Origin of the sequence: Aeromonas sp. 600886, assembly GCF_049174935.1 — a bacterium.
Lineage (GTDB): Bacteria > Pseudomonadota > Gammaproteobacteria > Enterobacterales > Aeromonadaceae > Aeromonas > Aeromonas veronii_A.
In genome coordinates, this window is the sequence record NZ_JAAKUB010000003.1 from 170,381 (window position 1) to 266,075 (window position 95,695).

At 58.9% G+C, this 95,695-nt stretch carries 80 protein-coding genes (1 of these 80 only partly in view); 38 read left to right on the top strand and 42 right to left on the bottom strand.

The features are described 5' to 3' along the window. From G5179_RS03895 to rluB, 4 genes are all read left to right on the top strand, one after another. Positions 1–484, top strand: partial view of an L-threonylcarbamoyladenylate synthase gene (locus G5179_RS03895; RefSeq protein ID WP_005338129.1) — the 3' portion only. It extends 137 nt beyond the left edge of the window; 484 of the gene's 621 nt are visible here — the last part of the coding sequence; its start codon lies beyond the left edge, outside the window; the stop codon is at positions 482–484. Then, positions 477–1,346, top strand: coding sequence for a segregation and condensation protein A (locus G5179_RS03900; protein WP_160880718.1), 870 nt, complete (start codon positions 477–479; stop codon positions 1,344–1,346). Before G5179_RS03895 ends, G5179_RS03900 begins: the two co-directional genes overlap by 8 nt. Further along, positions 1,330–1,902 (top strand): SMC-Scp complex subunit ScpB, encoded by a 573-nt coding sequence (gene scpB / locus G5179_RS03905; RefSeq protein ID WP_005350230.1) that lies wholly within the window; start codon positions 1,330–1,332, stop codon positions 1,900–1,902. Before G5179_RS03900 ends, scpB begins: the two co-directional genes overlap by 17 nt. Before the next feature lie 134 nt (positions 1,903–2,036). Then, positions 2,037–2,960, top strand: coding sequence for a 23S rRNA pseudouridine(2605) synthase RluB (gene rluB / locus G5179_RS03910; RefSeq protein WP_005347347.1), 924 nt, complete (start codon positions 2,037–2,039; stop codon positions 2,958–2,960). Between the two features lie 110 nt (positions 2,961–3,070). Here the strand turns inward: rluB and G5179_RS03915 are convergent, their stop codons facing one another. Genes G5179_RS03915 through G5179_RS03930 form a run of 4 tightly spaced genes read right to left on the bottom strand, consistent with a single transcriptional unit; the run spans position 3,071 to position 7,585 of the window. After that, positions 3,071–3,697 carry a bifunctional 4-hydroxy-2-oxoglutarate aldolase/2-dehydro-3-deoxy-phosphogluconate aldolase gene (locus G5179_RS03915; protein ID WP_005347342.1) on the bottom strand — a complete coding sequence of 209 codons (627 nt, stop codon included), beginning with the start codon at positions 3,695–3,697 and terminating at the stop codon, positions 3,071–3,073. A gap of 14 nt (positions 3,698–3,711) precedes the next feature. Further along, positions 3,712–4,674: a sugar kinase gene (locus tag G5179_RS03920; protein ID WP_421257900.1), complete on the bottom strand. Its 963-nt coding sequence runs from the start codon at positions 4,672–4,674 to the stop codon at positions 3,712–3,714. Further along, positions 4,671–6,095: a glucuronate isomerase gene (gene uxaC / locus G5179_RS03925; RefSeq protein WP_216953202.1), complete on the bottom strand. Its 1,425-nt coding sequence runs from the start codon at positions 6,093–6,095 to the stop codon at positions 4,671–4,673. Before uxaC ends, G5179_RS03920 begins: the two co-directional genes overlap by 4 nt. Positions 6,096–6,136: 41 nt before the next feature. Beyond that, positions 6,137–7,585, bottom strand: a complete 1,449-nt coding sequence (locus tag G5179_RS03930; RefSeq protein WP_421257901.1) for a fructuronate reductase — start codon at positions 7,583–7,585, stop codon at positions 6,137–6,139. Between the two features lie 316 nt (positions 7,586–7,901). Here G5179_RS03930 and G5179_RS03935 point away from each other — a divergent pair, with 316 nt between their 5' ends. The 4 genes from G5179_RS03935 to tesB all read left to right on the top strand — a co-directional run bounded on the left by G5179_RS03935 (position 7,902) and on the right by tesB (position 12,302). Beyond that, complete coding sequence (locus G5179_RS03935; RefSeq protein ID WP_421171771.1) at positions 7,902–9,218, top strand: MFS transporter; 1,317 nt, start codon at positions 7,902–7,904, stop codon at positions 9,216–9,218. A 116-nt stretch (positions 9,219–9,334) separates the two neighbouring features. Continuing rightward, complete coding sequence (locus G5179_RS03940; protein ID WP_005347333.1) at positions 9,335–10,078, top strand: FCD domain-containing protein; 744 nt, start codon at positions 9,335–9,337, stop codon at positions 10,076–10,078. Between the two features lie 27 nt (positions 10,079–10,105). After that, positions 10,106–11,293: a mannonate dehydratase gene (gene uxuA, locus G5179_RS03945; protein ID WP_421257902.1), complete on the top strand. Its 1,188-nt coding sequence runs from the start codon at positions 10,106–10,108 to the stop codon at positions 11,291–11,293. Positions 11,294–11,435: 142 nt separating this feature from the next. Next, entirely contained in the window at positions 11,436–12,302 is an 867-nt protein-coding gene (gene tesB / locus G5179_RS03950; RefSeq protein ID WP_421244361.1) for an acyl-CoA thioesterase II, read from the top strand. A 78-nt stretch (positions 12,303–12,380) separates the two neighbouring features. Here the strand turns inward: tesB and aceK are convergent, their stop codons facing one another. Further along, positions 12,381–14,108, bottom strand: a complete 1,728-nt coding sequence (gene aceK / locus G5179_RS03955; protein WP_338710175.1) for a bifunctional isocitrate dehydrogenase kinase/phosphatase — start codon at positions 14,106–14,108, stop codon at positions 12,381–12,383. A 206-nt stretch (positions 14,109–14,314) separates the two neighbouring features. Between aceK and G5179_RS03960 the strand changes: the two genes are divergently transcribed. The 4 genes from G5179_RS03960 to thrC all read left to right on the top strand — a co-directional run bounded on the left by G5179_RS03960 (position 14,315) and on the right by thrC (position 19,986). After that, positions 14,315–15,022 (top strand): tRNA/rRNA methyltransferase, encoded by a 708-nt coding sequence (locus tag G5179_RS03960; protein ID WP_421208620.1) that lies wholly within the window; start codon positions 14,315–14,317, stop codon positions 15,020–15,022. A 250-nt stretch (positions 15,023–15,272) separates the two neighbouring features. Continuing rightward, entirely contained in the window at positions 15,273–17,732 is a 2,460-nt protein-coding gene (thrA, locus tag G5179_RS03965; RefSeq protein WP_042080981.1) for a bifunctional aspartate kinase/homoserine dehydrogenase I, read from the top strand. A gap of 2 nt (positions 17,733–17,734) precedes the next feature. Next, positions 17,735–18,715, top strand: a complete 981-nt coding sequence (gene thrB / locus G5179_RS03970) for a homoserine kinase (RefSeq protein WP_421257903.1) — start codon at positions 17,735–17,737, stop codon at positions 18,713–18,715. After that, complete coding sequence (gene thrC, locus G5179_RS03975) at positions 18,712–19,986, top strand: threonine synthase (RefSeq protein WP_421257904.1); 1,275 nt, start codon at positions 18,712–18,714, stop codon at positions 19,984–19,986. Before thrB ends, thrC begins: the two co-directional genes overlap by 4 nt. Before the next feature lie 145 nt (positions 19,987–20,131). Here thrC and G5179_RS03980 read toward each other — a convergent pair whose 3' ends face one another. Both G5179_RS03980 and G5179_RS03985 read right to left on the bottom strand, forming a co-directional pair. Further along, positions 20,132–21,721, bottom strand: a complete 1,590-nt coding sequence (locus G5179_RS03980) for an SIR2 family protein (protein ID WP_421257905.1) — start codon at positions 21,719–21,721, stop codon at positions 20,132–20,134. 438 nt (positions 21,722–22,159) lie between these two features. After that, positions 22,160–22,675: an REP-associated tyrosine transposase gene (locus tag G5179_RS03985; RefSeq protein WP_421257906.1), complete on the bottom strand. Its 516-nt coding sequence runs from the start codon at positions 22,673–22,675 to the stop codon at positions 22,160–22,162. A gap of 600 nt (positions 22,676–23,275) precedes the next feature. Between G5179_RS03985 and G5179_RS03990 the strand changes: the two genes are divergently transcribed. After that, positions 23,276–23,653: a hypothetical protein gene (locus tag G5179_RS03990; RefSeq protein ID WP_421257907.1), complete on the top strand. Its 378-nt coding sequence runs from the start codon at positions 23,276–23,278 to the stop codon at positions 23,651–23,653. A 372-nt stretch (positions 23,654–24,025) separates the two neighbouring features. Here G5179_RS03990 and G5179_RS03995 read toward each other — a convergent pair whose 3' ends face one another. The 3 genes from G5179_RS03995 to G5179_RS04005 all read right to left on the bottom strand — a co-directional run bounded on the left by G5179_RS03995 (position 24,026) and on the right by G5179_RS04005 (position 27,166). Continuing rightward, the gene (locus G5179_RS03995) at positions 24,026–24,550 is read right to left on the bottom strand and encodes a protein disulfide oxidoreductase (protein ID WP_216978388.1); all 525 of its coding nucleotides are present in this window, start codon (positions 24,548–24,550) and stop codon (positions 24,026–24,028) included. A gap of 142 nt (positions 24,551–24,692) precedes the next feature. Further along, complete coding sequence (locus G5179_RS04000) at positions 24,693–26,735, bottom strand: protein-disulfide reductase DsbD family protein (protein ID WP_421257908.1); 2,043 nt, start codon at positions 26,733–26,735, stop codon at positions 24,693–24,695. A 50-nt stretch (positions 26,736–26,785) separates the two neighbouring features. Next, positions 26,786–27,166 (bottom strand): hypothetical protein, encoded by a 381-nt coding sequence (locus G5179_RS04005; RefSeq protein WP_288728523.1) that lies wholly within the window; start codon positions 27,164–27,166, stop codon positions 26,786–26,788. Between the two features lie 617 nt (positions 27,167–27,783). Here G5179_RS04005 and G5179_RS04010 point away from each other — a divergent pair. Beyond that, entirely contained in the window at positions 27,784–31,632 is a 3,849-nt protein-coding gene (locus tag G5179_RS04010; RefSeq protein WP_421257909.1) for an SNF2-related protein, read from the top strand. Between the two features lie 139 nt (positions 31,633–31,771). Here G5179_RS04010 and G5179_RS04015 read toward each other — a convergent pair whose 3' ends face one another. Next, positions 31,772–32,665 (bottom strand): DNA replication terminus site-binding protein, encoded by an 894-nt coding sequence (locus tag G5179_RS04015; protein WP_158112370.1) that lies wholly within the window; start codon positions 32,663–32,665, stop codon positions 31,772–31,774. A 525-nt stretch (positions 32,666–33,190) separates the two neighbouring features. On the opposite strand from G5179_RS04015, the gene G5179_RS04020 reads away from it, so the two are divergent. Together G5179_RS04020 and astE are read left to right on the top strand one after the other, a co-directional pair. Continuing rightward, the gene (locus G5179_RS04020; protein WP_158112369.1) at positions 33,191–33,400 is read left to right on the top strand and encodes a DUF1127 domain-containing protein; all 210 of its coding nucleotides are present in this window, start codon (positions 33,191–33,193) and stop codon (positions 33,398–33,400) included. A gap of 294 nt (positions 33,401–33,694) precedes the next feature. Continuing rightward, positions 33,695–34,720: a succinylglutamate desuccinylase gene (gene astE, locus G5179_RS04025; protein WP_158112368.1), complete on the top strand. Its 1,026-nt coding sequence runs from the start codon at positions 33,695–33,697 to the stop codon at positions 34,718–34,720. A gap of 160 nt (positions 34,721–34,880) precedes the next feature. On the opposite strand, the gene G5179_RS04030 is transcribed toward astE, so the two are convergent. Together G5179_RS04030 and gloB are read right to left on the bottom strand one after the other, a co-directional pair. Next, positions 34,881–36,434, bottom strand: a complete 1,554-nt coding sequence (locus tag G5179_RS04030) for a LysM peptidoglycan-binding domain-containing protein (protein WP_421257910.1) — start codon at positions 36,432–36,434, stop codon at positions 34,881–34,883. A gap of 70 nt (positions 36,435–36,504) precedes the next feature. Further along, positions 36,505–37,269, bottom strand: coding sequence for a hydroxyacylglutathione hydrolase (gene gloB / locus G5179_RS04035; protein WP_421257911.1), 765 nt, complete (start codon positions 37,267–37,269; stop codon positions 36,505–36,507). 72 nt (positions 37,270–37,341) lie between these two features. Here gloB and G5179_RS04040 point away from each other — a divergent pair, with 72 nt between their 5' ends. Then, complete coding sequence (locus G5179_RS04040) at positions 37,342–38,064, top strand: methyltransferase domain-containing protein (RefSeq protein WP_164536439.1); 723 nt, start codon at positions 37,342–37,344, stop codon at positions 38,062–38,064. On the opposite strand, the gene rnhA is transcribed toward G5179_RS04040, so the two are convergent. Next, a complete protein-coding gene (rnhA, locus tag G5179_RS04045) occupies positions 38,052–38,516 on the bottom strand; it encodes a ribonuclease HI (protein WP_005353268.1) in 465 nt (154 codons plus the stop codon). The genes G5179_RS04040 and rnhA overlap by 13 nt on opposite strands. A gap of 79 nt (positions 38,517–38,595) precedes the next feature. On the opposite strand from rnhA, the gene dnaQ reads away from it, so the two are divergent. Next, positions 38,596–39,330 (top strand): DNA polymerase III subunit epsilon, encoded by a 735-nt coding sequence (gene dnaQ / locus G5179_RS04050; RefSeq protein WP_279496581.1) that lies wholly within the window; start codon positions 38,596–38,598, stop codon positions 39,328–39,330. Then, entirely contained in the window at positions 39,327–40,589 is a 1,263-nt protein-coding gene (locus tag G5179_RS04055) for a TIGR03503 family protein (protein WP_201937230.1), read from the top strand. Before dnaQ ends, G5179_RS04055 begins: the two co-directional genes overlap by 4 nt. Before the next feature lie 101 nt (positions 40,590–40,690). Here G5179_RS04055 and G5179_RS04060 read toward each other — a convergent pair whose 3' ends face one another. Next, on the bottom strand, positions 40,691–42,208 hold the full coding sequence (locus G5179_RS04060; RefSeq protein ID WP_216954328.1) for an HD domain-containing phosphohydrolase: 1,518 nt from the start codon (positions 42,206–42,208) through the stop codon (positions 40,691–40,693). Positions 42,209–42,520: 312 nt separating this feature from the next. On the opposite strand from G5179_RS04060, the gene G5179_RS04065 reads away from it, so the two are divergent. From G5179_RS04065 to G5179_RS04095, 7 genes are all read left to right on the top strand, one after another. Further along, a complete protein-coding gene (locus G5179_RS04065) occupies positions 42,521–43,324 on the top strand; it encodes a siderophore-interacting protein (RefSeq protein WP_421257912.1) in 804 nt (267 codons plus the stop codon). Between the two features lie 278 nt (positions 43,325–43,602). Beyond that, on the top strand, positions 43,603–45,570 hold the full coding sequence (locus tag G5179_RS04070; RefSeq protein WP_421257933.1) for a TonB-dependent receptor domain-containing protein: 1,968 nt from the start codon (positions 43,603–43,605) through the stop codon (positions 45,568–45,570). A 109-nt stretch (positions 45,571–45,679) separates the two neighbouring features. Further along, on the top strand, positions 45,680–46,696 hold the full coding sequence (locus G5179_RS04075) for a FecCD family ABC transporter permease (protein ID WP_421221399.1): 1,017 nt from the start codon (positions 45,680–45,682) through the stop codon (positions 46,694–46,696). Positions 46,697–46,703: 7 nt separating this feature from the next. Next, the gene (locus G5179_RS04080; protein WP_421257913.1) at positions 46,704–47,741 is read left to right on the top strand and encodes a FecCD family ABC transporter permease; all 1,038 of its coding nucleotides are present in this window, start codon (positions 46,704–46,706) and stop codon (positions 47,739–47,741) included. After that, a complete protein-coding gene (locus G5179_RS04085; protein ID WP_042656963.1) occupies positions 47,741–48,544 on the top strand; it encodes an ABC transporter ATP-binding protein in 804 nt (267 codons plus the stop codon). Before G5179_RS04080 ends, G5179_RS04085 begins: the two co-directional genes overlap by 1 nt. An 83-nt stretch (positions 48,545–48,627) precedes the next feature. Further along, the gene (locus tag G5179_RS04090) at positions 48,628–49,545 is read left to right on the top strand and encodes an iron-siderophore ABC transporter substrate-binding protein (protein WP_266135563.1); all 918 of its coding nucleotides are present in this window, start codon (positions 48,628–48,630) and stop codon (positions 49,543–49,545) included. Positions 49,546–49,825: 280 nt separating this feature from the next. Further along, positions 49,826–50,614 (top strand): hypothetical protein, encoded by a 789-nt coding sequence (locus G5179_RS04095; protein ID WP_216953224.1) that lies wholly within the window; start codon positions 49,826–49,828, stop codon positions 50,612–50,614. 76 nt (positions 50,615–50,690) lie between these two features. Here the strand turns inward: G5179_RS04095 and G5179_RS04100 are convergent, their stop codons facing one another. The 10 genes from G5179_RS04100 to G5179_RS04145 form a co-directional block, all read right to left on the bottom strand. After that, complete coding sequence (locus G5179_RS04100) at positions 50,691–51,044, bottom strand: copper-binding protein (RefSeq protein ID WP_421257914.1); 354 nt, start codon at positions 51,042–51,044, stop codon at positions 50,691–50,693. 44 nt (positions 51,045–51,088) lie between these two features. Further along, complete coding sequence (locus G5179_RS04105; protein ID WP_421257915.1) at positions 51,089–54,217, bottom strand: efflux RND transporter permease subunit; 3,129 nt, start codon at positions 54,215–54,217, stop codon at positions 51,089–51,091. A gap of 73 nt (positions 54,218–54,290) precedes the next feature. Further along, entirely contained in the window at positions 54,291–55,823 is a 1,533-nt protein-coding gene (locus G5179_RS04110) for an efflux RND transporter periplasmic adaptor subunit (protein ID WP_421257916.1), read from the bottom strand. Between the two features lie 272 nt (positions 55,824–56,095). Continuing rightward, positions 56,096–56,596, bottom strand: a complete 501-nt coding sequence (locus G5179_RS04115; RefSeq protein ID WP_421257934.1) for a hypothetical protein — start codon at positions 56,594–56,596, stop codon at positions 56,096–56,098. Positions 56,597–56,653: 57 nt separating this feature from the next. After that, entirely contained in the window at positions 56,654–57,406 is a 753-nt protein-coding gene (locus G5179_RS04120) for a substrate-binding periplasmic protein (protein WP_216978400.1), read from the bottom strand. A gap of 116 nt (positions 57,407–57,522) precedes the next feature. Beyond that, positions 57,523–60,633, bottom strand: a complete 3,111-nt coding sequence (locus G5179_RS04125) for an efflux RND transporter permease subunit (RefSeq protein WP_421257917.1) — start codon at positions 60,631–60,633, stop codon at positions 57,523–57,525. A gap of 9 nt (positions 60,634–60,642) precedes the next feature. Continuing rightward, positions 60,643–61,800 carry an efflux RND transporter periplasmic adaptor subunit gene (locus G5179_RS04130; protein WP_421171953.1) on the bottom strand — a complete coding sequence of 386 codons (1,158 nt, stop codon included), beginning with the start codon at positions 61,798–61,800 and terminating at the stop codon, positions 60,643–60,645. Positions 61,801–62,162: 362 nt separating this feature from the next. Then, a complete protein-coding gene (gene xthA, locus G5179_RS04135; RefSeq protein ID WP_100653387.1) occupies positions 62,163–62,969 on the bottom strand; it encodes an exodeoxyribonuclease III in 807 nt (268 codons plus the stop codon). Positions 62,970–63,084: 115 nt separating this feature from the next. Then, entirely contained in the window at positions 63,085–64,047 is a 963-nt protein-coding gene (locus tag G5179_RS04140; protein WP_421257918.1) for an ion channel, read from the bottom strand. Positions 64,048–64,113: 66 nt separating this feature from the next. Then, positions 64,114–65,760: a tetratricopeptide repeat protein gene (locus tag G5179_RS04145; RefSeq protein WP_421208669.1), complete on the bottom strand. Its 1,647-nt coding sequence runs from the start codon at positions 65,758–65,760 to the stop codon at positions 64,114–64,116. A gap of 295 nt (positions 65,761–66,055) precedes the next feature. Here G5179_RS04145 and G5179_RS04150 point away from each other — a divergent pair, with 295 nt between their 5' ends. Beyond that, on the top strand, positions 66,056–66,481 hold the full coding sequence (locus tag G5179_RS04150) for an Hsp20/alpha crystallin family protein (RefSeq protein WP_103250619.1): 426 nt from the start codon (positions 66,056–66,058) through the stop codon (positions 66,479–66,481). Positions 66,482–66,542: 61 nt separating this feature from the next. On the opposite strand, the gene G5179_RS04155 is transcribed toward G5179_RS04150, so the two are convergent. Then, positions 66,543–67,598, bottom strand: a complete 1,056-nt coding sequence (locus G5179_RS04155) for an FAD:protein FMN transferase (protein WP_421205298.1) — start codon at positions 67,596–67,598, stop codon at positions 66,543–66,545. A gap of 335 nt (positions 67,599–67,933) precedes the next feature. Between G5179_RS04155 and azu the strand changes: the two genes are divergently transcribed. Beyond that, positions 67,934–68,374, top strand: coding sequence for an azurin (gene azu, locus G5179_RS04160; RefSeq protein ID WP_005337768.1), 441 nt, complete (start codon positions 67,934–67,936; stop codon positions 68,372–68,374). Between the two features lie 114 nt (positions 68,375–68,488). Here azu and G5179_RS04165 read toward each other — a convergent pair whose 3' ends face one another. The 14 genes from G5179_RS04165 to G5179_RS04230 form a co-directional block, all read right to left on the bottom strand. After that, positions 68,489–69,046 carry a HutD family protein gene (locus tag G5179_RS04165; RefSeq protein ID WP_421257919.1) on the bottom strand — a complete coding sequence of 186 codons (558 nt, stop codon included), beginning with the start codon at positions 69,044–69,046 and terminating at the stop codon, positions 68,489–68,491. Positions 69,047–69,131: 85 nt separating this feature from the next. Continuing rightward, positions 69,132–69,791 carry a YceH family protein gene (locus G5179_RS04170; protein ID WP_421257920.1) on the bottom strand — a complete coding sequence of 220 codons (660 nt, stop codon included), beginning with the start codon at positions 69,789–69,791 and terminating at the stop codon, positions 69,132–69,134. 139 nt (positions 69,792–69,930) lie between these two features. Continuing rightward, positions 69,931–72,069 carry a diguanylate cyclase domain-containing protein gene (locus tag G5179_RS04175; RefSeq protein WP_421257921.1) on the bottom strand — a complete coding sequence of 713 codons (2,139 nt, stop codon included), beginning with the start codon at positions 72,067–72,069 and terminating at the stop codon, positions 69,931–69,933. Beyond that, complete coding sequence (locus G5179_RS04180) at positions 72,066–73,178, bottom strand: sugar ABC transporter substrate-binding protein (RefSeq protein ID WP_421257922.1); 1,113 nt, start codon at positions 73,176–73,178, stop codon at positions 72,066–72,068. Before G5179_RS04180 ends, G5179_RS04175 begins: the two co-directional genes overlap by 4 nt. 243 nt (positions 73,179–73,421) lie before the next feature. Continuing rightward, complete coding sequence (locus G5179_RS04185; RefSeq protein WP_005337763.1) at positions 73,422–73,637, bottom strand: YdcH family protein; 216 nt, start codon at positions 73,635–73,637, stop codon at positions 73,422–73,424. A gap of 285 nt (positions 73,638–73,922) precedes the next feature. Next, positions 73,923–74,513: a hypothetical protein gene (locus tag G5179_RS04190; RefSeq protein WP_204382038.1), complete on the bottom strand. Its 591-nt coding sequence runs from the start codon at positions 74,511–74,513 to the stop codon at positions 73,923–73,925. Next, the gene (locus tag G5179_RS04195; protein WP_139464083.1) at positions 74,510–75,871 is read right to left on the bottom strand and encodes an MATE family efflux transporter; all 1,362 of its coding nucleotides are present in this window, start codon (positions 75,869–75,871) and stop codon (positions 74,510–74,512) included. The genes G5179_RS04190 and G5179_RS04195 overlap by 4 nt, the downstream gene beginning before the upstream one ends. A 121-nt stretch (positions 75,872–75,992) precedes the next feature. Further along, positions 75,993–77,816 (bottom strand): SulP family inorganic anion transporter, encoded by a 1,824-nt coding sequence (locus tag G5179_RS04200; protein WP_204419266.1) that lies wholly within the window; start codon positions 77,814–77,816, stop codon positions 75,993–75,995. 71 nt (positions 77,817–77,887) lie between these two features. Then, the gene (locus G5179_RS04205; protein WP_216953238.1) at positions 77,888–78,478 is read right to left on the bottom strand and encodes a nucleotidyltransferase family protein; all 591 of its coding nucleotides are present in this window, start codon (positions 78,476–78,478) and stop codon (positions 77,888–77,890) included. Further along, a complete protein-coding gene (locus tag G5179_RS04210) occupies positions 78,465–78,725 on the bottom strand; it encodes a GNAT family N-acetyltransferase (protein ID WP_005337747.1) in 261 nt (86 codons plus the stop codon). The genes G5179_RS04205 and G5179_RS04210 overlap by 14 nt, the downstream gene beginning before the upstream one ends. Positions 78,726–78,928: 203 nt before the next feature. Next, positions 78,929–80,113, bottom strand: a complete 1,185-nt coding sequence (locus G5179_RS04215) for an iron-containing alcohol dehydrogenase (RefSeq protein ID WP_421257923.1) — start codon at positions 80,111–80,113, stop codon at positions 78,929–78,931. Positions 80,114–80,131: 18 nt separating this feature from the next. Continuing rightward, complete coding sequence (locus G5179_RS04220; RefSeq protein ID WP_421257924.1) at positions 80,132–80,650, bottom strand: hypothetical protein; 519 nt, start codon at positions 80,648–80,650, stop codon at positions 80,132–80,134. Further along, positions 80,631–81,251 (bottom strand): TetR/AcrR family transcriptional regulator, encoded by a 621-nt coding sequence (locus G5179_RS04225; protein ID WP_421257925.1) that lies wholly within the window; start codon positions 81,249–81,251, stop codon positions 80,631–80,633. The genes G5179_RS04220 and G5179_RS04225 overlap by 20 nt, the downstream gene beginning before the upstream one ends. Before the next feature lie 11 nt (positions 81,252–81,262). Further along, entirely contained in the window at positions 81,263–82,708 is a 1,446-nt protein-coding gene (locus tag G5179_RS04230) for a coniferyl aldehyde dehydrogenase (protein WP_421257926.1), read from the bottom strand. Positions 82,709–82,920: 212 nt separating this feature from the next. Here G5179_RS04230 and G5179_RS04235 point away from each other — a divergent pair, with 212 nt between their 5' ends. The 3 genes from G5179_RS04235 (at position 82,921) to G5179_RS04245 (ending at position 84,848) form a co-directional block, all read left to right on the top strand. Next, the gene (locus G5179_RS04235; protein WP_005353197.1) at positions 82,921–83,214 is read left to right on the top strand and encodes a hypothetical protein; all 294 of its coding nucleotides are present in this window, start codon (positions 82,921–82,923) and stop codon (positions 83,212–83,214) included. Between the two features lie 223 nt (positions 83,215–83,437). Continuing rightward, positions 83,438–84,406, top strand: coding sequence for a nucleoside hydrolase (locus G5179_RS04240; protein WP_421257927.1), 969 nt, complete (start codon positions 83,438–83,440; stop codon positions 84,404–84,406). A gap of 106 nt (positions 84,407–84,512) precedes the next feature. Further along, positions 84,513–84,848, top strand: coding sequence for a DUF3634 family protein (locus tag G5179_RS04245; RefSeq protein WP_005353195.1), 336 nt, complete (start codon positions 84,513–84,515; stop codon positions 84,846–84,848). Between the two features lie 87 nt (positions 84,849–84,935). On the opposite strand, the gene G5179_RS04250 is transcribed toward G5179_RS04245, so the two are convergent. Both G5179_RS04250 and G5179_RS04255 read right to left on the bottom strand, forming a co-directional pair. Next, positions 84,936–86,141: a c-type cytochrome gene (locus G5179_RS04250; RefSeq protein ID WP_421257928.1), complete on the bottom strand. Its 1,206-nt coding sequence runs from the start codon at positions 86,139–86,141 to the stop codon at positions 84,936–84,938. Continuing rightward, on the bottom strand, positions 86,138–88,063 hold the full coding sequence (locus G5179_RS04255) for an NAD(P)-binding protein (protein ID WP_043821315.1): 1,926 nt from the start codon (positions 88,061–88,063) through the stop codon (positions 86,138–86,140). Before G5179_RS04255 ends, G5179_RS04250 begins: the two co-directional genes overlap by 4 nt. A 578-nt stretch (positions 88,064–88,641) precedes the next feature. Here G5179_RS04255 and cyoA point away from each other — a divergent pair. The 7 genes from cyoA (at position 88,642) to G5179_RS04290 (ending at position 95,591) form a co-directional block, all read left to right on the top strand. Next, complete coding sequence (cyoA, locus tag G5179_RS04260) at positions 88,642–89,685, top strand: cytochrome o ubiquinol oxidase subunit II (RefSeq protein WP_421257929.1); 1,044 nt, start codon at positions 88,642–88,644, stop codon at positions 89,683–89,685. A gap of 3 nt (positions 89,686–89,688) precedes the next feature. Then, the gene (gene cyoB, locus G5179_RS04265; RefSeq protein ID WP_421257930.1) at positions 89,689–91,665 is read left to right on the top strand and encodes a cytochrome o ubiquinol oxidase subunit I; all 1,977 of its coding nucleotides are present in this window, start codon (positions 89,689–89,691) and stop codon (positions 91,663–91,665) included. Positions 91,666–91,772: 107 nt separating this feature from the next. Next, on the top strand, positions 91,773–92,387 hold the full coding sequence (locus G5179_RS04270) for a cytochrome o ubiquinol oxidase subunit III (RefSeq protein ID WP_266135112.1): 615 nt from the start codon (positions 91,773–91,775) through the stop codon (positions 92,385–92,387). After that, positions 92,388–92,717 carry a cytochrome o ubiquinol oxidase subunit IV gene (locus tag G5179_RS04275; protein WP_216953247.1) on the top strand — a complete coding sequence of 110 codons (330 nt, stop codon included), beginning with the start codon at positions 92,388–92,390 and terminating at the stop codon, positions 92,715–92,717. It begins immediately after the preceding gene. 11 nt (positions 92,718–92,728) lie between these two features. Then, positions 92,729–93,625, top strand: a complete 897-nt coding sequence (gene cyoE / locus G5179_RS04280; RefSeq protein ID WP_216978421.1) for a heme o synthase — start codon at positions 92,729–92,731, stop codon at positions 93,623–93,625. Between the two features lie 160 nt (positions 93,626–93,785). Then, a complete protein-coding gene (locus G5179_RS04285; protein WP_266135111.1) occupies positions 93,786–95,156 on the top strand; it encodes an MFS transporter in 1,371 nt (456 codons plus the stop codon). A gap of 60 nt (positions 95,157–95,216) precedes the next feature. After that, positions 95,217–95,591: a DUF805 domain-containing protein gene (locus G5179_RS04290; RefSeq protein WP_216953250.1), complete on the top strand. Its 375-nt coding sequence runs from the start codon at positions 95,217–95,219 to the stop codon at positions 95,589–95,591. Positions 95,592–95,695 lie beyond the last annotated feature (104 nt).

Sequence of the window (95,695 nt, forward strand, 5' to 3'; positions counted from 1 at the left end):
CAAGGGCGCGCTGGAGCGCATCTGCCGCATCCGTCGTCTCGACGCTAACCACGACTTCACTCTGGTGTGTCGCGATCTCTCCGAGATCTCCACCTACGCCAAGGTCGACAACAGCGCGTTTCGCCTGATCAAGAACAACACCCCGGGCGCCTACACCTTCATCTTCAAGGCGACCAAAGAGGTGCCGCGCCGCCTGATGAACGAGAAGAAGAAGAGCATTGGCATCCGGGTGCCGGACAACAAGATTGCTCAGGCGCTCTTGGAAGCACTCGGCGAGCCGCTGCTCTCCACCACATTGATCCTGCCGGACTCCGAGATGGCCGAGTTCGACCCGGAAGAGATCTTCGACAAGCTGGGCAAGCAGATCGATCTGGTGGTCAACGGCGGCTATCTGGGCGAGCAGCCCACCACAGTGGTCGATTTCTCTGACGACGAGCCGGTATTGCGTCGTCGCGGCGCCGGAGACCCGACCCCGTTTGAGTGATGTCGCTGAACCGGTGACAGTCCCTTCCGCCGAGACGGGGACTGGCGCCGCGCTACCCATCGCGAAAGTCCTGGGGCAGCCCTATCACGAGCTGCCTCAGGACCTGTTCATCCCGCCCGATGCGCTGGAGGTGTTCCTCGATACCTTCGAGGGGCCGCTCGATCTGTTGCTCTACCTCATCCGGCGTCAGCAGCTCGATATCCTCAACCTGCCGATCCTGCAGATCACCGCCCAGTACATGGAGTACGTGGAGCTGATGCAGGGGCTCAACCTTGAACTGGCGGCGGAGTATCTGCTGATGGCGGCCTGGCTGGCGGAGATCAAATCCCGCCTGCTGCTGCCCAAGGCACCGGAGCTGGAGGACGAAGAGGAGGGGGAAGACCCTCGGGTGACCCTTATTCGCCGCCTGCAGGAGTACGAGCGCTACAAGGTAGGGGCGGAGAGGGTCAATGAGCTGCCACGGGTGGAGCGGGAGATTTATATCGCAGCCGCCTTGCCCCCCGATTTTGGTGCCCTCAAGCCACTTGCGCCCGATGTTTCGCTGGTTGAGCTCGCCCTTTACATGCAAAGTGTGGTAAAACGCGCGACTCATTTCGAACATCACCAGATCCGCCGCGAACAGATCCCGACCCGGGTGCGCATGGCGGAGATCCTTGCCATGCTCACGCTGGGGCAGACCCTGCGCCTTGAGCAGGTGCTGCGTGCCGAAGAGGGGCGCATGGGGGTACTGGTGACGTTTCTGGCCCTGCTGGAGCTGTGCAAGGAGCAACTGATCTGGATCCTGCAGGCAGAACCGCTGGGACCAATCCATTTCGCATTGGCCGAGCAGAGCGAGGAGGGCAACCGTGGCGCTGCCCACTGAACGACTCAAGACCCTGATCGAAGCGGCGCTGTTTGTGGCCGGTCGCCCGCTCAATGTCAGCGAACTGAAAAGCAGCGTGCTGGCCGATTATCCGGTGACCAGTCGCTATGTTCAGCTGCTGTTGGCCGAGATCAGGCAAGATTACAGCTCGCGAGGCGTCGAGCTCAAAGAGGTCGCCTCCGGCTGGCGCTTTCAGGCGCGTCAGGAGTATGCCGAAGAGCTCTCGCGGCTCTGGAGCGAGCGGGCGCCGCGCTATTCCCGCGCCGTGATGGAGACGCTGACCCTGATCGCCTATCGCCAACCCATCACCCGGGCAGAGATCGAAGCGATCCGCGGAGTGGCGGTGTCGAGCCAGATAGTGAATACCCTGAAAGAGCGTGGCTGGGTGCGCAGCATCGGCCACAAAGAGGTGGCGGGTCGCCCCGAGCTGCTCGCCACCACCAGAGAGTTTCTGGATTACTTTAATCTGCAGAGTCTGGAGCAGCTCCCCGAGCTGGATCCGGAGCTGCAACCCCTGTTGCCCTCTGCGGTGGACGGGGAGAGCGATGCCCGGTGAATGGCGCCCAAGTGTGCCAATGTCACCGAGATATACATTTTTCAACTGTGGCGAGTGCTCCAACCGGCGTTTGTTACAGTTAACCCCGTTGCCCCTTTTACCAGTGGGCAGCGATCAACAATCAGGTAACCCCGATGAGTGAAAAACTGCAAAAAGTGTTGGCCCGCGCGGGTCACGGCTCCCGTCGTGAGATGGAGGCCCTGATCACCGCAGGTCGGGTCAGTGTGGATGGCAAGGTCGCCACACTGGGGGATCGCGTCGAAGTGAACGCCGTGATCCGGGTGGATGGTCACCAGGTCAAGACCCGTGCCGCAGAGGAAGTGATCTGCCGCGTACTGGCTTACCACAAGCCGGAAGGGGAGATGTGTACCCGTCACGATCCGGAAGGTCGTCCCACCGTGTTTGATCGTCTGCCCAAGATGGAAGGTGCCCGCTGGATCGCGGTCGGCCGCCTTGACGTCAACACCTCCGGTCTGCTGCTGTTCACCACCGACGGTGAACTGGCCAACCGCCTGATGCACCCGAGCCACGAAGTGGAGCGGGAATACGCGGTCCGTGTCTTTGGCGAGATCACTGAAGCCATGTTGCAGCGTCTGCGCAAGGGCGTGCAGCTGGAAGATGGCACCGCCAAGTTCAACAAGATCAAACCGGCTGGCGGTGAGGGCCTGAACCAGTGGTTCAACGTTACCCTGACCGAAGGTCGCAACCGTGAAGTGCGCCGCCTGTGGGAATCCCAGGAAGTGCAGGTCAGCCGCCTGATGCGTATCCGCTACGGCGACGTCAAGCTGGACCGCGGCATCCCGCGCGGCGGCTGGCAAGAGCTGAAACTGCCGGAAGTGAACTACCTGCGCGGTCTGGTCAACCTGCCGCCGGAGACCGAATCCAAGGTCGACCTGCAGCAGGATGGCAAAACCAGCCGTCACAAGCAGGCAGCCCAGATCCGTCGCGCCGTGCAGCGTCACAAAGAGATGCAGGGCAAAGAGCCGCGCGCTCGCGCCACCACCGCCCGTCGCAAGCCGCAAGCCTCTACCCGCAACTCCGGTACCGGCAGCAAGTAAGCTGACAACCCGTTGCGTACTGCACGCTGTTCAAGTGCGCAGTCGGCCAAGCAAAGGCCCGCACCAGATGGTGCGGGCCTTTTTTGTCAGCGCGTTGCCTGGCGGCAATATTATTGGACCTGTGCCACTGCTTCACGAGTGAGTCGGCCGATCTCTTCCCACTGTTTCTCTGCGATCAGTTTCTTGTCGACCATCCAGGAACCACCACACGCAATGACCCGCGGGATCGCCAGATATTCATTGATATTGTGAGTCGAGATCCCACCCGTGGGCATCAGCGTGATCTGGGTATAAGGTGCCAGCAGCGCCTTGATCATCGCGCTACCACCTGATGCTTCGGCCGGGAAGAACTTCAGCGTCGTCAGCCCCATCTCCAGCGCCGCTTCAATGGTGCTGGGGTTATTGACCCCTGGGATGATCGGGATGTTCAGCTCCTGACAGGCCTTGACGGTGTTCGGGTTAAAGCCGGGGGAGACGATAAAGGTGGCACCCGCCTCTTTGGCTGCGATCACCTGCTCGCGGTTGAGCACGGTGCCTGCGCCAATCAGCATCTCTGGATATGCCTTGCGCAGCAAACGGATAGCTTCGACAGCCGCGGCGGAGCGGAAGGTGATCTCGGCAACCGGCAGCCCGTTATTGGCCAAGGCTGCCCCCAGTGGAATGATATCTTCAGCCTGCTCGATGGCGATCACCGGGATCACTTTCAGCGCCTGCAGTTGTTCAGTAATGGATGACATTCAGTTGACCTCGTTTAGTGTGATGCTGGTTTGATGAAGCTGTCGGTGACACTGCGGGTGGCACTTTCCGCAATAATTGCCCCCTTGTGCTGGATGACGATCCCCGCCAGTCGGTGGCCCATGCGGGCACACTCGTCGATCGCCCGTCCTTGCAGGTAGCCAGCCAGAAAACCGGCATTGAAGGAGTCACCGGCCGAGGTGGTATCCACCACCTTGCTGACCGCTTGGGTAGGGATAGTGATGGCAGGTTCCCCGGTTTGCAGGGCCTGGTAACAGCAGCCAGCCGCCCCCTGTTTGACCACCGCCTGCTGCACCCCGGCCGCCGTGAGGCGCTGCAGGGTCCGGGTCACATCCTCGTCCCCCCACAGGGCCTGCTCATCGTCGTCGGTGACCAGAGCCAGCGTAGTGATGGCCAGCAGTTGCTGGTAACAGGCCCGGGCGTCGGCCGGACTCTGCCACAAGGCGGGGCGATAGTTGCTGTCAAAGATGATCGCTACGCCCGCCTGGTGCAGCTCAGCCAGCCACAGCAGCAGCGCCTGCCGATCTGCCGCGGGCAGGATCGCCAGCGAAATGCCGCTGAGATAGAGCGCATCCACGTCGCTGACGGCCTGCTTGAGCCGTGGCAACTGCGGGTGCTGCATCAGGTAACGGGCAGCTGAATCGTTGCGCCAGTAGAGAAAGGTGCGCTCGCCGTGCTCATCAAGCTGGATAAGATAGAGGCCGGGATGGCGCTGTTGGTCGATGAGCACCGCGCTGGTGTCGATCCCGGCCTGTTGCCAGCGCACGATGATTTGCTGGCTGAGAGGATCCTGGCCCATGGCGGTCAGATAACTCACCTGGATATCGGTGGGTTGGGAGGCTCGCGCGAGATAGATGGCGGTATTGAGGGTATCGCCCCCGAATGATTGCTGCATGTCGCCAAAAGGCGTGCCATTGAGCTCAATCATGCACTCCCCGAGCAGGGCAATCCGTTTCATCCCCGGGCTCCTGGCAGCTGAAAGTAGCGGGTTGCATTGTGATAGCAAATATCCTGGATCATTTTCCCGGACAGCTGTAGGTCATTGGGGATTTCGCCCTGCTCAATCCAGCGCCCCACCATGTCGCACAAAATGCGGCGGAAATATTCGTGGCGAGTGTAGGAGAGGAAGCTGCGGGAGTCGGTCAACATGCCGACAAACTGGCTGAGCAGACCGAGTTGAGAGAGCTGCTCCAGCTGGCGCTGCATGCCATCTTTCTGATCGTTGAACCACCAGCCTGAGCCGAACTGGATCTTGCCTGCAATGCCTCCCCCCTGGAAGTTGCCCGCCATGGTTGCCAGCACCTCGTTATCACGAGGGTTAAGGCAATAGAGGATGGTCTTGGGCAGCTCATCGGTTTGATCCATCTCATCCAGCAGATGAGCAAGCTCCCAGGCAAACGGCTTGTCTCCGATAGAATCAAAGCCACAGTCTGCGCCAAGCAGAGTGAACATGCGGCTGTTGTTATTGCGTTGAGCGCCCAGATGCAACTGCATCACCCAGCCTCGCTTGGCGTATTGACGGCCGAGCCATACCTGAACGGCAGTGGAGAAGGCTGCAATCTGCGATTCGTCCAGCACCTCTCCGGCCAGTCGGCGCTGGAGCAGTTGAGTCAGGGTCGCATCGGAGGGAACTGGTGCATAACGCACCACTTCGATACCGTGATCCGCTGCCCGGCAACCATGTCGGGCGAAGTGTTCAAGGCGCCGTTCCAGCGCAGTCAGCAAGTCGGCAAAGGTAGTAATGTCGACATCGGCGGCGGCACCCAATGTCCCAATGTAGTCAGCAAAACCGGCTTGCTCGATCTTGAATACCTTGTCGGGGCGCCAGCTGGGGAGCACCTCGATAGCAAAACCGGGGTCCTCGGCAATCTGGCGATGATAGATAAGTGAATCCACCGGATCATCTGTGGTACCGACCATGCGGACATTCATCTGCTGCATCAACCCGCGGGCGGAGAAGGCCGGGGTGGCGAGCAGTTCGTTGCAGTGATCCCATACCTTGTCGGCGGTGTTTGGCGCCAGGGTGATACCCTCCAGACCGAAGGGGCGGCGCAGTTCTAGATGGGTCCAGTGATAGAGAGGGTTACCCAGCGTTTGCGGGACTGTCTGTGCCCACGCATTGAACTTGTCACGACTGCTGCTGTTTTTGCCGGTGATCAGAGCCTCCGGGATACCGGCGCTGCGCATGGCTCGCCATTTGTAATGGTCCCCCTCCAGCCAGATCTGGCCCAGATCATCGAATCGGCGATCTTCCGCTATCTCTTGTGGATTGAGATGGCAGTGGTAGTCATAGATAGGCATATCAGCGGCATAGTCATGGTAGAGATGACGTGCCGCATCGCTGTTCAACAGAAAATCCTTACACAGGAAAGACTTCATATTCATTTCTCCCTTGGTCCTGTCATTGCCAGATATGGTGATTAGAGCGCAGCGACGCAGTGACGGGCACCGTGGTCAAGCAGTCCTTGATAGGCCCGAGTGACCGCATCGACAAAAGCACCCTGTTGCGGCAGTTCCGGGCCAAAGATGGCCTCAATGGCCAGCAACGGTTTGACCACGTTGCAACTGAGGCCGTGCTCTGCATAGATCGCCTGGAAGCGGGGTAGCAGGGGATCCCTGACATCGATCACCTCACCGTTTTCTCCCTCACCGCTGACATAACGCATCCATCCGGCGATGCCCAATGCCAGATGCCGGTAATCACTGCCGTTCTTCAGATGGAAGAGGACGGAGTCGACCATGCGTTGTGGCAGCTTTTGACTGCCATCCATGGCGATTTGCCAGGTCTGGTGTTTGAGCGAGGGGTTGGTGAAACGGGCGATCAGTTGTTGGGCATAGCCCTCGAGATCAGTTCCAACAGGCATGTTCAGGGTTGGCGCCTGTTCATTGAGCATCAGGGCAAGTGCAGCCTGGCGGTAGGCCGGATTGGTCATGGTGTCTGCGATATGGGCATAGCCGCCGAGGTAGCCGAGATAGGCGAGAAATGAGTGGCTGCCGTTCAGCATGCGCAATTTCATTTCTTCAAAGGGCACGACATTGCTGACAAATTCGGCACCGGCCAGATCCCAGTTCGGTCGGCCATTGACGAAATTATCTTCAATCACCCATTGCCGGAATGGCTCGCAGGCAATACCACAGGGGTCAGCCACACCAATGGCCTGCTCAATCTCGGCCAGCGTCTCAGGGGTGGCTGCAGGTACGATGCGGTCGACCATGGTGCAAGGGAAGGTGACCTGCTCACGGATCCAGGATGCCAGCTCTCCATCGAGCAGTTCGGCAAATCCCAGAATGGACTGACGTGCAACATGACCATTTTCCTGCACGTTGTCGCAAGACATGACTGTAAAGGGAGGGAGGCAACGCTCTTTGCGCAGGCGCAGGGCGGCAACGATGCAGCCGATGGCGGAAGTGGGGGCATCAGGGTGCTGCAAGTCGTGCTGGATCAACGGATTCTGCGGGTTGAACTGCCCGGTGGCAGGGTCTGCGCAATAGCCTTTTTCAGTGATCGTCATCGATACAATGGCGACTTGCGGTTCTGCCATCTTCTCGAGGATGGCGGACATGCCGTCAAAGGTGGGGTGCAGTGACTCCACCACAGAACCAATCACTTTGGGCTGTACGCTCTCGGCACCCTTCTCCAGCACGGTGTAGAGGTGGTCTTGTGCTCTGAGCGATCGGATCAGCTCCTCACCACCGAACAGGTTGACCTCACAGATCCCCCAGTCACCTCCGCCAGCTGCGAGCGTCTCATGGGTAATCAAGGCTTGGTGGGCTCGATGAAACGCGCCGAAGCCGATATGAACTATCCGGTTTCGCAGTGCTGCTCGCGGATAGGGGCTCAACATCAATTCACTCAGCTTGTTCTTCATCTTTTCTTGCCTCGATTTATAAATTTTTGCACATCACCAGAGTCGCTGGTTGGCGCCAAAGGCGTCAGCCAACCGTTGCGTGTCGTGACATGACTTGTATGGGTAACTGGGATATCAGCCTCTGCATGCTATCTCCAGGTCAGCCATAAGTCTATTTTGGTTGACCAAATAGATCTTTTTTTGAGATCGAGATCAACCAAATGAGTTAAGTTGGTTGACCTATGGCTGTTACCTCAAGATGATGGCCGCACATCGCAGTAGTCAATATGCCTTGATGTGGCCTGACTCATTTAAATTGGTGATTGAAGGATTCATTATGAGCATCAAAGTTAAAAACTTTAGGTGGTATATCATCGCCTTGGTTTGTCTTGGCACAATAGTTAACTATTTATCCCGCAGCTCATTGAGTGTTGCCGCACCTCAAGTAATGAGTGAGCTGAATTTTACAGAAAAAGAATATTCATGGATCGTAAGTGCATTTCAGATATGTTACACAATTGCACAGCCGATTGCTGGTTATATAATCGATATGATTGGTTTGAAAGTAGGCTTTTTTATTTTTGCAGTCGCTTGGTCTCTATTTAATATGGCGCATGCATTTGCTGGCGGCTGGATTAGTTTGGCGGTATTGCGTGGCGGCATGGGGTTGACGGAGGCTGCGGCTATTCCAGCAGGGATGAAGGCTAGTGCCGAATGGTTTCCAGCCAAGGAGCGTGGCATTGCCGGTGGATTGTTTAACGCTGGTACCTCAGTCGGAGCCATGCTTGCTCCTCCGTTGGTAGTCTGGGCAATGCTAACCTTTGAAAGCAGTGGGTTAGGCACTGAAATGGCATTCATAATCACCGGAGGTGTGGGGATCCTCTTTGCGATCACCTGGTTTCTTGTATATCGCTCCCCCAGAAAACATAAATGGATTTCCCAGAACGAGCTGACATATATAGAAGAGGGGCAAGAGAAACATCTCACAGCCAATGAGGGTAAGCCTGAAATAAAAGAAATTATCAAACAGCGTAATTTTTGGGGCTTGGCAATAGCAAGGTTTCTAGCAGATCCAGCTTGGGGAACGCTCAGTTTTTGGATGCCTCTATACTTGACTTCGGTAATGCATCTTCCTCTTAAAGAAATTGCCATGTTTGCCTGGTTACCATTTCTTGCTGCTGATTTCGGATGTATTGCGGGTGGATTTATTGCAAAGTTTTTCATGGAAAAACTTAATATGACAACACTGAATGCGCGGCGAGCTACTTTCACCATTGGGGCGATACTTATGTTGGCAATTGGCTTTGTCAGTATTATTAAGGATCCCTACGTGGCGATTGCCTTGATGAGTATCGGTGGATTTGCTCACCAGACGTTGTCAACCGTGGTTATTACCATGTCGGCAGACCTTTTCAAAAAGAATGAAGTGGCGACAGTCGTTGGCCTTGCGGGTTCGGCAGCCTGGATTGGCCAGCTATCGTTCACTCTGGTGATGGGGGCCTTGGTGGCAATTATTGGCTATGGGCCTTTCTTCATTAGCCTCAGTGTCTTTGACTTGGTGGGTGCCGTTGTGCTGTGGGTATTGCTAAAAGAGCCGGCAGCCCAGAGGTTGACTCATCTTCACATGGAGAAGGCTGCAACAACGCTCTCATAAGCATGTCAGAGGGTCACCAAGGTGTTGATACTGGATATCATGATTACTTTGGTTGACCAATTGTTGTTGGTTGCTTACCATTTTGGAAAACTACGCTACCAATTTGAGAGCAAGCCATGAGTGTTGAAGTAAAGCGTCAATATCGTGAAGTTGGTGAGTTTATCAAGGAAGAGTTGGCTTCAGGCAAGTACGCCTTGGGCTCCCGTCTTCCTCCTGAGCGCGACATTGCTGAACAGGTGGGAGTGGGGCGCTCTGTGGTGAGAGAGGCTCTCATCATGCTCGAGATTGAAGGTTTTGTAGAAGTGAAGAAGGGGTCCGGTATTTATGTCATTGCGATCCCTTCCGAGCCAAATTTCAGCCCGAATGATACCGTGATGGGACCTTTTGAACTGCTGCAAGCCCGGCAATTGCTGGAGAGCAATATCGCAGAGTTTGCCGCCATTCAGGTGACTCCGTCAGATATACAAAAAATGCGCGCAGCCCTGGAGGCTGAGCGTCGTGATGTCGAGAGTGGTGAGGGTGAAGAGGGTGATATGAATTTTCACCTGGCAATAGCCGAAGCGACTCATAACAACATGCTGGTGGCATTGTGGCGCCAGTCTTGGGTTAGTCGAGAAAATAACCCGATGTGGCAGCATTTGCATGACCGGATTGCCACTACTGAATATCGCAAAGAGTGGTTGAATGACCATGTTGCAATCTTGTCTGCAATGCAAAAAAAAGATCCTGCGGCAGCCAAACTGGCGATGTGGACCCATTTAGAGAATGTCAAACAGCGATTGATGGAGTTGTCAGATGTTGATGCTCCCGAGTTTGACGGATTTTTGTTTGGCTCTTATCCAGTCAGATTTTCAAGTTAGCGAACGAATTTAAACCAAGAGGTAGTAATGGAACAAACATGGCGCTGGTATGGGCCTAATGACCCGGTAACCTTGAATGATATCAAACAGGCGGGGGCAACTGGTATTGTGACTGCCCTGCATCATATACCAAATGGTCAGATCTGGAATAAAGACGAGATACTCGCTCGCAAAGCATTAATTGAAGAAAAAGGTTTAACCTGGTCGGTAGTTGAAAGTGTACCTGTACATGAAGAGATCAAGACACATTCTGGCCAGTATCAGCAATGGATAGAGAACTATAAAGAGTCGATCCGTAATCTGGCTGCATGTGGCATCGACACGATTTGCTATAACTTCATGCCCGTACTGGACTGGACCCGAACCGATCTGGAATACGAGATGCCGGACGGTTCCCGAGCCCTGCGTTTTGACCATATTGCGTTTGCCGCCTTTGAGCTCTACATCCTCAAGCGCCCGGGTGCCTTGCACGAATACTCACCGGAAGAGCAGCAACAGGCATTCAGCTACTTTAATGAAATGAGCCCGGAGCAAATAGAGACACTGACCCGGAATATCATTGCCGGCTTACCTGGTGCTGAAGAGGGTTATACTCTGGAAGCATTCCAGGCTCAGCTGGATAAATACAAGGATATCGACAAAGAGCGTTTGCGAGAGCACCTGGCCTATTTTCTCGATGAAATAATCCCTGTTTGTGAAGAGTCTGGCGCCCGTTTGGCTGTCCATCCGGATGATCCTCCCCGCCCGATCCTGGGGTTACCGCGCATTGTCTCTACCATTGATGATATCGCGTGGTTGGTTAACCGGATTCCCAGTCAGGCCAATGGTATTACCATGTGTACCGGCTCTTATGGTGTGCGTGGGGATAATGACCTGGTTGATATGATAAAACGTTACGGGAATCGTATTTACTTCACCCATTTGCGTTCAACCAAGCGGGAAGATAATCCGAAGACATTCCATGAAGCGGCTCACCTTGATGGTGATGTCGACATGTATAATGTAGTGTTGGAAATTGTACGTGAAGAGCAACGGCGACTGAAAGATGGTGATAATAGACTTATCCCCATGCGACCTGATCATGGTCATCAGATGATTGATGATCTGAATAAGAAAACAAATCCCGGATACTCATGTATTGGTCGTCTTAAAGGGCTGGCTGAAGTGAGGGGATTGGAAATGGGTATAACCAAGGCATTTTTCTCAAATAACTGACCATTATCGTGTCTGGTTGAATAGAAGACAGGAGGCTATCGAGCCTCCTTTCTTCTATCCGGAAATCCTTGATTGCCAGCCAAAAGATTGCGCCCCGGATCAGCTCTTGTTAGCCTGTGCGGCTCTGATAGAGGAGTGAACAATGAGCAAGGTACTTGATGAGCTGCTGGCGTTGCTGGCGCTGGAAAAAATCGAGGAGGGCCTGTTTCGGGGCCAGAGCCAGGATCTCGGTCTTCGGGCCGTGTTTGGCGGACAGGTAATGGGGCAGGCCTTGTCAGCCGCCAAGCAGACGGTCGAGACCGGCCGTCAGGTTCACAGTTTTCACTCCTACTTCCTGCGTCCGGGGGATGTGACCCGTCCCATCGTCTATGACGTGGAGAATATCCGCGACGGCCAGACCGTCTCCACCCGTCGGGTCAAGGCGATTCAGGGCGGCAAGCCCATCTTCTATCTCAACGCCTCGTTTCAGGTGCCGGCCGATGGCTTCGAGCATCAGGCGCAGATGCCCACCGGCATCACCCCGCCGGAAGAGCTCAAGAGCGAGCTGGAGCTGGTGCGCCCCTACGAGAACCTGATCCCGGCCTCCCTGCGGGACAAGATCCTCTGCGAGCAGCCCATTGAGATGCGTCCGGTGACCCTGGTCGACCCTATTCGCCCGACGGTGCAGGATCCGGTACGCCACGTCTGGTTCAAGGCCAACGGCCAGATGCCGGACGATCTGCGGGTGCACAAATACCTGCTGGCCTACGCCTCCGACTTCAACTTCCTGCTCACCTCGCTGCAGCCCCACGGGGTGTCGTACTGGGAGCCGGATATGCAGGTGGCCACCATCGATCACTCCATGTGGTTCCACCGGGATTTCCGCTTCGACGACTGGCTGCTCTACGTGGTAGACAGCCCGAGCGCCAGCAACGGTCGCGGTCTGGTGCGCGGTCAGTTCTTTACCCGCGACGGGGTGCTGGTGGCGAGCACCATGCAGGAGGGGGTGATCCGCCGTCGCGGCAGTTAAGGCGCAAAGCGGATAGCAAAACGGGGTGGCTTGGGCCACCCCGTTTTCGTTGCTGCGATGTGCGCGGGCTCGGCGGACTCAGCCGCCGCGCTGGTACTTGAAGCGCTTCTTGCGCCGGTAGGGATAGACATCCTCGAACACCCCCACCTTGATGTTGCTCTGCAGCATCTTCCAGTAGTTGGCGTCGAACATCTCCTTGTGCAGCTGCAGCATGATCTCCCGCACCTGCGGCTTTTGCAGCAGGAAGGTGGCGAACTCCTCTGGGAAGATGTCGTTGGGGGCCACCGAGTACCAGGGCTCGGCGCTCCACTCATCCTCGGGGTAGCGGGGCGGCGGGATCTGGCGGAAGTTGCACTCCGTCATGTAGCAGATCTCGTCGTAGTCGTAGAAGACCACCCGGCCGTGACGGGTGACGCCGAAGTTCTTGAACAGCATGTCCCCCGGGAAAATGTTGGCCGCCGCCAGCTGCTTGATGGCGTTGCCGTACTCCTCCAGCGCGAGGCGGGTCTGCTGCTCGTCCGCCTTGTCCAGATACAGGTTGAGCGGGATCATCTTGCGCTCGGTATAGAGGTGCTTGATCACCAGCTTGTCGTCGCTGATGGTGAGGGCCGAGGGTGCCACCGTCTTGAGTTCGGCAAGCAGTTCCGGCGAGATGCGATCCAGCGGAAACTCGAAGTTGGTGAACTCCTGGGTATCGGCCATCCGGCCAACCCTATCGTGCTGTTTAACCAGCCGGTATTTCGCCTTTACCTGCTCGTGGCTCACATCCTTCGGGGGAGTGAACTCGTCTTTTATCACCTTGAACACCACATCGTAGGAGGGGAGGGTAAACACGCTCATCACCATCCCTTTGATGCCGGGGGCGATGATGAACTGATCCCGACTCTGTGCCAGATGGTGGCGGTAGTGGCGATAGAGCTCGGTCTTGCCGTGCTTCTGGCAGCCGATGGCGTTGTAGATCTCGTAATCGGGCTTGTGGGGCATGATTTGACGCAGGAAGGCGACAAACAGCGCCGGTTCGCGGGCATAGACCATAAAGTAGGCGCGGGCGAAGCCAAACACGATGGAGGCGAGATCCGGCTCGAAGATAACTGTATCCACATAGATGCTCTGGCCTGTGCTGAGCAGGGGCAGAATAAAGGGGAAGACCTGATCCCGGGCCCGGATCAGTCCCACCAGATAGGCCCCCTTGTTGCGGTAGAACACCTCTTTGAGCAGCTCGATGGCAAAGGGCTCGTCATGGAGTATTTGCGGGCCGTTCTCCGCAAGATGGCGGTGGATGTCGACAATATCCCGCTGCTTGTCCTCGTAGGGGAGGGTGAAGCTGTAATCCCCCAAAAGCTGGCTCAACGTCTGCGGCAAGTGGGCCAGATCGGTGCGATAGATCCGCAGCAGGGCGCTTAAGTCCGGTTTTTCGCCACGGCTGACAAAGGGGTGGATATAGAGGTTTTCGTCGCGGATATTGCGATGGCGGAAGATCCGGCGATAGACGGAGTTGAAGAAGGACTCCGCCACCTCGAAGTTGTCACAACGGGGCAGCAGATCGCTGAAGGCACTTTTGACCCGCTTGAGCAGCTCCTGGGTGGCGTGGTGCTCCCCCATCATCTGGCGGATGGAGCTGGCGGTGGCCCCTACATGGTGGTCATAGAGGCGAATACGCTCGCGCCCGGCGAGCTGCACCCCCAGCCAGTCACTGTTCTCGAAGCGGCTCTTGCTGCCCTGGGTTATCTCGAGAAACCGGCTGTAAAACGACTCGAAGCGTTGCAGGATAGTCTCGGCGACGGCCTGTTCCAATGGCTGCTGCATCTCTCTCTTCCTTGTGATCTGTCGGGCCGATAGCGCGAAGGATTGGGTGTAATTTGTTCACACGTCTGGCCACTATCGCAACATTCAAACGTCTGTTCAAGTGGCAATTTTCGGGGATAAACGGTAGATTGCGCCCCTGTTTTGGTGATGGTTTAGCGACTGTTTGCTGTCTGTTTGAGAGGCCGTTCGGCCTGTGAGGAAACCCGATGAAGCTCTATTTTGTCCTGGTGGCACCTGCCCGACCTGCGAATGTGGGGGCGGCTGCCCGCGCCATGAAAACCATGGGATTCGATGCCATGCGACTGGTGGCGAGCCGGGTACACGAAGAGGAGGAGGCGAGCTGGGTAGCCCACGGCGCCCAGGAGATCCTGACCCAGGCCGAGGCGTTCGATACCCTGCCCGAGGCGCTGGCGGATATGGATCTGGTGATCGCCACCACTGCCCGTGAGCGCGGTCGCTACCAGCACTACCTCACGCCGGGGGAGATCCGCGAGCAGATCCGCGCCAAGCCATCACTCGGCAAGGTCGCCATCGTCTTTGGCTGCGAGGAGTCGGGGCTCTCCAACGAGCAGCTGGCCGAGGTCGATCTCATCAGCTATCTGCCCCTCAAGGTGAGCTACCCGTCTCTCAATCTGGGGCAGGCGATCATGCTCTACGCCTACGAGATGAGTCAGCTGATGGATGAGCTGAACGCCGACGGCGCCACTGCGGTAGCAGAAAATTTTGATAACGCTGGGCAGGTTCGGGTGCTGAAAAGCAAAACAGCAGAATTGCTGGGTGAACTCGGAGTTTCGCAGGATGAAAAACTGTATCAATGGGTGATGGACCGGGTGCCCATGCTGCCGCAGCGGGATTTGAACATGCTCCACCTGCTCTGCAAAGACCTTGCGCGCAAACTTGGCAAAGAGGTTTAAGTTGACAGCCCAGCGCCCGCCGCGGTATTGCTAAAAGCCAGCTTCGTCAACGAGTGTTCGTCATGCAGTTATTCACCAACGTCATCACCACCACCATTATTACCGGTACCACCACAGGTGGCACTGGGGCCGGTTGATGCGCTGACGAACAAGCACAGAAATCAGAAAAGGCCCGTACCCACCCAGTACGGGCCTTTTTGTTGGACTGGTTTTTAGATTGAATTTCATAGATTTACAGGGAGAGAAAGCGATGAGAGTGTTGAAATTTGGCGGGTCTTCACTGGCCGATGCAGAGCGTTTTTTACGGGTGGCCGATATCGCGGTCAACACCCACGGCCAATCTCAGGTAGCCCTGGTGCTCTCTGCACCTGCCAAGGTGACCAATCATCTGGTGGCGCTGGTGGAACAGACCAGTCGCGGCATGGATGCCAGTTCCACCCTGTTTGAAGTCAACGGTATCTTCTCCCGACTGCTGGCCGGGTTGAAGGCGGCCTATCCGGCGCTCGATGACAAGGCGCTGTTGGCCCGTCTCACCGCCGAGCTGGATCAGGTGGAGCGGCTGATGCAGGGCATCCGCCTGCTGGGCCTCTGCCCGGATAACGTGCAGGCGCGCATTCTGAGCCGTGGCGAGAACCTCTCCATCGCCTTTATGCACGAATTGCTGCGGGTGCGTGGTCTGGATCTGGAGCTGATCGTACCGGAAGAGCTGCTGGTCACCGACGGCGGCTATCTGGAAGCCCATGTCGATATCGAAGCCTCCCGCCTGCGCTTTGCCGCCAAGGGGCTGCGTAGCGACTGCCTCTACCTGATGCCGGGCTTTACCGGTGGCAGCGACAAGGGCGAGACCGTGCTGCTGGGTCGCAACGGCTCCGACTACTCCGCCGCCGTGCTGGCTGCCTGTGTCGATGCCGAGTGCTGCGAGATCTGGACTGACGTCGAAGGCTGCTACAGCTGCGACCCCCGTCTGGTGCCGGATGCCTATCTGCTGAAAACCCTCTCCTACAAGGAGGCGATGGAGCTCTCCTACTTCGGTGCCAAGGTGCTGCACCCGAAAACCATCGCGCCGGTGGCCCAGTTCCACATTCCCTGCCTCATCAAGAACAGCTTCAACCCGCAGGGGCCGGGCACCCTTATCGGCCCCGAGAGCGGCGACGATGACCTGAAAGTGAAGGCCATCTCGGATCTCTCCGGCATGTGCATGTTCAACGTCTCCGGCCCCGGCATGAAGGGGATGGTTGGCATGGCCGGTCGTATCTTCTCAGCCGTCTCCCGCGCCGGGGTCAGTATCGTGCTGATCACCCAGTCATCTTCCGAGTACAGCGTCAGCTTCTGTATCCACAGCTACGACAGCGACAAGACCCGCAAGGTGCTAGAGCGCGAGTTCGAGCTGGAGTTCAAAAACCAGCTGCTGGAGCCGCTGGATATCATCAGCGATCTGGCGATCATCTCCCTGATCGGTGACGGCATGCGCACCAGCAAGGGGATGGCGGCCCGCTTCTTCACCTCGCTGGCGCAAGCCTCCATCAATATCGTCGCCATTGCGCAGGGCTCCAGCGAGCGTTCCATCTCGGCGGTGGTGCGGGATCGAAAGGTGGCGGAAGCCATCAAGGCGTGCCACCAGAACTTCTTTGGCAGCCAGCAGTTTATCGATCTGTTTGTGGTAGGGGTCGGCGGCGTCGGTGCGGCGCTGGTGGATCAGATTGCCCGCCAGCAACCGGTACTGGCCGAGCAGGGCACTGGCCTTCGCGTGGTCGGCATCGCTAACAGCCGCCAGATGGCGGTCAACAAGGATGGCCTGAACCTCGCCAACTGGCGTGAACAGCTGGTGGAAGCCCGCGACAGCTTCTCGCTGGAAGGGGTGAAAAAGCTGGTGGAAGATAGCCACATCATCAACCCGGTGATCGTCGACTGCACCTCCTCCGAGGCGGTAGCCGTCCAGTATGCCGACTTCCTCGCCGCCGGTTTCCATGTGGTCACTCCCAACAAGAAGGCCAACACCGGTTCGCTCGATTACTACAAGGCGCTGCGCCGCACCGCCCGCCAGACTCGCCGCAAGTTCCTGTACGAGACCAACGTCGGCGCCGGTCTGCCGGTTATCGAGAACCTGCAGAACCTCATCATGGCCGGTGACAAGCTGCGTGCGTTTGACGGCATCCTCTCCGGTTCCCTCTCCTTTATCTTCGGCAAGCTGGACGAGGGGATGGCCTTCTCCGAGGCAACCCAAATCGCCCGCAGCAACGGCTTTACCGAGCCGGATCCCCGTGACGATCTCAACGGCATGGATGTGGCGCGCAAGCTGCTCATTCTGGCTCGCGAAGCAGGTATGGCGCTGGAGCTCTCCGATGTCGAAGTCGAGCAGGCGCTGCCGCCCGGCTTTGATGTGAGCGGCGACGTGGAAGCCTTTATGGCCCGCCTGCCCGAAGCCGATGGCTGGTTCCGCGACCAGTTCGCCGCTGCCCAGCGTGAAGGCAAGGTGCTGCGCTATGTGGGCTCCATCGAGGGTGGCAAGTGCAAGGTGGCCATCAAGGCGGTCGGTGGCGACGAGCCGCTGTTCAAGGTCAAAGACGGGGAGAACGCGCTCGCCTTCTTCTCCACCTACTACCAGCCGATCCCGCTGGTGCTGCGTGGCTATGGCGCCGGTACCGAAGTGACCGCGGCGGGCGTCTTTGCCGACGTGCTGCGCACCCAGAACTGGAAGCAGGAGTTGTAAGCATGAGTTCAGACATGTACCAGAGCAGTAGCGTGGTTGCCTACGCGCCCGCCTCCAGCGCCAACCTGAGCGTGGGATTCGATGTACTGGGGGCGGCGCTCGCCCCCGTGGATGGCTCTCTGCTCGGCGATCGGGTACAGGTAAAAGGGGCTGACGTGCCGTTCGCCCTCTCATCCGTGGGCCGCTACGCCCACAAGCTGCCGGACGATCCGAAAAAGAATATCCTCCATGACTGCTGGGTGGCCTATGGCGAGGCGCTGGAGAAGCGCGGCCTTAAACTCAAGCCGCTTGAAATGGTGCTGGAGAAGAACCTGCCGGTCGGCTCGGGTCTGGGTTCCAGCGCCTGCAGCGTGGTGGCGGCCCTTGAAGGGCTCAACGCCTTTCACGGCGCGCCGCTCAATGAGCACGACATGCTGCTGCTGATGGGAGAGATGGAGGGCAAGATCTCCGGCTCCGTCCACTACGACAACGTGGCCCCCTGTTATCTCGGCGGCATGCAGCTGGTGCTGGAAGAGCACGGCGTTATCAGTCAGGGCATTCCGGTGTTTGATCAGTGGTACTGGGTGGTCTGCTACCCGGGTACCGTGGTTTCGACCGCTGCCGCCCGCGCCATTCTGCCGGCCCAATATCGCCGTCAGGATTGCCTCACCTACGGTCGCCGCCTGGCTGCCTTTGTCCACGCCAGCTACACCGGGCAGGAGGGATTGGCCGCCAGCGTATTGAAAGACGTGATTGCCGAGCCCTACCGCGCTGCGCTGATTGAAGGCTTTGCCGAGGTACGGGCTCAGGCGGCCCAGAACGGGGCGCTGGCCACCGGCATCTCCGGCTCAGGTCCCACCGTGTTTGTGGTGATGAAGGATCTGGCGCAGGCCGAGCGGATGAAAGATTGGATGGAAGCACATTTCGTGCAGAACGAAGATGGATTTGCCCGGGTCTGCAAACTGGACATGGCCGGGGCACGGGTAACAGGAAGCGAGCTATGAATCTTTACAATATCAAGGACAACAGCGAACAGGTGAGCTTCGCGCAGGCGGTGCGTCAGGGTCTGGGCCGCGATCAGGGGCTCTTCTTCCCCGAACAACTCGAGCCGCTGGCCGATGTGGATGCCCTGCTGGCGCTGCCGCTGGCCGAACGCTCTGCCCGCATCATCAGCCACCTGCTGGGGGACGAAGTGCCCGCCGCCAAGGTGAGCGAGCTGATCAACGCCGCTTTCACCTTCCCGGCGCCGCTGGTGAAACTCAAAGATGGCACTTATGCCCTCGAGCTGTTCCACGGGCCGACCCTGGCATTCAAGGATTTCGGCGGCCGCTTTATGGCCCAGTGCCTTGCGGCCTTTAGAACCAACGACAAGATTACTATCCTCACCGCCACCTCCGGCGACACCGGCGCCGCCGTGGCCCACGCCTTCTACGGGCTGGAGGGGATTGAAGTGGTGATCCTCTATCCCAAGGGCAAGATCAGCCCCTTGCAGGAGAAGCTCTTCTGCACCCTCGGCGGCAATATCCGCACCATCGCCATCGATGGCGACTTCGATGCCTGTCAGGCGCTGGTAAAACAGGCCTTTGACGACGAGGCGCTGAAAAAGGCCATTGGCCTCAACTCCGCCAACTCCATCAATATCAGCCGTCTGCTGGCGCAGGTTTGCTACTACTTCGAAGCGGTGGCCCAACTGCCGAAAGCTGACCGCGCCAAGGCTGTGATCAGCGTGCCGTCCGGCAACTTTGGCAACCTCACCGCAGGCTTGATTGCCAAGGCGCTGGGGCTGCCGGTGAAGCGCTTTATCGCCGCCACCAACGCCAACGACACCGTGCCGCGCTATCTGAAAACCGGTCAGTGGGAGCCGCACCAGACAGTGGCCACCCTGTCGAATGCCATGGATGTCAGCCGCCCCAACAACTGGCCACGGGTAGAGGAGCTGTGCCGCCGCAAGGACTGGGCGCTGGAGACCCTGGGGTCAGGTATGCGTGACGATGCCCAGACTCGTGATGCGCTGAAACGGCTGCACCAGCTGGATTACCTCTGCGAACCCCACGGTGCCATAGCCTGGGATCTGCTGGGGGAACAGTTGGCCGAGGACGAAGTCGGGGTGTTCCTGTGCACCGCTCATCCGGCCAAGTTCAAGGAGTCGGTGGACGAGATCCTGCATCTCGATGTACCGCTGCCCGGCCCGCTGGCCAAGCACGCCGAACTGCCGCTGCTCTCTGTTAATTTGCCTGCGGAGTTTGCTCGCTTAAGGGCGTTTTTGGTGGGTTAAGCCGTCGAGCTGAGATAACCGATAGAAATAAAAATCCCCCAGTAATGGGGGATTTTTATTTTCTGGATTGGGAAAGGTGGCTAAATTATGAGTCATCCGAGTAATGACTGACTCAGAAGGGGGGGTAAAAGTTCCTTAAATGAGTTTATTGAAAACGATTGCTGTTTTTTACAAAATCAAAGATACACACCAACTTACAAAAATTACTTGATATACTCGGCATCAATAAAGCATCATCAAAATGCTTTTTAAGGATTTTCAATAAATCATTAATATCGCGTTTTATTAAACCGAAATCCATAAATGGAACCATTCTTAGGAATACGCCAAAATCATCATCGCTGTTGTACAACTCATTTATTCCAATTTTTATTTCAGAATATTTCTCAGCTCTTTTGCTATCACCGCCACTAGATCTAAATGAGCTCTCATCGATATGGAATCTGGCTTTAACTCCATTCGAAAAACTATAATCCTCTATACATGTCCCATCTGTATTTAATAAGCCAGCATTATTTAAAAAATGAAAGATTGGTATTCTTGCATTACCTTTACAGTGCTTAGGCAGAACATCATTGGCAACTTGCTTCCAGTCATAATTACCATTTTCAAATACAACCTCTCGCATAAGATCAAATCGTTCTAGTCCAACTAATCCTTTTGCCGCCATTGATTCTGATTTTTTAACCATCGAAATAGCACCATAACCGACAACAAATTCTGTTTGTGCCTTTGCATCTGCTATTGATTCTGCATCTCGAACGTATAGCTTTCCTTTAGGATCATCCGTTAATACAAGCTCATAAAGCTCATCTTTTATTGTTCTAAACAAGTGGGCTGGAATTCTTTTCTTGGTTTCACTCAACACTTCAAATATTTCTTTGTAAGATGAAGTCCTTACATACTTCACTGGTATTTGTTTATGAATAACTGAATCACTAATACTCGCTTCTTCTGTATCAGGCTTCCACTCAACAAATAATAGTTTATTTTGTAAAAACTCTAAACTTTGCACTGGAAAGCAACTTACTATATCTTCAAGAATTTCTGCTATATGTGGATCAGTCAAAGAATAACCTAAAAATACAACTGGTCTTTCAATAAACATCGTTAGAAGTTTTGATGATAAATAAGGATTCTTTTTACGATATTTATCGTAATCTGAAGATGTTAGAACTAAGCTGTTTGGACTTGAGCAACATCCGTGAATTTTATATATTTCAGCGATGCCGTGACTACGACCAGTAATTAATCCATCCTGACCAATAAAAGGCGTAAATCTTGGGAATTGTTGTTCCAAGAACATATCCCAATTAGTTGTAATAATACCATCTATGTTAGCCCGTGCTAATAATGAAATTTCTTCTTTTAGTGACTCATCACTGGTGACATTGTTATGGGAATTACCAATGAATACTGAAATTGATACTTTTAGTGGGGATTGCTCATCTGTAAATAATTCCTCATGTTCTTTAACTAGCTTTTCAGCCTCATCTGTACCCCACCATTTTTCTGAATAGGTTTTAGCAAGCATCTGAGCATACAGGGGCCAATCCTGGCTAGATTTTGCCCGAAGTTGAACATGATTCTCACCAATTTTTTCAGAAAAAATTTTAAGTAAATCTTCCCAACAGCATAATCCTAGATAACGTTTGGAAACCCCCGACCCAACAAATAATATCGGGGATGCATCAAATTGCTTAAAATGATTTTCCAGATCTTTCTTAAAACTCATTTTTGTATCCTTTTTACATTTACCTTATTAGTAGTATTTTTATTCGATTTGAATACAATTCGGTAAATTAGTATCTGTCGAAAATCTGGTACACCAACCTTTCTGAGCACTGGTCGAGGACACGCATGTTGGGCTAAATATCGTAGGTTGGTGCTGAACGAAGTGAAGCCCAACGTTTACCGTGAAAGCTAAAATTTATTTGGTTGTTGATTTTGGTATGATTAAAATTTATCTTGCTTTGGAAGTAATATCTCTCATTTGTTGGGCTTCGCTACGCTCAGCACCAACCTACACGAACTGAAGCCCAACGTTTACCGAGAAAGCTAAATTCGGTTTTTGATTTTATATGGTCAAAATTCATCTTGTTTGGAAAGTCATATATCCCGTTTGTTGGGCTTCGCTACGCTCAGCGCCAACCTACAAAACATTCCAAGCCGATTATTCCCGACCCGAGTCACTATCAATGGCCCAATCTGGCGTTATCCATCCTACGGCGATATGGCGATGAATTGACGAGTAAGGCCAATCGACAGGTTTGGCACAATAACCATGTTTGACCGGATTGAAATGGATGTAATCGACATGGGCTTGCAGATCTTTGTCATCCCGGATCAGATGCTCCCAATAACGGCGTTGCCAGATACCGCGTTCCCGTTTTCTGAGTCGGCTCTCCCGTATCCGCTCTGTTTTGGCGAGATTTCGTGAAAGGCCAGCCTTGATCAGAGACCAGCGCATGGGATAGTCACTGTCATCCGGTGGTAGTTGCCAGATGGCATGGAGATGATCCGGCATCACCACCATGGCAATGATCTCGAAGGGGTGTTGTTGTTTGACGTTGCGGATCACTTCACGCAGAAGGTCGATATGACGTACCAGTAGATCCTGCTTGCGATCAGCCAGGTTGACGGTGAAGAACCAACATGCCCCGCTGGTTGTTGCTCGGCGATAGCGCATGGTTCTCCTTTCCGGTGTAGGGGGTGAAATATCCGGTCTGTTCGGTTACACGAAATGGGAACCAACTAATCGAAGGCATACGTGTTGGGCTTCGCTGCGCTCAGCGCCAACCTACGCAATGCATAAATCACTGTGCAAAACCCACGCTACCGCCCGTGGATTACAGCTTCCAATATGCTCCATTAACCAGCGAGGGTAGCAACCCATCACTGATGAATAGGCACCGGATGGCTATGTTAAGCCAATCGAATCTGGCCACACCAGTCAAAAAATGACGTAAGTGTCAGTAATGACTGATTTTTTGCGCTGGCTCAATAAAAGGGTGTGGGCGGAGGCAGGATTCCCATGACCCTTGATTCTATTGGGGTTGGCGGGAAAGTAGGGGGCAGGCTTGCTGTTGGAGAAGGCTTTACGGGGACAATCCCGCTCAGCCAATCGGCGCTATAGTGCGGGCGATGGTTGCCCTGTGCTCCCTCTCCCAAACTGGCGAGGCGGGGGATCTGCGGCAACAATCAGCTGTTGCCATCACAGCCATTTGCAACACATCGTCATGCAAATATGACCGTGCAAACACATCACCAGATAGAGAGGAGATCACCCATGAAGCGTACCATCCTGTTCGGCCTGCTCTGCGGCAGCGTGCTGCTGGCCAATCCGGTCTTTGCCAACGACGCAGCCCAGTTGCAGTGCGAGGCGCAGGCCGCGGCCAAAAAGCTTAACGGCGCCGCCAAGACCAGCTTTGTCGGCAAGTGCGTGAAAGATGCCGCTGGCGCCGCGAGCGGCGAGTGCGAGAAGGCGGCCGCCGACAAGAAGCTGGCCGGTGCGGCCAAGAACAGCTTTATCCAGAAGTGCGTGAAGACGGGCGCGGCAGTGGATCCGGCAGCCAAGTGCGAGAAGGCGGCAGCCGACAAGAAGCTGGCTGGCGCGGCCAAGAACAGCTTTATCCAGAAGTGCGTGAAGGATAGCGCCGCCAAGTAAGGCATTTTCTCATCCGGTGTGTTTGCGGGGGCCATCAGGCCCCCGTGCTTTTTATGCGTAGTGAACGCCGTGAAGCCCAAGCGTTGTCGGGAACATTAAATTCGGTTGCTGATCTTCTATGACCGGGCTCCCTATCTGGTTTTGGACATATTATCTCCCGCTTGCTGGGCTTTGCCTTGTTCAGCGTCAACCCATGAATGGTATCCATCACGGTTCACCGCCCACGCGATCGCCGATGGATTACCACTTCCGATTTGAGCCATTAACCCGCGAGGGGGCCACCCATCACTGATAAATAGGCATCGGATGGCTGGCGATAAGCCCCTCTTCAGCGGGAAGAGGGGCCGCAATAGTGCTCCCTGGCGGGCCGAGTTAGCCGAGGCTGGCCCAGGCCAACCGCAGTTTCAGTCCCGGGCCCGAGCTCCAGCCAGTGGTGGAGCTCACCACTTTACCCTGCTTGATGATGAGGAAGCTGGGGGTGACGCTCACCTGCCAGCGGGCGGCAAGGTCGCCATGCTCATCATTGTGGGTCGGGAAGGTCAGCCCCTTCCTGGCCATCCCCTGCTGCAACCTGGCTTGGTCGCCGGAGCGCAGCGCCACTGTCAGCACGTTTTCGCCGTCTCGCCATAGCTGCTCCACTGTCGGTGTGGTAACACGGCAGACTGCGCACCAGCTGGCCCAGTAATAGATCAGCAGTGGTCTGTCCCGACTCATTGTCTGCAGGTCGGCCAGAGTGCCATCTTGCAGCAGCAGTTGAGGCAGCGGGCTTTCCTCTGGCAGCGCCGGACTGCGCCAGAGGTCCAGCGCTGTCGAGATAATCACCGCCAACAGCAGCAGCCAGAGGGCCTCCTTGCTCCAGCGGCGCAGACGGAGGATCCGGGATGATGTTGCTGTCATGACTCCCCCTTGATGACCAGTGCGTTTTTGACGTTGCCCCCGAGCGCTATATGAGGGAGATCAGCCGATTGCCGATAATTTCCCCCTTGCGCTGCGGGTATGCCCCGCTCTCCCGGCAGGGTCTGTATGAGCAGGATATATCTCATCTTGTTTCTCCTTGAACAGGGGCGTTCGCAGCGTGCTCCAGAGTGGCCAGCAGAGTTGCACGATCCAGCAGGGGAGAGAGGATCTCGCCACCCGGTAGCCCGGGGCCATAGATTTGGTTGAAAGGAATGGCCACACTGCCGCGTTGGCGCAAGAAGCCGGCGATGCTGTCTGAGGGGCGGCTCCAATCCCCGCGCAAGGCCACCACATCGGGGGCACTCAGGGCTCGTTGCACATCATCGCGCAGCAGCACGTTGAATTTGTTGGCTTTGCAGGTGATGCACCAGTCGGCGGTCACATCGACGAAGACCCGCTTGTGTTGTGCCAGGGCGTCCTGGATGGCCTGCTCCGAGAGTGGCTGCCAGTGGACGGTATCCTGTTGTGGTTTGCCCTCCATGGTGAAGGCGCCGCCGAGCAGCAGGGCTGCGGCCAGCAAGCAGCCCAGCGCCAGCCCCAGGGTTACACCGCGAATACCGTGGCGCCATACGACCGCCAGCAGCAGGGCTGCCAGTATCAGAGCCATCAGGATCACCACCCCGTTATGGCCGATATGGTTGCCAAGCAGGCTGAGCAGCCAGAGGCTGGAGCCCAGCATCATCAGGCCGAGCAGGATGCGCAGGCGCCCCATCCAGCGTCCCGGTTTTGGCAACCAGAGCGCGAGACGGGGCAGGGCGGCGATGAGCAGCCATGGCAGGCTCATGCCAATCCCCAGTGCGGTAAAGACAAGCCAGAGTTGACCGGATGGCGCCCCGAGCGCAAAGGCGACTGCGGTGCCAAGGAAAGGGGCGGAGCAGGGTGTTGCCAGCAGAGTGGCAAAGCAGCCCTGCATAAAGTGACCGGCCATGCCGTTGCCACCCGCGGTTGCCAGACGGGTGTTGACATTGCTCGATAACCTGATCTCGAACAGCCCCAGCTGGTTGGCACAGAACAGCAAGGTCACCACGACCATGAAGCCGATAAACCAGACGCTCTGGAACTGGATACCCCAGCCGACGGCCCCCTGGGTGGCGCGCAGCAGGGTGCTCATCAGTGCCAGCGCCCAAAAGGAGACCAGGATACCAACGCTTGCCGCCAGGAACTGCAAGCGAACCGGGCGACGCTCACGGGTCTCCAGCTGCAGTACTGATCCCAGCTTGAGGGCCAGCACCGGCAACACACAGGGCATCAGGTTGAGAATAAGCCCCCCAAGCAGTGCAGCTCCCAGGATCCAGCGCAGCGAGTGGCCACCAGCGGGTAGTAGCAGGGGATCACCTATGGTGACCTGGCGCTGCCAGGCTTCGTCACCGTTGACCAGTACCACGCCCAGTTGCTGATGACGGATATCTGGTGCATCCCCTTGCCAGCCATCGCTGACCGGAATGCGGGCAATCAGGGTATTGCCCTGCACCTCCAGGCTGGGCTCGCCAAACTCGACCCCTTCCAGCTGCTGGAGGAAAATCTGCGGAGCCCGCCACCCCTCTTGCTGCTTAGCGCTCAGCTGTAGCCGGTTTTGCTGGTAGCCGGCCTGGAGGTTGACGCTCTTGGGCATGGCTTGAGGCAGCTTGCTCATCGCCTGTGCATAGGCAAGGTCGAATCCGTCCGGTGCCGTACCATCCAGAGCAAGGGCAAAAGGGTAGTCGGTCAGGATGCAGACGTTGCTGCAGGTTGAAAGGCGTAACGTGCCGGTCAGCGCCTTGCGGTTGCCATGGCCAAGGCTGATGGGAAAGGTAACGGCCTGCTGATACCCCTGGGTCGACATGCCGCTGACCGCGAATCGCTCTGGCACTGGCCAGTGCCATTGTTGAGTGAGTTGGGGATCATCCCAGAGAATTTCAGGGGCAATTCCCCCTTCACCCGGGTTTTGCCAATAGGTTTTCCAGCCGGACTCGAGTGCCAGACTGAGCAGCATCCGGGGCTGTGCCGGATCCCGGCTATCTGCTTGCAGCCGGATTTGTGCGTGATCGTTGCGGGGGCTGGTGAGCCAGCCGGTATCGCTGGCCAATCCGATGGATTGCCACAGCAGGCTGCCCAGCAAGAGGGCAGTCTTGAAGATGTTTGACATGGTGTTGTCTCTTGAAAATGAAAGTCAGGGTTGTTTAAGCCGCGACTGACTCATTCTCGCCAGACACAAAGGGTGAGATGAAGCCGCCGTTCTGGCGGGGAGATATTTCTGGGTGGGGGGAGGGGGGGCGAGCAACGGGGCAGTGGTGCCAGCAGGGCGATCAGGAATGCGATGGCAAAGAAGATCTGTTCGGCGCATTGCAGGCTGGCGGCACTGAGCCACTTGCCGTTGAGCTGGCAACTGCCGGGTTGCGGCGTTGCGGCGCGGCCATCCTCATCGACATCGATGGCGGAGGATGGGGCGGTCAGCATATGGCAGCCCGCGGCTATCTCCAGCTGAGCCAGCCTGGTCAGTGGCTGTAGTGCACAATTGAGCAGCAGAATGCAGACCAGCAGCAGGAGTCTTGTCGCCACGCGTTGTCGCAAAATCATGTTGCTCCTGCCTTCTTGGAATGGGGCACATCCTATCGATCAATGACAGCCCGGGCAAGCCGGTCGGATGGAACCCCGTTTCTTGCAACCGGTGAGTTGCCACGCAGCCCTCGTAACTTGCCGAGAACCGAGCGTGCTGGCCAGATCAGTCTGCCAATGCTCCGGACAAGGGCAATCGCTCAGCTACCAACAGTCAGTGATGTTCCGCGCATGCAGGCAGTCAGTGTAAAGAGAACCCGTCGAGTACTGAATGGACATTGGGATATGGGGATCCATGCCGAGACGAGAGAAAGGCCAGGCTGAAGATGGTTCATTTGGCGCAAAATAATCTCTTTTGGTCGCCAAATATTGAAAGCGTTTTCAGAAATCATTTTCAATTGTGATCCGCTTCAAAGCTTTTTAATACGTCAACCTCTAGCATTGGCCCCACGAATTAGGGGCTAGCGCTCCCGATTTTCCCGCTGTGGGAGGTAACCGGATGATCCGGCTATTTCCTTCGTTACTTTCGACGGTCATCACGGATGGCCGTTTTTTTTTTGAGTTATTTCACGGTAAAGGGTCGAGTGGCTGACGCTTTCCCGTTAAAATTCCGCTTTTGCATCTGCCCGTGAGTCTTGATGTCTGCCTCCACCCTCTCCCCGGATAGTTATCTGCTGCTCAGTGCCTTGCAACTGCAGCGTGTCGCCAGTACCCGTCTGTTACAAGATACGCTGGGGGCGGGCCATGAGCTCGCCAGCCACCTGACCCGGCTCCATGACGCCGGCCTTGTCAGATTGCGCGGGGAGCAGCAGTGGAGCCTGACTGCAGAGGGGACGCTGGCGCTGATCCTGGGGGTGCGGGCTGGGCTTTGTGCTGCCCCTGACTGGAGCCGGGTCTCCTCGGTGACCGGCCAGGATCTGGTGCACGGGCTGGTGCGCGAGCTTTGCAGGGGCAAGGCGGGCGAGATCCCGGCTTTCTTCTCTCCCGGTGATCTGCTCACACTGCTCGATACCGCAGATGCCCATCTGCTGCTGGCGGGTTCCAGCCCCGCCTGGCAGCAACTGTTGCTGGAGCACTTCTCGCTGCAGCTGCTGCTCGATGCCCCTTATGAAGAGCGCTGGCCGCTGGCCAATGCGCTAGTGCGCTGTGCCCCCGAGGTGCAGGCGCAAGGTAAGGCGTTTGAGGCGGAGTGGCGCTGGCTCTGTGGGGATGGCGAAAGCACCGATTCCAGCCTGTTGTGGCCTGCCCTGCAGGCGGTTGCCTCGCAGGGGGAGTGTGGCCCGCTGGGTGAGCGGTTGCTCACGGCTCTGGGCCAGTGGCAGGCCGAGGGTCATGAGGGGCAGTGGCCGCGTGCCTTCAGTGCTTTGCTCTGGCTCGGCTGGTTGCAGCAGGCAGACCCCGTCATTGCCAGCGAGCAGCGCAAGAAGTGGCAGCGCAGCCTTGGCGGACAATTTCCGCTGCTGGCCGATCTGCTCAGCCAGTGGGCCGGTGAGCGGCATGGGCAGGCGGTCGGGCTGTTCGATACCCTGCAACTGCCTGTGGAGGAGCTCCACTGGGGCTATCTCTGGCTCGATCTCTGTGCGCTGGCCCGTCACGGTGCCCAGAGCCCGCAGGTGGCCATGTTGCACAAGTGGGACCTCTCCCATCTGCTCGATGCCGAGCCTCATCATCGCTTGATGGCGTTTTGTCAGGATCTGCTGCGCATCTTGTTGGGCGAGGCGGCCAAAGGGGCGCCCTTGTGCCAACTACGCGGCAGTGAGGAGAGTGCGCAAGAGGGCAGTGACGAGCAGGATGATGACGGGGACGTGGATAAAACCGCGGCCTCTGCCAGCTGGCTCAACTGGTTGCAGGGGCTGGGCCGCGCCAGTGGCTTACGCAAGCCGCAGGAGCGGCTGGTGTGGCTGCTCCATGCCGAGGGCCCCGAGCTGGAGTGCAAGATCCAGAAGCTGAGTACCAAGGGGGAGTGGACCGCCGGTCGCCGGGTCGATCCGACCCTGCTCTCTACCCAGTATGCCGCCATGCTCGACGAGCATGACTGGGCACTGGTTCGCACCCTGCCACGGGTGATGGGACGGCTGCCGCGGGATGTCTGGGCGCCGCTGGCCGATCACCCCCGCTTGTTCAACGCCAAGGGGCAGAAGCTGCAACTGGCCATCAGCGCCCCCCTGCTGCAGGTGGTGGCCACCGAACAGGGGATGAGTGCGCAGCTCTGCCCCGATGCGGCCGCTCGCGGGGCCCATATCATGCCGCTGGCGCAGGATCTGTGGCAGCTGATCCTCACCCCGCAGCCGCTGCTCGACCGCTTGCCTGCGCTCGAATCCATCCCGCTGCTGCCCGCCGAGGGGCTGGCCGAGCTGCAACGCACCTTGGACGCTATTCCCGAGCTGCCCTGGCACAGTCAGGTTGCGGGGCTTAGCGGCAACGCCGAACTGGCTCCCTGGCCGGGCATTCCTTCGGTGCAACTGGATTGGCAGGATGGTCAGCTGTCGGTCAAGCTGGTGACCCGCTTTGAGGATCTGCCGCCCCAGCCCCTTGGCAAGGGGGAGGCGATCGTGCGGCAGGGGATCAAGGCGTACCACTACTGGCAGCGGGATCTCGCGGCCGAGAAGGGGCAGGCCCAGCTACTGCGCAATCAATTGCCCATCGGCCTGCCCGGCAGCGAGTGGCGCCTTGAAGGAGAGCAGGCACTGGCATTGGTCAATGCCCTGCCGGAGCTGGTGGATGCCGGTGTGGTCATTCACTGGCATCAGGACAGCGCCCGCCTCAAGAGCCTCGATGAAGCGGCACTGAGCCTGCGCATCGAGCGGCGGCAGGACTGGTTCCAGGTCGAAGGGGCGCTGGCCCTCGATGAGCATCAGATCCTCGATTTGCGCCTGATCCTGCGTCAGCTGACCCCGGGTCAGCGCACCGTCCAGCTCGACGAAAAGACCAGCCTGATGCTGAGCGACAAGCTGGTGGAGCGGCTTTCCATGCTGGGGGCCATGCTCGACGACGAGCAGCGGATCAACCACAAGCTGGCCTATCCGCTGACCCGTCTGCTCTCGGTCATCACCACCGAGGGGGATGCGGCATGGCAATCTCTGCAGCAGGAGTGGCAGCAGGAGGTCGATTGCCCGGACGAGCTGCTTACCTCCCTGCGGGACTATCAGAAAGAGGGGGTGCGCTGGATGGCGACCCTGGCCCATCACGGTTTTGGTGCCTGTCTGGCCGATGACATGGGTCTGGGCAAGACACTGCAGGCGCTTATCGTGCTGCGGATGCGCCAGCACCTTGGCCCTGCCCTGGTAGTGGTGCCCAAGTCAGTGGTCACCAACTGGCAGGAGGAGGTGGCCCGTTTCGCCCCCGAGCTGGAGGTGGTGATCTTTGACAATCCCGCCGAGCGCGAGCGCATTATTCGCGATGCCAAAGCGGGGCAGGTGATCATCATCAACTACGGTATGCTCGGCAGTCTGGCGGAGGCGCTCAAGGGGCGTCGCTGGCCCTCCATGGTGCTCGATGAGGCCCAACAGATCAAAAACGCCGGTACCCAGCGCGCCAAGTTGTTGTTCCAGCTGGAAGGGGATTTTCGCCTCGCCCTCTCCGGCACGCCCATCGAGAACCATCTGGGGGAGTTGTGGAGCCTCTTTACCTTTATCAACCCGGGGTTGCTCGGCAGCCTTGGCGAGTTCAAGCGCCGCTTTGGCAAGGCGGTCAAGGATCCCCAGCATATGGCGTTGCTGCGGGCGGTGATCAGCCCCTTCATCCTCCGTCGTCTCAAGCAGGAGGTGTTGACCGAGCTGCCAGACAAGACCGAGATCATTCACCACATCAGCCTCTCCCCCGAAGAGCGTCAGCTCTACGAGGCGACTCGGCGTGAAGTGGTGCAGCAGGTGCAAAGTGCCGATGGTCGTGCCCTGATGCATGTGTTGAGTGGTCTGACCCGGTTGCGCCGGCTTTGCTGTTCGCCGGAGCTGGTGATGCCCGAGTGGTCGCAAACCAGCAGCAAGCTGGATGAGGCGATGGCCCTGCTGGAAGAGGCGATTGACGGTGGTCATCGGGTGCTGGTGTTCAGTCAGTTTGTAGACTTGCTGAGCCTGCTGCGGGCCCGCATCGAGCAGAAATCCTGGGATTACTGCTATCTGGATGGCGGCTGCTCCGCCAAGTCCCGTCAGGACTCCATCCTGCGTTTTCGCCACGAGGAGGTGCCGCTATTCCTCATCAGCCTCAAGGCGGGGGGGACCGGCCTCAACCTCACCCAGGCCGATACCGTGCTGCACCTCGATCCATGGTGGAACCCGGCGGTGGAAGATCAGGCGAGCGATCGGGCGCACCGGATGGGGCAGACCCAGCCGGTGACCGTTTACCGGCTGGTGTGCGAGCAGACGGTGGAGGAGAAGATTGTCGCCCTGCACGACGAGAAGCGGGCGCTGGCCGATGGGTTGCTGAGCGGCCAGTCCGAGGTGCGCGGGCTGGATGTGGAGAGCCTGCGGGCCCTGCTGATGGGCTGATTGGCGACGCCACCTTTCATACCGCCTATCGATACAGAAAAGGGAGAACATCCAGAGATGTTCTCCCTTTTCTTATTTGGGATGCAGATGCGGGATACTCGTTTATTGCGGCAAGGCGGCCCAGCTATTCCTGATCCAGTCACCCCTGATAGAGATAGAGGTGCAGCCGCTCGATGATAGGCTCACCGCCAATCTTGCGATCTCGCCGCGCCTGTCGGCTCTTGGGGGGATAGTTGCCCAGATGGGTGACCGCAGGCGGGGTATCCGAGCAGAGCAGCAGAGGCAGGCTCGCCTTGATCTGCTGCTTGCGCGGGGTGCGCTCCAGCCAGAGCAGGTTGATCATCGGGTGGGTCTTGACCGGGCGGCGGATCCGCAGCTCGGCATCGGCGGGCAGACGGCGAATGTCATAGACCTCCTGATCCACCATCTTGCTCCACTCCTCGTTGTTGGAGAGGGCCGGTATGTAGCGGCGGCTGCGCTCCAGCATCTCAAGCACCTGCTCGCGACTGAGGCGATTGATGGTCTGCTTGTCGGCCCAGGTAAAGCCGAGGGATTGCAGCTCCCCCGCCAACAGGGTCAGCTTGCGGTAGACCTGCAGGGTGATCACCCCGGGCAGGGCGGTATGTACCAGCTCGAACTTCTCGTCCCGTCCCCCCGCCTGCTGCACCAGCGCCTTGAAATCAAGCTTGTGCTGGTTGATTTGGTCGATCAGCGGTTGCAGCAAGGGAGCTGCGGCGGCAGGAAAGCGCAACCAGCCGGGCAGCCGATGAGTCGCCTTGGTGGAGCAGCCGGGGCGGGCGCTGTGGTCCCGATAGGCGGCGAGGGTGGCCGCCAGCGCGGCTTCACCGTTGAGATAGCCCACCTCAATTTGCTCGATCGGGTCGTGCTCTTCCCCCTGTGCAACCGGGGGGAGGGGATAGACATGAGCCTCCTGCAGCTCGAGCTGGCCAAGCAGATCGGCCAGCTGGTTGAGAGAGGTTTCAATGGCGGCCATCTGTTGACGCAGGGCGGCGGTAGGGGTAAAGGTATCCATCGATGATCCTGTGGTCTGACCCGCTGTTGACGACATCAGGTATGACATTGCTGCGGGTAGCAAAACTACTGTATAAATAAACATACCAGCATGCGGTTGGAGTGCCAAGAGGCACTTTGAGGAGGGGGCAATGTGCGCCTCTGAATGGGGATGTGGTAATGGTTTTATTTATGTTTCAGAGTGTTAAATAAAGATCACCACAAGATCATTAAATTAACAATCACGTGTAGCTCCGCTGTTGCCAGCTGTTCACACCTTGTCCATCCCTGCATATGTAAAGCAGTAAAATGCATATATAGATGGGTGCCATGCAGCACAATATGCTGTGCGACTCTGCTGGCCAACTGTTAAAATAATTATTTGTTTAAAATCAAAGCGTTAAAATTAAATCCTGCCGTTTTTAGACATTAGATTTACTAATGTAACGTATCAAAATTCGTCAATTGAGTCGGCCCTGTTCCCTGACTAAGCTTTGCGCATCAAATAAAGCCCAGTGCGTAAACAAATATTCAGAGGAGCCACATCATGGCCAACATGGCTTATACCGAAACCGGTTACCAGCATTCCAGCCAATTGAATCTGGTTGCTCGCGTTAAAATGACCGTTCTGACCTGGCTGGAACGCAGCCGCAGCCGTCGCCAGCTCTCCGAGCTGCCCGAGTACCTGCTCAAAGACATCGGCCTGAACGAAGCTGACCGTTATCAAGAGACCACCAAGCCGTTCTGGCGTGGTTGATCTACCGGGCATGGATGCCTTGTTTTTCTGCTGAGTCGTTTGCTGTTCTGCCCCTGTGGGGACCAACTGCCAGGTCTGTTATTGTCTGTTTTATCTCCCCCCGTTTTCCCCCTGTTATTTGTTGATCCTTTTTCCTCTCCTCTTTATTCCACATCGCTACTGTCATTGCTGTCATCGTTCGATTGTTATCACACTTGTATCGTTAATGTTTGAATTTGTTTAAAAAATGATTTTAAGCCACGATGCCTTGCGTATAATCCGGCCATAGTATTCCAGAGCGAGAGGGTGAGACGGATGATTCCCCAGCACGATTTTTTGGCCTTGACCCGCAGCCATGAGTGGCAGCTTGAGCCCTTTGAATTTGCCCTGCCCGATGGTGCGCGGGTCAGCGTCTGGGATACGGGCGTGCTCTGTCTGGAGCCTGCCCGTGGCGCGGGCGATCAGCCGGGAGGACGCAAGGATATCGTCCTCTCCTGCGGTATCCACGGCAACGAGACTGCCCCCATCGAGATCTGCAACCAGCTGCTGAGCCGTCTGCTCTCAGGCGAGCTGAGCGCCCGCCATCGGGTGCTGTTCCTGTTTGGCAATCCGGCGGCGATGAATCTGGGGCTGCGAGAAGTGGAGGAGAACATGAACCGGCTCTTCTCTGGCGCCCACAGCAAGGGGGAGGGGCTCTGCAATCGGGAGCGGATCCGTGCCATGCGCCTCGAGCAGTATGTTAGCCGCTTCTTTGCCGATCCGGCTCGTCCCCGTTACCACTACGATCTGCACACCGCCATTCGCGGTTCGCGCCACGAGAAGTTTGCCGTCTACCCCTTTCCCCACGAGCGGCCCCACTGCCGCGAGCAGGTGCAGTTCCTCGGCGCCTGCGGGGTGCGCACCATTCTGCTCTCCGCCAGCCCGACCACGACCTTCAGCTACTACAGCTCCCGCCAGCATGGGGCCCATGCCTTTACGGTGGAGCTGGGCAAGGTACGGCCATTTGGTGAGAACGATATGACCCGCTTTATCGAAACCCGGCAGGCACTGCAGGAGCTGGTCACTCAGGATGAAGTGGCACTGGAGCCGTGGCGGGCGGACGATTTCACCCTGTTTGCCATCGATCGGGTGATCACCAAAAAATCGGAGCAGTTTCGCTTTCTATTCGCCAGCGATGTGGACAACTTCACCGAATTTCCGCAAGGGTTCGTGTTGGCCGAGGATGGTGAGCTGCGCTACACGGTCGAGAAGCCGCGTGAGGCGGTGGTCTTCCCCAATGCCAACGTGGCGATCGGTCAGCGCACCGTGCTGATGGTGGTGCCGACAAGGCTCTGGGAATAGCGGTGATAGTTTTGCCTGCAGAGCGGTGATGCATCCGCAGGTGGCGCCAAGCCATTGTTTTAGTCGGCGGCTCAGACACAGCAGCGGTTAGCCGCAGTAATAAAAAACGGGGCCAGTCAGATGACTAGCCCCGTTTTTTATCGGGTTCAAGCGGTGAGGCTTAGGTGTTGTTCTTCACAAACAGAGTCAGCTCCTGACCGGGCTTGAGGTAATCCCCTTTATCCAGCTGATTCCAGCGCATCACATCGTTGATGGCCACCTGGAAGCGAGCCGCGATGGAGGAGATGGAGTCGCCACGGCGAACCTGATACACCATCGATTTGTCGCTCTTCTTCCCTTGCTTGGGATAGACCACCAGCTTCATGCCTGGCTTGAGCGCCGACTTGGCATTCAGACCATTCCACTTGGCGAGCTCTTCGTGGGAGACGCCGTGTGCCTGGCTGATGCTCCACAGGTTGTCACCCGAGCGCACCTTGTAACTGACTTTGGCCTTCTGGCTGCTGCCACGGCTTGCCAGCTGTTGCGGTTTGCTGGCGGAGCTGGCCTTGCTGCTGACCTGACCGTGGGTCGGGATCACCAGTTGCTGACCGCGACGCAGGTTGTTGCTGCGCAGATTGTTGGCCAGCTTCAGCTCACTCACGCTGACGCCATGATTCTGGGCAATGCGCGACAGGGTATCGCCACTGGTGACCTGATAGGAGCGGGTACGAATACGCTCGCTCTTGGGCAGATCGGCCAGTGCCAGCTCCAGGGTATCGGCATATTCTACCGGTACCAGCAGGCGGTAAGGACCACGGGGCGACATCACACCACGGCTCAGGGCCGGATTGACCTCCTTGAGCTGTGACGTGCGCAGACCTGCCAGTTGGGCGGCCACATTCAGATCGATCTGGCTGCCGGTCTCCACCACTCGCAGCTTCGGCTCGTTGGCGAGCACCGGCAACTGGATATTGTACTTGTCCGCATTGCTGATCATGTCAGCCATGGCGAGGATCTTGGGCACATACATCCGGGTTTCCCGGGGCAGATCGAGCGACCAGTAGTCGGTCGGTTTGCCTGCGCGCTGGTTACGCTGGATGGCGTTGCGCACCCGACCTTCACCGGCATTGTAGGCGGCCAGCGTTTGCAGCCAGTCACCGTCAAAGAAGCGGTTCAGGTACTCCAGATAGTCGAGCGCCGCATTGGTGGAGGCCAGCACATCGCGCCGTCCGTCATACCAGTTGTCGTGGCGCAGACCGAAGTTTTTGCCTGTCGCTGGCACAAACTGCCAGAGTCCGACGGCATTGCTGCGGGATCGGGCATGAGGATCAAACATGCTCTCGATCATCGGGACAGTAATAAGCTCCATTGGCAGCTCACGCCGTTCAATCTCCTCTACCATCAGATAGAGGTAGGGTTCAGCCCGGCTGGCAATGGTCGCCAGATGCTTATCATTGCGCAACAGCCACTCACGTTGCTGGCGGATGCGCGGGTTGTCCGGAGTTTCCAGTTGCATATCATCGCTGATACGCACCCACAGATTGTCCGTATCTTCCATTTCGTCCAGCTGTTCATCGCCAAACAGGAAATGGGAAGAGTGTTTTTTATGCGCTTTTTTCTTGACCTGGGGGGACTTGATCGGCTCGATTGCCGTTAGCGCCCGGTCATCCTGATGGCTCAGGTTTTGGCAGCCGCTGAGCAACAGCGCTGCCAATAAGGCCGTTCGTACCTTCATCTCGTTCCGGTCATTTTTAGGAAAAACAGCTCGCATCATAAGGGGCAATGGCCCCCTGATCAAGGTTTGTTCAAAAAACGTCCTTCCACTGACGCAGGATGGTGAAGGTATCTACCGGATTTACCACGCATTTTAGCCCATGCTTTTCAGCAGAAAATTTCACTGAATCCTGTTCGCAGCGCAGAAAAATGTTGAAAGTGCGTTCGTCACCCAGCCGGGTTGGCAGGCTTGGCAGCCCCTGTTGCCGCAGTTTGCTGATCAGCCCGATCTGGCGGCGGATCGCCGGGTTGTCCGGCTCGACCGCATAGGCAAAACGCAGGTTGGAGAGGGTGTACTCGTGGGCACAATAAATGAGTGTCTCATCGGGCAGGGCGGCGAGTCGTTGCAGCGAGTGATACATCTGCTCCGGCGTCCCTTCAAACAGGCGGCCACAACCGGCCGAGAAGAGGGTATCGCCACAAAAGAGCATGCCGTTGCCATGGTAGGCGATGTGGCCACGAGTGTGCCCGGGCACATGGATCACCTCGAGGGCGAGGCCGTGCCAGTTGATCTGATCGCCATCTTCCAGCCACTGACCGTGGTGATCCGGCATCGGGTCAAGTTTGGGGCCATAGAGCCGGGCGTGGGGGAAGTGGGCAAGCAGGTCGGTGACGCCCCCGACATGGTCGTGATGGTGATGGGTCAGCAGGATGGCATCGAGCACCAGCCCCAATGCCTCGAGCCGCTCCAGCACGGGTGCGGCATCGCCCGGATCGACCACCAGACAGTGATTTTCGTGGCGGATCAACCAGATGTAGTTGTCATTAAAGGCTGGAACTGTGATCACTGGATACATGAGTCTGCTTCTCTTTAGGGAGGGTATCTTATATAACAGGATGGCGTTCGAAACCCCGAGTTGAGCCCTATTATGCAGGTGGCACGTACCGAACAACAAATCGAGATCCCGACCAGCTGGTCTGCATTGCCTATGGGGGACTGGGTGGCGGCCGAGATCCAGGATCGGCTCGACAACTGGTGCCCCAATCTGTTTGGGTATCATCTGCTGAAAATTGGCGCCCTGAGCGCTGAACTCTCCTGCAAACGCTCCTCCATTCGTCACCAGATCGGGGTCGCCCCCGGCGGGCGATTGCTCGACATGTATGGCGATCCCCTCGATCTGCCGGTGCGGACCGGCAGCGTCGATGCCTGCCTGCTGGCTCACTGCCTCGATTTCTCTGCCGATCCTCATCAGGTGTTGCGCGAAGCCGAAAGGGTGCTGACCGACGATGGCTGGCTGATCATCAGTGGCTATAACCCCATGAGTCTGGTCGGGATCGGTCACTGTGTGCCGTTCTTGCGGCGCAAAATGCCCTGGTCAGCACGAATGTTCACCCCGGGGCGGGTGACGGATTGGCTACATCTGCTGGGATGCGAGGTGATGTTCGACGAGCGCTTTGGTTATTCGTTTATGGGAAAACAGAGCTGGCACAGTTGGTGGCGGGAGAGTATCGGGCGGGATTATTGCAGGGCATTTGCATCGGTATATGTGATTGCGGCCCGTAAACGGCGCTTTCCACTGATCCCGGTGCGGCGGCGCTGGCAACTGCCAAAGTCCCTCGCCACACCGGGAATGGCCCGTCAGGGCTGGTAGCCGGTATCCTCGGCCAGATCCTTGCCGCAGGCGGCCTCTCTGGCCAGCTCGTCGCACCGTTCGTTCTCCGGGTGGCCGGAGTGTCCCTTCACCCAGAGCCACTCAATCTGGTGGCGACCCACTTCTGCATCCAGCTCCTTCCAGAGATCGACGTTTTTGACCGGTTGCCGGTTGGCGGTCATCCACCCTTTCTTCTTCCAGCCGATGATCCACTGGGTGATCCCCTGGCGGACATACTGGCTGTCGGTGGTGAGGCGCACCTTGCACGGTTCGTTGAGGGTGCGCAGCCCCATGATGGCGGCCATCAGCTCCATCCGGTTATTAGTGGTCAACTTGAATCCGGCGGAAATCTCTTTGCGGTGCTTGCCGTAGACCATCACGGCCCCGTAACCACCCGGGCCCGGATTGCCGAGGCAGGAGCCGTCGGTATAGACATCAATCTGTTTTAACATGAGCAATCAATCTGTTTTAACATGAGGCTTGGGGTAAACTAGCGAGTAAGTAAAGCCGAAGTTTGACATAGATTGGATCATGAACACACCCCAACTGAATCGCCAGATCATTCTGGATACTGAAACCACAGGTATGAATACGGCGGGCGGCCCTGTCTATCTGGGGCACCGCATTATCGAAATCGGCTGTGTGGAGGTGATCAACCGCAAGCTGACCGGTAACCACTATCACGTCTATATCAAGCCTGATCGTCTGGTCGACCCGGAAGCGATCCAGGTGCACGGTATCACCGACGAGTTTCTGCGTGACAAACCGTCGTTCAGCCAGATTGCCGATGAATTCCTCGAGTTCATCCGCGGCGCCGAACTGATCGCTCACAACGCACCGTTTGACGTGAGCTTCATGGACTACGAGTTCAGCAAGCTCGGACTCAACTTCAAGACGGCGGATATCTGCACCATCACAGATACCCTGGCGATGGCGCGGGATCTCTTCCCCGGCAAGCGCAACAACCTGGATGTGCTGTGCGATCGTTACGGTATCGACAACTCCCACCGTACCCTGCACGGGGCTCTGCTCGATGCGGAGATCCTGGCTGACGTCTATCTGTTGATGACCGGTGGTCAGACCAAACTGAATCTGGCCACCGAAAGCAATGAAAACGAGAGCAATCAGGACACCAGCATTCGCCGGTTGGAGAGCAACCGACCCGCCCTCAAGGTGGTGCGTGCCAGTGCCGAGGTTCAGACCCTGCACGAGGCGAGACTGGATCTGGTACAGAAAAAGGGAGGAAGTTGTCTGTGGCGGCAATGAGCAAGTGGTGTGCCGGTCTGCTGTTGTTGCTCTCGCTGGGGGCGATGGCGACCGAGGTATTTGCCCCTTCCGATATTCCGCTGCTGGATAACCGCTTTCGCATCGATTACGGGGTGAAGGAGATCACCTTCATCATCAAGCGCAAGCCGGGCACCCCGTCCGTGATCTTGGTTCGCCCCGATGGCAGCAAGCTTTACGTGGGCAAGGTCAAACCCGCAGATGTGGGTTGGCTGGCGCTGCCGGAGCATGATCTCATTACCCTGCGCAATCCCATGCCGGGCCCCTGGCAGGCGATTGGCGAGGTGGATCCCGACAATCGGGTGCGCATTCTCTCCGATATCCGGCTCGATATCGCCGCCCTGCCGATGCAGCTCTATCAGGGGGAGGTGGTCAAGCTCAAGGCGTGGTTGCTGATCAATGGTCAGCCGCCGAAAGATAAATACTATCTCTCTGATCTTGGCATGACCGTCAAGCTGCAATCGTTCAGCGATGCCGATAAGAAAGAGGTCGTGCTGGATCAAGTACTTGGCCACTATCGCGATGATGGCAAGGGGCTCGACGAAGTGCCGGGCGATGGCATCATGACGGCGGAAGTGACGCTGCATGATATTCCCGGTGGCAAGTACCGCGCCATGTTCAGCACGGGCAATCAGGTTTTTGTCCGTGCCCGTTATCAGGATGTGCTGCTTTACCCCTATCCGTTCAGCTATAACTTGTCGCCGCCTTCGGATGAGCTGGGTGCCAAGCTCTCACTGCTAATCGACCGTGATGAGCTGGATCCCGCCTCCGTGGTGGTCAAGGGGAGTGTGACCAGCAATGTGGGCGGCCTCTACGAGTTCAGCGAGACCGCCAGCGACCCCAAGCTTGATATCGATCTCTCCAACCTCAAGGAGGTCGGTCAGCATGAGGTGAAAGCAACCCTCTATGGCACCACTCGCCTCGGCCGTGAGCTGAAAATCGAGTTGCCGGTGAAAACCTTCAATGTCTTCCCGCCACCGCCGCCTCCTGTAGAGGTGGTGTCGGCCGCCGCTCAGGCCTCCAGCGCCGAGTCTACCGAAGAGCAGCCTGAAGAGGGAATGGGGTGGCTACTTTGGGTTCTGGTTGGGGGTGGGGTACTACTGGTGTTGCTGGGAGGCGCAGGTTTTGTGGTGATGCAAAAACGGCGTGCTTTTAAACGTGCGCTAGCAGCAGCTCAGGCTGAAAATCAACAAAACGGCCAACCGGCAGCCAAGCTAGATCTCAACTTGCCAGAGCAGTAGCCCAGACTCGGGAAAAACGATACACCAGAGAGAAGAAACCGCCCTCGATAAGCAGGGCGGTTTTTTTAGCTCGACCCCTTAGGATAAGGGATTGGCAGCAATCAGTGATCGCCGATATAGACATCCTTGTTCTGCTCGCGGATTTCGAGGAACTTGTCCAGATTGGCCATCATCAGCTCGACCAACTGGGGGTCGAAATGCTGCCCCTTCTCCTCTTCAATCAGGGCCAGCACCTTGTCCAGCGGCCATGCTTTCTTGTAGCAGCGATCCGAACCCAGGGCATCGAACACATCGGCCAGTGCCACGATCCGTCCTTCCAGTGGGATATCGGCCCCCTTCAAACCGCGGGGATAACCGCTGCCATTCCACTTCTCATGGTGATTGCCTGCTATGGTGGCGCCAATCTGGAACAACGCCAGATCGCTGCCGGAGAGCATATCCTGACCGAGTTGGGCATGAGTTTTCATGATCTCCCACTCTTCCGGGGTCAGCTTGCCCGGTTTGTGCAAAATGGCATCGGGAATCCCCACCTTGCCAATGTCGTGCAGTGGTGAGGCCCGTTTAACCAGCTCGCTCTGCTCTTCGCTCATCCCCAGCAGATGGCAGAAAAGCTCGGTGTAGAGCGCGACCCGTTTGACGTGTAACCCTGACTCCTTGGAGCGGGTTTCGACCAGTTCGCCGATGCGATAGATGATCTCCCGCTGGTTGTCGGCGATCACCTCGTTGAGCCGGATATTTTCCAGTGCCACTATGATGTTTTCGGTAAACAGGGTCAGCAGGCTGGTATCGATCTGACTGAGCTGGCGAGTGGTCTCGATATGAAACAACAGGTGGTGGCGCGGGTTTTGGCAGTAGAGCACCATCTGGTTGGTGTTGTAGATATTGCAGCCCCGGGTCATGGCCTGACGCAGTATCTCGGGTGCCTCTGTCAACCGCACCGGGGGATGACCTGGCAGCAGGGGCTCCAGCAGTTGATCCTTCACTTCGTAGGCATATTGTTTTACATCGTAAATCTGGGTCTCTCCCAGATGGAGCAGGGCGCTCAGCTGCTCTTGGGCGCCTTCGACAAACTGACGCAGCGCCCGTTTCTCAAAGATCCCCTTGGAGGCTTCGATGACTTTTTCCAGCCCTTGCCGGTTGCTTTCCAGGGTGCGGATATCCCGATAGGAGCGCAGGCTGGCACGCAGCAGGGTGCGCAGCTTCTGGGAGGTGAGCTCGGTTTTATCCTTGTAGTCGTTGATGTCGTAGTTGGTCACCACGTCATCTTCCGGCGCCTGGCCGGGTTGGCCGGTACGCAGCACGATGCGTACCATCTTGTTTTGCAGCTCTTCACGGACATATTTGACGACATCAAGACCGGCGTGATCGACCTCCATCACCACGTCCAGCAGCAGCAGTGCAACATCCGGGGTGGTGGCCAGCAATTTTTTTGCCTCTGCTGCCGAATAGGCATGCAGAAACTCGATGGGACGATTGTCAAACTCGAATTTGTTTAAAGTGATCTTGGTGATGCGATGCACTTCCGGTTCATCGTCAACAATCATCACCCTCCAGCCTGCTTGCTGCGCGTCGGGGAGGGAGAGCTCGTCATCATCAATAATCAGGATCTGGTCATCCATCATACAATCCTGTTTGGCATCCTGTGCTTACATTAACTGCTTCACTAAGGATAGGAAACTTATTGAGAAATAAAATTTGATCTCGAAAAACTATGGTCGAAATAGGCAAATGGAACCCTGCGTGACAGTGTTGTTGTCCGGCTGCTTTCTTCGTCCAATCATGGGACTAGCGTGCATAAGCCCGTTTCTCTGTTCGGGGGCTGATGGTAGTGATTAGTGATGTTTGAGCCGGATAGACGAGAAATAATCGCATTTGATAGTGATTCCCATTTGTGTGTAGCATAGGCAACACACTCAACGAGGAGCCTCATTGTGTCCCCATCTCTGCCTCCCAATCGTCCCCGTCTGCTGACTGTCAAAGCCATTACCCAGATCACCCCCCATTTGCGTCGTATCACCTTTGGTGGCAGCGAACTGGCTGACTATCCCTTCACCTGCGGTGGTGCCCATATCAAGGTGATGCTGGCCCAGCCCCATCAGGTAGAGCCGGTGCTGCCTGCAATGACCCCGAGCGGCCCGCGCTGGAGTGACCCGGCTGACAAGCCGGTGATCCGCACCTACACCATCCGCGCGTTTCGCCGTGATGAGCAGGAAATTGATATCGACTTCGTGCTGCACGGTGACGGCGGGCCCGCCAGCGCCTTTGCTACCCATGCCAAGCCGGGAGAGAAGATAATCCTCTCCGGGCCGGGTGGTCCCAACCCTATGCTGCAACCGGCCGATCACTACTGTCTGGTAGGGGATCTCACCGCCTTGCCCGCCATCATGGCGATGTGCGAGGTGATGCCTGCCGATGCCAGAGGGGAAATTGCGATTCTGGTGCCGGATCAGGCCGATGCTCAGCCGTTGACGCTGCCGGTCGGGGTGCGCTGTCACTGGTTTGTCGGCGAGCCCGAGTCCAGTGGCCTGCTGGAGCATGTGATTGCTCTGCCGCTGGTGCGCGATGGTGGCTTCTTCTGGCTGGGTGGGGAAGAGGCGCTGGTGCTGCCGCTGCGCCGCCATTTTCGGTCTGTGCTCGAGGTGGATCGCCAGTCGCTCTACGCCGTGCCGTACTGGCGCCGGGGCAAGAGTGAAGAGGCCTATCACCAGACTCGCCACGATGTGATGGATAATTAAGCGGATGCGAAAGAATACCTGATTCACTCTTGCAAATAAAAATGATTTGCATTTAGTATTGCGCCGTCCCGATGTCAGTCGGTACGGCGCTTTTGTTATTGATGGCTGCGAGTGGCATAGCACAACGCAGGGCCTGCCGTAATGCACTGATGTTCGGGGTGATGGGGCATGGACGACTGTTCATGCCAATGAACTCCATCACTTTGCACCGGGTCTGGCGAGGTCAGACAGGGATGTCGGTGGTGTTGGCCTTGGTTGTTTTATGTGGAGTGTTGATGATGCGTACATCATCCCGACGATTTGCAGTGCATCCGCTGGTGTTGTCCCTTTTTGCCCTGCCAGTTCTGGCCCAAGGGACTGCGCCTGTCACCGTTCATGAAACTATGGTGGTGACGGCGAGTAAAACCCGGCACAGCGAGCTGACCGCCCCGGCCAGCGTCTCTGTGGTGACTCGGGCCGAGCTCGACAAGCTCAATGTCAATGACCTCACCGGCGCTCTGAAACAGTTGCCGGGGGTCAATATCAGCCCTGCTACCAGCTACGGCCGCAGCGAGATCAAGTTGCGCGGGCTGGAGGGGGATTACACCCTGTTGCTGGTCAATGGGCGGCGTATCAGCTCCCGCGATGCTCTTACCTCCGGTTATGGCAATGATTTCGATCTCTCCGCCATCCCCATGGCGGCCATCGAGCGTATCGAAGTGATCCGTGGCCCCATCTCCTCCCTCTACGGCGCAGATGCGCTGGGTGGGGTGGTCAATGTCATCTTGCGCCAACCCGGGGAGAAGACCGAAGCGGCGGCCACCTATACCTTCAGCGACCCCACCGACGGTCACGGCGGGGATATCAACAAGGCGAGTGCCTATGTGGGCGGGGCACTGATCGACAACAAGCTGCTGGCCAACCTGGTGGTAGAAGGGAACCACCGGGACGCCTGGCAGAGCGAGCAGAGCATCAACCCCAAGGCCGATGCCATCGAGCAGCGTGAAAAGCTGGGGATCCTCTCCAACGTCAAATGGCTGATCGACGATCGTCAGGATCTGGATGTGGGGATGAACTACGCCAAAGACGATCGGGAGGCCCACTGGAACAACTACGGCCAGACGCCGCGCAATATCCAGCAGATGGAGCGACTGGGGCTCAATGCCACCCATGTCGGCCGTTGGGATCAGTTCGACAGCCGGGTCGGCTATGCCTTCGAGCAGGTTGATCTCTTTGATGACTCCGAACTGATGACGGCGCTGAGCAAGACCAGCGGCGATGTGATCCAGACCAACCACACCTTTGATGGCCAGCTGAGCGGCAATCTGGGCAGCCACCTGCTGACCAGCGGTGCCGAGTACCGCATCACCGAACTCAAGCATAATGTCAACCTCAAGGGGGGCGATGTCAGCGTCAACCAGAGCGCGCTCTATCTGCAGGATGAGTTTGGCTTTGGCGATCTGGCGTTGACCCTGAGTGGCCGAGTCGATCACCACGAGACCTATGGCACCGAGTTCAGCCCCCGCGGTTATGCCCTCTACAGCCTGACTGACAACTGGGTGGTCAAGGGCGGCATTGGCAAGGCATTCAAGGCGCCGACCATTGCCCAGTCCAACCCGGATTATGCCGTAGCCGCCTGTCGCGGTCGCTGCGCCGTGGTGGGCAACCCGGATCTGAAGCCGGAAACCGCCGTCAGCTACGAGCTGGGCACCGCCTATGATGGTTCGTTCTGGGGCGCCGGGGTTACCGTCTTCCACAACGATATCAAGGACAAGATCCAGAGCGAGGCATGGACCTCCACCTGGCGTCCGGCGGTGATGACCTATCAGAACGTCAGCAAGGCCCGCATCAAGGGGGTGGAGCTGAGCGGCTGGTTTGATATCACCGATGCCCTGACCCTCTCCAGCAACGTCACCCTGATCGACGGGGAGGACAAGACCAGCGGCAAGGATCTCTATCGGACGCCGGAGCATACCGTCAACGCCAAGCTGGAGTGGCAGGTCATCGAGAGCCTGAGTACCCAGCTCGGCTGGAACTACACCGGCAGCCAGATCCTTCCGGTTCCGCGCATGAGCGGCACCACCTATGAGACCACCGCCGGATTCCACACCCTGGATATCGGGGCAGTCTGGAACGCCACTCGGGCACTGGATCTGAAGTTCGGGCTCAACAACCTGACCAATACCAAGCGTGACTGGGTTGCCACCGAGGCCGATCAGATCCTCGACGGGCGCACTGTCTATGCCGGTGTGGCCTACAAACTGTAATGGCTGAGCGGGAGCCCGCACTGGCGGGCTTCCGTTGTTGCCACGGTATCACCTCGGATGACGGCTTTTGTGTCAACAAGATGGCATTGCAATCATAAGGAGTTAAAGGGTGTTTAGAGACCAGACCTCGCTGTTCTGGCTGGGATTGTTCCTCCTGTTCGTACTGCTTTCTCTTTCGCTCGCCACCGGTGCGGGTGTCTATGGTGCTCGCGAGGTGCTCGGCTACCTGATGGGGGATGCCCGCTGGGCTGGCGACCAGAAGCTCGCCATGGTGCTCAATACCTTGCGACTGCCGCGCACCCTCTGTGCCATGGTGGTCGGCGCCTCTTTATCTCTGGCTGCCTCCTTGTTGCAGAGCGCGACCCGCAATCCGCTGGCGGAGCCCGGCCTGCTCGGCGTCAACGCCGGGGCCGTCTTTGCGCTGGTGGTGGGGCTCACCTGGTTCGGGGTGGAGTCCGCCTACGGCTATCTGCTCTGGGCCGGACTCGGTGCGCTGCTCGGCAACGTGATTGTGCTGGGGCTTGGCATGATGATTGGCCGCTCCAACCCGCTGAAGCTCATTCTGGTCGGGGTGGCGCTCTCCGCCACCTTCGGCGGTCTCTCCAGCTTTCTGCTGCTCTCCAACAAGATGGTGCTGGAACAGTACCGCTTCTGGAACCTCGGCTCCCTGTCGGCGGCCAATCTCGATGCCATCATTGCCGTGCTGCCCTTCGTGCTGGCGGCGTTTGTCATCACCCTGCTGCTCTGTCGCCAGCTAACCCTGATGCAGATGGGGGACAGTCAGGCCCAAGCGCTGGGGATCCGCCCAAACCGGGTGCGAATTGGCGTGCTGTTGGCCGCTACCCTGTTTACCGCCAGTGCCATCGCCATCGCTGGCCCCATCGGCTTTGTCGGCTTTCTGGCCGCCTACTGTGGCCGACTGGTAGAGCCGGTGAAGCTGTCGGTGCAGGTCTGTTTCTCCGCCCTGTTCGGCATGCTGTTTCTGCTGTTGGCCGACATTCTGGCGCGCTGGCTGATCCAGCCGTTCGAGCTGCCCAACGGGGTTATTCTGGCCCTGATTGGTGCGCCAGTACTGATCGCCATTGTTCATCGCGGGGGCTTTCGTACCCTGCTGACCGTCAAGTGAGGGGCTGATGCGCACACCTACCGATATGCTCTGTCTGCGTGCCGGCAACCGCTCTTTGCTGATCCATCTGCCGAGCTGGCGCTGGCTGGCCCTGCTGGCCATGGCGCTGCTAGCGTTGGGTCTGCTGGCCCTGAGCGTTGGCGGCGGCAAGCTCGGCTTTGCCGGGGTGGTCAACACTCTGCTGGGGGAGGGGACGCGGCTTGAGCAGCTCACCCTGTTCAAGATCCGGCTGCCGCGCATCCTTGGGGTGGTGGTGGCGGGGGCGGCCATGGGGCTCTCCGGCTGTCTGGTACAAACTCTGGTGCGCAACCGGCTGGCTACTCCCGACATGGTGGGGGTCAACAATGGCGCCTCTCTGGCCATCATCGTCTTCTCCCTCTACCTGACCGTGGGCAGCTGGCCCTGGTGGGCGGCCCCCATCGGCGCCATCTTCGCGGCGCTGGTGCTCTATGCCCTCTGCCGCAAGCCAGGTGAGCAGGGCTATCTGTTCGTGGTGATCGGCATCGGCCTCTCCGAGCTGTTCGAGGCGCTCGGCCAGTTTGTGATGTCCACTCAGGCCTTGTTGCACTTGAGCTCCCTCTATCTGTGGAATATGGGCAGCTTTATCGCCGTGGGTTACAGCACCATCACCCCCATCGCTATCCTGTTGCTGCTGCTCTGCCCCTGGATCGTCTATCTCTCCCGCGCGCTGGCGGTGCTGCGCTTTGGTCCCGAGATGGCCATAGGGCTTGGCGTCAACGGCGATCGGGTACAACTGGGCATTCTGGCCCAGGCCATTCTGGTGGCAGCGCTCGGCACTGCCATCGGCGGCCCCGTGGTCTTTATCGCCATGGCGGCCCCCATTCTTGCCTCCTGGCTGGTAAAAGACCGGGTGGTGCCGCTCTGGCTGGCGGCGCTTAGCGGCGCCCTGCTGCTGCTTGCCAGCGATACCCTGGTCCGGGTGCTGGCCAGCCCCCACGAGGTGGCGACCGGTATCATGACCCGCATTCTCGGTGGCCTGTTGCTGCTGTTTCTTCTTGTTAACGATCGCCAGAGGGCTGACTGATGACGCTCACCGTAAATCGCCTCCACTTCGCCTATCAGCAGACCCCCATCCTGCGGGACATCTCTTTCAGCGTGCCGAGGGGCAAGCTGGTGGGGATCGTCGGCCCCAACGGCTGCGGCAAATCGACCCTGCTCAAGCTGCTATCCGGCCAGATGAAAGCCCAACGCGGCGAGATCCTGCTCAAAGGCAAGCCGCTTGCCAGCTACCCCATGAAGGGGTTGGCGCGGGAGCTCGCCTACCTGCCCCAGCGGCCAACCCTGCCTGCCGGCATTCTGGTGGAGCAGCTGGTGCAGTATGGCCGCCACCCCCATCAGGGCTGGTTCAATCAGTGGGGCGAGGAGGATGCCCGCATGGTGCGCAGCGCCGGCGAGCGGATGCAGCTTGAAAGCATCTGGCAGCAGAGCGCCGCGTCCCTCTCCGGCGGGCAGGCGCAGCGGGCCTGGCTTGCGATGATCCTGGCGCAGGACAGCGACATGGTGCTGCTCGACGAGCCCACCAGCGCCCTCGATATCGGCCACCAGACCGAGGTGATGGAGGCAATTCACCGCATCACTGCCGAAGGCAAAACCGTGCTGCTGGTGATCCACGATCTGGCGATGGCGGCCCGCTACTGTGACGAGTTGATCGCCATCGGCGAGGGGACCATTGCCGCCATGGGCCCGGCCCGGGAGGTGGTGACCAAGGATCTAATCGACCGGCTCTACCAGACCAGTGTCGACATTCTGCATGCCCCCGGCGACGGGGCGCCCATTATCGTGCCCCGTCGTCACGAACATGGCCGCGCCCTGCGTTCGGCGAGTTGAGTCATATGGGCCTGCTCTGTGGGCCAACCGAGTGTATCCTCGCGGCCGATTATCCGGGCCGTGCAACGAGAAGGAGTGAGATGATGAAGCGTTTTGCCGCCCTGGCAGCAGCCATCCTGATGCTGGCCGCGCCGCTGGTTCAGGCACAGGAGATGCGTGAAGTGACTGATGCGTTTGGCCAGAAGGTGCAGGTGCCAGTCCAGCCAACGCGGGTGGTGGTGCTGAGCGAGCTCGAACTCGACAGCACCCTGACCCTGGGGCTGACCCCCATCGGCGCCGTCAATGGCCGTGGTCAACCCACCTTGCCTCGCTATTTGCTGAACAAGGCGGGCATGGGGATCCAGGTGATCGGCGATCTCGACAGCCCCAATCTGGAGTCGCTGATTGCGCTGGAGCCCGATCTTATCCTGACAGGCCAGACCCGTCCCGAGCTGCTGACTTTGCTGGGGGAGATCGCGCCGACCGTGGTGACCAGCAAGTGGGGGGAGCCGTGGCAGGATAGCTTCCGCCGCACCGCTCACACCCTCAACCGCGACCAGCAAGGAGATACTTTCTTGCTGCAGTATGCCGAGCGGTTGACTCAGGCTCGCAGCAAGCTGGCCAAGCATCAGGGGGAGAGCATCAGCATAGTGCGCTGGAACCCCAAGGGGCCGAGCTTTATGTATCAGGGCACCTTTGCCAGCAGCGTAGTGGAGTCGATGGGGCTGGTACGGCCAAGCAAGCAGCAGGGTACTGGCGCACCCCACTCACCGGCGCTGAGTCTGGAGTCCCTCAACCTGCTGGATGCTGACTGGCTGGTGGTCGGTACCCTGAGCGCCAGCGGTGATGCGGTGGATGCCATGCGTCAGGCGGAGCAGACTCCGGCGTTCCAGCAGTTGCCGGTGATCAAGGCCAAGCGCTTTGGCGCCGTGGACGGGTCGCTCTGGACTTCGAGCGGCGGCCCACAGGCGGCTCTCAAGGTGATCGAGGATGTGGAGCGGTTGCTGGCAACCCGCAGCTGAACGAGCGCGTTATCTGAGGGATGAAATCTGTGCGAATGAACCACAGATAGAGTATCTATCAGTGGTTCATTAATGTGGATGTTAATTTCTTTTATTGGCTCATTCGCAAAAGAGTGCTTTCGTTTATTGATTAATGTGTGAATTGCTGCACGTTCTGGGTACGAGCCTCGCGGTATGGCTTTTGTCGCCCCCGTTTTTCCGTATGGTATGAGCGTTTATTGGGTCAAGGGTTAATTGCTGCTTGTTCCCGTTAAGTGCTTGCTACCAAAGAGGAATCTAAATGAACGAGAGTCGACGTAGAGTCACCCTGGGGCTGTTGAGTACCCCCCTGGTCGCCACCCTCACCGGCTGCAACAGCAGCAATGACAGCCAGGGGAGTGCGGCGGATTTTCGCACCACCCTGACCGACCGGCTGAGCGCCGAGCTGCACGACGAGCAGACGGCCCGCCAGCTGGCCCCCTTCATCGAGGAGGCCTGCTTCAACATGACCCCGTCCCGGGTCGCCATCGACCAGGCCCACTGCGTCATCGCCTTTGCCTTCGGCAACCGCCCCAACGCCTCGGGCAACCCGGATGAACTGGCCGAGCCCGGCCCCATGAACGAGGCTCTGGCTGCCTGCTGTGCGGCCCTCTATCGGCAAAAGCCGGTGCCCATGTACGTGCAATGGGAGATTGCCCGCTTCCTCGACTCGGCCCGCTATTCGGACATTCCAGCCCGGGATGTCATCTCCATCGAGCCTTACTGGGATAATGAAGGCAAGCTGGTCTACCTCAGCACGGACGGCGTGGTGGAGGCCATCGTCAGGGATTATGCCGGCGGAGATGCCGCCGCCCTTGGCACGGCGGCCGTTATCGGTCACCGCGACCACGTCAAGCGCTGCATCATCACCTGCCGTGCCCGCAAGGTGGCGAGCCATGCCCCGGAGGGGATCGAACTGCCCGTCTGGTACGACGAGCAATCCGATCAACCCTGGACCCGTCGCCGCGACCTCTATGTGCTGCAGGATATCTCGGTTCAGTTGATGGGGGTGGCGCAGGCCAACATAGCCCAAGCCTATCCGAACGGCTGAGGAGGCCGCTCGGCGGATGGTGCAATAACAGAAAACGGCGGGATGATCCCGCCGTTTTTTTTTGAAATGACTCTGATTACTGTTTCTGGATAGTGGTTACGGTTAGCTTGCCGTCCGGGTTCTCGGCGTGAAAGCGCACCGCATCCCCCACCTTCAGATCCTTGAGCAGGGCCGGATCGGCCACCCGAAAGACCATGGTCATCGCCGGCATCTTGAGGTTGTCGATCGCCTCGTGCTTGATGCCGACTTTGCCGCGCCCCTCATCGAGGCGGGTAATGACCCCCTTGGTCATCACCATTGCGGCCTGTTCGCTCATCTCACCCGTCTGACTCATATCGTGCCCTTCATGGTGCATCATCTCTTCGGCTTGCAGGTTGGTCTGGGTGGCAAGGCCAAGCAGCAGGGTCAGGGTCAGCGTTTTGTTGTTCATGATGGTTTCCTTATCGTTCAGTCAATATGGATCGTGAAATCGGGTTACTCGGATTGCGGGTACGCGCTCTTGCCAAGGCTGCGACTGCGCCACAGGTAGTAGGCGGCGGGCAGCACCAAGAGGGTCAGCACCAGCGCGCTCACCATGCCGCCGATCATGGGGGCGGCGATGCGCTGCATCACCTCGGATCCGGTGCCGTGGCTCCACATGATGGGCAAGAGGCCAGCGATGATGGTGACCACCGTCATCATCTTGGGGCGTAGGCGCAGGGCGGCGCCGTGGATCACCGCCCGGTGCAGACCCGCCTTGTCCGGCTTGCCACTGGCCACCAGGTCATCCCAGGCATGGTTGAGGTAGACCAGCATCAAGACGCCGGTCTCTACCGCCACCCCCGCCAGAGCGATAAAGCCCACCCCGACCGCCACCGAGAGGTTGAAGTCGAGCAGCCAGAGGGTCCAGATCCCCCCCACCACCGCCAGCGGCAAGGTGGTGAGAATGAGCAGCACCTCCTGAACGCGGCGAAACGCCAGATAGAGCAGCAGCACGATAATGGCGACCGTCAGCGGCACCACGTAGGCGAGGCGCGCCTTGGCCCGTTCCATGTACTCGTATTGGCCAGACCAGGTGAGGGCGTAGCCCGCCGGCAGCACCAGCTGCTTGCCCACCTCGGCTTTGGCCTCATCGACGAAGGAGCCGATATCGCGGCCGCGAATATCGACGTAGACCCAGCCGTTGAGCCGCGCGTTTTCACTGCGCAGCATGGGGGCTTCATCGCTGATGTAGACCCGGGCTACATCCGCCAGCGCGATGCGAGCGCCACTTGGAGTGACCACCGGCAGCAGCTCCAAGCTGGCTACAGAATCGCGATAGCTCTGGGGGTAGCGCAGGTTGATGGGATAGCGTTCGCGCCCCTCTATGGTTTGGCCCACCTCCATGCCGCCCACTGCGGTGGCGAGCACCGCCTGTACATCGGCGATGTTGAGGCCATAGCGGGCCGCTTTGAGCCGGTCGATATCCACCTTGACGTAGCGGCCACCCGCCACCCGCTCGGCGTAGACCGATGAGGCGCCCTCCACCTTGCCAACGATCTGTTCGAGCTGTTGGCCGAGTTGCTGGATCACCTTGAGATCCGGCCCCGCTATCTTGATGCCGACCGGGGTCTTGATACCGGTAGCCAGCATGTCGATGCGGGTCTTGATGGGGGGCACCCAGGCGTTGGTGAGGCCGGGGAAGCGGATGAGGGAGTCGAGCTCCTCTTTCAGCTTCTCCGGGGTCATGCCGGGGCGCCACTGATCCCGGGGCTTGAGCTGGATGCTGGTCTCCATCATCACCAGATCGGCAGGGTCGGTGGCGGTTTCGGCGCGCCCCGCCTTGCCGAACACGTTCTGCACCTCGGGTACGGTACGAATGAGCTTGTCGGTCTGCTGCAAAATCTCCCGCGCCTTGCCCACCGAGATATTGGCTGCGGTGGTGGGCATATACATGATGTCCCCCTCATCGAGCGGCGGAATGAACTCGGAGCCCAGGTACTTGAGCGGCCAGAAGCCCGCCACCGTCACCACGGCGGCGATGGCCAGGGTGGTTTTCGGGCGGGCCAAGACGGCTTTGAGCAGCGGCACATAGCCTTGGCTCAGCCAGCGGTTCAGCGGGTTGGCCTGCTCAGCCAGTACCTTGCCACGGATGAAGTAACCCATGATCACCGGCACCAGCGTGATGGCGAGCGCGGCAGCCGCCGCCATGGCATAGGTCTTGGTGTAGGCGAGGGGATGGAACATCCTCCCCTCCTGCGCCTCCAGCGCAAATACCGGCAGGAAGCTGATGGTGATGATGAGCAGGGAGAAGAAGATGGCGGGCCCCACCTCGATGCTCGCCTCGGTGATGATGCGCCAGCGGTTCTTGTCGGTGAGCGCCTCCCGCTCCATGTGTTTGTGGACGTTCTCGATCATCACGATGGCGCCATCCACCATGGCGCCGATGGCGATGGCGATGCCCCCCAGCGACATGATGTTGGCGTTGATCCCCTGCAGATGCATGACGATAAAGGCCACCAGAATGGCGATGGGCAGGGTGATGACCACCACCAGTGACGAGCGCAGGTGGAACAGGAAGGCCAGACAGACCAGCACCACTACCGCGAACTCCTCCACCAGCTTGCCGGAGAGGTTATCGATGGCGCGCTGGATAAGGTCGGAGCGATCGTAGACGGTGACCACCTCCACCCCCTCCGGCAGGCTGCTCTTCAGCTGAGCGAGCCGCGCCTTGACCCCGTCGATGGTGTGCTGGGCATTCTCGCCATAGCGCATGACGATAATGCCGCCCACCACTTCCCCTTCGCCATTGAGCTCGGCCAGGCCGCGCCGGCTCTGGGGCCCGGTGACCACATCCGCCACGTCGCCCAGCAGCAGCGGGGCGCCGCGCACATTGGTGCCGAGCGGGATCTGCTTCAGATCCTCGACGCTTTTCAGATAGCCGTTGGAGCGCACCATGTACTCCGCTTCTGCCATCTCGATGACGGAAGCGCCGGTCTCCTGGTTGCCCTGCTTGATGGCGGTCTCGATTAGGGAGAGCGGGATGCCGTAGGCGCGCAGCTTGTCCGGGTCGACCCGCACCTGATACTGGCGCACCATGCCACCCACGGTGGCGACCTCTGAGACCCCTTCCACCGTCTGCAGCTCGTACTTGAGGAACCAGTTTTGCAGAGAGGTGAGCTGGCTGAGGTCGTGCTTGCCGGTTCTGTCCACCAACGCGTACTGGTAGACCCAGCCCACCCCGGTGGCATCGGGGCCGAGCTGGGGGCGGGCGGAGGCGGGCAGGTTGGGCGCAACCTGGCTCAAATACTCCAGCACCCGGGCGCGAGCCCAGTAGAGGTCGGTGTTGTCGTCAAACAGCACATAGACGAAGGAGTCGCCGAAGAAGGAGTAGCCGCGCACCGTGGTCGCCCCCGGCACCGCCAGCATGGCGGTGGTAAGCGGGTAGGTGACCTGATCCTCCACCACCTGTGGCGCCTGGCCCGGATAGGAGGTCTTGATGATCACCTGCACATCGGAGAGATCCGGCAGGGCATCCACCGGGGTTTGTTTGACCGACCAGAGCCCCCAGGCGGTGAGCATGAGGGTCAATAGCAGCACCAGAAAGCGGTTGCCGATTGACCAGCGAATAATCGACGGGATCATGATTGAACTCCTTTCTCACCAAGTAGAGAGAGCGGAGAACGGTTGCCTGCTAGGCAGCGAATGATGGAAGGGATCATGATTTCTTCTCCATCTCGGGCATCGTCATCTGATGCTGGCTATGGTCCATGCCTTCCATCTTCTCCATCTCATCCGTTCCACGCTTGGCGTCGCCGTCAGTAGCGGGTGCCTGCTCCTGATGGATGGTGGTGATGCGGTACTCATCCCCCTCCTGCATCACCTGCAGATGGAGGGTCTGCCCCTCGACCAGCTTGCTGATGTCGACTCCTTCGGCGACGGTGAACTCCATCTCCATGGCGGGCCACTGCCACTCGGGGATGGGCTGGTGGGAGACCATCAGGGTACGTTTGGCCAGATCGATGCTTTCAACCTCGCCCTGGGTCCACACCTGGGCGGGACGTACCGCCGTCATGCGCTGGAAGTCCGAATCGATGGCCGACTCGGAGTCGAGCAGGAACTGGGCCGAGCTGACTATGTTGTCACCCGCTTCCACCCCCGCCTTGATGGCAACCTTGTCGCCAAACTGGGGGCCGAGAGTGACGGCGACCGACTTGAAGTTGCCATCCCCCAACGCCAGCACCAGCCGATCCTGACTGCCGGTGCGGATCACCGCTTCGCTCGGCACCACCAATTGCGGCTCTCCCTGCCTGGTGCGAATGCTCACCTTGGCGAACATATTGGGTTTCAAAAACTCGTCCGGGTTGGCAAAGCGCAGCCGCACCTTGAGGGTACGGGTGGTGGCATCCAGAGTCGGGTAGAGGTAATCGACCCGGCCCTGCCAGTGGCGGCCGGGGGCATAGTCGAGAACCATGGTGACCGGATCCCCCACTTTCAGCTGGGCGGCTTGACGCTCGAACACCTCTGCACTGACCCACACCTGCTTGAGGGTGCTGATGTTAAAGAGCGCCGCTGCGGGCTCCACATACTGGCCCTCGCGCACCTTGAGCTCGGAGACATAACCGCTGCTGGGGGCGTAAATGCTGATGGTTTCGCGTACCTGACGGGTGCGCTTGAGGGCTGCGATTTGATCTGCCGGTACCTGCAGGGACTTGAGCTTGCCCTCGGCAGCGCGCAGCAGCAGTGGGTTGGCCGTGTTGAGTGCCAGCAGGTATTCGTGCTGGGCGTTGACCAGATCCGGGGCGTAGAGCTCGTAAATAAGGCTCCCCTTGCTCACCTGCTGCCCCTCGCTCTTGATGGCGAGGGTGCGGATCCAGCCTGCCATGCGGGCGTTGACGGCTTCCAGCTTGTCCTCGTCATAGCCGACGTAGCCCACCGTCTCGATCTGCTGGTGGATGGGGAGCTTCTCCACCTTGGCGAGCCGTACCCCCAGGTTCTGCTGGATCTCTGGGCTGATGGTGACTGTGCCCGGTGAGCCGCCCTGTTTTTCCTCATAGACGGGGATAAAGTCCATCCCCATGTTGTCCTTGGCCGGAGCATCGCGCTTGTCGCGCGGATCCATGGGGTTGACCCAGTAGAGCGGCGTCTTCTCCTTGGCCGCGGTGCCTGTGGTGGTCTGTTTGGCGGCCCAGTAGCCGCCACCGGCGCCGAGGGCCAGCAGCAGGGCCGATACCAGCAGTTTCTGGCTCATCGCACACTCCCATTCAGTGGCAGGGGGACAAGGTTCTTGGCGGCGATAAGGCCGGTAACAGGGACAAGTGACATCATATCTCTTCTCTTGTGCAGGCCGCCGGTCGGGTGGGGGGCAAGGCATCACCCAAGGGGCTGGCGGCAAACGGGGCGCAGCTGTATCAGCGCGCACGGCTCCCTGTGAGCGGGCCGGTTTGGCTAGGGCACAGGGTCAGGCAAGGCAGCAGAAAACGGACAAGCCGAGGCTTGCCGCTGCCGCAAGAGAAGATCTTTCTAGTGTCGCAGCACCGACAACATCAGGTGTCGGCGCGGCCAGGAGGGGGGATGGGTACCGCGTGATCGCAGGAAGGGATCCCGCAACCAGTTATCAAGCAGTGCAGTTGCGAAGTTACTGCCAAGTAGCAGGGGGAAGATCAGCAGGGCGACCAATACACCCAGCAGAGCTATCGCGCCGAAGGAGAGGGCATTGATGCCGGTCTGCATCTGGCACTCATCGCCCATGGCCGACCCCTCGTCTCCCTGATGGCAGGAGAGGGCCATGGTATCGCTCGGGTGAGACATTGCGGGCATCGCATGAGAGCTCTCGCCATCCGCCATCGCCATGGATGAATCCAACATCACCATTGGCAGGGGGCTGCTTTGGGTCGTCTCGGAGGAGAGGGGAGAACCATGCCAGCTGATGCAGAGGGTCAGATTGCACACGAGCAGCAGCGCCAGCAATAGCCGGGCTAGCAGGGCAGAGGGCAATCTTGTCGCAAGCTGGGTGAGTGACAATCCGGTCATCCTTCAGGATCTGGTATCCAGACTCTAAACCTTGCTTCTGGGAGAAGGTCAAGGCGAGGGCTGGCGCTGTTGTTGCAGATAGATGTCGCTGTATTTCTCCAGCAGCTGATCTATCCACTGCCTCATGCCCGGCGCTTGCAGCATGGGTTCCAGCTGTTCGAGGGTGCCAAGATGGGGAGATTGTAGTGAAACAGAAATATAGAGCTCACCGCGCTGCAGTGGCCACTGCAGATCAGTCATTCCGCTGCTCGGGTAATTTTCGCTCAAAAACAGGCGGCCGGAAGAGCGGCCATAGGGAACGAAGTCGACCCGGTCACTGGCCAGCAGGCCAAATACCTGCTTGAGGGAGTTGACCCTGTAGATGCGGGTATTTGCTTGCAAAAAATCATCCATTTCGCTGCCAAGGCTGACGCCTATCATCATGGCTCCCCGCAGTCCGGTCAGATCCTCCCGTCGCTGCAGCAAGCGGCTGCCGGGTTGGCGCACGAACACCGCCATGTCATTGATGGCCATGGGCGTTCGGGTAAAGCGGGAGTAGTGTGCTCTCTCTTCGTTGCGCAGCGCACAGATATTGATGTCGACCTCTCCTTTCGCCACTTTCTGCTGACAGCGGGCCCAGGGGCCCACATAGGAGAGATCCACATTGAAACCCAACCGTTGATAGAGGGTACTGACTACTTCGGCACAAACGCCGATGATCTTGCCATCGCTCAGCCAGTTCCAGGGGGGATAATCGTGATGACCACAGGCGGAGAGGGTAGTGGTCGTCAAGGTCGTCGCGAGCCAGAGCTGAGCCAGCATATCCGGATCCTGTGCAAAAAAGTCTCGATGTGTGTCATTGAAGCACACCGCAGACAAAAAAATACCCCCGCACGGGCGGGGGTAGTTTGTTATCGGTGGAACGCCCGTGGAGAGCGTTACGGCTTGGCGCGCTTTTCCGACCCTTTCATGATGAGGCGGAAGAAGAGCGGGATAAAGAAGATGGCGATAAAGGTGGCCGCCAGCATGCCGCCGATGACCGGCCAGCCGAGAGCGTGACGGCTTGCGGCACCAGCGCCGCTGGAGGTGACCAGCGGCACACAGCCGAGGATGAAGGCCAGCGAGGTCATCACGATGGGACGGAAACGCAGGCGCGCCGCCTCCAGTGCCGACTCGATGAGGCTCATCCCCTCTTCGTGCTTCATCACCGCGAATTCCACAATCAGTATGGCGTTCTTGGCGGCAAGGCCCACCAGGGTCACCAGCCCGATCTGGAAGTAGACGTTGTTGGTGAGTCCTACCAGCCAGGTGGCCAGCAGGGCGCCGAACAGGGCGAACGGTACGGCTGTGATCACCGCAAACGGCAGGCTCCAGCGTTCGTACTGGGCTGCCAGGATGAGGAAGATCATCACAATACCGAAGCCGAACGCCATGCCTGCGCTACCGGCAGAGGCCTTCTCCTGATAGGCGGAACCGGTCCACTCCAGCTTGGCATCGTTGCCAAGGGTGCTGTTGGCCACCTCTTCCAGTGCGGCGATCGCCTGACCCGAACTGTAGCCGGGTGCCGGCTGTGCCATGATCTTGGCTGCCTGGAAGATGTTGAAACGCTCTACCAGCTCGGGACCAGTGGCATCACGGACCGTCACCAGGCTGCTGAGCGGGATCATCTCGCCGGTGTTGGAGCGCACGTAGACGTTGCGGATATCGCTCTTCTTAGCGCGGTAGTCCGCTTCGGACTGCAACTGTACCCGGTAGGTTCGGCCAAACTGGTTGAAGTCGTTGACATAGACCTGACCGAAGGTGGCCTGCATGGTGTCGAACACCGCATTGATCGGCAGCCCCAGCGCCTTGGCTTTCTCGCGATCCAGGTCGAGATAGACCTGCGGCACATTGGCACGGAATGTGGTTGTGACACTGGCAAACTCGGGGCGCTCCTTGGCGGCGGCGAGGAAGCGCTGTACTTCGCCCGAAAACTCCTGGGCACTGCCGGAACCCCGGTTTTGCAGGTAGCCTTCCAGTCCGCCGGTGGTGGACATTCCCTGGATGGGGGGCGGGTTGAAGGAGGCAACAAAGCCGTCAGCCAGCCCCATCAGGCTCATCCCCTGCAGAGTTTTGGCCAGCTCGAAGGAGTCCTGGCCTGTCCCCTTGCGCTCGCTCCAGTCCTTCAGGGTAATGAAGGTGAGACCGCTGTTGCTGATGATGGCGTTGGAGAGGATGTCGAAGCCCGAGAAGGTGATCACATCCTTCACATTGGGATTGGCCATGGCGAGCTTGTCGAACTGATCCGCCACTGCCTGTGTCCGGCTCATGGCGGCGGCATCCGGCAGCATGACGGCGGAGATGAGGTAGCCCTGATCTTCGTTCGGTACCAGCTCGCCCGGCACTTTCAGGAAGAGACCGTAGATGGAGAGCAGCAGTCCGGCGATGATGGCAAAAGCGACCCCCACCCGACGGTTCAGGAAGGCCACACCCCGTACATAGCCGCGGGTCAGCTGGTCAAATTTATCGTTGAACCAGACGAAGAAACGGGCCGGTTTGTGATGTCCCTCTTTCAGCAACACGGCGCACAAGGCCGGAGAGAGAGTCAGAGCCACCAGACCGGAGATGGCCACCGAGACCGCGACCGTGATGGCGAACTGCTTGTACATCACCCCAGTCATGCCACCCATAAAGGCGACCGGCAGGAACACGGCGCAAAGCACCAGCACGATGGCGACCACCGGACCTGAGACCTCCTGCATGGCGAGGATGGCAGCCTCTTTGGGCGAACATTTCTTCTCGCTCATGATCCGCTCGACGTTCTCGAGCACCACGATGGCGTCATCCACCACGATACCGATGGCGAGCACCATGCCGAACAGGGTCAGCAGGTTGATGGAGAAACCGAGCACCAGCATGCCGGCGAAGGTCCCGATGAGCGACACTGGCACCGCGATACAGGGGATCAGGGTGGCGCGGAAGTTCTGCAGGAACAGGTAGACTACCACGAACACCAGCACGATCGCCTCGAACAGGGTGTGTACCACCTCTTCGATGGAGATCTTCACAAACTCTGTGGTGTCGTAGGGGATCTGGTACTCGATATCCTGCGGAAAGCGCTCCTTGAGCCGCTCCATGGTGGTGTGCACCGCATCGGCGACTGCTACGGCGTTGGCACCGGGCTGCAGATAGGTAGCGATACCGATGGCCGGTTTGCCGTTGGCGCGGGCCACCAGATCATAATCCTTGCCCCCCAGCTCGACCCGGGCGACATCGCGGACCCGGATCTTGGAGCCATCGGGCATGGAGCGAACTATGATGTTCTGGAACTCTTTCACATCTTCAAGGCGACCCTTGGTCTGCACCGTGTAGGTGAAGTCGATGGGGGTCGAGGTGGGCTGAGCGCCGATCTTGCCTGCCGCGAACTGGGTATTCTGCTCGCGGATGGCGCTAATCACATCACTCGGGGTGAGTTCGAGCTGGGCCAGTCGATCCGGCCGCAACCAGATGCGCATCGCATAGTCGGTACCGCCAAACAGAGTGGTATCACCGATGCCGGGAATCCGCTTGAGCTCGTCGATGATGTTGAGCAGGGCATAGTTTGACAGATAGGTGGTATCAAACGAGCCGTTCGGCGACTGGAGGGTGACCACCTGCAGGATGGAGGTCGATTTCTTCTTGACCGTTACCCCCTGCTTTTTCACCTCTTCCGGCAGCTGGGCCATGGCGGCCGATACCCGGTTGTTGACGTTGATGGTGGCCTGATCCGGATCTGTGCCGATCTCGAAGTAGACGTTGAGGTTCATCTGGCCGTTGGAGGCCGAACCCGATTGCATATAGATCATCCGCTCGACGCCGTTGATCTGCTGCTCCAGCGGTGCGGCGACAGTCTGGGAGATCACCTCCGGAGTGGCCCCCGGATAGAAAGCGGTCACCGAGACCACCGGCGGGGTGATCTGGGGGTACTGCTCGATGGGAAGCGAGCGCATTGCCGCCAATCCGCCCAGCACGATAATGATGGAAATCACGCTGGCGAAGATGGGACGCTCGATAAAAAACCTGGAAAACATACGAGCTCCTTACTTGGCCGCTGAGTGGCTGACCATCTTGGCGGTGATGGCTTTCATCTCGTCGGCAGAGACAGGTTTCACCACGCTGCCGGGGCGAGCCTTCATCAAGCCTTCGACGATGTAACGGTCACCGGCATTGAGGCCGCTGTCGATCAGCACCCCCTCGGAGACCACCGGGCCCAGTTTGACCGGACGGGGGATCACCTTGTTCTCGGCATCGACCACCATCACCATGCGGTCAGCCTGGGACTGGACGATAGCGCGGGGCGGCACCACTATGGCATTCTTGCGGGTGCCCAGATCGATGGTCATACGGACAAACTGGCCGGGCAGCAGCACGCCGTCCTTGTTATCGAAGATGGCGCGGGCACGGATGGTGCCGGTCTGGGGATCGACCCGGTTGTCGGAGAAGTTGAGCTTGCCCGCTTGTGGGTAGACAGAACCATCGGCCAGGCGGATATGGGTGCGCCAGTTGGTGGCGTCCTTGGCTTCAATGGTCCCTCTCTTGACCGAGTTCTCGAAATCGAGGCGATCCTGCTCCGAGTAGGAGAAGTTGACGTAGAGCGGATCAAACTGGGTGATGGTAGTGAGCAGGCCGTTGTCGCCACTGGTGGAGATAAGGCTCCCCTCGGACTGGGAGCTCTTGCTCGCCATGCCGTTGATGGGGGCAGTGACCTTGGTATAGCTGAGGTTGAGCTCGGCCTCCTTCACCTTGGCCTGAGCGGCCTGATGGCTGGCGATGGCCGCTTCATAGTTGGCGATGGTGTCGTCATAGTCCTTGCGGCTTACCACCTGGCGCTTGAAGAGGGGAATGATGCGATCCCGATCGGCGCGAGCCTTGTTGAGCCTGGCCTGCTCCTGGGCCAGGGTGCCTTTGGCCTGCTCCAGCGCCACCTTGTAGGGCTCGGGGTCGATCAGGAACAGTTGCTGGCCGGCGGTAACCGGTTGGCCTTCTACATAAGTGCGCTTGAGCAGGATGCCACTGACCCGGGAGCGGACATCGATCTCGCGAAAACCGGCGGTTTCGCCCACCATCTCGGTGGTGAGCGGCACATCGGTCAGGGTCGCCTCGTTGACTACCACGGGCACGGCCGGCATGGTTTGCACCGTCTGGTTTGTTTCCCCGCCACAGCCGGCCAGTGCACCGGCCAGCGTCAGAGCGAGCATCCCCTGTTTGAATAATCCTGCTCTGGTGTTTGGCTCCATCATCATTTCACTCCTGTTGGCCCGATTGCGGCCATCATGCACACCTTTTTTTTCGGCTGACGTGATTAACTTCATGATTACAAATTAACTCATTGGATTATTGAAGTTTTTCAATCATAGAGCATGAACATTGAACCCAAGCTGCTTGATCGAAAAAGTTCTCTCTGTTCTTCACAACAGAAGCCGTTCTGCTGCTGGAAAATGGAGTAAAGAGTATCATATGAGAACTAGATTGCCGACAGGATAGTGCGTGCGATGACAATAGTCAGGAGGAAAAAGGGGGATAATTGTAGCGGGCGAGAGGAGCCCTCGCCCGCACTCAATCAGGCGAAGCAGGCCCAGATGGGAGCGTGGTCGGAGGGTTTCTCGATGCCGCGCAGTTCATAGTCGATACCTGTCTCGGTCACGCTGTCCTTGAGGGCGTCGGAGGCCATGATGAGGTCGATGCGCAGGCCGCGATTCTCGTCAAAGCCCTTGGATCGGTAGTCAAACCAGGAGAAACGCTCGCACTCGGTAGGGTTGGCGGCGCGGAAGGTGTCGGTGAGACCGAACCCTTTCAGCCGCTCCATCCATTCGCGCTCGATGGGCAGGAAGGAGCACTTGCCATCCCGCAGCCAGCGCTTGCGGTTCGCTTCGCCGATACCGATGTCGAGATCGGTGGGGGAGATATTCATATCCCCGATCAGCACCAGCTGGTCGTCCGGCGTGTGATGAGTTTCGAGATAGTGCTGCAGATCCTCGTAGAACTTCTGCTTGGCCGGGAACTTGGTCTCGTGATCCTGGCTTTCACCCTGCGGGAAGTAGCCGTTCATCACCTTGATGAGAGAGCCGTCTTCGCGCTCGAAGGTCGCCATGATCATCCGGCGCTGGGCCTCTTCGTCATCGGTGGGGAAGCCTTTCTCCACCTTGACCGGCTTCTGCTTGCTCATGATGGCGACCCCATAGTGGGCCTTCTGGCCGTGAAACTCCACGTGATAGCCCATGGCCTCCACATCGGCCAGCGGGAAAGCCTCGTCGTGTACCTTGATCTCCTGCAGGCCGATCACATCGGGTTGGTGCTTGTCGATGATGGCTTGCAGCTGGTGCAGGCGGGCGCGCAGGCCGTTGATATTGAAAGAGATGATCTTCATGTCCGGGATGCTCATGTCATTTTTATAAGTGGCTATTGGACTAGGAATCGGCGGTGGATGCAAGTTCGGGGCGCGGGTCAGCACCAGTGGCCGACCCGCTTGGCAGGGAGAGGCGTCAGCGGGTCATCTTTTTGACGAATACCACCACAAACAGCGCCAGCGTGAAGCTGCCGGTAAAGGCTTCGAAGGCGGCAAAGATCCTGGAGAGCCCGACCGGAGTGAAGTCGCCGTACCCCAACGTGGTGAAGGTGACCACGCTGTAGTAGAGGCATTCGAGCAGGAAGATGGCGTTCTCTTCAAGGGGCGCCTCTGGTCGATAGATAAGGTAGTTACCCGCGAAGTTGAGGCCGCAGAAGAAGTAAAAAATGCTGCAGATAAAGATGAGCAGCAGAGAGAAGAGCACCACCCTCATCGGGGCCTCGCCATAGCCGCAGAAGAGATCGACCACCCAGGAGGTAAAACGCTGGGTCGACCAGAACGGCAGTTGCAGGCGGCGCATGGTGAGCTCGTGCTGGATATAGTTGCCGGACATGGTGAAGATCCCCTGCGCCTCGGAGGCTTTGCGTAGATCCCGGTAGGTCTCTTCCGCCTCCTTGAACCAGATGCGCGCCTGTTTGGGATCCCGTTCGCGGCGCCCCTTGCGATCCTGCATCACCCGTTTGCCGGTCTGCATGTTGTCGAGCCGGGTGTTGTGCCAGCGGATGCCGAGCAGGTTGACGTCATCGAGGGTGGCGCACTGGAGGTTGGCATCACTGAGATCGGCTTTCATCAGGCTGCCGCCCTTCATGCGCAGGCCGTAGAGGTGACCACCGCGCAGGTTGGCGCGATAGAGGTTGCACTGCTCCAGCAAAAATCCCTGATCGGACTCCTTGTTGACCAGATTGAGGCCCGCCAGATTGGCCCGTGACAGCTGCAGGCCGTGGCAGAGTCCGCCAGCGCGAACGTACTGTTCAAGCGCCTCGGCGGTGTGGGCTTCCTGATGGGTATGGTGGGGATCATGCCAGTGGCAGAGATCGTGCTCGCCAGCCTCTTCACTGCAGTGGCGGCCATCGGCCACCAGATAACGACACATCGCCATCTTCGTTTCCCTCGCATTGCCGAACTGGTTTCAGCATAGGCGGGGAAAAGGGGGCACGGCGGCGTCTTAGCTGAACTGGTTGAACTCCTGGCGCAGCTTGCGAAAACGCTCCTGCTGGGCCGGGTTGAGGGGGATGCCGTCGAGCACCTCCAGGGTCTCCTTGCATTCGGCACCAAACTCCGGGCTCTTGCGGTTTTTCTGCATCAGTTGCAGCAACACCTGGATCTTGTTGAGGGCGGCACCGGTATTGGCGGGCGCGCGGCGCAGGGCCTCGCGGAAGTGACCGAGTGCCTGTTCAAGCTCCCCGGCCTGATAGGCTTTGATCCCCAGATCGTTGAGCTGCTGGTAGCGCTGACGCCGCTCCAGTACCGTCTTGTCATCCCGGGTTGCCTGAATACAGGTGGTGAGCAGCCGGTCTTCGTCCTCCGCCAGCAGGCTCTGCAGGCTCTCGGCGTACTCAAACTCGCCGAGCTGATAGAGAGCGAGGATGGTTTCGCCAAGCAGGGCGGGGGGCATGGTGGCCGGTTCGTCGAGCCAGTTCTGGTTGGCGCGATAGAGCATCTTCTTGCCCTTGAGCAGCTCGCCCAGCGCGATCTGTACCCGAGCCTGACAGATCTGCTCGAACACCGGGTAGTTGAACTCCGACATCATCAACGAATCGCGGATGCGCGACAGGGCCGAATTGACCTGCTTTTGCAGGTTGGCGATGTGGTAGCTGTCGTTGCTGTTGAGGGCGTAGAGGGTCAGGGTCTGGATATAGGCCCCCAGATAGTGGGGGGTGCGGTGAATGGAGTTGCGGGACAGGTCGATCAGCGACAGCAACACATCCTTGGCCTGGGCATAGTCGTGGCGCAGCAGGCACACCTCCGCCAGTCGGCGGGAGAGTTGCACCGACTGGGGGGAGATGTCCACCGCCCGCCTGAGCTCTTGCTGCGCCTGCTCGTCATTGCCGAGGGCGAGTTGGGATTCCGCCAGCCAGAGGTGAGCTTCCACCATCAGCGGGGTATTTTTGAGGGTCGCCTGCAGATGGCTGACCGCCTCTTCATGGAGCCCCAGAGTGTTGCACGCCTTGCCCAGCGTCAGGCGGGCCCAGCTGTTCTCCTGGCCGGCCAGCAGCTGGCGCATCAAGGCGCGAGCCTCCTGTGCTTCACCCAACTTGAGGTGGGTATCGGCCTGCAAGCAGCGGCAGTAGTTGGCAAAACGGGGCACCGCATCGGCTCGCTCGGCACAGGCGGTAATGAGAGCCTGGAAGTTGTTGTCGGCCAGGGCGGTGAATACCGGTGCCAGGGCATGACGCCGGGCGAGGGCGCGTCTGAGGCGAAACGAGAACTGCTCCTGGGAGAAGGGCTTCATCAGGTACTCGTCGGGCTCGGCCTCCAGCGCACTCAGCACCATGGCGCGGGAGCTGTCGCTGCTCACCATTATCACCACGCTCTGGGGCGGGATCAGGCTCTGGTCACGCAGACTCTCCAGCAACTGGCGGCCATTTTCGCCGACCCCCAGATCGTAATCGATGAGATAGATGTCGAAGCTGCCCTTCTGGCAGCGACGCCGTGCATCCTCGGCGGTATTGGAGTAGGTGATGTTGCTGATACCCAGATTGATCAGCATCGCCTTCATCATCACCTGAAACGAGCGCTGCTCATTGACCATCAGAATGCGTTGTGGCTTGGCAGGGCTCTTCTTTTCTGACGCGTTTTCCGGTGTCTGCATTGTTCTGGGTCGAGGCGCTACGGGTTGATGGGAGAAAGTGTGCCACCAAAGCGTGTCAAGTGGCAATCAATGTGCTTTTGTCACGCAACTTTCAGTTTCCATGTCACACTCTGTGCCTGGTGGCCAGGGCGATGTGGTTGATCCATATCAAATAAAGCTCAGATGGGGTGGCAGCACGCGGCACACTTTTTAGACTGATAGAGGGGGCAAAGACAAGCCTCGGTCACATATAGGCCCCATCAGGCAGGTATCAGGGCCTGCCTCTGTCAGTCCATGAATCACGGAGGGATCAGAGATGAGTTTGCTACCAAGCCGTACCAGTCTGTTCGATGACCTGTTTCGCGATATGGCGTCCGGCTTCTATATTCGCCCCTTGCACGGGGACCCCTTGCCGAGCCAGATCAGGCTGGATTTGAAGGAGAGTGATGGTAACTATGTGCTGCAAGCCGAGTTGCCGGGGGTTGCCAAAGAGGACATCCATGTGGATATCCATGGTAAACAGGTGACGCTGAAAGCGGAGATCCGCCAGTTTGACAGCCAGAACAAGGATGAGCGAACACTGCGCAGTGAACGCTATTTTGGCAGTGTTTCACGCACTCTGGAGTTGCCGGTCGAGGTGGCGCTGGACAAGGTCAGCGCCAGGTTCGAGAACGGTATCCTCACGTTGCAACTGCCCAAGCAGGTGGAAACGCCAGCCCCTCACCGGGTGACCATCGAATAGCCCGTGACAAGTTCATCATCAACCGTAATGAGAAGGCCCCGTTATCGGGGCCTTCTGTTTATCAGTGCTTTTCTGTCGGTTGCTTCGCCAGATAGTGGGCGAATTGGGGCGTGTACTTGGCCTTGAACCCCTGTTCGGTCTTGATGATGAGATAGACCGCCAGCTTGTGCTGTTTGGCAAATGCCATCCCCGCTTCGGGCCCCATCACCATCAGCGCGGTATCGAGGGCGTCAGCCTCAAGCGCGGTCGGGGTGATCACGCTGGCGGAGACCAGCTTGTGGGTGACCGGCTGGCCGGTGGCGGGATCTATGATATGGGAGTAACGCTGGCCATCCAGCTCGTAGTAGTTGCGATAGCTGCCTGCGGTGCTGAGCGCCATACCGTTGGGGATGACGATATCGGAAAACGCTCCCGGCTGATCGGAAGGTTCGACGATGGCCACTCTCCACGGTGAACCCTTGCTGTTGTGGCCCTTGCTGCGCACTGCACCGGCCACTTCGATCAGGTAGTTGTGTACCCCCTTGCTCTCGAGCAGGGCAGCGATTTCATCCGATGCCGCCCCTTCGCCCAGAGTGGATAGGTCGAGATAGAGAGCCGGGATCGTTTTTTCGAGCAGGAAGTGATCCCCTTGCGGGGTCAGGGTCAGCTTGTCGATGCCCACCTTGTGGCGGGCGGCGGCGATGGCCGCCTCATCGGGTCGCTTGACCGGCCGTTTGTCCGGGCCAAAGCCCCATAGATTGACCAGAGGCCCCACGGTCACATCCAGCTTGCCGTTGGTCAGTTTACCGGCATCCATCCCCTGCTGGACTATGATGGCCATGGCGGGCGGGATGGCGAACGGGGTATTGGCGGGCCCCTGATTGAAACGGGAGATGAGCGAGCCCGGATCGTAGGTGGAGATCTCCTTGTTCATCCGGGCCAGCAGGCTCTCTACGTCGCTTTTGAGGGCGGGCTCCCCACCGGGGTAGCTATCGCTCAGGGTCACCACATAGTAGGTGCCCATGGTCTTGCCCTGAATACGGGTCTGGGCTGGCGGGGTGGGCTGGCAGCCGGCCAGCGCCAGCAGCAGGGTCAGCAGCAGGCCGCGCAGGGCCGCCACGGGGGTTATCGCAATCATCCGGCGCTCTCATCTGGAGAAGGTTCATATCGGGGCGCTAGCTTAGCCAAGGGGCGCCCGCCGGGCGAGCCCTGATGGGGGCAATCGGAGGGAAAAGGGCAGAAAAAATTAAACATTTTTGAACCTGTGGCTGGAGCAGGTCGTATCGTCCATCCGTGAGGGAGATAGTGGCGAGTAGAGCACCGTCTGGTGACCTAGCCCGCAGCTTTGGCCAAAACCCATCGCCGATTGAAAACAATTGAGTAAAATGAAGGTCGATTTAGACGGCATCTTTGCGAAGCGTTCACCGCATCCGCCAAGTCGTTGCCATCCATTGCCAATCAAAGGAGAAGATGATGAAAAAGGCGATTACCCTGCTGTTTCTGAGTACTCTGGCTGCCCCGGTTCTGGCGGATGAGTGTGCACTGGTCATCGAAGGCAATGATGCCATGCAGTACAACCTCAAAGAGATGAGCGTGCCGGCCACCTGCAAGGAGGTGACGGTCACCCTGAACCATACCGGCAAGCTGCCTGTGACCGCCATGGGTCACAACTGGGTGCTGGCCAGCACCGCCGACTATCAGACCGTGGCGACTGCCGGGATGAGCGCCGGGGCCGAGAACGGCTATCTGCCCAAAGATGATCCCCGTGTACTGGCTCACACCAAGCTGATCGGCGGCGGCGAGAGCAGCAGCGTCACTTTCAAGACCGACGGTCTGGCGGGCAAGGATCTCACCTTCTTCTGCTCCTTCCCCGGCCACTTCGCCATGATGAAGGGCTCCTTCAAGGTCAACTAAGGTGCTGACTGGCACAAGCCGGTTGCCTCAATAGCAAAAGCCGGGATTTCCCGGCTTTTTCATCTCTGCTGTTTGTGTGTGGCGTGGCATGACTGCACACCGCCGACTTTTGCGCTATTTGGCCTGCAGGGTAAAGAAGGCGATGGCGGTCTTCTTCTGGCATTCGAAGTGAATGCTCTCTTCCCCGGTCACCACCAGCGTTTCGTTGATGGCCACCTCTTTGCCCTGCACTGCCAGCTGGCCGCTCAGCAGGTGACAGAGGTAGGTTTTCTCTGGCTCGAGGGTAAGGGTCAGCGGGAAGGGGAGGTTCAGCACCCGCACGTTGGCTCTGATGCGATCCGGGTGGTAGATAAGCCCGAGATCGGTCACCTCTTTTTTCAGCAACTCGCAGTGGGTCTCCTCATCGCCGCTAAAGTGCGCCGCCTCGAAGGTGGCGTAGGGGTGGCCGTTGAGCACAAAGCCTGCTCCGCTCACCGGCAGCAAAATGCGCTGATAGCCGGGAAAGGGGGAGAAGGGGCCCGCGCTCTTGATGGGGGCCGAGCTCAGTCGATAGTCAAAGTCGAGTTTGGCAAGGCTGCTCCCCTTGGGGGAGATGAGGATCTGGCTGGTAGTGCCCTGCTGGTTTTTCCAGGGCATCTTCTGGTGGTCTGACTCTTTAATCAGGGAGATCACGGGCACTTCCTCACGATGAAAAAACGCAGGGAGCCGGGGACATCAGCCCCGGCTCCCTGATAGAGAGTGGCGATGGTAAAGGCGATCAGCCCTGACCATCCAGTGCTGCCAGCCGCGCTTCCATGGCGGCGAGACGGCTCTTGAGATCGCTCACTTCCAGCTCCAGCTCGCTCAGACGATCGGCGGCAGGGGAGGCATAGGCCGCGGCGGGAGCGGCATCCATCATCGGCTGAATATCCACCTCCCCGCTAAACAGGTGGGCGTAGCGGGATTCGCGCTTGCCCGGTTCGCGCGGCAGCTTGACCACGTAGGGGCCACGCTCGATGAGCTGGGTCAGTACCGCATCTACCTCGGTGACATCATCGAAACTGCAGAGGCGGTTGGTGCGCGAGCGCAGCTCCCCCGGGGTTTGCGGGCCGCGCAGCAGCAGTTCGCATACGATGCCGAGCTCCTGGGCACTGAATTTCAGCTCGCCAAATTCGGTGTTGCAGAACCTGTGCTGGTAGCGGGGCACCCGGGCGTTGAAGCCTGCAGTGTTGACCACCAGCCGCTTGCGGATCAGCTCGTCTACCACGGCGCGGATATCGAGCTCGGAGAGCTCCAGCACCGGCTCGCGGTTGCTCTTCTGGTTGCAAGCGTTGACCAGTGCATTAAGGGAGAGGGGATATTGATCCGGGGTGCAGATCTCTTTTTCAATCAGACAGCCGATGACGCGGGCTTCCAGTGGGCCAAGTACTAACTCCATTTCCTACTCCCTTCCAAATCGAGACATCAAGAGCACCTATCTTAGTCATGGTCCGCGCCGCGTCTAGCGTTGCGCGCCATTTTTGCGAGCTGATCAGGGCGTTGGCGAAAGGCTCGCCAACGCTACAGACCTCTGCTTTTTATCGCTGCCCCTGATAGAAGCGCGCCTTATTGGCATACATGGCGTCGTCAGCCACCCGGCTCAGCTCCGCCAGCGGGGTCTGGTCGCTGCTGCTCCAGCCGATGGCAAAACGCAGCGGGAAGCTGTGCTCCCCATGCTGCACGATGGCGTGCTGCTGGCTTGCCTCCAACCTGCCTGCCAGCAGCTGACTGGCGAGGTGATCCGCCTCCGCCAGCAGCACGAACTCGTCGCCGCCGATGCGGAAAATCTTCTCATCCTGACGGCACAACGTGCGCAGCTGGCGAGCCATCTGGATCAGCAGGGCGTCGCCTGCCTCGTGCCCATACTGGTCGTTGGTACGCTTTAGGCCGTTGAGATCGAGCATGAAGAGGGCGAGGTGACGCTCGGGATGGCGTGCCAGCACCGCCTGATAGTGATGGAAAGCCTCTTCGAACGCCTGCCGGTTGGGCAGCCCGGTGAGGTTGTCGGTGCGGGCGACCCGCGCCAGCTCGTCGGTGAAGAGGCGCCCCTCGATGCCCACCGCCAACTGCTTGGCAAACAGCCGCAAGATGGCCCGGTCTTCGGACTCCAGCCCTTCTGCGCTCACCATCAGATAACCAAACAGCACGCCGCTCTGGCTACCGGGCAGGGTCATGATCTTCCAGAGAGCGTCATCCCACTGGCATTCGGAGTGTTTGACCTCTTCATCCATCAGTTGAGCCAGTTTCTCCTGCAAGGCATCCCGCAAGGGGGCATCGACCCCCTGGGTCAGGGAGTAGTGGGGCTGCCCGTCTCGGCGGATCACCAGTCCCCAGCGGTGGCCAGGATAGAGCTGCGAGAGTTGCAGCAGGGCGGAGCTGGCCAGCTCGGCAATATCGATATCCAACTGCTGGTGCAGACCGAACTGCAACCAGGATTGCAGGATATGGCGGCTGCGCTCCTCCCGGCTCAGGGCCGAGCGCAGAGCGGTCGTTTGCGAGGCAACCTCTTGCTCCAGTTCGTCGTTGAAGCCGAGCAGCCGCTGGTTGAAGGCCTCTTTCTCGCTATTGGCCTGCTGCAGCTGTTCATTTTGCTGATAGAGCGCCCGCACCTGATCCGAGATGGTGCTGGCCATCTCTTGCAGCAGCTGGCGCACCTCGTCGTACTCCACAAAGCGCAGCGGCGCCTGCCGTTGCTGGTAATTGCCCTTGCCATAGCTGCGCACCAGCGCGGCCAGCGAGCGCAGCGGTCGGGTGAGCCAGCGGGTGAGCCAGACGCAGCCGATGGCCACCAGCAGCAACATGACGGCGATGCTGACGGTCAGCAGCTGTTGGGATTTATTGAGCTCGCTGACCCTGTCATTGCTGTAGCTGTAGAGGGTGATGGTGGGGGTGATCTCCTGCTCCAGCTGGGGCCAGCCGATGGTCAAGAGCTGCGCCATCTGGCTGGGGACCCGGTCATCCATGTCTCTGGTGTTGTCATGTGAGCCCTCGTAGAGAGGGGTATCTCCTTGTGAAATGACCAGATACTCGCTCCCCTTGAGATAGGGTTCCAGCAGCTGGGCCATCTGTCGCCAGGGGAGGATAGCCATCACGAAGCCGGAAGGGGTCTGCATCACGCCAGCACGCTGGTGATTGCGATAGATGGGGGCCACCAGCGCCAGTCCGTCGCTGCGGTCCTGCTCCATATCGCCGATCAGCAGGGGATCATCCACAGGCATCAGCAGATGTTTACCCTGTTTGGCTTCCCGCGTCTTGCTCCAGGCCATCAGCTGTGGCATCAGGTTGCTCGATTCAAGGTGGGAGGCCCGGCCGTTGATGTACTCCACTACCCGACCCTGATCATCGATCAGGTAGGCCGAGGTCAGTAAACTGTTGGACTTGATGAAGGTAGCCAGCGCCAGCCGGGCATGACTGGAGAAGAGAAAATTCTCGAGTGCCTGATTGAGCACCCGGTCGTTGCTGAGTTGCTGAAGCTGGGTGCCGATCAGCTCGCTGCGAAAGCGAGCCTCACGGGTCATGCTGGTGAGGGCCCGTTCCAGCTGGGATTGTTCGCTCTGGGCAATGATCTGGTGCTGACGAGCCAGCAATATGCCGCTCACCAGCAGCGCAGGCAGCAGGGCAACGGTGAACAGGATGACGATGAGCGTGGGGCCGAGACGAAAGGTACGGTGGCTCATTTTGACTTGACCTGCCGGTATTGCTGATCAGCCAGTTGCTGCATGTAACGGGCCGCATCAGCAGCACTGCTTCCCTCCTTGAAACGCTCGAACCCCTTGTCCATCGCCTGCCAGGCAATGGACATGGCGCTGTCGGAAGGCATGGGAGTACTGAGGGTAAACTGTTCCAGCAGCACCTTTTCGTGCGGGGCGGGGTGTTGGTTGATGGCGGCAAAAGCCCGCTGATTGATTGGCAACAGCGCTCCCTGCCGATAGATCAATTGCTGATTATCGTCCCGCTGGATGAAGGCCATCAGGGCTTTGATGACGGCCTGCCGCTCTTCATCTGCCATTGCCCAACGAGAAACACTGAGAACGTAGGCTCCGCTCATGGAGTGCATCGGGCGATCTTCCCAGTGAGGCAGCAGGGCCACCCCAAGCCGTTCACCCATGTTTTTCACCAGGTCATTGAAAGCCCAGTCCCCATTGACCAGATAGGCACTCTTGCCCTCGTTGAAGCGGGCCAGGGCGGTATCATAGTCGCAGTCGGGATCGCCCCACTGCTCTCTGGCGACAGTACGGTATGCTTCCAGTGCCTGAACCATGGCCAGGGTGTCGAGAGTGATGCGCCCTTCGGTCACCGGCGAGCCACCAAAGGTAAGCAGAAACGCCGCAAAGTAGTACATGTCGTGATAGGGCCAGCTGACGGGGGAGACCCCTTGTGCAAGCAAGGGGGGAGTAATGGCGTTCAGCTCTTGCCAGCGGGTGATTGGGGTTGAGACAAGTGTCTTGTTGTAAAACAGCATCAGATGGTTGCCCTGCATCATGGGCATGCCCCAGCGCTGCCGGTCGAGGGTGACATAACGCAGGGCGCTGGCCATCAGCGCGGGGGAAAACCACTCGGCCGGGATGGGGGCGAGGGTCATCTGGCGATAGAGGCCGATAAAATCGGAGGGGATCAGCATCAGGTCGGGCAGCCCCCTTGCCTGAGCCGCCAGCAGGATATCTGCCTTGATCTTGCCCGGCTCGATCTGGGTGACGTGAACCTTGTGATTGCCTTCCTGATTGAAGCGGGTGACCACGTCGTCGATCACATACCCGGCCTGCTGGGAGTGCCACAACTCCAGCACTGGCTCCTGGGCCCGCAGTGGCTGAATGCCAGAGAAGATGCAAAGCAGCAAAAGATGATAAAAAACGCGATCTATGGTCATGTTACCATCACATCTGTACCTTGGATCAGAAATGAAAAATGTAACAAACAACCGCTACTGCCGGTAGTGTGGTGGATCAACTAATTGAGTTAAGAGACAAAAAGCCCGGCGCTTGGGCCGGGCTGAGGGATAAATTGCTTATCCGGATTATCTTCGAGGCATCTATTGTGGATGTTGCTTGAGGATGTCGTATATCTCCTCTTTCAGTTTGAGTTTCTGTTTTTTCAGATCCCTCACCTCGGCGCTATAGTCGCTGGCGTGATGTTTTTCCAGCTTTCTAATCTCCGCATCCAGGTCGTTGTGCAAGTCAAACTTCTTCTGGAAATGGACATCACTGCTCTTCAGTTTCGAGATAAGTTCTCTGTACTCTGGGAACATGTAATGGAGCCTCCTTGGTTTCGTTTGATTGTGCCTTAGAGACCAAACTACCCCTTACCCCCCCAGATAAATGTGATCCGGATCCAATTCGGCAACAATGGTTTGCTGCATAAAGAGTATGTTTTTTAACTTGTTGAATCAAAAGCAGATCAGACATTCATTAGTCAGAGGGAGAGGGAAAAACTGTAATCCAGATCACAGTTGTGACGGCGGGATGATGGCCGTTAGCCGGTAAACGGCAGCAAAAAAGGGGCATAGAGCCCCTTCATGTAACCGGTATGGCGTTTACTCTTTTTTCTTTTTCTTCTCGGGCAGCGGCTTACCGTCGCGGTGGATCACCTTGCCCGCTTCAAAGCCAATCTGGGCCGCCAGCTCCTCCAGATCCGCCGACTTGGCCTGATCACCGATGGCGTAGCGATAGTTGGCGATGGAGAGTTTGTCAGCCACCGGCGTGCCCGGGACGATAGGCTCGCGCCAGCCCTGGCCGATGTGGGCCACCAGGGTGCCGTTCATCAACAGCTCGCCGACGATCTCCTGGGTCGGATTGCCCTTGCCGTAGGTGAGACCCTGCGGGTGCTTCTTGCCGACCAGCGGCTCGTTGCTGGCGGGGATCAGCTTGGTGCGGATCAGCCACTTGGGCTTCTTGGTGTTGCCCACCGCCTTGCCGGTCTGGTACTCGTTGATCTTGATGGTCTTGATCATCTGGGCCATGAAGTCCTTGGTCAGCGCCTTCTGGGCGTCGCTGGTTTCATCGATGGCGATGGGGGCCACATACCAGGTCTGAGTGGCTTGAGCCTTGGGAGCGGCAGGGGCAGTTTGTGCCATGGCCAGGGGGCTGAGCAGGATGGCAGCCAGCAAGAGTCCTATCTTCTTCATTGTGATTCCGCTTTTGTTTCAACAAGAATTTTGTTTTGCCAGCGACGACTGCGCCAGCGCCAGAACATAGCCAGACCGCGCACCCACTCGTCGCAGGCCAGCGCCAGCCAGATACCGACCAGTCCATAACCCTGCATGATACCGAGGAAATACGAGAGTGGCACGGCAATTCCCCACATGGAGAGCAACGCCATGTAGAGGGGGAAACGGGCATCCCCGGTGGCCCGCAGGGCGTTGATCACCACCAGATTGAAGGTGCGCCCGGGCTCGAGGATAAGGCTGATAAGAAACAGTTGCGCCACCTGGGTGATGATGTCGGCATCATCGGTAAAGAGGCTGATGATGGTGCGGCCATTGAGGGCCGCCGCCACGGCGATGACGCAGGTGACCGCCAGCCCGAGCTTGAGGCTCTTGAGTAGTTGCTGATAGGCGCGATCGAACTGTCTGGCACCCGCCAGATGGCCGATGATGATCTCGTTGCCAAGGCCGATGGAGAGGCCAAACAGCAGGATAAACAGGCAGATCTGGAAGAAGTAGGATTGGGTCGCCAGCGCCTTGTCCCCCAGCAGTCCGACAAAGGCTGTCACCACCATAAACTGCAGCATCCAGGAGAGGTTCTCCCCCGCCGCCGGCAGTCCGATATGGAGCACCTTGCCCAGCATCTCCCGGCTGGGGTGGACGATATCACGCACCACCAGTCGAATGCCGGTCTTGCGGGCTACCAGCCACACCAGCAGCACCACGCCGATCAGGCGGCCCGCGACCGTGCTGATGGCGACACCGGCGACGCCAAGCTGGGGCAGGCCGAACCAGCCGTAGAGCAGCAACAGGTTGCCGACGAAGGTGATGAGGTTGACGATGAGGGTCACATACATCGCCTGACGGGTGTGGCCGTGAGCGCGCAGGGTCGCCGCCAGACAGAGGGCTGCGGCCTCCGGTAACAGGCAGAGACCGATGATTTGCAAGTAAAGCGTCCCGTCGCTCATCAGGTTGGTAGGCAGGTTCATCAGCGCCAGCATGGTGCTGGCCCCCGCCATCACACCGATGGCGGCCACCAGACCGATCAGCAGGTTGAAGCCGATGGCGGTGTGGATCACCACCCGACTCTTCTCCCGATCGCCGGCCCCCAGATACTGGGTGATCACCACGCTGGTGCCGATGCTGACGAAGCTGAACAATGTGATGGCGAGATCGAACACCTGATTGCCGACCGCCAGCGCGGCCACTCCCTGATAGGAGACGTGACCTACCATGAAGGTATTGAGGGCACCGGTCAGAAAGTGCAGGGCGAGATCGATAAAGAGCGGCCAGGTCAGCGCAAAGAGGGTGCCCGGGCCTGCGTGGGATTGAGATTGCATGGCATGTCCAACAGCTGGGAGGGTACGGGGAAGTGCCCCCTGGGGGCGCATTTAACACCAAGGCCCTGGCCGGTGCAATCCTTGTGCAGGATTGCACCGGCCAGGGGAGCAGGCCAAGGGGTCAGGCAGGCGTGGCGCCCGCCTCCTGTTCGCTTGGCAGGGTGAGGCGCGCCGAGTCGGGCAGGGCATCATCCTGCGGCCAGTTGGAGCGGATGGCATCAGTGGTGCTCTCCACCACCGCATCATCCTTGAACACCGGCTCGCGGTAGCAGCGGGTCAGGCGCAGCGCCTGATACATGTCGGGGCAGAGGATGATCCCTTCATCGCCCACCCGCACGCCCGCCTGCTTTAGCCAGTGGGTCATCTGGCCGTGGCGACCCGCCATCACCATATGGATGCCGCGCCGTTTCAGCTCTTTGTGCAGCTCTCCCACCATGCTCATCACGCTGATGTCCTGATGGGTGAAGCAGGCGACCGCATCGATCACCAGACACTTGGGGGCTCGGGGATCCTGTACCAGCAGGGCCATTACCCGGCGCTTGAAGTAGGGGGCGTTGAAGTAGGTCAGCGGCGAGTTGAAGCGATAGACCAGAATACCCGGGATCGCCTTGGCCTGTTCGTTGTCCCCCAGGGTACGTACTACCCCCTCGTCATCCATGCCGAGCAGCTGGTCGGTGGGGCGCATCACATTGCGCAGGAACTGGAATAAGCCGAGCAACACGGCGAGGGTGATCCCCGGGATCACTCCCATGGTGAGCACGCTGATAAAGGTGACCAGCGCCAACCAGAAGGCGGAGCGGTCGGAGTGGCGCAGCGCCCACAGTCCGCGAAAATCGGTGAGCGACAGAGAGGCCATCACCAGCACCACCCCGAGGGCTGCAGTGGGTATATATTTGAGCGGCGCCGTCAGATAGAAGGTGATGAGGGCGATCACCGCCGCAGCGATGATGGAGACCAGCTGGCTCTTGCCGCCGTTGGCGTCGTTGACCGCGGTGCGTGAATCCGCGCCGCTGATGGCGAAACCCTGGGAGACCGCCGAGGCGAGGTTGGCCATGCCGAGGGCTCGGAACTCCTTGTCCGCGTCGATTTCGTAACCGTTTTTGGCTGCGAAGCTGCGAGCGGTCAGCATCATGGAGACGAAGCTCACCATGGCCAGGTTAAGGGCGGGCAGCACCAGCTCCCGCATCAGACCGGGGGGAAATTCCGGCATCTGGAACGCGGGCAGGCCGGAGCCCACCGTCCCCAGGGTGGCGATATCAAATTGGCCGAGATTAAAGCCCCACACCAGCGCAGCGGTCACCACCATGGCCACCATGGAGGAGGGCCATGCCGGTTTGTAGCGCTTGGCCAGCAGCAGGGTGAGCAGGGCTACCAGACTCATGGCCAGGGTCGGCAGATGGGTCTGGGTGATATAGGTGGCCCCGCTGGCGATCCGCTCGATGAGGTAACGTTCGCTGAAGGTGAAGCCGAAGATCTTGGAGAGCTGGCCCACCATGATGGTGATAGCCACACCATTGAGCAGCCCCATCAGGATGGGGCGGGAGAGAAAGTCCGCCAGCACTCCCAGCTTGAAGCGGCTGGCAATCAGGCACCAGAAGCCGGTCATGGCGGTCATGGTCATCACCAGTTGCCAGTGACGGGTTGGGTCGCCTGCGGCCAGCGGCGTCACCACGGCGGCGATGACCGCACAGGTGGCGGCATCGGGGCCGACAATCAGCTGGCGGGAGGTACCAAACAGGGCGTAGACCAGCATGGGCAGGATGCAGGAGTAGAGACCGACGATGGCACCTACCCCGGCAAGCTCGGCATAGGCGATGGCGACGGGCAGCGCCACTGCCGCCACCGAGAGTCCGGCGCGAAGATCTGGCATCAACCAGGCGCGCTGGTAATGCAGCAGGGCGGCGAGGCCCGGTAGCCAGCGTTCGAGAGAGAAGAAGTCGCGCATTATTTAACCCATTGAGTTACAACCAGCTTTTCCCCTAGTGTGCCCAAGGTTATCGAAAGATTGCAATCAGGTTATGGCCAGTTTACCTGAAGGTCAGGCCAGATAGCCTGCCAGCGTTTCTCCTTGATGCGCTGGGTAAAAATCTGTTTGTCCTGACGACATCTGGGGTTGGCACTCACTTGCAGCGACCAGTTGATGGTAAAGCCGTAGGGGGCAAGCCACTCGAACTCGCCATCTCGGGTGAGGCGCACGCCGATGCAGGTGGGCACTTCGACCCAGTGGCTCAGCGCCTCAAGGCTGCTGGCAAACGGCGTTACCAGTTGCCGCGTGTGCATGCGGGCCTGATTGCGCACTTCCCACTGCTGATCCGGCAGCCGCTTTGCCAGCCAGGCTTCATGCGCCGTCTCGGCCAGCCCTTGCGGATCGGTTTTGTCGAGATAGATAAGGTCGATATCGTTGAGCGGGGTGGGCTCCGCCTTGTGGTGAAGGTGATCCCAGATGAGGTTGCGGATAAAGCCTGCTCCCAGCGCCCAGTCGGGCAGATTGAGCTCGGCCGCGGCTTGCAGGCAGGCCATCCGCTGCGGATCGGCCCGCAGCAGGGCTTCTGTTTTGGCTTGGAATTGCTGTTCGAGGGCGGAGTTCAGAGGTTCAGTTGTTGGCATTGCGGCGTAACCAGACATCAATGTAGCGGCAGCTCGGCACTATAGTGAGCCCCTCCGCCTGAGTCCAGTTGAAGAAGGCACGCGCCAGCTGATCGGCAATCCCCTGCACCCGCAGCTCGGGCGGCACGAAGGTGCTGTAGGCGTCGATGGTCTTGGCATCGAGCCGCCGGTAGCGCAGTCTCGACTCTTTCCCCTCCACCATACAGATGAACTGCTGCTGGTTGGCCTGATGGATGATGTCGCTCATGGTGGGCACCTCTGGCATAAAGTTGGGTCTCTCGGCACAACATAACTGTTAGCCAAGGTATAGAACAGATAATGAGAGCCCGTGGTCAATATCATCCCCCTTTGACAGAGGGCGCATCGATATCGCGATGTAGATCAAGGTGCCCGATGGTGAGTCGGGCACCGCGTTAGTGTCAGCACAAGAGTGTTGGCAAAGGGGAGGGATCAGACCCAGGCTCGCTCCAGCAGAGTGAGTAACTGCTCACGGTCGGCATCCTTGCGATTGAACAGCAGGGCACCGTCGTTGATCGCCAGATCGCGGATCTCGGTCAGTAGCGAGCGATCGCTTACCCCAGCCTCGCTCATGGTGCGCGGCAGCTTGACCGCTTGCCACAAGGTGTCGCGCAGGGTGCGAATGGCTGTGATGGTCGCCTCCGCCCGCTGATGGGCCGGGGTGGCCGCAAAGCGCTCTGCCCCCACCAGCGGCAACAGCAGCCGGGCCAGCTCGCTATCCACCTCGGGGCGGTTGTAGTCGAGCACGGTGGGCAAAAAGAGGTTCATGCACAGCCCGTGGGGCAGATGGCAGCGGGCTCCCAGACTGTGGCCGAGGGCGTGCACCAGCCCCACCATGGAGTTGGAAAAAGCCATGCCAGCCAGCGTTGAGCCTTCCGCCAGTTGCAGTCGCAGCTGTTTGTTTTGCGGGTCGTGGATGATTTGCGGCAGGGCGCTGGCGATCTTCTCCACTGCCATCAGGGCCAACGCATCGCTCACCGGGTTCTTGGCGGTACCTATAAAGGCCTCGATGGCGTGGGTCATGGCGTCCATGGCGGTGGCGGCGGTGATATTGAGGGGCAGTCCCTGGGTCAGGCGCGGGTCGAGCACCGCCAGCTGGGGCAGCAGGAAGGGGGAGGTGAAGGGCACCTTGCGCCCGCTCGCCTCATCCTTGATCACTGCAACCAATGTCACTTCTGATCCTGTGCCCGCCGTGGTGGGCACCACCGCCAGTGGCTTGAGGGGACGGGTCAGACAGCCAGCGCCCGAGTAGTCGAGCAGATGCTCCCCCCCCATGGAAGTGAGAATGTTGACTGCCTTGGCGGTGTCGATGACCGAGCCGCCCCCCAGCGCCACCAGACTGTCGCAGTCGAGCTCGCGATAGCGTTTGGCGATCCGCTCCACCACGGCGGTGGAAGAGTCGGCCGGGATCTCGTCCCAGATGGCAGCGACCGGCAGCTCTCCTTCGGCCAGCACATTGGCCAGCAGGGTGGCAAGGCCGGTGGCATTGACCCCCTTGTCGGTCAGCAGCAGCGGGCGACGGGCACCCAGGCTGGTCAGCTCGCTGGCCAGCTGCTCCAGCGCCTGTTCACCGGCCAGCAGTTTGACCGGGCAGAAGAAATCGTAATAGCGGCTCATTTCAAGGCTCCTTGCGCGTTAGCCGGTCACCAGACCCAGATAGATGTTGCAGGCCCGGCCGATCTTGTTGGTCGGGGCGGGATAGTGGCGCAGCAGAGGCCGCGCGATAAAGGCGGGCAGGATCAGGGACTGCAACTGCTCAAGCCCCCGCACCAGATGCATGGCGACGGTCAGGTCTCCCTCCACAAGCAGCCTGTTTTCGCCAAATGCCTGATTGACCCCGAGCCGAAAACTCAGGGCGCGAAAGGCGATATTGGGGTGCTTGAAGCGTACCCGCAGCGGATGGATGGTGGCATGGGGGGCGACAGGCGCACCGGGATACCAGCGACCACCCTGCTTGTGCATGTTCATGGCGTAGCCGATGCCGCCCACTTCGAGGCGAATAGCCAGCCCGTCCGGCAACGGCGCCAATTCGCGGCTTACCGCCTCATCGGTGCGGGCGGCGCGGCAGAGGGTGCGACCCACCACCCAGAGCAGAGTGGTGATCCAGAGGCGGCGGCCAAGGGCTGCCGCAGGTTCAAACATCCGTGTTTGCATGAGGATTGGCTCCTGAGATGGCTGACCAGAAGAGAGCGAACGCACTGGCTTGCCAGTAGTCGTCCTGTCCCAGCTCCGGTTGATCGACAAACAGTGATGCGCAGGCGAGGAACTGGCCCTGACACACCTCCAGCAACAGTGGCGCGGGGGCCTGCATCAGCTCGCCGCTGGCCTGCCCCTTTGCCAGCAGGGCAGGCAGAAAGCGCAGGGCATCGTTCAGGATCTGGCTGCGGGCCGGTCTGGCCAGCAACGGAGAGTGAAAGAAGCCGAGCACGAATTTGAGCTCATTGGGATGCGCCAGCATCCATCTCATCGCCAGCTGCCAGTAGTGGCGGGTCTGGTCGTACAGCGGCAGGGTGGGATCTGCTTCATGGATGGCGCCCCCCATCCGGGTTTTCACATCCTGATAGAGGGCGAGGATCAGCGCCTCCTTGCTCGGAAAGTGGTGGAACAGAGTGCCGTTGGCCACCCCGGCCGCCTTGGCGATTCGGGCGGTGGCAGCCCCCTGCAGGCCATCCTCGGCGCAGAGGGCGAGGGCAGCATCCAGAATTTGGCGGCGCTTGTCGGTCATGGTTTGTGGCTGCGGGATAGCCTGCTTCATTGTCATCTCCATCAGCGCAGGAAGAAGGCCATCATCAGCTTCTGGATCCAGCTGTGGTAGGGCGGATGGATCAGGGAGCCGGTGGTGAACTTGCCGCGGGTCAGCACGGTTTTCGCCTTGGAGAAGGTGAGGAACCCCTCGTGGCCGTGGTAGTGGCCCATGCCGGAGGCGCCGATGCCGCCAAACGGTACATCGTCGGCCGCCACCTGAAACAGGCTCTCGTTGATGGCCATGCCGCCGGAGTGGGTCTCCCGGGTCACTCGCGCCTGCAGCTCGGGGTCGAAGCTCATCAGATAGAGGGCCAGCGGGCGGGGACGTTCGGCGATATAGGAGAGCGCCTCCTCCAGGGTGTCATAGGGGATAAGCGGCAGCAGCGGCCCGAAGATCTCCTGCTGCATCACCTGACACTGACTTGGTACCCCGGTCAGCAGGTGGGGCACCAGCAGGCGACGCTGATCATCGCGGGCCGGGCTGCCACAGGGGTGGAGCTGGGCTCCCGCCTGTTCGGCTTCATCCAGCCAGCTGACGAGGCGCTGATACTGGCGGTCGTTGATGATGGCGCCGTAGTCCGCACTGTTGAGCCCCTGCGGGTAGAGCTTGCTGAAGTGGCGGCGATAGACGGCGATAAAGTTATCCACCTCGCTGCGGGGCAGCAGCACATAGTCGGGGGCGACGCAGATCTGTCCGGCGTTGAGGCTCTTGCCGAAGATCATCCGCTCGACCGCGGTGGCGACCGGCATGTCGGGGGCGATGAGACAGGGGCTCTTGCCACCCAGCTCAAGGGTGAGGGGGGTGAGCTGGGGCGCGGCGGCTGCCATCACCAGCTTGCCCACCATGGTGGAGCCGGTAAAGAGCAGGTGATCGAACGGCAGTGAGCTGAACGCCGCCGCCATCTGGGCATCTCCCTCGATGATGGCGATCTCGTTTTCGTCAAATACGCTGGTGAGCATGGTGCGCAGCACGGCATTGGTATGGGGGGTGAACTCGGAGAGTTTCAGCATCGCCCGGTTGCCCGCCGCGATGGCGGTGATGAGGGGGCCGAGGCTCAGCATCACCGGAAAGTTCCACGGCACGATAATGCCGACCACCCCGAGTGGCTGGAAGTGCACCTCTACTTTGGCGGGTGCCAGCAGCAGGCCGGTGTGGCGGCGGTGGGGCTGCATCCAGCGTTTGAGCCGCTTCTGGGTGTAGTTGATCTGCATGATGCAGGGCAGCACATCAGCGATCAGGCTGTCGTAGTGGCTGCGCTGGCCATAATCTGCCGCCAGCGCCTTGCACAGCTGCCCCTTGTGGGCGAGCAACGCCTGTTTGAGTTTGGTCAGCTGCGCCCGGCGCTCGGCCAGGGTTGGCATGGGGTGAGCCAGACTCGCCCGCTTGAGCCGCGCCAGCTGATCCGGCAGGGACAATTTGATGGCGAGGATATCCTCAGGAGTGTGTTGGAGCTGCGCCGCACCCATGTTGTTCTCCGCATGAAAAATGACCGACTGATTAGTCGGTCTAAATCTAGCTGTTTGTTACCGGAATGTAAAGCTGGCAAGCTGTCTGCCGTTCACCATGAGCCGGACGCAAGAGAGAACTGTGTGTCTCCCCACACTTTTGTGGTTTGCTCGTTGGTGACTTATCCAATAAGGGGTAGTTTTTGGCTATTAACCTACACGGAGAGAGCACTATGACCAGGGAACTGAACAGCTTGTTGGCCCGGCTTGAAGATGTGGTTGAGCGGATGCCGGATTGCTTCAACACCTACGAATTCGCCCAGAAGCTGGCACTGCAATATCAGCCGGAGTTCTTTGCCGCGGGCCACTCTCTGGCCGAGCACGAGGGCAAGGTACTGCGGGTGCTGCACCAGAAGATCGCCGAAGCGCTGGCAGGCAGCGAGATGGTGATTGAAGGGGCGCTGCTCCCCTGCGTCACCCCCTGGGGGGAGAAGGCGACCTCACCGCGCTGGCATCGCAAGCACTGAGGGGCGTAGTCAGGCAGATCGGTGCCAGATAGCAGATAATGAACAATGATAAAGAGCGCGGCGCTGGCAACAGGGCCGCGCCGTTCTTTGTGCAGATTGTCGCCAGCAGCGCCCCCGCTGCCGGGAGCAAAGGCCCGGTCTGTGATCCCATGCCGGGATACGAGACCGTCAGCCGGGTAGACTCTCCCTTTTGTCGCAGGGTTTGTCACCGTAGGAATTTCTCATGACCCATAAAATCATTCTGGATACCGATCCGGGTATCGACGATGCCATGGCCATCCTGTTTGCCGAGGCCCACCCCGCCATTGAGCTGCTTGCCATCACCACTGTTTTTGGTAACGCCACCATCGACAATGGCACCCGCAACGCCCTCTGGCTCAAGCAGAAGTACGGCATGAAAGCAGATGTGGCCAAAGGCACTGCCGCCCCGCTGCTGCGCGAGCCGGTCGGCCCTACCACCATAGTCCACGGCCCGAGCGGCTTTGGCGACATGGAGGCGGGGGAGGTGACTATCGCTCCGGATCCCCGCCCCGCCTGGCAATATATTGTCGAGGCGGTGAAAGCCGCGCCGGGGGAGATCACCCTCGTCACTATCGGCCCGCTCACCAATCTGGCGCTGGCGCTACAACAGGCGCCCGAGATTGTCTCGCTGGTGAAACAGGTGGTAGTGATGGGCGGCGCCTTTGGCGTCAACGGCCATCGCGGCAACGTCACCCCCTATGCCGAGGCCAATATTCACGATGATCCCGATGCCGCCGACCGGGTCTTTACCGCCGACTGGCCTGTGGTGATCATCGGGCTGGATGTGACCCAGCAGAGCTTCTTCAGCAGCGTCTATCTGGATGAGCTCAGGGACAAGGCGGGGGAGCCGGGCCGCTTCCTGTGGGATGTCAGCCGCTTCTACCTGCGCTTCTACTCGGAGAAGCTGGGGCTCTCCGGTTGCCACGTTCACGACCCGTCCGCCATCGCCTATGTGATTGATCCGACCCTCTTTACCCTGCGGGAGGGGCCGGTGCGGGTGATCACCAGCGGCCCGGCCATCGGCCACACCCTGCAAAAGTTCGATGGCAAACGCCACTCCCACGATGACTGGGCAGCCTATCGCCCGCAGCAGGTCGGGGTGGCGGTGCGCGATGAAGCCTTGCTGGCGCTCTATCGCGAGACGCTGGTGGGCTGGGGCAAGGACTGCTGAGCAAAGAGGCGCTATTGCGCTGACGCGGGGGCTGTGATCGGCGCCAAACAATCGGAGCGCACGGCCGCTTATACTGCCTTATATCAAGAGCTTGGGAGGGATGAAGATGGCCTGGATTTCCTTGATAGTGGCGATTGCGCTGATCTGGTGGTTGATGAAGCTGGGGCGTGGTGCCCTGTTCGAAATCCGCCTTGCCCCCGGCAAGGTGGTGGTCAAGCAGGGCAAGGTGTCACCCGCCTTTATTGAGCATGCCAAGCAGATCCTGCGCCACGACACGGTGCGCGGTCGCATTGTGGGGCAGCGTGATGGCGATGGCGTGAAGCTGATCTTCTCCCGCTCCATCCCCGAGCCGGTGGCCCAGCGTTTTCGTAATATCTTCCCCTATGGCGATTACCGCCAGCCAACGGCGCCACTGCCGGGGCCCAAATCCCGAAAGGGATAAGCACCGGAACCTGGTTCATCAATAGCAAACGGGCCTCCAGTGGAGGCCCGTTTTTATGGCACTTGGCCAAGAGAGAGCTGACAGCCCTTACTCCTTGCCGTTCAGCTCGCGCTGGGTCTTGACCGCCGCCGCCTTGACGGCGGTGCCTTCATTGCCCCAGGAGGCGCGCAGGGTGTTGACCAGCTCGGCGAGCCGCTCATCATCCATGGTCCAGCCATAGCCCGGCATGTGGTAACCCAGATGGCCGTGGGTGACCGGTGTTTCGGCACCGTGCAGCAACACGTTGATCAGGCTCGACGGATCGCTCGCCAGCACGGTGCGGTTGTTCACCAGCGAGGGGATGACGTGGTCATTGCCCTGGCCGTTGACCCCGTGACAGGTGGAGCAGTACATGGCGTAGTCCGCCTTGCCGCTGGCACTGGCGTAGGCGCGGGCCCCTTTCTCCGCCACCGGTTCATCTTTCAGATCGGTGAGATAGGTGGCGATGCTGGCCAGATCGGCGTCGCTGAAATACTGGCTGCTGTGAGTGATCACTTCCCCCATGGGGCCCGCGACCGCTTCATGCTGGCTGCGGCCGGTTTTCAGCAGATCGATCAGCGCCTGCTTGCTGTAACGGCTGCCGCGAATGTCGGGGGCATACCAGCCATCCAGCGCCGCCCCGCTCAGGTAGACGGGATCCGCCTCGGTCAGCGCTTTCTCCTGCATCCCCAATCCGCGTGGGGTGTGGCAGCTGCCGCAGTGACCGGCACCCTGCACCAGATAGGCGCCGCGGTTCCACTCTTCGCTCTTGCCTGCGACCGGGGTGAAGCGGCTGTCATCGTGATAGACCCAGTTCCAGCCCATCAGCGGCCAGCGCATGTTGAGCGGCCAGGGGATGTCGCTCTCCTTGTTGGCGATGGCCAGCGGCTGTACCTCCTTCATCAGATAGTGATAGAGATCTTCGAGATCCTTATCGCTCATCTTGGCGTAGGCGGTGTAGGGCATGGCCGGATAGAGGCGATGCCCGTCGCGGGCCACCCCTTCACGCATCACCTTGATGAACTCCGGCAGGCTGTAGTTGCCGATACCGTGGGTCTTGTCGGGGGTGATGTTGGTGGCAAATACGGTGCCGATGGGGGTCGGGAACCCTTTGCCGCCCGCCAGCGGCTTGCTGGTTTCGCTGGTGTGACAGGCAGCGCAATCGCCCAGCTTGGCCACGTATTCCCCCGCCGACATGGCGGGGGTTGCGTTGGCGGCAAGGGCGGGCAGGGCCAGCAGCAGGGCGCTGGCGGTCAGTGACAGGGCGCGGCTCATTGGGCACCTCCCTTGCTCATGGCTACCAGCTCGTTGACGGCGCGCCACGCTTCGTCGATGGCGGCGTGGGCGTAGGGGCTCCAGCCTGCATCCGAGTTGGCGATGGTGATGTTGCCGATCGGCTGGCGACCCAGTTCAATCCATTTTTCGCACTGCGCTTCGTCATCAAACAGGGTGTTGGTGACATAGGAGTAACCGTGAGACCAGCGGTTGACCGTGATGGCGAGGATGTCCTGCTCATGGTTGAAACCGGCGCTGCCGAGCATCCCCTGCAACTGTTCGCGGATCATCTGTTCATGCTGCTCGAACGGCATGCCGAGGATCATGGCGCGCCCCTTGCGGGACTGCTCGCGTGCCGAGAGGCCGCTGCCCGGCAGGGTCGGCACATAGACCATGTGCAGGCACATCGGCTGATCCGGGCTCTTGGGATGCTCGTAGCCACCCATGCTGACCGGATAGTCGAGCTTGACCCGGCTGTAAGGGGCCGCCGGGGAGTAGACCTCGTGTACCCCCAGCTTGACGAAGGCTTGCCAGTTCTTGATCACCACCTTGGTGTAGACCAGCGGCGCCTTGGCGTTCTGGCGCAGCGCCTCCTTCTGGGGCTCCGGCATCTCGGGCACCATGTAGGGGATCATCATGTTGTAGCCCGCCATGATCGACTGCTTGGCCCGTACCCGGTGCAGTTTCCCCTCCTTGATGTAGGTGACATCCACCGCCAGCTTGCCGTCGGCGAGGCGCACGTTTTTGGCCTGCAACGCCGTGCTGCCAAGTCGCAGTTGCACCTTGTGCTCAGGCAGGTCGAGCTTGCTGTAGTCAAACTTGGCCAGCACCACATCCTGCATGGTGTGACCCGGCGCCACCTGCGGAATGAGCTTGCGCACCATCAGGCGGGTGAGACCGGCGTTGCCATCGGGGAAGTGGAAGATGTAGGGATCGTCCAGCTCCGCCTGCTCCTCGGCATCCAGCGGCGTCAGATTGAGGCCGTCGAAACCCGGCAAGGCGCAGAGGCGCGCATCGGCGCAGGCGGTGGCGTCGATGCCGACCGCCTGGAAGTCGTTGGTGCGCTGCTGGAAGTAAGTGATCGCCCGCTCGCTGAGACCCACTTTATCGCGCAGGAAGGTGGTGTAGCTGTTGCGGGTCACCCACTCGTCCTGCTGCTCGCGGGTCATGCCGCTCAGGTAGTCGATCTTCGATTCGTGCAGGGCCAACAGGGCGGCCTTGTCGGCATCATCGAGGGGGAAGTCACCGATAAATTCTGCCAGCGGCCGGCCGTTCAGGCGATCGCGGGGGATGTCATCCGCCACGTTGTGACCCGGATCCCCGTTCACTATCTTGTTGACGCCAAAGTGTTTCTCGTCGAAATAGACGCCGCGGCTTAGCCCCAGATCCGGATAGAAGGTCTGCTGGAAACCGGCGGCCAGCTCGTCGATGTTGACCTCCAGCGCCTTGAGCAGACCGAGCGCCACCGGGCTGTAGACCGAACGCGGGGATTGCAGGGATTCACTGCCGCCGTAACCCAGACGCAGGCCATCGGGGGTGGTGAACTCGTTGCGCTTGGCGTGGCCGCCAAAGTCGTCATGGTTGTCGAGCAGCAGGATCTTCTTATCCGCGCCGAGCAGTTGCTGATAGAAGCAGGCAGCGGCCAGACCGCTGATGCCGGCGCCGACGATCACCAGATCGTACTCTCCCTCAAGGGGAATATTGGCGAAGTCATATTGCTTGCCGTCACGGGCGATGCTGTGGGCCGGTTCGAAGGAGCCCGGGTGGTTACCGCGTAGGCCGGTGAGGGCGGGCGGGTAGGCTAGGGTTTTATCCGCCAGCGTGCTGCCGCCTTCGGCAGCCTTGAGCAGATTGATGGGGGCGACGCCTGCCGCAATGGTGATGGCAACGCCGTTGAGAAAATCTCTGCGTGTAATACTCATGGCAATACCTGTTGTATGAAAAATGGAAAAGTACAGAGTGGGGTAGCTGGCCAGCAGCAAGAGGACGCAACCTACCGCCATATTTTTATGGCGTCTATATGGGTTGATAATAACTTATTAAACAGATTGATCAAACGAGTATGGAGTGACATATCTGTTTGGGTTCGAATTGTTAAAAAACAATCCAGCTAAAAAATATCGTGCTGTGTTCTGTTCGTCGCGTTTAATTACGTAAATGATGATGAGTTCAAATTGTCGCAGATCATCAAAGTCGACAGGTGTTTATTATTCATGCTGGAGGATTAATTTTTCGTCATATATACCCATATGCTATGTAAGGTTAGTTGGCGAGATAATGCTCCCTGTCCAATTATAAATTGAGAAGAGAGTGTCATTGATTAATTATGGGAAAAGGCGCCATTAATAGTGATACGGATGCAAAATTAACATTTTTCACATGCTGAGGCCAAGTTTGGCACAATCTTAAGATTAATTTTCCATGTTGTTTACATGTTCCGGTTCTGATCACAATGTTGCCCGTTTTTACAACTTTAGCCTTGCGACCATAAGGACACTGCATGAGACCTTTTGAATTAAAGAGGGGCTTGGGTGCTTTGCTGTTGATCGCATCGGCCAGCTTGCTGACCGGCTGCGACATGGCCTTGATGAATCCTAAAGGGCAGATTGGTCTGGAACAGAAATCACTGATATTAACCGCCTTGGGGCTGATGTTAATTGTGGTGATCCCTGTGATTATTATGGCGGTGGTCTTTGCTCGTAAATACCGGGCATCAAATACCAATGCCAAATATACTCCGGATTGGTCTCACTCCAATAAAATTGAGGCGGTTGTCTGGACCGTACCAGTTATTATCATCGTCATTCTGGCAACCATTACCTGGAAAACTTCCCACGAACTGGATCCCTACAAGCCGCTGGAGTCTACGGTGAAGCCGATCCAGATTGATGTTATTTCCCTCGACTGGAAATGGCTGTTTGTCTACCCAGAATTAGGGATTGCCTCGGTCAATGAATTAGCATTCCCGGTCAATACCCCCGTCAATTTCCGGGTGACTTCAGACACTGTCATGAACTCCTTCTTCATTCCCAAGCTGGGCGGGCAAATTTATGCCATGGCAGGTATGCAGACCAAGTTGCATCTCATTGCCAATGAAGCAGGCGCGTATGACGGTATCTCCAGCAGTTATAGCGGAGCCGGTTTCTCGGGCATGAAGTTCAAGGCGATTGCTACGCAGGATCAGGCCGGTTTTGATACCTGGGTTGCCAAAGTCAAGGACTCTCCCAAGATGCTGACCACCATGGATGAGTTCAATGCGCTGGCCAAGAAGAGCGAAAACCACCCGGTAGAGTATTTCTCAAGTGCCGATCCGGCCCTTTTCGTCAAGCTGATCAACAAGTTTATGGGTTACATGGGGCATGGCGAGCACAAGGGGATGACCCATAAAGCCCCCTCAGAGCATGGCGCCGCCATGAATCACGATGACATGGCACATATGCAGATGGACCATGCCGCTATGGCGCATGACGGGCAGAAGGAGCATGCCGGACATATGAACGCGCCGTTGGATAACAAGGCTGTGCAAGCAGGATCCGAGGAATAACCGATGTTTGGAAAATTAACACTCGATGCCATTCCGTTCCATGAACCCATCATCATGGTGACGGTAGCCGGTATCATTTTGGGGGGGCTGGCCGTTGCCGGCCTGATCACCTATTTCGGCAAGTGGCAATATCTGTGGAAAGAGTGGCTTACCTCGGTCGACCACAAGCGTCTTGGGGTCATGTATCTGATCCTGGGTATGGTCATGATGCTGCGCGGCTTCGCCGACGCTGTGATGATGCGTACCCAGCAGGTGATGGCTTCGGCTGGTGGTGACGGCATTTTACCGCCGCATCACTACGACCAGATCTTCACCGCCCACGGGGTCATCATGATCTTCTTCGTGGCCATGCCACTGGTGATCGGTCTGATGAATATCGTCGTGCCGCTGCAGATCGGTGCCCGTGATGTGGCTTTTCCCTTCCTCAACAACATCAGCTTCTGGTTCACCGCCGCTGCCGTGGTGTTGATCAACATCTCCCTCGGGGTCGGTGAATTCGCCCAGACCGGCTGGCTGGCCTATCCGCCCCTCTCTGGGCTGGAGTACAGCCCGGGGGTCGGGGTTGATTACTGGATCTGGAGTCTGCAGATATCGGGTCTGGGCACCTTGCTGACTGGCGTCAACTTCTTCGCCACCATCATCAAGATGCGCGCTCCTGGCATGACCATGATGCGTCTGCCGGTGTTCACCTGGACGGCTTTGTGCTCCAACGTGCTGATCATCGCCTCCTTCCCGATCCTGACCGTTACCATCGCCCTGCTCACCGCAGACCGCTATCTGGGTACCCATTTCTTTACCAATGACATGGGTGGCAACATGATGATGTACATCAACCTGATCTGGGCCTGGGGCCACCCCGAGGTTTATATCCTGGTGTTGCCGGTATTCGGGATCTTCTCCGAAGTAGTGGCCACCTTCAGCAAGAAGCGGTTGTTCGGCTACACCTCGCTGGTATGGGCGACCATTGCCATTACCGTGCTCTCCTTCATTGTCTGGTTGCACCACTTCTTCACCATGGGCTCGGGCGCAAACGTGAATGCCTTCTTCGGCATTACCACCATGATCATCTCCATCCCGACCGGGGTGAAGATCTTCAACTGGTTGTTCACCATGTACCGTGGTCGCATCGAGTTCACCTCACCCATGCTGTGGACCGTCGGTTTCATCATCACCTTCACCATAGGTGGCATGACAGGGGTACTGCTCTCGGTGCCGGCGGCCAACTTCGTGTTGCACAACAGCCTGTTCCTCATCGCTCACTTCCATAACGTCATCATTGGTGCCGTGGTATTTGGCTGCTTTGCCGGTATCACCTACTGGTTCCCCAAGGCGTTCGGCTTCACCCTGAACGAAACCTGGGGCAAGCGTGCTTTCTGGTGCTGGATTATCGGCTTCTTTGTTGCCTTCATGCCGCTTTACGTACTGGGTTTCATGGGGATGACCCGTCGCATCAGCCAACAGCTGGATCCGGCCTTCCACCCCTGGCTGGTGGTAGCCGCCTGTGGTGCCGGCCTGATTGCCCTTGGTGTCTTGTGCCAGGTGATCCAGCTGGTGGTCAGCATCCGTGACCGCGAGCAGAACCGTGATGTGAGTGGTGACCCCTGGGGTGGCCGGACGCTGGAGTGGGCGACTTCTTCACCGCCGCCCTTCTACAACTTCGCCATCGAGCCGAAGATCACCGGTCTGGATGCCTTCTGGGATGCCAAGCAAAACGGTTCAGCCTATCAGCAGCCCAAGCAGTATGCGCCGATCCACATGCCCAAGAACACCGGGGCTGGGGTGATCATCGCGGGCTTCAGCGCCATCTTTGGCTTTGCCATGATCTGGCATATCTGGTGGATGGCGATCCTTGCCTTTGTCGCCATGATTGGCAGCTGGATCATCCATAGCTTCAACGATGACGTGGACTACTACGTCCAGGTTGACGAGATCACGCGCATCGAAGATCAGCATTTTGCCAACATCAACAAGGGGGCTTAGTGCTATGACCACTGGCGTTCCATATCACATCCACGTCTACGGTGCCCGGAGGGTATGGGCACCCGAAGGTCAGCATTTTGCCAACATTAACAAGGGGGCGTGACGCTATGGCGACCGACGTTCTACATCACACTCACGAGAGTGCCCATGATCATGGGCACCATGATGCCGGTGCCAACAAGGTGTTTGGTTTCTGGATCTACCTGATGAGTGACTGCATCCTGTTTGCATGTCTGTTTGCAACCTATGCGGTCCTGGTCAACGGCACTGCCGGCGGTCCGAGCGGCAAGGATATCTTCGAACTGCCGTTCGTATTTGCCGAAACCATGCTGCTGCTGTTGAGCTCCATCACCTTCGGTTTTGCCATGTTGGCGATGAACAAGAACCGGGTGTCTACCGTCAATGGCTGGTTGCTGGTGACCTTTGTGCTGGGTGCCGGTTTTATCGCGATGGAGATCTACGAGTTCCATCACCTGATCGCAGAAGGTTACGGCCCGGATCGCAGCGCCTTCCTCTCCGCCTTCTTCACCCTGGTCGGTACCCACGGTATCCACGTCACCAGCGGCCTTATCTGGATCATCGTGATGATGGTGCTGGTGGCCAAGAAGGGGCTGACCGATCGCAACCGCTCCCGCCTGATGTGCCTGAGCCTGTTCTGGCACTTCCTCGACGTGGTGTGGATCTGCGTCTTTACCGTGGTCTATCTGATGGGGGCAATGTAAATGAGTCATTCCGTTGATAATCACGGCGCCAGCCACGGCAGCGCCAAGAGCTACCTGATCGGCTTCGTGCTGTCACTGATCCTGACTGCCGTACCGTTCTGGATGGTGATAGACGGCTCCGCCTCCCACACCACCGTGCTGGCCACCGTGGTTGGCATGGCGGTGGTGCAGATCTTTGTCCATCTGGTCTACTTCCTGCACATGAACACCTCGTCCGAGGAGCGCTGGAACCTGGTGGCACTGGTCTTTACCGTGCTCATCATTGCCATCGTGGTCGTGGGTTCCCTGTGGATCATGTACAACCTCAACATCAACATGATGGTCCACTGAGCAGGCTGGCAATGATGAAGCAATACCTGCAAGTGACCAAGCCGGGCATCATCTTCGGCAACCTCATCTCGGTGATCGGGGGATTTCTGCTGGCTTCAAAAGGAAGCCTGGACCTGCCCCTGTTCATTCTGACCATGGTGGGTGTTTCGCTGGTGGTGGCCTCCGGTTGCGTGTTCAACAACTACATCGACCGGGACATCGACTGCATCATGGAGCGCACCAAGAACCGTGCTCTGGTGAAGGGGCTGATCGCCCCCGGCGTATCGCTCTGGTACGCCACCGCGCTTGGCATGGCGGGCATTGCACTGCTCTATTGGGCGGCCAATCCGTTGGCCGCTCTGCTGGCGGTGCTGGGCTTCATTGTCTATGTGGGGGTCTACAGCCTCTACATGAAGCGTCACTCGGTCTACGGCACCCTGGTGGGCAGCCTCTCCGGCGCCGCGCCGCCGGTCATCGGCTACTGTGCGGTGAGCGGTCAGTTCGACTCGGGGGCCTTGATCCTGCTGGCGATCTTCAGCCTGTGGCAGATGCCGCACTCCTATGCGATCGCCATTTTCCGCTTCAAGGATTATCAGGCGGCCAACATTCCGGTGTTGCCGGTGGTGAAGGGAATTTCGGTGGCCAAGCACCACATTACCCTCTACATCCTGGCCTTTATGGTGCCGACCCTGATGCTGTTCCTCGGCGGTTACGCCGGCTACAAGTATCTGGTGGTGGCCACTGCGGTGAGTGTCTGGTGGCTGGGGATGGCGCTGTCGGGTTACAAACAGCTGGTTGATGATGCTCTCTGGGCGCGCAAGCTGTTTATGTTTTCCATCGTCACCATTACCTGTCTGAGTGTCATGATGTCGGTAGACTTCCAGCCAGAGGCCGAGCCTGTGGCGCTGGTGAGCATGTTGCTCCGATAGTGTGCGTTGCTTCCGATTGCATGAGATCCAGAGCCGGGAACCTCCCCGGCTCTGTTATTATGGGGCCGCCCATCGGGTACTTTTCCCCTCTGTCGGGTGTGGCATGGCGCGTGTCGGCCACCCCTTGAGTCTTCCTTTTCCCTGACCTATCGAGGCCATCATGAATGATTTCACCATGACGAGGGGCGAGCGCCGTGCCACCTGGGCGCTCGGCTCCGTCTTCTCGTTGCGCATGCTCGGCATGTTTATGGTGCTGCCGGTGCTGACCACCTACGGCATGTCGCTGGCGGGGGCCTCCGAGGCGCTCATCGGCCTGGCCATCGGCATCTACGGCATGACCCAGGCGCTGTTCCAGATCCCGTTCGGTCTGCTCTCCGACAAGGTGGGCCGCAAGCCCCTCATCGTCGGCGGCCTGCTGATGTTTGCCCTCGGCAGCGTGATCGCGGCGCTGACCCACTCCATCTGGGGCGTCATCGCCGGCCGCGCCCTGCAGGGCAGCGGCGCCATCTCGGCCGCCGTGATGGCGCTCTTGTCGGATCTCACCCGCGAGCAGAACCGCACCAAGGCGATGGCCTTCATCGGGGTGAGCTTTGGCATCACCTTCGCCATCGCCATGGTGACCGGCCCCCTCATCACTCATGCGCTGGGACTCTCCGGCCTGTTCTGGCTCATCGCCCTGCTGGCGCTGGGGGGCATTGCCGTCACCCTCTGGCTGGTGCCGACACCGACAACTCATCTGCTCAATCGCGAGTCCGGCATGGTCAGGGGCGGGATGCGCACTGTGCTGACCAATCCGCGCCTGCTCAAACTCAATCTCGGCATTTTGTGCGTGCATACCCTGTTGATGTCGAGCTTCGTGGCGTTGCCGCCGCTGCTGGAGCAAGCGGGTCTGCCTCGGGACAGCCAGTGGCAGGCTTATCTGGTCACCATGCTGATTGCCTTCGTCAGCGTTGTACCCTTCATCATCTATGCCGAGACGCGCAGAAAGATGAAGTTGGTGTTCCAGATCTGCGTGCTGGTGATGCTCAGCGCCGAAGTGGTGCTGTGGCAGGCTGGCCTGCAGCTGTGGGGCCTGCTCGCCGGCCTGCAGCTCTTCTTCATCGGCTTCAACGTGATGGAGGCGTTGCTGCCATCCCTGATCAGCAAGGAGTCGCCACCGGGTTACAAGGGTACGGCCATGGGGATCTACTCCACCAGCCAGTTTATCGGAGTGGCTATCGGTGGCAGCCTGGGGGGCCTGCTCTACAGTCTGGGTGGTGGCGCCCTGGTGTTTGGCGGCTGCTCTGCGCTGGCCCTTGTCTGGCTCGGGGTCAGCCTTACCATGCAGGAGCCCCCCTATGTGAGCAGTCTGCGCATCCTGTTACCGGAAGGGGTGGAGGCGAGCCCTGCACTGGAGCAGAAACTCCGAGCCTGCGACGGGGTGAACGATGTACTGCTGGCACGGAAGGAACGTTCGCTCTATGTGAAGGTGGACAGCAAGCGGGTCAGTCGCCAGGATCTGGAGCTGCTGGTGATCGACGCCGGACACTGATCGCGCTAAGCTCGGTTCGGATCTGCAACTACTTGTTTTTGAAAACAGTCTGGAGGCGCAATGAACTGGTATATCTCGGTCCTCAAGCAATATGCGGTATTTAGCGGGCGGGCCCGTCGCACCGAATACTGGATGTTCGTGCTGTGCAACGTCATCGTCATGTTGCTGCTCGGCATGGTGGACAAGCTGATCGGCGGCGATAAGGAGCTGGTAAGCTCGATCTATTCGCTGGCGGTGCTGCTGCCATCTCTGGCGGTGGCGGCCCGTCGTCTGCACGATACCGACCGCAGCGCTTGGTGGCTGCTGCTCGGGCTCATCCCCATTATCGGCACCCTGGTGCTTATCTACTTTATGGTTTGCAATGGCCAGCAGGGGCCAAACCGCTTCGGTGACGATCCCAAAGCGGCCCCCTCACAGGGCTTTATCGTCAGCTAACGGGCGAGGCTTGGCCAATCATCGGTCTGTCTAGTCCTGAAATAGGTTTACACATTTTCAACTAGCATTTTTCTACTCAGAACCCTCTATGTACCGCATCGGGG

Coding starts and splice junctions, on each gene's coding strand:
- G5179_RS03995 (WP_216978388.1), bottom strand. CDS start 24,550: ATGACAGCAACATCATCCCGGATCCTCCGTCTGCGCCGCTGGAGCAAG.
- G5179_RS04055 (WP_201937230.1), top strand. CDS start 39,327: ATGAGCAAGTGGTGTGCCGGTCTGCTGTTGTTGCTCTCGCTGGGGGCG.
- cyoE (WP_216978421.1), top strand. CDS start 92,729: ATGATGAAGCAATACCTGCAAGTGACCAAGCCGGGCATCATCTTCGGC.
- uxaC (WP_216953202.1), bottom strand. CDS start 6,095: ATGAAGTCTTTCCTGTGTAAGGATTTTCTGTTGAACAGCGATGCGGCA.
- G5179_RS04270 (WP_266135112.1), top strand. CDS start 91,773: ATGGCGACCGACGTTCTACATCACACTCACGAGAGTGCCCATGATCAT.
- xthA (WP_100653387.1), bottom strand. CDS start 62,969: ATGAAGATCATCTCTTTCAATATCAACGGCCTGCGCGCCCGCCTGCAC.
- G5179_RS04040 (WP_164536439.1), top strand. CDS start 37,342: ATGCAGGTGGCACGTACCGAACAACAAATCGAGATCCCGACCAGCTGG.
- G5179_RS04225 (WP_421257925.1), bottom strand. CDS start 81,251: ATGAAGCAGGCTATCCCGCAGCCACAAACCATGACCGACAAGCGCCGC.
- G5179_RS04030 (WP_421257910.1), bottom strand. CDS start 36,434: ATGAAGGTACGAACGGCCTTATTGGCAGCGCTGTTGCTCAGCGGCTGC.
- G5179_RS04215 (WP_421257923.1), bottom strand. CDS start 80,113: ATGAGCCGCTATTACGATTTCTTCTGCCCGGTCAAACTGCTGGCCGGT.
- G5179_RS03915 (WP_005347342.1), bottom strand. CDS start 3,697: ATGTCATCCATTACTGAACAACTGCAGGCGCTGAAAGTGATCCCGGTG.
- gloB (WP_421257911.1), bottom strand. CDS start 37,269: ATGTATCCAGTGATCACAGTTCCAGCCTTTAATGACAACTACATCTGG.
- uxuA (WP_421257902.1), top strand. CDS start 10,106: ATGGAACAAACATGGCGCTGGTATGGGCCTAATGACCCGGTAACCTTG.
- G5179_RS04000 (WP_421257908.1), bottom strand. CDS start 26,735: ATGTCAAACATCTTCAAGACTGCCCTCTTGCTGGGCAGCCTGCTGTGG.
- G5179_RS04110 (WP_421257916.1), bottom strand. CDS start 55,823: ATGAGCCAGAAACTGCTGGTATCGGCCCTGCTGCTGGCCCTCGGCGCC.
- G5179_RS04220 (WP_421257924.1), bottom strand. CDS start 80,650: ATGCAAACACGGATGTTTGAACCTGCGGCAGCCCTTGGCCGCCGCCTC.
- G5179_RS04290 (WP_216953250.1), top strand. CDS start 95,217: ATGAACTGGTATATCTCGGTCCTCAAGCAATATGCGGTATTTAGCGGG.
- G5179_RS04230 (WP_421257926.1), bottom strand. CDS start 82,708: ATGGGTGCGGCGCAGCTCCAACACACTCCTGAGGATATCCTCGCCATC.
- G5179_RS04140 (WP_421257918.1), bottom strand. CDS start 64,047: ATGGCGATGTGTCGTTATCTGGTGGCCGATGGCCGCCACTGCAGTGAA.
- G5179_RS04090 (WP_266135563.1), top strand. CDS start 48,628: ATGAAGCGTTTTGCCGCCCTGGCAGCAGCCATCCTGATGCTGGCCGCG.
- G5179_RS04255 (WP_043821315.1), bottom strand. CDS start 88,063: ATGAGTATTACACGCAGAGATTTTCTCAACGGCGTTGCCATCACCATT.
- G5179_RS04205 (WP_216953238.1), bottom strand. CDS start 78,478: ATGCCAACAACTGAACCTCTGAACTCCGCCCTCGAACAGCAATTCCAA.
- G5179_RS03985 (WP_421257906.1), bottom strand. CDS start 22,675: ATGCGCTATCGCCGAGCAACAACCAGCGGGGCATGTTGGTTCTTCACC.
- tesB (WP_421244361.1), top strand. CDS start 11,436: ATGAGCAAGGTACTTGATGAGCTGCTGGCGTTGCTGGCGCTGGAAAAA.
- G5179_RS04020 (WP_158112369.1), top strand. CDS start 33,191: ATGGCCAACATGGCTTATACCGAAACCGGTTACCAGCATTCCAGCCAA.
- G5179_RS04175 (WP_421257921.1), bottom strand. CDS start 72,069: ATGAGCCACCGTACCTTTCGTCTCGGCCCCACGCTCATCGTCATCCTG.
- G5179_RS04145 (WP_421208669.1), bottom strand. CDS start 65,760: ATGCAGACACCGGAAAACGCGTCAGAAAAGAAGAGCCCTGCCAAGCCA.
- G5179_RS04120 (WP_216978400.1), bottom strand. CDS start 57,406: ATGCTGGCTCAGCTCTGGCTCGCGACGACCTTGACGACCACTACCCTC.
- G5179_RS04210 (WP_005337747.1), bottom strand. CDS start 78,725: ATGAGCGACATCATCCATCAGGCCAACCAGCAGCAGTTCATCTGTATG.
- G5179_RS04195 (WP_139464083.1), bottom strand. CDS start 75,871: ATGCAATCTCAATCCCACGCAGGCCCGGGCACCCTCTTTGCGCTGACC.
- G5179_RS04245 (WP_005353195.1), top strand. CDS start 84,513: ATGGCCTGGATTTCCTTGATAGTGGCGATTGCGCTGATCTGGTGGTTG.
- azu (WP_005337768.1), top strand. CDS start 67,934: ATGAAAAAGGCGATTACCCTGCTGTTTCTGAGTACTCTGGCTGCCCCG.
- G5179_RS04170 (WP_421257920.1), bottom strand. CDS start 69,791: ATGGAGTTAGTACTTGGCCCACTGGAAGCCCGCGTCATCGGCTGTCTG.
- G5179_RS04100 (WP_421257914.1), bottom strand. CDS start 51,044: ATGAACAACAAAACGCTGACCCTGACCCTGCTGCTTGGCCTTGCCACC.
- G5179_RS03935 (WP_421171771.1), top strand. CDS start 7,902: ATGAGCATCAAAGTTAAAAACTTTAGGTGGTATATCATCGCCTTGGTT.
- G5179_RS03940 (WP_005347333.1), top strand. CDS start 9,335: ATGAGTGTTGAAGTAAAGCGTCAATATCGTGAAGTTGGTGAGTTTATC.
- G5179_RS04200 (WP_204419266.1), bottom strand. CDS start 77,816: ATGCGCGACTTCTTCTCTCTCGAACGCTGGCTACCGGGCCTCGCCGCC.
- rluB (WP_005347347.1), top strand. CDS start 2,037: ATGAGTGAAAAACTGCAAAAAGTGTTGGCCCGCGCGGGTCACGGCTCC.
- G5179_RS04250 (WP_421257928.1), bottom strand. CDS start 86,141: ATGAGCCGCGCCCTGTCACTGACCGCCAGCGCCCTGCTGCTGGCCCTG.
- G5179_RS04080 (WP_421257913.1), top strand. CDS start 46,704: ATGCGCACACCTACCGATATGCTCTGTCTGCGTGCCGGCAACCGCTCT.
- G5179_RS04070 (WP_421257933.1), top strand. CDS start 43,603: ATGCGTACATCATCCCGACGATTTGCAGTGCATCCGCTGGTGTTGTCC.
- G5179_RS04185 (WP_005337763.1), bottom strand. CDS start 73,637: ATGTTCCCAGAGTACAGAGAACTTATCTCGAAACTGAAGAGCAGTGAT.
- thrB (WP_421257903.1), top strand. CDS start 17,735: ATGAGTTCAGACATGTACCAGAGCAGTAGCGTGGTTGCCTACGCGCCC.
- G5179_RS04015 (WP_158112370.1), bottom strand. CDS start 32,665: ATGGATACCTTTACCCCTACCGCCGCCCTGCGTCAACAGATGGCCGCC.
- G5179_RS03960 (WP_421208620.1), top strand. CDS start 14,315: ATGAAGCTCTATTTTGTCCTGGTGGCACCTGCCCGACCTGCGAATGTG.
- thrA (WP_042080981.1), top strand. CDS start 15,273: ATGAGAGTGTTGAAATTTGGCGGGTCTTCACTGGCCGATGCAGAGCGT.
- aceK (WP_338710175.1), bottom strand. CDS start 14,108: ATGCAGCAGCCATTGGAACAGGCCGTCGCCGAGACTATCCTGCAACGC.
- G5179_RS04240 (WP_421257927.1), top strand. CDS start 83,438: ATGACCCATAAAATCATTCTGGATACCGATCCGGGTATCGACGATGCC.
- G5179_RS04105 (WP_421257915.1), bottom strand. CDS start 54,217: ATGATCCCGTCGATTATTCGCTGGTCAATCGGCAACCGCTTTCTGGTG.
- astE (WP_158112368.1), top strand. CDS start 33,695: ATGATTCCCCAGCACGATTTTTTGGCCTTGACCCGCAGCCATGAGTGG.
- G5179_RS03980 (WP_421257905.1), bottom strand. CDS start 21,721: ATGAGTTTTAAGAAAGATCTGGAAAATCATTTTAAGCAATTTGATGCA.
- thrC (WP_421257904.1), top strand. CDS start 18,712: ATGAATCTTTACAATATCAAGGACAACAGCGAACAGGTGAGCTTCGCG.
- G5179_RS04125 (WP_421257917.1), bottom strand. CDS start 60,633: ATGTTTTCCAGGTTTTTTATCGAGCGTCCCATCTTCGCCAGCGTGATT.
- G5179_RS04010 (WP_421257909.1), top strand. CDS start 27,784: ATGTCTGCCTCCACCCTCTCCCCGGATAGTTATCTGCTGCTCAGTGCC.
- G5179_RS04095 (WP_216953224.1), top strand. CDS start 49,826: ATGAACGAGAGTCGACGTAGAGTCACCCTGGGGCTGTTGAGTACCCCC.
- G5179_RS04060 (WP_216954328.1), bottom strand. CDS start 42,208: ATGGATGACCAGATCCTGATTATTGATGATGACGAGCTCTCCCTCCCC.
- G5179_RS04190 (WP_204382038.1), bottom strand. CDS start 74,513: ATGAAGAAGATAGGACTCTTGCTGGCTGCCATCCTGCTCAGCCCCCTG.
- G5179_RS04235 (WP_005353197.1), top strand. CDS start 82,921: ATGACCAGGGAACTGAACAGCTTGTTGGCCCGGCTTGAAGATGTGGTT.
- G5179_RS03930 (WP_421257901.1), bottom strand. CDS start 7,585: ATGAAGAACAAGCTGAGTGAATTGATGTTGAGCCCCTATCCGCGAGCA.
- G5179_RS03920 (WP_421257900.1), bottom strand. CDS start 4,674: ATGAAACGGATTGCCCTGCTCGGGGAGTGCATGATTGAGCTCAATGGC.
- G5179_RS04150 (WP_103250619.1), top strand. CDS start 66,056: ATGAGTTTGCTACCAAGCCGTACCAGTCTGTTCGATGACCTGTTTCGC.
- G5179_RS04085 (WP_042656963.1), top strand. CDS start 47,741: ATGACGCTCACCGTAAATCGCCTCCACTTCGCCTATCAGCAGACCCCC.
- G5179_RS04275 (WP_216953247.1), top strand. CDS start 92,388: ATGAGTCATTCCGTTGATAATCACGGCGCCAGCCACGGCAGCGCCAAG.
- G5179_RS04155 (WP_421205298.1), bottom strand. CDS start 67,598: ATGATTGCGATAACCCCCGTGGCGGCCCTGCGCGGCCTGCTGCTGACC.
- cyoB (WP_421257930.1), top strand. CDS start 89,689: ATGTTTGGAAAATTAACACTCGATGCCATTCCGTTCCATGAACCCATC.
- G5179_RS03990 (WP_421257907.1), top strand. CDS start 23,276: ATGAAGCGTACCATCCTGTTCGGCCTGCTCTGCGGCAGCGTGCTGCTG.
- G5179_RS04005 (WP_288728523.1), bottom strand. CDS start 27,166: ATGATTTTGCGACAACGCGTGGCGACAAGACTCCTGCTGCTGGTCTGC.
- dnaQ (WP_279496581.1), top strand. CDS start 38,596: ATGAACACACCCCAACTGAATCGCCAGATCATTCTGGATACTGAAACC.
- cyoA (WP_421257929.1), top strand. CDS start 88,642: ATGAGACCTTTTGAATTAAAGAGGGGCTTGGGTGCTTTGCTGTTGATC.
- G5179_RS04285 (WP_266135111.1), top strand. CDS start 93,786: ATGAATGATTTCACCATGACGAGGGGCGAGCGCCGTGCCACCTGGGCG.
- rnhA (WP_005353268.1), bottom strand. CDS start 38,516: ATGTTAAAACAGATTGATGTCTATACCGACGGCTCCTGCCTCGGCAAT.
- G5179_RS04130 (WP_421171953.1), bottom strand. CDS start 61,800: ATGCTCGCTCTGACGCTGGCCGGTGCACTGGCCGGCTGTGGCGGGGAA.